The organism is Bradyrhizobium sp. MI1.10 (assembly GCF_055811035.1).
Window position 1 is genome coordinate 1 of the sequence record NZ_JBVVPN010000030.1, and the last position, 92,801, is coordinate 92,801.

Below are 92,801 nucleotides of genomic sequence, written 5' to 3' on the forward strand. Positions count from 1 at the left end.
CATCGGCTATATCAGCCCGGTCGAGATGGAGCTAAAATCGGCTTGATCCATGTCCACTTTTTTGGGGGAAGATCAATACTGAGCCTCCCCTAAATCGGTGGCTGGATTGCTTCGCCGCGCTCGCAACGACGGAGTGTGGCGCTGTCGTCGCGTTTCATTCGGGCTACGCGCTCCCAAGTTGACGCGACGCAAGCAATCAAGCCTCGGAAGCGTAGCCCGGATGGAGCGGAGCGAAATCCGGGACAGCGTCCCCGCATTCCGCTCCGCTCCATGCGGGCTACACGCTCAAAACACCTTCTGCTCTGCCCGTGCCAACGAAAACCCTCGCTGCATCGCATTGAAGCACGTCAGCCCCGTCGGCTCCGACCGGCACGTAAACCCCGCGCGCTGCCAGACCTCGCCATAGGACAGCACCGGCAATGACGGGTCCATGATGGTATCGCCGGCGCAGATGCGGCCTGCGCTGCCTTTCGCACTCATCTCGAAGGCGTTGCCCCATTCGAGCTCGCAATCGGCGGGACGGCGCGGCCGCGTCTCCAGGTTCATGATGTCGCAGCGGAGCACGCCTTGACCATTGTCAGTGAAGAACTGGCAGGCGATGTTTTTCGACGGCGTCTGAAAGCCGATCGGACGGTCCTGCGCGTGGGCGAGGCTCGCGGCCAGCAGGGAGAGCCCGAGTGCGACCGTTGCAAGTCGTTGCGTCATGCATGCTCCTGCGCCCAGCTCTGCCATGCCCGGACTTGATCCGGGCATCCATCGCTTCCTAATCTGAGAAGAGATGGATTGCCGGGTCAAGTGCGGCAATGACAAAGGCTGCCAAACCATGTTCCTGATCGGCCAATACGATTCCCCCTTCGTCCGCCGCGTCGCGATCGCGCTGCGGCTTTACGGCCTCGCCTTCGAGCACAAGCCGTGGTCGACCTTCGGCGATGCCGACAAGATCGCGCCCTACAATCCGCTGCGACGCGTGCCGACGCTGGTGCTCGATGATGGCGAGGCGCTGATCGAGAGCACGGTCATCCTCGATTATCTCGACGAATTGGTAGGGCCGGAGAAGGCGATGCTGCCGCGCTCCGGCGCCGAGCGCCGGCGTCATTTGCGCATCTGCGCGCTCGCGTCCGGCCTCGGCGACAAGGCGGTCAGCCTGCTCTACGAGCGCGTGTTGCGGAAGGAGCAGCTTGCGCTGTGGGTCGAGCGTTGCCAGGCGCAGATCGCGGACGTGCTGAAAGCGCTGGAGGCCGAGCGCGCCAGGGTGACCACGCCATACTGGCTGGGCGATCGTATCGGCCACGCCGACGTTGTGGTCGCCTGCGTCGTCCGCTTCACCCGTGAGGCGCACCCGCTTCTGTTCGAGCCATCGCGCTATCCGTCGCTATCGGCGCATGCCGACGCTTGCGAGGCGCTGGCGCCGTTCCGGGAGATCGTGCAACCGCTGGCACCGCCGAAGGGGTGAGGCTCTTTCAATCTCTCCCGCGGGCGGTAGGGCCATCGCATATGAAGAAGCATATGGCTGGAAGCTCGGCTGCGGCCATCCTTCGAGACGCCCGCCTGCGGCGGGCCCTCAGGATGAGGGATGCGTATGCGGCAGCACTTCACGCGGATGGATGCAGCTGAGCCTCATCCTGAGGAGGCCGCGAAGCGGCCGTCTCGAAGGACGAGGCGCTCGCTCGGGCGCCGCTGAGACGTCATATGCGCTTGCCCTGCCGCTCGCGGGGAGAGGCGAACGGAGAAGCGCCGCTACGCGAACCCGACCTTGATCAGGATCATCAGGAAAAGGCCGCCGACGACCGCGCAGACCGCGGCACCGATCAGCGGCCCCAGCGCGCCCTCCCGGCGTGCCGGCTCCAGCACGGCCTGCCCCGGCTGGTCCGGATCGTAATAGACCTGGACGCTCTTCCCGGGCCGATATTTCGCCGCGCCCTCTTCGGCGACCTCGCGCAGGCCGGAGATCATGGTGCCGTTCCAATCGACTTCGGTGCCGATGAAGTCGCGCTTGCCGACCCTGTAGGCGTAGCGCAGGTCGACCTGATAGCGGTGGACGAGCTTTGATGTCGTCGGTCGATTGTCGTGCTCGGTCTTCTCTTCGATGATTTCCTCGATCACGTCGCAATGGATGACCCTGCCCGACGCGGTCGGCCAGCGCAGGCTGGCGCTCGCCAGCCGGCGCGTCCGGACATAATCGGCGGCGAAGAACACCCCGCCCACGAGCACGATGATCGGCACCGCGAACGCGAATAGCGGGACGCCCTTGTCGGCGTAGAGCACGTGGCCTGCGAACGAATGCGCGGTCAGGGTGGCGGCGATGATTCCGAACACCAACGTGAACGCCACCAGCGCCGCGACGTTCTGCGCGGCGGCGGGCTCCAGCAGCGCCTCGGTCGGTTGCTTCGGATCGACATGGACCTCGACATGGGCGCCGACCGGATAGCGTCCGGTCAGTTTTGCGGCCAAGACCCTCGTCGTGATGACGGGGCCGCCGACAAAGATCTTGTCGCTTTCCAGCTCCTGGCCGCCGGCCTGATAGCGATAGCGGATGATGGGCTTGGCGTCGTTCCGATCGTCCGAGGAATGCGCCGCCGGCTGGTCGACTCGGGAGACCGTGATGATGCCCTCCACCTTGTCCCAGCTCCGCGCGGCCACCATCCGGCCGCGCATGCGGACCAGGTTGAACAGCGTCAATCCAAACAGCAGCACGGCGATGCCGGCGGCAATCTGTGTCCACATCAATTGTTGGGCGTTCAGCATCCGATTCCCCTGCGCTTCGGCGGCGACCGCCATTGGTCGCAGCGAACGCGGGTTGCGTTCATGGCAGGGGTGCGGCGCCGATCCTATCTCCTCGTGCAGGGCTTGATCTCGCCCGAGGCAGAGTGCATCACGATCGGATTGGGCGACAGTCTGATGCCAAAGAACAATTGAGAGCCGGAGACCTTGTCGTTCGTCCCCTCATGGACGTCCAGATCGAGCTTCGTCGCGATCTCGGAAGTCAGTTTGGCCCTCTCCTCCATCGAAATCGCGTTGTGATATTTGATTTCGTAGACGACGTCGGCCTCCAGCACGGACCGCGTCTGGCACACGACGCCGCCGCTCGAAACGTTCTGGGTGACCGCGTCCTCACACTCGGCCTTCAGCAAGGCGTTGCGGGCCGAGATCAGCGACTCGTCGGATATCAGCAGGATGCTGGCGTTCTCGAGCTTGAGGTTGACGGCCTCGACCTGCTGCATTCCGGCGAGGGCCGACAGCTTGTCCTTGACCTGGGCCGACACGTCGAGCCTCTTCTCGAGCGACTGCTTCAGGTCCCGGTCGACGGTCCGCGATTTCTGGATCTTGCCGGTCAGCAGCGTCGGATCGACATCACAAGTCGGATGCAGCTCCAGCCGGCCGTTACTCAGATACTCGATGGTGTTGATCGTGCCGGGGCCGCCGAACGTGCTTGGCGGCACCACCTCGAAATATCCGGTCTCGGAGAGGATGGCCGTGATCGTCTGCTTCTTCCGCGGGAATCCGGCGTAGACCGCGACCATCACGAGGCCGATCGCGATGAAGACTCCGCTACCAAGCCAAAGCCATTTGCGGCTTGCTATTTTCCCGGGCAGCACAACTGATTTTTCTCGCCGCATGGCACATAGCCTTTCGGACAGTCCGCCGCGGCAATCGTGGGCAGCACGACGAGAGCGATCGCGGCGAGGAACGGTGCAATGAACTGCTTCATTTGTTCGATCCCAAGCAAATCGTCGGTTGAAGGTAGTAGGCCGAGAGAGTAGCGAACCAAGGTTGAGCGGACAAGTGAACGAGTTCACAAGCGGCCGATTCTTGCGAGGGCGCATTCGCAGCTGTTCGATGTGCTGCGTCGTTCCGGTACAGGCTGAGCATTTGCTTCACCAATGTCGTCCTGGCGAAAGCCAGGACCCATGACCCAAATGGGTCATTTGGCGAAGATTGGTCGTTCGGTATTACCAGCGATGGTCACCGATGGATCACGCGGTATGGGTCCTGGCCTTCGCCAAGACGACACCGAACGGACGACACCGAACGTGTGGTACGCGCGCATGATCGCGACGGACGAGGCAGCGAGTGTCAAACGGGCGCGGTGGGCGATCATGCATTCATACAGGTGTTTTGCCCGACGCCGCAAGTCATTTCGGCAAGACCGAAATTTATCGAGCTTTTTCAACCCCATGTCTACTGTGCATGGGGTTGATTTCTCGCTTTTTGTTTGGAGGGCGCCTAACCCGCGCCCGCGCGCTTCTTCTGCCAGACCAGGTGCACCGCGCAGGTGCAGCCCGGCGGATGCGAGGCAAGCTCCTTCGACGTTTCGTCGTTCGCCGGCGTTGCCGCGAACGCCGCCTTGTCGCTCGCGCCCTCTCGCGCCGGGATGTAGTTCAGGATCGGCGCGAGCCAGCGCTCGGCCTCGGCGACGCTCATGCCCTTGCGCGCAGCATAATCCTCGACCTGATCGCGCTCGATCTTGCCGACGCCGAAATAATAGCTCTCGGGGCTAGCGAGATAGAGCCCCGACACCGAAGAGCCCGGCCACATCGCAAAGCTCTCGGTCAGCTTCACGCCGGCGGTGTTCTCGGCGTCGAGCAGCTCGAACAGCGTCGCCTTCTCGGTGTGATCGGGCTGCGCGGGATAGCCGGGGGCGGGACGGATGCCCTGGTACTTTTCGAGGATCAACTCGTCGGTCGAGAGCGCCTCGTCGGGCGCATAGGCCCAGAACTCGCGGCGGACGCGGGCATGCATGCGCTCGGCAAAGGCTTCGGCGAGGCGGTCGGCCAGCGCCTTGCACAGGATCGAGGAGTAGTCGTCATTGGCCATCTTGAACCGGTCGGCGACCACATCCTCGCCGATGCCGGCGGTGACGACGAAGCCCCCGACATAATCGGGCACGCCGGTGGTGGCGGGTGCGACGAAGTCGGACAGCGCGGCGTTGAAACGGCCCTCGCGCTTCTCGAGCTGCTGGCGCAGCGTGTGCAGCGTCGCGATCGTCCTGGTCCGGCTCTCGTCGGCATAAAGCACGATGTCGTCGCCCTCTGCATTGGCCGGCCAAAAGCCGACGGTGGCGCGCGCTCGGAACCATTTTTCCTTGACGATCAGGTCGAGCATTTTCCGCGCGTCTTCGTAGAGCGAGCGCGCGACCTCGCCGACCTTGGCATCGCTAAGGATGGCGGGGAAGCGCCCGGCGAGCTCCCAGGTCTGGAAGAACGGCGTCCAGTCGATATAGGGCACCAGCTCGGCGAGATCGTAGTCGTCAAAGCTCCTGGTGCCGAGGAAGGTCGGCTTCACCGGCTTGTTGGCGGCAAAGTCGACCGGCACGCGGTTGGCGCGGGCGGTCGCCAGCTTCAGCCGCTTCTTGTCGGCCTGGGCGCGCGTATGCGCATCCGAGATCTTTGCGTATTCGGCGCGGACTTCGGCAGCGTAGGCCTCGCGCCGCTCGGGCGACAGCAGCGCGGACGCAACACCGACCGCGCGACTGGCGTCGTTGACATGCACCACGGGGCCGGCGCGATAGCTCGGGTCGATCTTCACCGCCGTATGCACACGGCTCGTGGTGGCGCCGCCGATCAGCAGCGGCAGCTTGAGGCCTTCGCGCTGCAATTCGCCGGCGAAGAACGCCATCTCGTCGAGCGAGGGCGTGATCAGGCCGGACAGCCCGACGATGTCGGCCTTCTCCGCCTTCACGGTCTCGACGATCTTGGCCGCGGGCACCATCACGCCGAGGTCGATCACCTCGTAATTGTTGCACTGGAGCACGATGCCGACGATGTTCTTGCCGATGTCGTGGACGTCGCCCTTGACGGTCGCGAGCACGATCTTGCCGGCGGACGAGGAGCCTTCCGTGCCGATGCCGTTGGCGAGATTGCGCGCCTTCTCCTCCTCCATGAACGGCATCAGCCAGGCGACAGCCTGCTTCATCACGCGTGCCGACTTCACCACCTGCGGCAGGAACATCTTGCCGTCGCCGAAGAGATCGCCGACCACGTTCATGCCGGCCATCAGCGGTCCCTCGATCACGTCGAGCGGGCGCGTCGAGGCCTTGCGGGCCTCTTCGGTATCCTGCTCGATGAATTCGGTGATGCCGTGCACCAGCGAATGCGACAGCCGCTTCGCCACCGGCCATTCGCGCCAGCTGAGATCGGCTTCCTTAGTCTGGGTCTTGTTGCCGCGGAATCTTTCCGCGAGCACCAGCAGACGCTCGGACGCACCGGGGTCGCGGTTGAGGATGACGTCCTCGCACACCTGGCGCAATTCGGGATCGATGTCGTCATAGACGATCATCTGCCCGGCATTGACGATGCCCATGTCCATGCCGGCCTTGATGGCATGATACAGGAACACCGAGTGCATAGCCTCGCGCACCGGCTCGTTGCCGCGGAACGAGAATGACAGGTTGGACACACCGCCAGAAATGTGCGCGCCCGGCAGATTCTTGCGGATCCAGCGCGTCGCCTCGATGAAGTCGACGCCGTAATTGTTGTGCTCCTCGATGCCGGTTGCGATCGCGAAAATATTCGGATCGAAGATGATGTCTTCCGGCGGGAAGCCGACGCGGTTCACCAGGATGTCGTAGGCGCGCTTGCAGATCTCGGTCTTGCGGGCGAACGTGTCGGCCTGGCCGAACTCGTCGAACGCCATCACCACGACGGCCGCGCCGTGGCGGCGGGCGATCTTGGCCTCGTGAACGAACTTCTCCTCGCCCTCCTTCATCGAGATCGAGTTGACGACCGGCTTGCCCTGCACGCATTTCAGGCCGGCCTCGATCACCGAGAATTTCGAGGAATCGACCATCACCGGGACTCGGGCGATGTCGGGCTCGGCGGCGACGAGGTTGAGGAAGGTCACCATCGCGGCTTCCGAGTCCAGAAGACCCTCGTCCATGTTGACGTCGATGATCTGCGCGCCGTTCTCGACCTGGTCGCGCGCGACCTGCAGCGCGGCGGTGTAGTCGCCGGCAGTGACCAGCTTACGGAAGCGGGCGGAGCCGGTGACGTTGGTGCGCTCGCCGACGTTCACGAAAGGAATCGCGTCGGTCAGGATGAACGGCTCGAGGCCGGAGAGCCGCAAGCGAGGTTCGATCTCCGGCACGATGCGCGGCTTGTGCGGCGCGACCGCAGCCGCAATCGCCGCGATATGGTCCGGCGTGGTGCCGCAGCAGCCGCCGACGATATTGACCAAACCATCACGCGCGAACTCGCCGACCAGCCGGGCCATGTATTCCGGGGTCTCGTCATACTGGCCGAACTCGTTGGGCAGGCCGGCATTGGGATAGGCACAAACAAGCGTGTCGGCGACGCGGCCGATATCGGCGATATGCGCGCGCAGATCTTCCGCGCCGAGCGCGCAGTTGAAGCCGATGGTGACGGGCTTGGCGTGCTGCACCGAATGCCAGAACGCTTCCGGCAACTGGCCGGACAGCAGGCGGCCGGACTTGTCGGTGATGGTGCCCGACACCATCACGGGCATGTCGATGCCGCGTTCCTCGGTGATCTCGGCGATCGCGTAGAGCGCCGCCTTGGCGTTCAGCGTGTCGAAGATGGTCTCGACCAGCAGCAGATCGACGCCGCCGTCGAGCATGCCGTTGATCTGCTCGCCATAGGATTTGCGCAGATCGTCGAACGTGACGGCGCGGTAGCCGGGATTGGACACGTCGGGCGAGATCGAGGCGGTGCGGTTGGTCGGTCCGATGGCGCCCGCGACGAAGCGCGGCTTGCCGTCCTCGGCCTCGACGCGGCGTGCGGCATTGCCGGCGAGGCGGGCGCCTTCACGCGCCATCTCGTAGACGATGTCGGCGAGATCGTAATCGGCCTGGGCAATCGAAGTCGTGGAGAAGGTGTTGGTGGCGACGATGTCGGCGCCGGCACGCAAATAGGCGGCGTGGATGTCCTCGATCGCCTGCGGCTGGGTCAGGATCAGGAGGTCGTTGTTGCCGCGCAAATCGCGATGGAAGTTCTTGAAGCGCCCGCCGCGGAAGGCGGCTTCGTCGAACTGGAGGTTCTGGATCATCGTGCCCATGGCGCCGTCGAGCACGAGAATGCGCTCGCGCGCGGCGTTGAGCAGGGCGGTTCGCTTGGGAGAGGTGGATACGGTCATGGTGTCTTAAGCCGCCTGCTGCGCGCTCTTGGCGCGGATGCCGAGCAAATGGCTGATCGCGAACACGAGATCGGCGCGGTTCATGGTGTAGAAATGGAAGGTGTCGACGCCGTGCTTGGCCAGCTTCTGCACCTGGCCGGCGGCGACGGTGGCCGCCACCAGCTTGCGGGTCTCGGCGTCGTCGTCGAGGCCCTCGAATTTCGCGGCGAACCAATCCGGCACGGAGGTGCCGGCGCGGGTGACGAAATTGCGAGCCTGCTTGAAATTGTGCATGGGCATGATGCCCGGCACGATCGGGATGTTGATCCCGCGCGCCCGCACGCGGTCGAGATAGCGGAAGTAGAGGTCGTTATCGAAGAACACCTGCGTGATCGCGCGGGTCGCGCCCGCATCGACCTTGGCTTGCAGCGTGTCGATGTCATCGTCGAAGTCGCGCGCCTCGGGATGCTTCTCGGGGTACGCCGACACCGACACCTCGATATCGCCGTGCCGCTTCTTGATGCCGGCGACGAGATCGGCGGAGCTCTGGTAGCCGTCGGGATGGCTGCAATAGGCCGTGCCGATGCCGCCGGCGGGATCGCCGCGCAAGGCCACGATGTGGCGGACGCCGACCTCGTGATAGCGGTCGACGATCTCGTCGATCTCCCCGCGCGAGGCGCCGACGCAGGTCAGATGCGCGGCCGGCAGCAGCGCGGTCTCTTTCAGGATGCGCGAGATGGTCGCGTGGGTCCGCTCACGGGTCGAGCCGCCGGCGCCATAGGTCACCGAGACGAATTTCGGGTCGAGCGGGGCCAGCCGGTTGATGGTGTCCCAGAGATTGCGCTCCATATCTTCCGTCTTGGGCGGAAAGAACTCGAAGGAGATCGCAGGCCGCTTCAGGTACCCGTCTTGCCCGTCGGTGTGGGCAGGCATCGTCGCGTCAGTCATGGGCACCACTCACTCCAAGGGCTCGCCGGGTCGCTGGCGGCCGGCGGTCAGGTCTAGATTGGGAGAGGTCAAGATAGGCCAAAGCGGCCGCACTCGACAGCCCATCAGTGATGGGAAATTGCCCACTTTACGGGTATAAATTAAGAAACATCTGAGGTAAGAGGTCGAGGTGGGAAGTTCGATTTTAGATAATATATCTGATACATCAGATATATAATAGAAGAGGGTGGTTCGTTCGGCGCGAATTTTTCGGTGGGCAATATGAAAATGATACTATTAGCGCGGTCGCTGTCCCAACACTGCGGCGAAGTCCCGCGAGTCCGCGGCCTGCACGTCAGACCTGCGCGCCCGGCCCATTGCCGCTGCGCCGCTCTCCACTACGTTAGCGCGCCATGATCCCGCTCTCAGTCCTCGACCTCTCCGTCGTCACAAGCGGCACAAAGCCCGCCGCGGCGCTGCGCAACAGCATCGACCTGGCGCGCCATGTCGATGGGCTCGGCTATGTCCGCTACTGGCTCGCCGAGCATCACAATCTCGCCTCTGTCGCTAGTCCGGCGCCCGACGTGATGATCGGGCAAATCGCGGCGGTGACGAAGCACATCCGCGTCGGCTCAGGTGGCGTGATGCTGCCAAATCACGCGCCGCTGGTCGTGGCCGAGCGCTTCAAGATGCTGGAGGCGTTGTTTCCCGGCCGCATCGATCTCGGCCTCGGCCGCGCCCCCGGCACTGACGGTGCCACGGCCTATGCGCTGCGCAGCCGGCTCGACCGCCGCGAAGGCGATGATTTCCTCGAGCGGCTGCACGAATTGATCCTGTGGCAGACCCGGGAATTCCCCTCGGGCCATCCCTACCACAACGTCGTCGCGATGCCCGACGATACGCCGTTGCCGCCGATCTGGCTGCTCGGCTCCAGCGATTATTCGTCGGAGCTCGCCGCGCAGGTCGGCATGGGCTTCGCATTCGCCCATCATTTTGCGTCCCACGATGCGATCGATGCGATGGTGCACTATCGCAATCGTTTTCAGCCCTCGGCCTGGAGTGCGAGTCCGCGCGCGATCCTCGCGGTCGCCGTCATCACGGCCGACACCGATGACGAAGCCGAAAAGCTCGCCGCGTCTTTCGACCTCAACCGCCTGCGCCGCGACCGCGGCCAGTATCTTCCGTTGCCGAGCGTCGAAGAGGCACTGGCCTATCCCTATAGCGACTCGGAGCGGATCTCGATCCGGCGCAACCGCTCGCGCCTGTTCGTCGGCAGCACTGCAGCCGTGCAGAAGACACTGCAGCCGTTGATCGACGCGAGCAAGCCGGACGAGTTGATGGTGATCACCGCCGTGTACGATCACGAGGCGCGCAAGAAATCGTATTCGCTGCTGGCGGAGGCGTTCGGACTTAAGGCGGTCGAATAAAGCTCTCGTGCCCCGGCTCGCGCTTCGCGCGTCCGGGACACGGGACTATTCCATCGTCGCGCGGAACGGGTGGCCTGGATACACGCCGACGATGCGGAATTCGCGCGAGAAGAATTTCAGCTCCTCGATCGCGAAAGCGAGGCCCTTGTCCTCGGGGTGGCCGTCGACGTCGGCGTAAAACTGGGTGGCGAAGAAATTGCCGTCGACCATGTAGCTCTCGAGCTTGGTCATGTTGACGCCGTTGGTGGCAAAGCCACCGAGCGCCTTGTAGAGCGCGGCCGGCAAATTGCGCACCCGGAACACAAAAGTCGTGACCAGCGGACCGGAGCCCTGTGCGGCCCATTTCGGTTCGCGCGCCAGCACCACGAAGCGCGTGGTGTTGTGGGCCTCGTCCTCGATGTCCTCGGCCAAAATGTCGAGGCCGTAAATCTTTGCGGCCAGGCGCGAGGCGATCGCGGCCACCGTCTTGTCGTTGCGCTCGGAGATGTCGCGGGCGCTGCCGGCGGTATCGGCGTGCACGATTGGCTTGATGCCGAGCTTGCGGATGATGCGCCGGCACTGGCCGAGCGCGTGCACATGGCTTTCGACGCTCTTGATGTCTTCGAGCCGGGTGCCCTTCACCGCCATCAGCTGATGCCGGACCGGCAGAAACCATTCGCCAATGATGAAGAGGCCGGAGGCCGGCAGCAAATGATGGATGTCGGCGACGCGGCCCGCGACCGAATTCTCGATCGGGATCATACCGAGGTCGGCTTCGCCCGACGAGATCGCCGACAATGCGTCCTCGAAGGTGGCGCAGGGCATCGGCTCGGCGTCGGGATAGGCCTCGACGATGGCGATGTGGGAATTGGCGCCAGGCTCGCCCTGGAATGCGATTTTCAGCTTGCTCATGCTCGGCCTTGTAACAGCGGCTCAGGATTTGGAAAGGATGCTGCGGGCGGTTTCCAGGTCCGCCGGCGTGTCGACCCCGCGGGGTACGGTATCGACAATGGTGAAGTCGATGCGCATTCCGGCCTCGAGCGCCCGGAGCTGCTCGAGCTTCTCCTGCAATTCCAGCGGCGAGGGCGGGAGCCGGACGTAGCGTTCCAGCGCAGCACGGCGATAGGCATAGAGACCGATATGGTGGTAGCGCGGTCCGTCGCCGGTCGGGGCGGTTGCGCGGGTGAAATAAAGTGCGCGCATACGTCTGCCGCCGAGCGAGGTCCCGATCGCCTTCACGACGCTCGGCGCGAGGTCCTCCTCCTCGGTGTGGATCTGCGAAGCCAGCGTTGCGATGTCCACGACGGGGTCTTGCAGCGGCGGCAGCACCTCGCGGATGTTGTCGATCGTGATGGTCGGGAAATCGCCCTGCAGATTGACCACGATCTCGGCTTTGCCGTCCGGATCGAGCTTCAGCATGGCCTCGTGGATGCGGTCGGAGCCGGACGGGTGCTCCGGGCGGGTCATCACGGCCTCGCCGCCATGGGCGGTCACGACGGACGCGATCTCCGCCGTGTCGGTTGCGACCGCGACCCGGCCTATCCCGGCGGCCTCGGCGCGGCGCATCACGTGCACGATCATCGGCTGCCCCGCGATATCGGCAAGCGGCTTGCCGGGCAGGCGGGTGGCGGCCATGCGGGCCGGAATAAGCACCAGGATGCGGGGATCGATCATCGTTCAAGGGCCTGGAAACGGGGCGTTTTCCGCGCCGAGAAATGGGGTGGGGACGGGCGTGAAGCCCGCTCGCTTATACGGGTTGCCAGACCCCGGGCAAACCGATATCTCAATGGCAAAACTCGGGGAAACAGTAAGGAACGTTGATTCTCCGAGGCTCGTCCTGGCGGCCGCATTGGGCCGCTCGATCCTTCTTGCGGTGTGGGGCCTGGCCGGAAATGGACTCTTTCGAACTGAACAAGATTCTCGGTGCCGTGCTCGGCACCTGTCTCCTTCTGCTGGTGACGAGCTTCACCGCCCAGGCGTTGTTCTCGCCCAAGATGCCGGAAAAGCCGGGGTTCGAGATCGCAGTGAAGGAAGACGCCGGCCACGGCAAGGAAGGCGGAGCTGCCCCCACGGCCGCCGAGCCGATCGAAAAGCTGCTCCAGACCGCCTCGGTCGAGAAGGGCGCCGCCGCCGCCAAGAAGTGCGGCGCCTGCCACACCTTCGAGAAGGGCGGCCCCAACCGTGTCGGTCCGAACCTCTACGGCGTTGTCGGCGACCATGTTGGCGAAGGTCGCGGCGGCTTCAACTTCTCGGCTGCGATGAAGGCCAAGGGCGGCACGTGGGACTTCGATGCGCTCAACAAATTCATCGCCAATCCCAAGGCGGCTGTCCCGGGCACCGCGATGGGCTTTGCCGGCATCCCGAAGGATAGCGAGCGCGCCGACGTGATCGCTTACCTGAACAGCCTCTCCGACAGCCCGAAGCCGCTGCCCACCGCGGCGAAGTAAGGCCTGTCGACTTCGCTCTTCGTACGCGGCCGGGCTCAAAGCCCGGCCGTTCGCTTATCCGGGCCTCGCGGCGTTGTTATCGGGGCGTTTGGCCGCAGCGATCAGCCAGCCGGCCTTCCAAGATGAGGAAAAAGCAACATATTCCGTCGAAACCTCGCCTATATTGGGAACTTAAAGGAGTAGCCTCCTTCAAGACAGGAATGTTGATTTGGCCCTTACCCGACGCGATCTCCTGCTCACTGGCACTGCTGCCGTAACGCTCCCCGCCCTTGGTTCCGTAGCGGGCCTTCCCGCCGTCGGCGTGGCACACGCGCAATCCGCCAACGAGCCCACCTGGCGCCATGCTCTGTCGCTGTTCGGACAGGTCAAATACCCCGCGGACTTCAAGCGCTTCGACTACGTCAATCCGGAAGCGCCAAAAGGCGGCGTCGCGCGCCAGATCGCCGTCGGCACATTCGACAATTTCAACATCGTCGTCTCCGGTGTGAAGGGGCAAGTCGCCGGCGCCGTAGCATTCATCTACGAATCCCTCACGACGGCCGCGCTCGACGAAGTCTCGACCGAATACGGCGCGCTGGCCGAGGCCGTCAGCCATCCGGATGATTTCTCCTTCGTGACTTACCGCTTGCGGCCGCAAGCCAAATGGCACGACGGCAAGCCGGTTACCGCGGACGACGTGATCTTCTCGCTCGATTCCTTCAAGAAGCACCACCCGCAGTACTCGGCGTATTACAGCCATGTGGTGAAGGCCGAGAAGGTCGGCGAGCGCGAGGTAAAATTCGTGTTCGACGCGCCGGGCAACCGCGAATTGCCGCAGATCGTCGGGCAGCTCACGGTCCTGCCGAAGCATTGGTGGGAGGGCACGGACGCGCAGGGCCGCAAGCGCGATGTCTCCGCTACCACGCTCGAAGTGCCGCTGGGGTCGGGCCCCTACCGGGTCAAGGAATTCGTTGCCGGACGGTCGATCGCGCTGGAGCGCGTAAAAGATTATTGGGGGCGCGACCTCGCGGCCAATGTGGGCCGTAATAATTTCGACGAGCTGCGCTACGAGTATTTCCGCGACGCCACCGTGGCGATCGAGGCCTTCAAGGCCGATCAGGTCGATTGGCGCACCGAGAACAGCGCGAAGAACTGGGCGACAGCCTACGACTTCCCGGCCGTCACCGAAAAGCGCGTGATCCTCGAGGAGTTCGCCAATCGCAGCTCGGGTGTCATGCAGGCCTTCGTGCCGAACCTGCGCCGCGCCAAGTTTAAGGATCCGCGCGTGCGACGCGCGCTCAATTACGCGTTCGACTTCGAGGAGATGAACAAGCAGATCTTCTACGGCCAGTACAAGCGCATCAGCAGTTATTTCGACGGCATCGATGAGCTGATGGCGACCGGGTTGCCGCAGGGCAAGGAGCTCGAGATTCTCGAGACGGTCCGCGCCGAGGTTCCGCCCGAAGTCTTCACGACGGCCTATACCAATCCAGTCGGCGGCAGTCCGGAAGCCGTGCGCGACAATCTGCGCGAGGCGTTGCGCCTGTTCAAGGAAGCCGGCTACGAGGTGCGCGACCGCAAGCTGATCGACGTCAAGACCGGCGCCCAGTTCTCCCTCGAACTGTTGAACTCGGATCCGAGCTTCGAGCGGATCACGCTGTTCTACAAGCCTTCGCTGGAACGGCTCGGCATTGCCGTCAGCGTGCGGACGGTAGATCCCACCCAGTACGAGAACAGGACGCGCGAGTGGGATTTCGACATCGTCACCAACTCCTGGGGCGAGTCGCAGTCGCCGGGCAACGAGCAGCGCGAATTCTGGTCCTCGAAGACGGCTGACATCGCCGGTTCGCGCAATATTACCGGCATCAAGAATCCGGCGGTCGACAAGTTGATCGAGCGGGTGATCTACGCCAAGGGGCGCGACGATCTCGTCGCGGCAACCAAGGCACTCGACCGCGTGCTGTTGTGGAATCACTACGTCGTACCGCAGTGGACTTATACGAAGGTCCGCACCGCGCGCTGGGACCGCTTCGGCCGGCCGGCGGAATTGCCCAAATACGGTCAGTCCGGCTTTCCGTTCATCTGGTGGTACGACGCGGACAAGGCGGCGCGGATCGCAAAGAAGTCGTGAAGGACATTCTCCGCATGGCGCAGCTTTCACGCCGGCATGTGCTGGCCTTGGGTGCCGGTGGCGCGTTCGGCGTCGCCTGGCTCCGGGGCGCGACAGCGTCCGAGATGCCCGCCGAGGCCCACGGCATGTCAGCCTTCGGCGACCTCAAATATCCCGCCGATTTCCATCACTTCGACTACGTCAATGTCGACGCGCCGAAGGGCGGCACTTTCTCGCTTATCCCGTCGGTGCGCGCCTACAATCAATCCTATCAGACCTTCAACTCGCTCAATGCCTTCATCCTCAAAGGCGATGGCGCGCAGGGCATGGACATGACCTTTGCGCCGCTGATGGTGCGCGCCAATGACGAACCGGACGGGATGTACGGGCTTGCCGCCAAGTCTGTAAAGATATCGGCAGACAGGCTGGTTTATCGCTTCACGATGCGACCCGAGGCGAAATTCCACGACGGCACCAAGCTGACCGCGCACGACGCGGCGTTTTCGCTGACGTCGCTGAAGACGAAGGGCCATCCCCTGATCATCGTGCAGATGCGCGATATGGTCAGCGCGGAAGCTGTTGACGATGCGACGCTTGTTGTGACCTTCGCCAAGGGACGCGCTCGCGACGTGCCACTCTATGTGGCGAGTCTGCCGATCTTATCGAAAGCCTACTATGCCTCCCGTTCGTTCGACGAAACGTCTCTGGAGATCCCGTTGGGTTCGGGGCCGTACAAGGTCGGCAAGTTCGAGGTCAACCGCTACATCGAATACGAGCGCGTCAAGGATTGGTGGGCTGCCGATCTGCCCCCCTGTCGCGGCAGCTACAATTTTGACGTCGTGCGCTACGAATTCTACCGCGACCGCGATGTCGCCTTCGAAGGTTTCACCGGTAAGAACTATCTCTATCGCGAGGAGTTCACCTCTCGGATCTGGGCGACCCGCTATGACTTCCCTGCGGTGAAGGACGGTCGCGTCAAGATGGAGGTCGTGCCCGACGACACGCCCTCCGGCGCGCAAGGATGGTTTATCAACACGCGGCGCGACAAGTTCAGGGATCCCCGCGTGCGCGAGGCACTGATCGACGCCTTCGACTTCGAGTGGACCAACAAGACCATCATGTACGGTGCTTATGCCCGCACGGTGTCGCCATTTCAGAACTCGGACCTCATGGCGAGCGACGGGCCTCCGCCGCCGGAAGAGCTGAAGCTGCTGGAGCCGTTTCGCGGCCAGATTCCCGACGAGGTGTTCGCTGCGCCGTTCACGCCGCCGGTCTCGGACGGCTCCGGGCAGGACCGCAGCCTGCTGCGCAAGGCGCAGCAACTGCTCAGCGACGCCGGCCTGCCGATCAAGGACGGCAAGAGGGTGCTGCCGAACGGCGAGATCTTCAGGATCGAATTCCTGTTGGACGAGGCTTCGTTCCAGCCGCACCATGCGCCCTACATCAAGAATCTCGCGACGCTCGGCATCGAAGCGAGCGTGCGCCTCGTCGATGCCGTGCAATACAAGGCGCGCCAGGAAGATTTCGACTTCGACATCACGATCCAGCGCTTCAGCATGTCGGCGACACCGGGCGATGCTATGCGCGCGTTCTTTTCCTCGCAGGTCGCGGCGACCAAGGGCTCCTATAATCTCGCGGGCGTCGCCAGTCCGGCCATCGACGCCATGATCGAGAAGATCATGGCGGCGGACAATCGCGAGGACTTGACCGTCGCCTGCCGGGCCTTCGATCGGCTGTTCCGCGCTGGCCGTTATTGGGTGCCGCAATGGTACAACAAGACGCACCGGCTTGCTTATTGGGACCAATTCGGTCATCCGCAGAAGCCGCCGCGTTATGCCAACGGCGTCGGTGCCCCCGACATCTGGTGGTACGAGGGCGGCAAAGCCGCCAGGCTCGAGCAGGCGAAACAGCCATGAGCGCCTATATCGCCCGCCGCATCCTGCTGATGATCCCGACCTTGCTCGGGATCCTCTTCGTCTCCTTCATCGTCGTGCAGTTTGCGCCGGGCGGGCCGGTCGAGCGCGTGATCGCGCAGCTCTCGGGCGCCGATACCGGCGGGACCTCGCGCATTTCGGGCGGCAGCGACTTTGCGCAACGCGCCCCGGGGCAGTTAGGCGCTGGCGGCGACGCTATCAATTCGAAATATCGCGGCGCGCAAGGCCTCGATCCCGATTTCATCAAAAAGCTGGAAGTGCAGTTCGGCTTCGACAAGCCGGCCCCGGAGCGCTTCGCACTGATGGTCTGGAACTTCGCCCGCTTCGATTTCGGCAAGAGCTATTTTCGCGATGTCAGCGTGCTGCAACTCGTCAAGGAGAAGTTGCCGGTCTCGATCTCGCTCGGCATATGGCTGACGCTGCTGACCTACCTGATCTCGATTCCGCTCGGCATCCGCAAGGCGGTCAGGGACGGGACGCGCTTCGACACCTGGACGTCGAGCGTGCTCGTGCTCGGCTACGCCATACCCGGGTTCCTGTTCGCGATCCTCTTGATCATCCTGTTTGCCGGTGGCTCGTTCTTCAACTGGTTCCCGCTGCGCGGACTGACGTCAGACGGCTGGTCGCAATTTCCGTGGTACTGGAAGATCATCGATTATTTCTGGCATTTGACGCTGCCGCTGATCGCCATGGGGCTCGGTGCGTTCACCACCATGACGTTCCTGACAAAGAATTCGTTTCTGGACGAGATCCGCAAGCAATACGTGATGACCGCGCGCGCGAAAGGCTGCAGCGAGAATAGGGTGCTCTATGGCCACGTCTTCCGCAACGCGATGCTGATCGTCATCGCCGGCTTTCCCTCGACCTTCATTCACGCTTTCTTCTCGGGCTCGCTTCTGATCGAGACCATCTTCTCGCTGGACGGACTGGGACTGCTCAGTTTCGAGAGCGTTCTCAACCGCGACTACCCCGTGGTGTTCGGCACGCTCTTCATCTTTTCGCTCGTCGGCCTCGTGATCAACCTGATCTCTGACCTGACCTATATGTGGATCGATCCGCGAATCGATTTCGAGGCGCGGGAGGTCTGATGACGCTGGCCGCCCCCACCACGCCGATCGAAACCACTGCGAAGTCGCCGCTCGGCAATGCCGTGCCGATCACGCGCAAACCGTTCGTGCCGTCGCCGCTCAACAGGCGCCGCTGGCAGAATTTCAAGGCGAACCGGCGCGGCTATTGGTCGTTCTGGATCTTCCTGATCCTGTTTGTGGTGTCGCTGTTCGCCGAGCTGATCGCCAATGATCGGCCGTTCCTGATCAAATATGATGGCCACCTTTATTGGCCCTCCGTCGTCACCTATTCGGAAACCACTTTCGGCGGCGATTTCGAAACGGCGGCCGACTATCGCGATCCATATCTGCAGAAGTTGATCAAGGACAAGGGTGGCAGCATCGTCTGGCCGCTGATCCGCTATTCCTACGACACCCACAATCTCGATCTGCCGACGCCGGCGCCGTCGAAGCCGACCTGGATGCTGACGGAAGCGCAATGCAAGCCTGTCGTCGAGAAGAAAGGCCTCAAGAGCTGCCGCGATCTCGAATACAACTGGCTCGGCACCGACGATCAGGGCCGCGACGTGGTGGCGCGGCTGATCTACGGCTTCCGCATCTCGGTGCTGTTCGGCCTCTGCCTGACCATCGTCTCCTCCATCGTCGGTATCGCGGCCGGCGCGGTGCAGGGCTATTTCGGCGGCTGGATCGACCTGTTGTTCCAGCGTTTCATCGAGATATGGACTGCGATTCCTTCGCTCTATCTACTGCTGATCCTGTCGTCGGTGCTCGTGCCCGGCTTCTTCGTGCTTCTCGGCATCCTGCTGTTGTTTTCCTGGGTGTCGCTGGTCGGACTCGTGCGCGCGGAATTCCTGCGCGGGCGCAATTTCGAGTATATCCAGGCGGCGCGGGCGCTCGGCGTGTCGAACAAGGTCATCATGTTCCGGCATCTGTTGCCGAACGCGATGGTCGCGACCATGACGTTCCTGCCGTTCATCGTGTCGAGTTCGGTGATGACGCTAACGGCGCTCGACTTCCTCGGGTTCGGACTGCCGCCCGGCTCGCCGTCGCTCGGCGAGCTGCTGTCGCAGGGCAAGTCCAACGTGCAGGCGCCCTGGCTCGGTTTCTCCGGCTTCTTCTCGGTCGCCATCATGCTGTCGCTCTTGATTTTCATCGGCGAGGCCGTGCGCGACGCGTTCGATCCGCGCAAGACGTTCAGGTAAGCCAATGGACGCGATCAACCAGCCCCTGCTCAGCGTGCGCGAGCTCTCGGTGGCCTTCCACCAGGGCGGCGTCACCACGCTCGCGGTCGACAAGATCTCGTTCCAGATCAGGCGCGGCGAGTGCGTGGCGCTGGTCGGCGAGTCCGGCTCCGGCAAGTCGGTCAGCGCGCTCTCGATCCTCAAGCTCTTGCCCTATCCGAACGCCTCGCATCCTTCGGGCAGCATCCACTTCAAGGGCCAGGAACTGATCGACCGGTCGGAGCAGGAGATGCGGGAGATTCGCGGCAGCGACATCTCCATCATCTTCCAGGAGCCGATGACCTCGCTCAACCCACTGCACACGATCGAGGCGCAGATCGGCGAGATCATCCAGCTGCACAATCCGACCAGCAATGCCGAGGCGCGCAGGCGGACGCTGGAATTGCTGACGCAGGTCGGCATTCCCGAGCCTGAAACGCGGCTGAAGAGCTATCCACACCAGCTCTCCGGCGGCCAGCGTCAGCGCGTGATGATCGCGATGGCGCTCGCCAACGAGCCTGACCTCTTGATCGCGGACGAGCCGACCACGGCGCTCGACGTCACCGTGCAGGCGCAGATCCTGACGCTGCTCGCGGAGATCCGCAGTCGCCTCGGCATGAGCCTGCTCTTCATCACCCACGATCTCGGCATCGTGCGCCGCATCGCCGACCAGGTCTGCGTCATGAAGGGCGGCGAGATCGTCGAGCAGGGGCCGGTCGAGCAAGTGTTCAAGACCCCGAAGCATCCTTACACGCGCGACCTGCTTGCCGCGGAGCCGAAGCCGGATCCGGCGCCGCCGCAGCCGGATGCGCCGGTGGTGATGTCGGCCGACGACCTGAAAGTCTGGTTTCCGATCAAACGCGGGTTGATGCGCAAGACGGTCGGTCACATCAAGGCGGTCGACGGTGTCAGCATCGCCGTGCGCAAGGGCGAGACGCTTGGCGTCGTCGGCGAGTCCGGCTCGGGCAAGACCACGCTGGGGCTCGCATTGCTGCGGCTGATCTCGTCGAACGGACGCATTGTGTTCCTGGGAAAGGATATCCAGGGCCTGCGCTTCAAGGAGATGCGGCCGTTCCGGCGCGACATGCAGATCGTGTTCCAGGATCCGTTCGGCTCGCTCAGCCCGCGCATGTCGGTCGCCGACATCGTCGCCGAGGGCCTCACCGTGCATCAGCCGCAGCTCTCGCGCGGCGAGCGTGAGGAGCGCGTCGTCAAGGCGCTCGAGGACGTCGGACTGAAGCCGGATACCCGCCACCGTTATCCGCATGAATTCTCCGGCGGCCAGCGCCAGCGCATCAGCATCGCCCGGGCGGTGGTGCTGGAGCCGGATTTCGTCGTGCTGGACGAGCCGACCAGTGCGCTCGACATGCTGATTCAGGCGCAAATGGTCGATCTGCTACGTGAATTGCAGCGCCGGCGCGATCTCACCTACATGTTCATCTCGCACGATCTGCGCGTCGTCGCCTCGCTCGCCAGCCATCTGATCGTGATGCGCGGCGGCAAGGTGGTCGAGGAAGGCCAGGCCGCCGAGCTCTTCAAGAACCCGAAGACGGATTACACGCGCGCGCTGTTTGCGGCGGCGTTCCGGCTGGAGACGGCGGGGAATGGGTCTGCGGCGACTTAGCGTCCGTCAGAGCCGCTTGATCGCGGTGACCTCGCTGCCGGCTTGCTTGATCCTTGCGATGGCCGGCTCGATCGGCTCGATCGCCGTTGCCATGTGATGCGCATTGGCGTGGACCATAGTGTCGGCGTCGCGGACGATGGCGACATGACCCTTCCAGAAAATGAGATCGCCGCGCAGCAAGCTGCTCCGCTCATGCGGCTCCAGCGCGCGGCCGAGGCCGGCCTGCTGCATGTCGCTGTCGCGCGGGCAGCCGATGCCCGCTGATGTCAGCGAGATCTGGACGAGGCCGGAGCAATCGACGCCGAGGCTGCTCTTGCCACCCCAGAGATAGGGCGTGCCGACGAAACGCTCGGCGACTGCGACGAAATCCGGCTCGCGATGGCCAAGCGGGGCGAGATGGGCCTTGGGCAGATATTGGCGGTCGCCCGTCACGGCGAAGCTGCCGTCCTCGCGTGCAACCGCGATCTTCGATCCCATCACCAGCGTGTCCGCCGGCGGCAGCTTGATCGAGGGGCCGGGGAAGGCAAAGGTTCGTAAAGCCCTGACTATGTGGGTCGGCGCGGCCGCAGGCTTCATGAGCGCTGCGTCCGGCAGCCAGCCGACATAGCCGTCACCCGAAAGCTGACCCCATGCCCAGCCTTCGCTGTTGCGATCGTAGACCGTGACGCGCTCGCCGCGCAACGCTTGCGTCATCAGCATCGCGTTCGGCGACGGCTGCTCGCGCACGGGCGCGATCGCCTCGATCATCTCGAATTCCTCGCCCGTGACGAAGCGATCCGCCTGCACCGTGCCTTCGAGATACTTCGCGGCGAGGTCGCCTCGCGACGGTGTCAGCCTTGGATCTCGTCCCGGATCACGCATAGCGCTCGCTCAACAATGTGTAGATCGCGCGCGCGGCCTGGCACTCGCCGCCCTCGGGGCGTGCGGGCTTCGCCGACGGCGTCCAGCCGTAGATGTCGACATGCAGCCAGCTCTTGGCCTGTTCGACGAAGCGTTGCAGGAACAGCGCGCAGATGATCGAGCCGGCAAAGCCGCCTGACGGTGCGTTGGTGATGGTGGCCGTCTTGGAGTCCAGCCACGCATCGTAAGGCGGCCACAGTGGCATGCGCCACAACGGATCGTTCTCCCTCGCCGCGCATCGTGCGACGTCGGCGGCCAGCGCCTCATCATTGGTGTAAAAGGGCGGCAAATCCGGCCCCAGCGCGACGCGTGCCGCTCCCGTCAACGTGCCGAGATCGATCAGCAGGTCCGGCTTTTCCTCGTCCGCCAGCGCCAGCGCGTCGGCGAGCACCAGCCGTCCCTCCGCGTCCGTATTGCCGATCTCGACGGTGATGCCCTTGCGCGAGGTGAAGATGTCGAGCGGGCGGAAGGCATTGCCCGCGACCGCGTTCTCCACGGCCGGAATCAGCACGCGCAGTCGCACCTTCAGCTTCGCATCCATCACCATGCGCGCCAGCGCCAGCACGTTGGCGGCGCCGCCCATGTCCTTCTTCATGATCAGCATGCCGCTCGAAGGCTTTAGGTCGAGCCCGCCGGTGTCGAAGCAGACGCCCTTGCCGACCAGCGTCACCTTGGGATGCGCCGGGTCGCCCCAGCCGATGTCGATCAGCCGCGGAGCGCGGCTAGATGCCATGCCGACAGCGTGGATCAGCGGAAAATTCGCCTTCAGGTCATCACCGATGGTGCAGGCAAAGCTTGCGCCGAATTCGGCGGCGAGATCCTGCGCGGCCGCGGCCAGCTCCTCCGGCCCCATGTCATTGGCCGGCGTGTTGATGAGGTCGCGCGCCAGTGTTGCGGCGTCCGCCATGCGGTTGATCTCGGTCGCGTCGACGCCGTCGGGCGGCACGAGGCGGACCTCGGGGCGATCCGCCTTGCGGTACCGGGCGAAGCGGTAGCTGCCGAGCGCGAAGGCGAGTGCGGCGAGCCGTGCATCGTGCGGTGCATTGGCGAAGCGATAGATGCCCGGCGGCAGCAGGCCGGGCAGGGCGCCCGGTCGGAACAGGTCGCGCGATCTTGCACCTTCGTCCTCGAGCCCGAACAGCACTTGCGCGATCGCGCCATCGAGCGCGGGCAGCGCGAGATAACCGCCCGGCTTTGCGGTAAAGGCGCTCGCAATGGCGAACTGGCGTTGCGCCGCCGGTAGCCCCTCGGCGACCTGATCCCAGCTCGACTTGGTGACGAAGGTGATCGGGATGGCGGTAGGCGACGTCTCGAAGACAGAAGGCATTGGCGGGTCCGGATCCAGATCGAGCGGGTCATACGAACGGACGAGATTTCGCAGAGTTTTGCCGCCGCCGCAATCAGCTTTGCTGCCACCGTTCAGCGATCCGCTACTCGCAGCAAGGGGGCCATGCTAGGTTCCGGCAACGGCCGTCGGGTGCGGAGATCTCCGGCGGCCGACGACAAAGCCGGCCGGGAGGAAATGCAATGGAATTTGTGTGGAGCGTGGTCACATTCATCGGCCAGGCGGTCGAGGCGATTTTTGGCTATGTCGAGCATCATCATTGGATATTCGCGTTCCTTGCCGGCGGTTACGCCTTCTATCTCCACGACCGCTCCGTTCACGCGCGGTTCGATGCACTGGACAAGCGCATTGACGAAATCCGCAAGCGGCTCGCCATCGAATATTGATCAAGTGTGCGAAACCATCATCGGGCGGGCCCCGTATCTCATGCCAAGATCCGCGGTTCGCGCGAGCGGCCGCGGGGCTTTACTAGCGCTGCGGTTGTGGCATTATTGGCCAATATTTTAGATTGTGTCGTGCGGGTTCTGCACGTGGCGAAAGTCATTGCTACCTGGCTCATCACGGCCTGGGTTGAAACCGGCCTGAATCTGATCGTCGAAGGCATTTCTCTCATCGTTTGCGCGGCGCGACATTCGCAAATGAGCGACGCAAAATGGATAGATCGTTCGTCATCGTACAGATTTCCGACCTGCATCTGGACGGGTCTGGTCGACTGCTTGCGACGATCGAGACGCTCAATGCCGCAATTCGCGAGAGGATGGCGGACTTCGCGGACATTCCCGATCGCATCCTGCTGATCACCGGCGATATCGTGGACGACCCGACGCCGCCTGCGCTCGACGAAGCGCTCGCAGTCATCGCGTCCTTCCGACAGACCGGGCTGTTCACCGACATCCAGGCAATCGCCGGCAATCACGACGTCAAGCGCTCGAGCCAGCGTGCAGGCCGCTACGACGTCTATGATTACCTGCATTTGCCGCGGACCTCGAAGAGCGTCTACTACCGTCAGGCCGGCCTCGATCTGGTGCTGCTGGATTCCAACCGCGCGAGCCTCACGACGCTCGCGAGCGGCAACGTCGACCAGAGCGCCTATAACGCCATGGTTTCGGATTCCGCGCGGCTGAGCGTCGAGCTCGCGGGCAGCCTCGGCTCGGGCGGCCGCGCCGATTATGCCGAGCCGGTGGAAAACCTCGTGCGCGTGCTGGCGCTGCACCATCATCCACTGCCGCAGGCGACCGGAGAAGGAAAGCGGTTTCTCGGCGTGCCCGACGAACCGCTGATGTATCTCGCCGCGCCCGCGACCTTCCTCGAAGCGGCGACATCGCTCAACGTCGATCTGGTTCTGCACGGACACCGGCATGTCGAAGGGTTGACGCGCTATTCGATTCCCGATCCGCGCGCCATGTCGAGCGAGAGCGATGAAGCATTCTGGCGCACGATCTACGTCTTGTCCTGTCCGTCATCGACCGGGCAGGCCGGTGACGACGCCGGCTTCAACGTCATCCATTTCGGCCCGATGTCCCATCCGATGTCCCATGGCGGCCGCACCGAGTATCGCTTCGCGATCGCCCGCTACTCACGTCCGCGCAAGGATGGTGTCTTCAGGCTCCTCGATTCCAACCTGCCGCACGGCGTCGTCGGGCTGCCGGCCGGGCGGGATTTTTCCCGAGATCCGGCCGTCCAGTCGGGCATCGAGATCGACGCATGCACGACGCTGAAACGGGATCAGGTCGCGGCATTCGCCCGCCGGCTCCTGCTGCGCCGCGCCTTCTATGCCGATGGCGAGGCGGATTGGGCCGATTTGCTCCACGTCTATCTCGTCACCTCCCACGTCTGGGCAGATCTCGAAAGCAAGTTATCGAGATCCGCACGCAAGCATGAGGTCGACGCCGCGGCTACGGTGACATCGCTGCTGCGTCGGTTGATCGAACAATCTGCAAATGTGCTCGGCATCGACGATTTTCAGCTCGACGAGCTCCGCGCGAGGCGTCTGGTCAATCGTGACGACCTTCGGCGCGAATTGCCGAGGGTGGCGCGCCCGGGTATCGATCTCGAGATCGAGACGCGGCAACGATTGCAATTGCTGCGAGACCTGAACGAGCAGGCAAAGGCGCTCGGTCTCGATCCGGGTCTCGGCGGCAAGGTCCCGCCGCCGGCGCCGCAGTGAGGGACGCGGGTCCGGGGAATTAACCGGCCGTTAGGGTTAACAGTCTATTGCTGGCGCGTTCGGCTCGATCAATCGGCTCGAGAGTCAAAGCGTCATGCGTCAACGGTTCGGTCTTGAACGGTTCAGTCTTGGACGGCTCAGTCTTGCCCGGCTTTTCGCGTCCACCTCGCTGGTCGCGGCGGTGGCCATGGGCCTCGGCGGCTGCACGGCGATGTCGAAACTCTCCGACGTCACGGGCTCGGTCGGGCCGCGAGCGGAAGCCGCTCCCACCGATCCCGCGCGTGCTGCCGAAGTCTATGGCGAGCGCTATCGTGCCAATCCCAAAGACGCCGATGCGGCGCTCGCCTACGGTCAGGCCTTGCGCGCCAACGGCCAGCACGCCCAGGCCGCCGCCGTGCTCGAGCAGGCGACCATCGCCAATCCCGGCAACAAGGCGCTGATGGCCCAATACGGCCGCGCGCTCTCCGACAACGGCAATTTCCAGCAAGCCTTCGACGTGTTGTCGAAGGCGCATTCGCCCGATAACCCGGATTGGCGCCTGCTCTCGGTACAGGGGACGGCGCTCGATCAGATGGGCCGTCACGAGGAAGCGCGCTCCTATTATGCGAGCGCGCTCAAGATCGCGCCTGGCGATCCCGGTGTGCTCTCCAATCTCGGCCTGTCCTATATGTTGTCGAGAGACCTGCCGAAGGCCGAAGACGCCCTGCGGCAAGCCTATGCCTCGCCGCGCGCAAACGCGCGGGTGCGGCAGAATCTCGGTCTGGTCGTCGGTCTCCAGGGCCGCTTCGCCGAAGCCGAGACCATCGTGAAAGCGGACCTGCCGCCGGACCAGGCTGTGGCCAACGTCGCCTATCTCAAGGAAATGCTGACCCGCAACGACGTCCGGCGGGGTGCGCCGAAGCGGATTCCGGTCGCCTCGCTCGGCCAGCCCGACTGATCAGACGTGATCTTCGAGTCTTGATCTTCCAATCTTGAAGGCGCCCGCGGACCGTGCGCGGTCCGCGTCTAACGTCATTGCATCTCGGTGACCTTGATCCCCGTCGGCCCGAGGATGACGACGAACAGCACCGGCAGGAAGAACAGGATCATCGGTACCGTCAGCTTCGGCGGCAGTGCTGCGGCCTTTTTCTCCGCTTCGTTCATGCGCATGTCGCGATTTTCCTGCGCCATCACCCGCAAGGATTGACCGAGCGGGGTGCCGTAACGCTCGGCCTGCTGGAGCGCGAGACATACCGACTTGACGCCCTCGAGCCCGGTGCGCCGCGCGAGGTTCTCGTAGGCGACCTTGCGATCCTGCAGATATGACAGCTCGGCCGTGGTCAGGGTGAACTCCTCGGACAGCGCGATCGACTGGCTCACGATTTCGACCGCGACCTTCCGGAACGCCATCTCGACCGACATGCCGGATTCGATGCAGATCAGGAGCAGGTCGAGCGCATCGGGAAAGGCGCGCTTGATCGAGAGCTGGCGCTTGGAGATCGCGTTCCTGAGGAACAGCATTGGCGCCTGAAGTCCGAGATAGGCCGCACCGACGCAGATGCCGATCTTGATCGGCAACGACTGCTGCATGTGCGCGATCAGGAACACGTAGATGACCGAACCGACGAATAGCACGATCGGGGCAACCAGGCGGGCGAACAGGAAGGTGATGTAGGGCGCCTGGCCTCGATAGCCCGCCATGATGAGCTTGTCCCGCGCAGCTTCCTGCGCGAGCCATTTGGTCAGGTTGAAGTCATCGACGACCTTCGAGACGAGCTGCTTCGGCGTCTGTCGCAGCGAGACTTTTTCACTCTTGTGGAGGCGCTCGCGCTCGCGCTGCCGGATGCGCTCACGTTCGTTCGCAACCGCCTTCATGCGCTTGGAAAGGCCCTCGCCGGCGAACAGCGGCATCACCAGCGTATAGACGGTGGCGCTGGCGGCGATGGCCGCCAGCAGCATCGTCATGAAGTGAACGTCGTGAAGTTTCGCAACGAGGAACTCTACCATAAGGCACCATCAGAAGTCGAAATTGATCATCTTCTTCATCACCATGATGCCGATCGACATCCAGACGACGCAGCCGACCAGCATGAGCTGGCCGGTGGGATGAGTCCAAAGCATCGAGATGTATCCCGGCGTCGTGAGGTAGACGAGAAACATCACGATCGGCGGCAGCGAGCCGATGATGCCGGCCGAGGCCTTGGCTTCCATCGACATCGCCTGGATCTTCTCTTTCATCTTCTTGCGGTCGCGTAGCACCTTGGAGAGGTTGCCGAGCGCTTCGGAGAGGTTGCCGCCCGATTTCTGCTGGATCGAGATGACGATGCCGAAGAAATTGGCCTCGGGCAGCGGCATGCGATCGTAGAGTCGCGTGCAGGCCTCGCCGAGCGGCATGCCGATCGCCTGCGTCTCGATGATGGACAGAAACTCGGAGCGTAGCGGCTCTGGCGCGTCGGCGGCGACCACCTTGATCGATTCGAACAGCGGCAGGCCCGCCTTGATGCCGCGGACGATCACGTCGACGGCATCGGGTAAGGCGGCCAGGAACTTGTTTTCACGGCGCTTCTTCAGGAAGCCGAGCGCCCAGCGGGGCAGACCGAGCCCGCCGGCAAAAGCGAAGCCGGCGGCACCGAGCAGGCTGCCGCCGATGAACAAGGCGACTGCGAACAGCACGCCCGCCACGACGGCGGATGCGACCCAGAATTTCTGCGGCGTCCAGTCGAGGCCGGCCTGCGACAGGCGTACACTGAGCGATACGCTCTTCTCCTGCTGGCGCCGCGCCTCGAGATCCTTGAGCGAGGTTTCGACCTGCTCGCGGCGCGAGCGCTGCGTCTTCTCGGCCGCGCGGGCCGTGGGCGCCTCGGCCCGCGAGATCGAGGCGCGGCGGCTCTCGGCCTTCCGTTCCCCGGACAGCATCGGATAAAGGAAGACCCAGGCGAGGCCGCCGACGGTCGCGGTGGCAAGGAAGGCGAGGGCAAGGACTTGCATGTTCATGGCTGTGCTGACCTGCTCACGTCGGCGGCGCCACTTCCGCGGCGTCGAGCGCCGCGGCAAGGCGCTTCTCTTCGCCGTAATAGCGGGCGCGTTCCCAGAATTTCGGGCGGCCGATTCCGGTCGACCGGTGCCGGCCGATGATCTTGCCGTTGGCGTCCTCGCCGACCATGTCGTAGAGGAAGACGTCCTGGGTGATGATGGTGTCGCCTTCCATGCCCATCACTTCGGTGATGTGGGTAATGCGGCGCGAACCGTCGCGCAGCCGCGCTGCCTGGACGATGACGTCGATCGAGGCGCAGATCATCTCGCGGATGGTGCGTGAAGGCAGGGAGAAGCCGCCCATCGTGATCATGGATTCGCAGCGCGATAGCGCCTCGCGCGGATTGTTGGCGTGCAGCGTGCCCATCGAACCGTCATGGCCGGTGTTCATGGCCTGGAGCAGGTCGAACGCCTCGGGTCCGCGGACTTCGCCGACGATGATGCGCTCGGGACGCATACGCAAGCAGTTGCGCACCAGTTCGCGCATGGTGACCTGGCCTTCGCCCTCGATGTTGGGCGGGCGGGTTTCCAGTCGCACTACGTGCGGCTGCTGGAGCTGGAGTTCGGCGGCGTCTTCGCAGGTGATGACGCGCTCGTCGTGCTCGATGTAGTTGGTCAGGCAGTTGAGCAACGTGGTCTTGCCCGAGCCGGTACCGCCGGAGATCAGCACGTTGCAGCGGACGCGGCCGATGATCTGGAGGATTTCCGCGCCTTCCGGCGAGATTGCGCCGAACTTGACGAGCTGATCGAGCGTCAGCTTGTCCTTCTTGAACTTGCGGATGGTCAGCGTGGGGCCGTCGATCGACAGCGGGGGCACGATGGCGTTGACGCGGGAGCCGTCGGCCAGGCGCGCGTCGCAGATCGGCGAGGATTCGTCGACGCGCCGGCCGACCTGGCTGACGATACGCTGGCAGATGTTGAGGAGCTGCTGATTGTCGCGGAAGCGGATACCGGTGCGTTGGATCTTGCCGGCGACCTCGATGTAGACGGTGTCGGCGCCGTTGACCATGATGTCGGCGATGTCGTCGCGCGACAACAGCGGCTCCAGCGGACCGTAGCCGAGGACGTCGTTGCAGATGTCGTCGAGTAGCTCTTCCTGCTCGGCGATCGACATCACGATGTTCTTGATCGCGATGATCTCGTTGACGATGTCCCGGATTTCCTCGCGCGCGGACTCCGAATCGAGCTTGGCGAGCTGGGCGAGGTCGATGGCTTCGATCAGCGCGCCGAAGATGGTCGCCTTGACCTCGTAATAATTGTCCGAGCGGCGGGCTTCCATGGTCGGCGCAGGCTTCGCCGGGGCAAGCGGCGGCGACGAGACTGTCGGCTGCGGCAAGCGCGACACGGCGGGCGCCGGAGCCTGGGCAGGCTCTGGCGACACGGCACCGGGCTTCGGGGCCCGGGCGTCGGCGTCTGTTCCGCTACGCTTACCGAACACTTAAAAACTCCATGCGGCGACCTATTTTCCCCGCAACTTGTCAATCAGGGGTGAAAGCAGGGACGATTTTTGCTTCTTCGTTTCGCTGCGGCCGGTCAGGCGCTGGGCGATCTGAAGGAACATCTCGATCGACTTATGGTTGGCCGAGATTTCCGCGATCATCTGGCCGTTATTGGCCGCCGAGCCGAAGATCTGCGGCTCGAACGGGATCGAGACGACGGGCTGGCTCTCGATCGCCTTGGCGAACTCCGCCGCGGCGATTTCGGGCCGTTTCGGCACGCCGACCTGGTTCAGGCAGTAGAGCGGCGGCCGGTCGTTGGGGCGCGCGGCTTTCAGGAGATCGAACATGTTTTTGGCGTTGCGCAAATTGGCGAGGTCGGGCGCCGCCACGATCAGGATGTCGTCCGCCCCGATCAGGGCGCGTTTGGTCCAGCCCGACCATTGGTGCGGAACGTCGAGCACGATGCAGGGCATGGTGGAGCGCAGCGTGTCGAACACGGCATCGAAAGCGTCGGCGCCGAAATCATAGACCCGATCGAGCGTCGCCGGCGCCGCCAGCAGGCTGAGGTGGTCGGTGCATTTCGACAGCAGGCGGTCGATGAAGGCGGTGTCGACGCGATCGGGCGAGAACACGGCGTCGGCAATGCCCTGCGGCGGATCCTGGTTATAGTCGAGCCCGGCCGTGCCGAAGGCGAGGTCGAGGTCGGCGACGACCGCGTCCATCGCGAGATCGCGGGCGATCGCCCAGGCGACATTGTGGGAGATAGTTGACGCGCCGACGCCGCCCTTGGCGCCAACCACCGCGATGATGCGGCCGACGGCCTTGGCTTCCGGCGCCGAGAACAGGTTGCAGATCGAGCGCACGACGTCGATCGCGCCGACCGGCGCGAGCACGTAGTCGCTGACGCCGCGGCGCACCAGCTCGCGGTAGAGCGTGACGTCGTTGATGCGGCCGATCACGACCACGCGGGTGCCGGCGTCGCAGACGGTCGCGAGATGGTCGAGCCCGCCCAGCAGGTCGTTGCGGCCGTCGCTTTCGAGCACGATCACGTTCGGCGTGGGTGCCGAGCGGTAGGCTTCGACCGCAGCCGCCATACCCCCCATCTGGATCTTCAGATGGGCCTTGCCGAGACGGCGATCTTCGCCGGCCGACTGCACGGCGGCCGCAGTTTCCACGGTCTCGCAGAAAGCCTGGACGGAAACGCGGGGCGCCGGCGCAATATGCTCCTCGACCGGCGGGAGCGATGCCTCGGACTGTTCTTCTTGGGGCTGGCGAGCGTAGCTGATCATCTGCCGGTGTCGCTGAGTTTGGCCTTGTCGGCCTCGGGATAGGCGACCGCCGTCGGCATTCCCTTGCGATACTTCTCGAACGCGGCGGTCCGCCGCGGCGTGTAGGACGGCGTTTCGGGCCGCGGCTGCTCGAGATCCGACGGATTGTCGACCATCGCTGCGAGGTTGCGCTGATAGGCGCAGCCGTAATTGTAATAGTCCTTGTTCTCGAACCAGCTCTTGTTCTTCATAGAAGGGCCGATGTCTTCCGGCCACAGGCCGCAGGGGCCCGCGACCGCGGCGATCTTGGAATAGGTGAGCCGGATCGGCGGCAGGAAGCGCTTGTCTTCCGGTTGGTAAGAGCGGGCGCTGACGCCGCGCGGCGGAACGCCCGCCGCCGACAGGATCGCCTGGATTTCACGCATGGTGTCCGCGACCGGACGCGCGTTGGGCGTGCCGGACGGCACGTCGATCCGGATCGCGCCGGTGCCTTCGTGCATCCAGGCCGAAGCGACGCCCATCACGTCGGCGCGCTGGGCCGCGGTCAAGCCGCCGCGGGCATGGCCGACGAAGACGACGATGGAGCGATTCTGCTCCTCGATGGCGATCGGATGGCGCTGCTTGTAGTCGTCGGGAATGGAGGCCGTGACCGCTTCGTCGTGCTGGCAACCGCCAAGGGCGAGCGCCATGCCGACGAGCGCGCCGCCGAGGTGGATGGCGCGCCTGCGAATCTGGGGTGGTCTAGTGATCTTCATGAAGTCCCCGTTCCGCCTCAGTCGGTGATGAAGCCGTAGGTGCCACGGTAGTTCTTGGCCGGTTCGCTCCGGCCGGGCACGCCGTAGATGCGGTTGATGTTGCCGAGCAGTTCGGCCTGCGGATCCGCAGGCGCGGAGAAGCCATCATCCGGCCGCGACAGATCCTTTTGCGCAACTGCGCGAACGATATAGGGCGTCACGATCACGACCAGCTCGGTCGCGTTGTTGACGAAGTCGCGGCTGCGGAACAGCGTGCCGAGGACCGGGAGCTGCATCAGACCCGGCAGTCCGCTGACCGCCTGCTTGGTCTGCTGCTGGATCAGGCCGGCCATCGCCATCGCGCCGCCGGAGGGAATTTCCAGCGAGGTTTCTGCGCGGCGGGTCTTGATCGAGGGCACCGTAAGCGAGTTGACCGAGGTCGAGGTCACGGCTTGGGACAGCGTGATCGCGTTCTCGTTCGAGAGCTCAGAGACCTCGGTCATCACCCGCAGGCTGATCTTGCCCTCGGTGAGAACGACGGGGGTGAAGTTGAGCGAGATGCCGAACTTCTTGAAGCTGATTTGGGTGGTACAAACGTGCGTGGTGGGGTCGCACGCGTAGCCGGCGGGCACCGGGAATTCACCGCCGGCGATGAATGTTGCCGATTCACCGGAGATCGCGGTCAGGTTCGGTTCGGCCAGCGTCCGGATCACGCCCGCGGTTTCCATCGCTCGCAGGGTGGCCTGCACCGACGGCGCCCCGCCGAATTTGGTGGTCAGGTTGTTACTGTCGACGAGGTTATGGCCGAGAGCCGTGAACGGATTGGAGTTGCTGAAGGTGACGACCGAGGTGCCGTAGCTGAGGTTGGCGGTGAGGTCGATTCCGAGCTGCTTGATGATGCTGCGCTGCACTTCGGCGACTGTCACCTTGAGCATGACCTGGTCGCGGCCGCGGACCACGATCGAGTTCACGACCTTCTCGGGACCGCCGGCGAGGCGCGCAGCGAGGTCGTTGGCCTGCTGGGCTTCGGCTGGATTCGCGGCCGAACCGGTCAGGATGATGCCGTCGCCTAGGCCGTCGATCTGGATGTCTGAATTCGGCAGGACCTGTTTCAGCGCGGCCCGCACGCCGTTGAGGTCGCGCTTGACCGCGATGTCATAGGCCGCAATCTGCTGGCCGGCTGAATCGAAGAACACGATGTTGGTCTGGCCGATCGAGGCGCCGATGATGTAGGCGCGCTGCGCCGAGCGGACGACCGCATTGGCGATCTTGGGATCGGCGACGAGCACGTCCTTGATGTCACGCGGAAGGTCGATCACGATCGACTTGCCGATGCCGAGCGAGAGGAATCGCGCGTTCATCTGACCGTCGGCCGCAGCCTGCGCCACAGGGCGATAGTCGGCGGCGACCACAGGGGTCAGCACCGGGTTGAGCGCGAGCGCGACGGCGGCCGAAAACGACAGGGCGCGGACCACAGAGGTTCGCATCGTCGCCAAATTCGCCCTGCATTTCATGTCGACAGTCCTCATCGTGCCTTCGCCGTCGAGCTTGGGATACCGTACCGAATGATCGAGACGCCATCGCGCTTCTGCGCGGAATCATCGAGCGTGATCTCGCTCAGCTTGACGTCGACGATGCTGCGCAACGCCAGCGACAGCGTGCCGCTCTGGCGTGCCGAGGAGAGCGTCGCAGTCTGCGCAGGATTGAGCTCGAGGGTGACGGTCTTGCCGACCACCGCGTTCTGCCCGTCCTTCTCCTTCGGCGCCTGGTCGATGGCCAGGACGCGGATATTGGCCAGGATGATCTCGGACGTGACCACATCGGGAGCGCCGCTGCTCTGGTCCGGGTTCTTGAGACGGCGCGTCAGAAGCACGTCGACGCGGTCGTTGGGGAGGATGAAGCCGCCTGCGCCGGTTTCCGGCGAGATCTCGGTCGAGATCGCCCGCATGCCGGTGGGCAGGATTGCTGCCATGAAGCCGGAGCCTTCCGCCTTGACCAGCTTCTGGTCGCGGATCGGCTCACCCTGGATGAAGGGGGATCGTGCGATCGAGCCGGTGACCTGGGTTACGCCCTCGGGGCGCTCGTTGCGGCGAATGAAGGTGGCGCTGGCGGTCGCGGACGGCCAGGTCTGCCATTGCACGTCTTCCGGCTTGACGGTCTGGCCGAGGCCGATGTCGTTCTTGGCGACCAGGACGTCGACGGTGGGAAGCTGCGCGACCGGAGCCGGAGGCGGCGCAGAATTGTCCGAGCCGCTCGCCAGATACGCGGCGACACCGCCGGCGCAGATGGCGACCGTCAGGACGACAATGCGTGCCCTATTCATACGCTTCACTTTCCACCAAACGCCGCGACGCTGACGCCGCCGTAATCGGCAGTTGACCAGCTATTCGTCAAAGCATGGTTAATGAGGCGTATCTAAATCGCCTTAACGCCGGGTTTACCCGATGCGTTCAGCGCAATGCGAGGTGAGCGAGATCGATCGCCTTCACCCATTCGGTCTCCGGGTAGACCATCAGCGCGCTCAGTGCGAGCGCGATGCCATAGGGAATGCCGCTCTCCTTGGCGTGCAGCCGCGCGAGCCAGGCTTGGCCGGCGAGCCCGTAAGGCAGCGGCCACTGCCGGAACTGGAGCAGGAGCAGCGTCAGCGCCCCGCCGAACAGCGAGGCGTAGAGCAGGAAGTTCATCAGCTGTGCGAAACCGAACCAAAGTGCGACGGAGGCCGCGACCTTGGCATCGCCGCCGCCGACCCAACCCATCGCAAAACAGGTGAAGGCCACGACCAGGACAAGCGTGCCTGAGCCGACATGGCTCAGCATCTCGTAAGGTGCCATGCCACCGGCGAGAGCGAGCGCGAAAAAGCCGGCGACCAGCGCCAGCGATACGCGGTTGGAGATCGTCATCGTGAAGAGGTCGCTTGCGGCGGCAAACGCCATCAGGGCCGGGAAGAGCAGAAGGCGCGCAAGGTCGAGGATCATGGGCTGCGTCTTGAGGCCTGGGTTCGCCGCGGAGCTGGCGTCGCCGGATTCTAGCCGGCAGTGCTAAACAAACCGAAAACGGCGGCAGCGGCTCGAGGGGTGGAACCAGCCGAAGGCGTGCTCACCAAAGGGAGGCGATGCGTGCGGCGAGCGCGACGGTCGCAAGCAGCAGGGCAAGGCAGACCCAGTAGACCGGCGAGCCGGTCTGCGTGGCCTCCGCCGCATTTGCCGCGACCGCGGCATCGGTTCTGTACTTGCTCAACGCCACTGGAACTCGCCGTCTGAAACACAAAGCCCCGGAGGCCCGGGGCTTTTGCCGTCGTTCGTCGATCGCTTACTTCAGCGAGCTGCTGATCGAGGTGAACTTGGCGTTGAGCGTGGTGCCGAGATTGTTGACGACGGTGATGATGGCCAGCGCGATGCCGGCGGCGATCAGACCGTATTCGATGGCGGTGGCGCCGGATTCATCTTTCGCGAAACGCGCAATGAGGTTCTTCATGAACAAAACTCCATCTGGGGTGGGATCGCCTCGTTCGGCGTTGTGCTTGACGCAATGACCATGAGATCCGAGCTCTTTCGGGAGAGTTAATTAGATCGGGCAAACGCGCTTGCCGCTGGCCAGAGTGAATTTCGCCTTAAGGCCGCCATCTGCAATTCGTTCCGGTTCCGAATGCGCAGCAAGCGCGGCACCGGCTTCACCGTCCCTTAAATTTAGGGGAGTACGCGTAGGTAGGACCAGCAATTCGCAAGAGAGGCGACGATGTCGAGCCTGCCCATGGAAATCGCCCTGATGCTCGGCGAGACCATCGCGAAGGTGATCCCCACGACCTTCGCGCTCGCGGTGGTCTTCACCGTACTCGAGCATGTCTGGGCCTGCAATCCCGGCGCACCCTGGTGGCGCAAGCGGGAGATCGTCACGGACATCTGCTACTGGTTTGTCGTTCCGGTGTTCGCACGCGTCATGCGGATCGGCCTTCTGATCGTCGGTGCGAGCTTCGTCTTCAACATCCATGATGCCGACGAGCTCATCGCCTTCTACGACAATGGCCACGGCCCGCTGGCGCTATTGCCGCTCTGGGTCCAGGCCATGCTGTTCCTGGTGCTGTCCGATTTCATGCTGTACTGGCTGCACCGGCTGTTCCACGGCGGCGGGTTCTGGAAGTACCACGCGATCCATCACTCTTCGGAGGAGATCAGCTGGATTTCTGCGGCCCGCTTCCATCCGGTCAATCTCGTGCTTGGTACGATCGCGGTCGACGTCGTGCTGCTGATGGCCGGCATTTCGCCGAACGCCATGGTCTGGCTCGCCCCGTTCACGACCTTCCATTCGGCCTTCGTGCACGCCAACCTGAACTGGACCTTCGGGCCGTTCAAATATGTGCTGGCGACGCCGGTGTTCCACCGCTGGCACCACACCTCGCTCGCAGAGGGCGGCGACACCAATTTTGCCGGCACGTTCCCGATCTGGGATGTGCTGTTCGGCACTTTCCGCATGCCCGAGGGGCAACTGCCGCAGGATTACGGCAAGGATGAAGCCACCATGCCGAAGGAAATCGGAGGGCAGCTTGCCTATCCGTTCCGCCGCTAGGTTCTCGAGGGCCGCGAAACGCCAGTCCGTTCAAACAATAGTCGGCGAATTTGCGGAACGTTCACGAATTGAGGGCAGGTTAGCCGGGTCGGGCACCGGCTCGGCTGTTATGTGATTGCTTCTGCCGGTTTGTGACGTCCCGGGGGTAAGAGTATGCGTAAACAATTGCTGCGCCGTCGTGCGCGCGTCTGTCTTCTGGTTGCGGCCGCGGTGCTGGCATCGCCGGCTGTCGTCATTGCCGAGCCGACCGCAGATGCCATTGCCGTGAATGTCGACCAGGCCAAGCTGGTGCGGTTGCCCGGCAAGGTGGCGACCATCGTGGTCGGCAATCCCATGATCGCCGACGTCACGCTCCAGCCCGGTGGCATGATCGTCGTGACCGGAAAGGGCTATGGCGCCACCAATTTCATCGCGCTCGATCGGGGCGGCGAGATCCTGGTCGATCGCCAGATCCAGGTCGAAGGTCCGAGCGATCGGCTCGTCACCGTCTATCGCGGGATCGACCGCGAGTCCTACAGCTGCATGCCGATTTGCCAGCGTCGCGTGACGCTCGGCGACAGCGACACCTACTTCAACAACACGATGAGTCAGGCCGGTTCGTTGAGCAGCACGGCCAGCGGCAATGCCGGTGCGGGCGCCAAGACGAACTGACCAAGACGAACTGAGCAAGACTAACCAAGTAAGACCAACCAGCGAGTTTGATTGGCAGGTTTGCCGGGGCAAGGATCGTCCTCGCCCGACGCACGCGCGCGAGTTTCTCTCTCCGCGTCCTCGTCTCCATGCCCCGCCCCATGCCCTCGTCTCCGTGCCCTGGGTCGTTTGCGGTTAACCCGTCCTTAACGGCCCGGGCCGCCGGGTGCGGATCGCCTGAAACACTTAAACAATCAGTTTCCGCTATTGAACATGGCAGATGATTGCTGCTGCTGCTGGGGAATTTGATGCCTTCGCCTGCACCTACGAGATTCACACTCCTCGCCATGTTGCGCCGGTTTCGCGGCAGCCGCCGCGGCTCCGCAGCCGTCGAGTTCGCGCTCGTCGCGCCGATGTTTTTCGCATTGCTGTTCGCCATCATCGAGTCGGCGCTGATGTTCTTGGCGAGCCAGGTGCTCGAGAGTGCCGCGCAGAATTCTGCACGCGTGTTGCTGACCGGGCAGGCGCAAACCGGCACGCTAACAGCCTGCGCGGTGTCCGGCGTGAGCACACCCTGCTCGCAAACGACGTTCAAGGCTTACGTCTGCAATCAGATCCCGGCGCTGTTTGATTGCACCAAGCTCTACGTCGACGTCGTGAGTACAAGCTCGTTCGGAGCACTAAGCCTCACCAACTATGGCGATTCCTGCAGCTTCAATCCAACCGGCGTGCAGTACAGTGCCGGGGCCGCCAACCAGGTCGTCGTGGTGCGGCTGTTCTATCAGTGGCCGCTCTTCGTCACGGGCCTTGGCTTCAACATGGGCTGCAGCAACAAGCGGCTGCTGATTGCGACTGCGGCCTTCAAGAATGAACCCTTCTGAGACAGATGGATCCGAGCCCACCGATGCAGGCGATTGCAAATATCTGGAAAAATGCCAGTAGTTCCGTCCGCGACTTCGTCGCCGACAGGCGCGCGATCGCGGCGACCGAATTCGCGGTCATCGTGCCGCTGATGCTGGTGATGTTCTTCGGTACCGTCGAATTTTCATCGGCCGTGGCGATCGATCGCAAAGTTACGATGATTGCACGGACGCTGTCCGACTTGACGTCGCAGTCGATCGCGACCAACGGTCCGGCCATGCAGGACACGTTCACGGCAAGCATATCGATGATCATGCCGTATGACGCTACGCTCGTGAACGGTACGGTTGCCCAGATCTATATCGACTCAAGCAAAGTCGCCACGATTAAATGGAGCAAGTCCGCCACCATTGCGAACGGCGCGACGCAGGCCACGGTGACGGACGCGCCTCCGTCTCTGGCGCCTGATACCACGGTCACCTCGATGATTCCGCCGACGCTCTTGATCGCGAAGACCTACCTCATTTACAGTGAGGCGAGTTACCTCTACACGCCTTCCGTCAAATTCGTCCTGAAGTCGGGCATCACGCTGAGCGATGTCTCCTACACGCGGCCGCGCCAGGTCACCTGCGTTCCTTACGACGGTGTACCGTCGCCGTGCCCCCTAAACTAGAAAAAAGGCCGGGCATCGCGCCCGGCCTTTTCTTTTGATTTGTTCGCTCGAGCCGATCGGGGCCGTAAGCGGTAGGCTCAACCGGCGGAACGAAGGTTGTCCGCTGCCGACTTACCGGAACGGCGGTCGGCCACGATCTCGTAGGAGATCTTCTGACCTTCGCGCAGCGTGCCGAGGCCCGCACGTTCCACAGCGCTGATGTGGACGAACACGTCCTGGCCGCCATCGTCGGGCTGGATGAAGCCGAAGCCTTTGGTCGCGTTAAACCACTTCACGGTTCCCATGCTCATGGGGGTAGTCCCTTCTCAGATAACACAATGTCAGAGCCCGCTTGCGCGGACAGGTTAGATCGAATTTTTGGAAGGGTCGTCAGCGTGTCTGAACCGGCTGTACCGGTGGATGCTAATGTCGTCCGGCCGAAAATCGATTAGTTCATTTTATTGGAAACAGAGCTCCAAAACAATGCTGACGTGCACGATTTTTTGATCCGCCGTGATGGTCACGGCGGATCAGCATGCAGGTCGGAATCTTAGGTTCGCGCTCGCGCGCCGAGCCCCTAGCGGCGGCGGAACTGGCCGCCGCGCTGTCCGGGACGCGGAGGTCCGCCCATCCCGCTCGGACGTTCGTCCTTGTGGCGGAAAATCAGCCGGCCCTTTTCGAGGTCATAGGGCGACATCTCCACCGTCACGCGGTCGCCCGCCAGAGTCTTGATGCGGTTCTTCTTCATCTTGCCGGCGGTGTAGGCGACGATCTCGTGTCCGGCGTCGAGCTGCACGCGGTAGCGCGCGTCGGGGAGGATTTCGGTGACCAGTCCTTCGAACTGGATCAGCTCTTCCTTAGCCATGAATTTCTCCAGGTCGTGGACGGCTAGTGCGAATGGGGTTTGCGGTTCGGTTGGCCGTTCGGCCGACTCTCGCGGCGCAAAAAGGCAACGCCTTGTATCCCATCAGACGCCCCGGCGCTATGCGCGGAACGCTGTTCCGGACGGCCGTTTGGCGAAGAATGCGCCTTGCCTCCGGTGTGGTCGCGACGAGGAGTCTTCGAAGCCTTCGGGCCACTGCCGGGCCGTGCGTCAGCACGCCTGGCGTCGCCATGACGTCCCTCGCCGGGCCTTCCGTCGCCCTGCTTGGCGGCACTGTGGTGACGACCGTCAGCATGCCTTTCGTCGGCACGCCGCCCGTCGCCATGCCGTGCGCCGTGCGGACGCTGGCCTGGGCGGCTGGGCCGGCCCTGACGTTGCTGGGACGGGGGAGGACCCGCATCGCGGCGGCCCGCGTCGGTGCGGTGGTCTTCGCGCGGCAGCGTCACTTTGATCAACCGCTCGATGTCGCGGAGATAGGCAAGTTCCTCGCCGCCCGCGACCAGCGAGATCGCGGTGCCCTCGGCGCCGGCGCGCGCGGTGCGGCCGATGCGGTGCACGTAAGTCTCGGGCACGTTGGGGAGGTCGAAATTGATGACGTGGGTGATGCCGTCGACGTCGATGCCGCGAGCGGCGATATCGGTGGCGACCAGCGTGCGAATTTCACCGGTGCGGAACTGGGCTAGCGTCCGTTCGCGATGGTTCTGCGACTTGTTACCGTGGATGGCGCTGGCGGGGATTCCCGCCTTCTCGAGTGTCTTTACGACCTTGTCGGCGCCGTGCTTGGTGCGCGTGAAGACCAGGGCTCGGTTGACCGGCTCGTCCTTCAGCAGCTTGGCCAGTAAGGCCGGCTTCGCGGAGAAGTCGACCTGGATGATGCGCTGCTGGATGCGCTCCACGGTCGAGGAGACCGGGGTCACCGCGACGCGGGCGGGGTCGCGCAGCATGGCGTCGGCCAACTCGGCGATGTCCTTCGGCATGGTGGCCGAGAAGAACAGCGTCTGCCGCTTGATCGGCAGCTTGGCGACGATTTTGCGGATGTCGTTGATGAAGCCCATGTCAAGCATGCGGTCGGCCTCGTCGAGCACGAGGAATTCGACGCTTCCAAGCTTCAGTCCGTTGCTCTGCACGAGATCGAGCAAACGGCCGGGGGTGGCGACCAGCACCTCGACGCCCTGCATCAGCGAGCGGACCTGACGGCCCATCGGCACGCCGCCGATGGCGAGTGTCGAGGACAAACGGATGTGGCGGCCATAGGCGTTGAAGCTGTCAAGGATCTGGCCGGACAGCTCGCGCGTCGGCGACAGCACCAGGACGCGGGTCGTCTTCGGCTGCGGCTTGATGCGATTCTCGAGCAGGCGGTGCAGGATCGGCAGCGCGAAGGACGCGGTCTTGCCGGTTCCGGTCTGGGCGATGCCGACGACGTCGCGGCCGGTCAGCGCGGTCGGAATCGTCTGGGCCTGGATCGGGGTGGGGGTGACGTAGTTCTCTTCGGTGAGAGCACGAGCGATGGGTTCGGCGAGGCCGAAATCCTGAAACGAAGTCAAAAGATGGGTTCTTTCCATGTCAAAAGCGGGCGCCCGGCGCATTCGGCGCGGCGCGCGCAAAAGGGTGTCGAGAGGGACACCTGCGTGTTTGGGGTGTCGGATGGCTTGATGGGATGGGGCAAGCCAGACGCCCGTAAGGGCTTAAGAACACGCGGCTCGCAACGGTCTCTGATTCGCAAGAGACCTCGCCCTCCATATGGAACATTGAGGCGGCGCTTTCAAGGCAGGCTCACCCCAAATGGCGATCGCGGTGCAGAAATAGTTATGCCGGAAATTTAGCCAGAGTGGCAAATTTGCTCAAAAAATAGCCCGTCTGCCACATTCGCATCCATTCGATTTGCTCAGTGTTTAGGCGGCGCGGTCATGGCGAGGCTTTGTTTTCCGTCCATTTTAGCAACAAAGCCAATGGCTTAGTTGGTGTCTAATCCATGGCACGGTTCTTGCGAATCCGTTAATCGCAGGCGGCCGTTGGGGCCGTTTCGCAGCGTTTTTCACGTCTGCGTCAGGGAGATGAGACACTCATGCATAGCAAATCCACTCACGATATAGCGGCGCCATTTAGCCGCCGTGGCGTTCTCGCCGCGACCGCCGGACTGATGCTTGGTCTGGCTTCCATTTCTGGTGCGAAAGCCGCGGACGACACCATCAAGGTCGGCGTGCTTCACTCCCTCTCCGGCACCATGGCCATCAGCGAAACCACGCTGAAGGACACCATCCTCTTCCTGATCGACGAGCAGAACAAGAAGGGCGGCGTCAACGGCAAGAAGCTCGAAGCCGTCGTCGTCGATCCCGCTTCGAACTGGCCGCTGTTCGCCGAGAAGGCGCGCGAGCTGATCACCAAGGACAAGGTCTCGGTGGTGTTCGGCTGCTGGACCTCCGTGTCGCGCAAGTCGGTGCTCCCGGTGTTCAAGGAGCTGAACAGCATCCTGTTCTACCCCGTGCAGTACGAGGGCGAGGAGAGCGAGCGCAACGTGTTCTACACCGGCGCCGCGCCGAACCAGCAGGCGATCCCCGCCGTCGACTATCTGATGAAGGACGAGAAGGTGAAGCGCTGGGTGCTCGCGGGCACCGACTACGTCTATCCCCGCACCACCAACAAGATCCTGGAAGCCTATCTGAAGTCCAAGGGTGTCGCCCAGGAAGACATCATGATCAACTACACGCCGTTCGGTCATTCCGACTGGCAGACGATCGTGGCCGACATCAAGAAGTTCGGCTCGGCCGGCAAGAAGACCGCGGTGGTCTCGACCATCAACGGCGACGCCAACGTTCCCTTCTACAAGGAGCTCGGCAACCAGGGCATCAAGGCGAAGGACATCCCGGTCGTCGCGTTCTCGGTGGGTGAGGAAGAACTCGCCGGCATCGACACCAAGCCGCTGCTCGGCCATCTCGCCGCCTGGAACTACTTCCAGTCGATCAAATCGCCGGAGAACGAGAAGTTCATCAAGGCGTGGCAGACCTACACCAAGAACCCGAAGCGCGTGACCAACGATCCGATGGAAGCGCACGTGATCGGCTTCGACATGTGGGTCAAGGCGGTCGAGAAGGTGAAGTCGACCGATCCGGACAAGGTGATCGATGCGCTCCCGGGCATCGAAGCCAAGAACCTGACCGGCGGCACCTCCAAGATGCTCCCGAACCATCACATCACCAAGCCGGTGTTCATTGGCGAAATCAAAGCCAACGGCCAGTTCGACGTGGTGTGGAAGACCCCGGGTCTTGTCGCAGGCGACGCCTGGTCGAAGGAGCTCGATGGCTCCAAGGACCTGGTCGGCGACTGGGTCGGCAAGAAGTGCGGCAACTTCAACACCAAGACCAACAAGTGCCTCGGTTCGGGCTCCTGATCCGGATCTGACGCTCCATTGCACGATCGGAGAAGGCGGCGATCCCGCCGCCTTCTCCACCCTTTTCTGCCGGGGTCTTTCACAGTGCCAGCCAATTTGTCCGCCCGCCTCTGTTCGCTCCTGCTCTCGTTGTTCCTGATCGCGTTCGCACTGCCGGCCTTGGCCGGCCCGTTCGAGGATGCGGTCGCCAAATTCGCCAACGACGATTATTCCGACACGGAAGAGGCGATCGGCGTGGTCGCGGGCAGCGGCAACAAGCTGGCTTTCCCCATCATCAGCGCGCTTCAGGACGGCCGACTCATGGCCGACCCGGATAGCAAGAAGGTTTACGTCACCGGCACCGACGGCAAGTCGATCGATGCCGCGACCGGCCTGGCTGTGGCGAGCGTGCCCGACAGTGCAAGCGCGGTCCGCCTCAACAACCGCTTGCGCCGCAGCGTCGATGCCGCGATCGGCAGCCTGACGCTGCAGTCACCGGACATCGGAGCGCGGCTGCAGGCCGCGCAATCCGTCTTCAAGTCGCATGAGGAGACGTCGCTCGAAGCCGTCGATGGCGCGCTCGCCAAGGAAACCAACCGATCCGTCAAAGCTGCGCTGGGCGACGCCCGCGCGGCGATCCTGTTGTTCAAGCCTGATGCCACCGAGGTCGAGAAGCTCGAAGCCGTTGCCACCATCAAGGCGCGCGGCGACCAGGAGGCGATGGCGCTGCTTACCGGCATGGGCGACCAGCCGGCCTCGGTGACCAAGGCTGCCGCGAGCGCAATCGGCTCGATCCAGAGTTCGCTCGCGGTCTGGTCGATGGTGCAGAATGCCTGGTACGGCCTCTCGCTGGGTTCGGTGCTGCTGCTTGCTGCAATCGGGCTTGCCATCACGTTCGGCGTGATGGGCGTCATCAACATGGCGCATGGCGAGATGGTGATGATCGGGGCCTACACCACCTTCGTGGTGCAGGAGGTGATCCGCACCCGCTATCCCGGCCTGTTCGACTATTCGCTGCTGATCGCGGTGCCGCTCGCCTTCCTGGTGGCGGGCGCGCTCGGCGTCGTGATCGAGCGCAGCATCATCCGCTTTCTCTATGGCCGTCCCCTGGAGACGCTGCTGGCGACATGGGGCTTGTCGCTGGTGCTGCAGCAGGCGGTGCGCACCATGTTCGGCCCGACCAACCGCGAGGTCGGCAACCCCTCCTGGATGAGCGGCGCGTTCGAGCTCGGCCAGATCACGATTACCTATAACCGGCTCTGGATCCTTGTCTTCACGCTCGCGGTGTTCGTCATTCTGCTCGCGATGCTGCGCTACACGGCGCTAGGGCTCGAGATGCGCGCGGTGACGCAGAACCGCCGCATGGCGGCCTCGATGGGCATCGCGACCTCGCGGGTCGATGCGCTGACCTTCGGCCTCGGCTCGGGCATTGCCGGCATCGCCGGCGTGGCGCTGTCGCAGATCGACAATGTCAGCCCCAATCTCGGCCAGAGCTACATCATCGACAGCTTCATGGTCGTCGTGTTCGGAGGCGTCGGCAATCTCTGGGGCACGCTGGTCGGCGCCTTCACGCTCGGCATCGCCAACAAATTCCTGGAGCCGGTCGCCGGCGCCGTGCTCGGCAAGATCGCCATCCTCGTTCTCATCATCCTGTTCATTCAAAAGCGGCCGCGCGGCCTGTTCGCGCTCAAGGGCCGTGCGGTGGAAGCATGACCCCTCACATGCTGACGCGATCGCTGGACCGCGGCGCGACGATCTTCCTTGCGGTCGTCGTGGCCTGCGGCATCCTGATCCCGCTCTCCAACCTTCTGCTGCCCGCGGGCTCGTTCCTACAAGTGCCGACCTATCTGGTCGCGCTCTGGGGCAAATATGTCTGCTACGCCATCCTGGCGCTCTCGATCGACCTGATCTGGGGCTATTGCGGCATCCTCTCGCTCGGCCACGGTGCTTTCTTCGCGCTCGGTGGCTACGCGATGGGCATGTACCTGATGCGGCAGATCGGCAGCCGCGGCGTCTACGGCAACCCGATCCTGCCTGACTTCATGGTGTTCCTGAACTATTCGAAGCTGCCCTGGTACTGGTACGGCTTCGACATGTTCTGGTTTGCCGCGCTGATGGTGCTGATCGTGCCGGGCCTGCTCGCCTTCTGCTTCGGCTGGCTCGCCTTCCGCTCCCGCGTCACGGGCGTGTATCTGTCGATCATCACCCAGGCGATGACCTATGCGCTGCTGCTGGCCTTCTTCCGCAACGATTTCGGCTTCGGCGGCAACAACGGCATGACCGACTTCAAGGACATTTTGGGCTTCAACGTGCAGGCAGAAGGCACCCGTGCTGCGCTGTTCGCGCTGAGCTGCCTGGCGCTGATCGCCGGCTTCCTGATCTGCCGCGCCATCGTCTCGTCCAAGCTCGGCAAGGTGCTGATCGCGGTGCGCGATGCCGAATCGCGCACGCGCTTCCTCGGCTACCGCGTCGAATCCTACAAGCTGTTCGTGTTCACGGTGTCGGCCTGCATGGCAGGCATCGCCGGCGCGCTCTATGTGCCGCAGGTCGGCATCATCAACCCGAGCGAATTCGCGCCCGGCAATTCAATCGAGGCGGTGATCTGGGTTGCGGTCGGCGGCCGCGGTACGCTGGTCGGCGCTGCGCTCGGTGCCGTCGTCGTCAATTACGCAAAGACGTTCTTCACCTCCGGCATGCTCGCGCCGTACTGGCTGTTCATGCTGGGTGCGATGTTCATTCTGGTGACGCTGCTGCTGCCCAAGGGCATCGTCGGCACTTTCAACGCCTGGTGGGACTCGTCGAAGGAAAGGCGCGACGCCGCGACCATTGCGAGCGCCGCGGCCGAAGATGGCGTCGCCGAACCCAAAATGGCGGAGGAGGCGCAATGAACGTCATGGACACCCGCGCGACCTCCGCAATGCTGTATCTCGACGGCGTGCACGTCTCGTTCGACGGCTTCCACGCCATTAACAACCTCTCGCTGACGCTCGAGCCCGGCGAGATGCGCGCCATCATCGGCCCGAACGGCGCCGGTAAGACCACGATGATGGACATCATCACCGGCAAGACCAAGCCCGACGAAGGCACCGTGCTGTTCGACGGCGTCACGGACCTGACGCGGCTTGACGAGACCCGCATCGCCGAGCTCGGCATCGGCCGCAAATTCCAGAAGCCGACCGTGTTCGAGAGCCAGACCGTGCAGGACAATTTGCTGCTCGCGCTCAATGTCGACCACAGCGTCAAGGCTACGCTGTTCTGGCGCGGCAGCCGGGCGGAATCCGAGCAGATCGACAAGGTGCTGGAAACGATCCGCCTTACCGAGGCCCGCAACCGTCTCGCCGGCAGCCTCAGCCACGGCCAGAAGCAGTGGCTTGAGATCGGCATGCTGCTCGCCCAGGATCCAAAACTGCTTCTCGTCGACGAGCCCGTCGCTGGCATGACCGACGTCGAGACGCATCTCACCGCCGAGCTGCTCAAGGAAATCAACAAGACCCACACCGTGATGGTGGTCGAGCACGACATGACGTTCGTGCGCGAACTCGGCGTCAAGGTCACTTGCCTGCACGAGGGTACCGTGCTCGCCGAAGGCACCATCGACCAGGTCTCGTCCAACGAGCGGGTCATCGAAGTCTATCTGGGGCGGTGAGCGATGCTTGAGGTCAAGGACATCAACCTGTTCTACGGCGCGGCGCAGGCGCTGCGCGGCGTGTCGATCGCGGCCGAGCCCGGCAAGGTGACCTGCGTGCTCGGGCGCAACGGCGTCGGCAAGACCTCGCTCTTGCGCGCCATGGTCGGGCAGTACCCGATCTCATCGGGCGCGATCGTGCTCGACGGCAACGATATTACGGGCCTGAAGCCCTATGAGCGCGCGCGCAAGGGCATCGGCTTCGTGCCGCAGGGGCGCGAGATATTCCCACTTCTGACGGTCGAGGAGAATCTCAAGACCGGCTTCGGCCCGCTCAGGCGCGAGGACAAGCACATTCCGGACGACGTGTATTCGCTGTTCCCGGTGCTGCAATCCATGCTCGGCCGGCGCGGCGGCGATCTCTCCGGCGGCCAGCAACAACAGCTCGCGATCGGGCGTTCGCTGGTGATGCGGCCAAAGCTGCTGCTGCTCGACGAGCCGACGGAGGGCATCCAGCCCTCGATCATCAAGGATATCGGCCGCGCCATCTCGTACCTGCGCAATCTCGGCAACATCGCCATCGTGCTGGTCGAACAATATCTCGACTTTGCCTGCGAACTCGGCGACAGTTTTGCGGTGATGGATCGCGGCGCGGTGAAGTTCACCTGCGATCGCTCCAATCTCGACGCGAGCGAAATCAGCCGCCAGATGGCGCTGTAGGCCATTCTGCCGCGACCGGCTGGGGAGGCGGATGCGCAGCGACGTTTTAGCGACATCTTCGGTGTTCGACGCCAACCGTGCCCGCGGAGCGGTGCGCTTCGACGTCCACGCGCGCGACGGTGTGACACGTCGCGGGATCTTGCATGAGTCCGGCTCCCTGCGCGTGCGCTTCCCTTCGCCGGAGGACGAGGGGCTCTCCGGCGTGTTCGTCAACACGGCCGGCGGCGTCGCCGGCGGCGATCGCTTCGACATCGAAATCGCGGCCGCAGATGGTGCGAAGCTGACGCTGACGACGGCGGCCGCGGAAAAGGTCTATCGCGCGCCAGGGCAGGCGGCGGAGCTCAATATAGCGCTGAAGGTTGCCGCAGGCGCACATCTCGGCTGGCTGCCGCAGGAGACGATCCTGTTCGACCGGGCGCGCGTGCGCCGTCGCTTCGACATAGACCTCGATGCGACTGCCTCGCTCCTGCTGTGCGAGATCGTGGTGTTCGGCCGTACCGCGATGGGTGAGCGGATGGAGCAGGGCGAGTTCGTCGACCGCTGGCGACTGCGTCGCGGCGGCAAGCTAGTGTTCGCCGAGACCGTCAGGCTCGACGGCAATATCGGCGCAAAGCTTGCGCGATCGGCGGTGGCGAAGGGCGGCGCTGCGATCGGGACGGCGCTGATCGTGCCCGGCGACGAGGCCCTGATCGAGCGTCTCCGCGAGGCCTCGGAATCCTTCGCCGGTGAGGTCGGGATGTCCGCCTGGAATGGCTTTGCAATGGCGCGGTTCTGTGCCCAAGATGCGGCGCGCCTGCGTGGCGACATGATGGCCGTATTGGCGCGCACCGGTGCGGCGCTGCCGCGGCTCTGGCTGAATTGACGAAGTGAACGGAAGAGATTTCGTATGAACCTGTCTCCGCGCGAAAAGGACAAGCTTCTGATCTCGATGGCGGCGATCGTGGCCCGCCGCCGGCTGGATCGCGGCGTCAAGCTCAACCATCCGGAGGCGATCGCGCTCATCTCCGATTTCATCCTCGAAGGCGCGCGGGATGGCCGCACCGTCGCCGAGCTGATGCAAGCGGGTGCGCAGGTCCTCACGCGCGACCAGGTGATGCCGGGCATTCCCGAGATGATCCACGACATCCAGGTCGAGGCGACCTTTCCGGACGGCACTAAGCTCGTCACCGTGCACGAGCCGATCAGGTAGTTTTGAATTCGTCATTCCGGGGCGCCTGAAGGGCGAACCCGGAATCCAGAGATTGTTGATCGAGATTCCGGGTTCTCGCTGCGCGGGCCCCGGAATGACGAGGAGGATAGAATGATTCCCGGCGAACTCTTCATCCAGGACGGCGAGATCGAGCTCAATGCCGGCCGCAAGACCGTGACGCTGACGGTCGCCAACACCGGTGACCGCCCGATCCAGGTCGGCTCGCACTACCATTTCTTCGAGACCAACCCGGCCCTGAAGTTCGACCGCAAGAAAGCCCGCGGCATGCGCCTCGACATCGCCGCCGGCACCGCCGTTCGCTTCGAGCCCGGCCAGACCCGCGACGTTCAGCTCGTCGCGGTGGCCGGCAAGAAGACCATCTACGGCTTCCGCGGCGACGTGATGGGGAAGCTGTGAAATCCACAGGAACGAGCGTGGCGCGGCATGGTTGAGGCGAACACGGAGGACTTTGCCATGCTGTCACCTGTCCGCCTCGTCTCCGAAGCCGCCGAGCTCGCCGCGCGCCGTCACAACGGCATGGCGCGCAAGGGCCGTGGTCATGAGCCCTACATCAACCACCTCGCCGAGGTCGCGAACCTGCTTGCCACCGCGACCGACGGCGCCGACGCCGAACTCGTTGCCGCAGGCTGGCTGCACGATGCGATCGAGGACACCGACACCACGCGCGAGGAGCTCGCGCAAAAATTCTCCGACCGTGTCGCGTCGCTTGTCGAGGAATGCACCGACGATATGAGCCTGCCTAAGCCGGAGCGGCGGCGGCGTCAGGTGCTCGACGCACCGAAGAAATCGGCTGGCGCCAGGCTGATCAAGATCGCCGACAAGATCAGCAATATCGGCGCGCGCGTGCATTCCGATCCGACGGCCGAGGAACGTGACGATCTCGTCGACTACACCGACTGGGCCGAGCAGGTTGTCGCCGGTTGCCGCGGCGGCAACTCTTGGCTCGATACGACATTCGACGACACGGTGCTCACAGCGAGGACCTCGCTGTGAGCACCGGTCCAAAATTCAAACGCAAACGGGGCTTGTGATGTCCGTCAAAATAAAGCGTTCGGTCTATGCCGACATGTTCGGCCCGACCACCGGTGACAAGGTGCGGCTGGCCGACACCGACCTCATCATCGAGGTCGAGAAGGATTTCACCACCTACGGCGAGGAGGTGAAGTTCGGCGGCGGCAAGGTGATCCGCGACGGCATGGGTCAGTCGCAGGTCACCAACAAGCAGGGCGCGGCGGACACCGTCATCACCAACGCGCTGATCGTCGATCACTGGGGCATCGTGAAGGCCGACGTCGCGATCAAGGACGGCATGATCGCCGGCATCGGCAAGGCCGGCAATCCCGACATCCAGCCGGGTGTCACCATCATCATCGGCCCGGGCACCGACGTGATCGCGGGTGAAGGCAAGATCCTCACCGCCGGCGGCTTCGACAGCCACATCCACTTCATCTGCCCGCAGCAGATCGAGCATGCGCTGATGTCGGGCGTCACCTCGATGCTGGGGGGCGGCACCGGCCCCTCGCATGGCACGTTCGCCACGACCTGCACGCCGGGGCCGTGGCACATGGGGCGGATGATCCAGTCGTTCGACGCCTTCCCGGTCAATCTCGGCATCTCTGGCAAGGGCAACGCCTCGCGGCCCGCCGCGCTGGTCGAGATGATCAAGGCCGGGGCCTGTGCGCTGAAGCTGCACGAGGACTGGGGCACGACGCCGGCCGCGATCGACACCTGCCTCTCGGTCGCCGACGACTACGATATCCAGGTGATGATCCACACCGACACGTTGAACGAATCCGGCTTCGTCGAGGATACCATCAAAGCCTTCAAGGGCCGCACCATCCACGCCTTCCACACCGAGGGCGCCGGCGGCGGTCATGCCCCCGATATCATCAAGGTCGCGGGGCTCAAGAACGTGCTGCCGTCCTCGACCAACCCGACGCGGCCCTTCACGCGCAACACCATCGACGAGCATCTGGACATGCTGATGGTGTGCCACCACCTCGATCCCTCGATCGCGGAAGATCTGGCGTTCGCGGAAAGCCGCATCCGCAAGGAGACCATCGCGGCCGAGGACATCCTGCACGATCTCGGCGCGCTCTCGATGATCTCGTCGGACTCCCAGGCCATGGGCCGCCTCGGCGAGGTCATCATCCGGACCTGGCAGACCGCCGACAAGATGAAGAAGCAGCGCGGCTCGCTGCCGCAGGATAAGGGCAAGGACAACGACAATTTCCGCGTCAAGCGCTACATCGCCAAATACACGATCAATCCCGCGATCGCCCATGGCGTTTCGAAGCTGATCGGCTCGGTGGAGAAGGGGAAGCTCGCCGATCTCGTGCTGTGGTCGCCGGCCTTCTTCGGCGTCAAGCCCGATTGCGTCGTCAAGGGCGGCATGATCGTCGCCGCTCCCATGGGCGATCCCAACGCCTCGATCCCGACCCCGCAGCCGGTGCATTATCAGCCGATGTTCGGCGCCTTCGGCAAGGCGATAACCGCATCCTCAGTGGTGTTCACCTCGAAGGCCGCGATCACCGGCGGCCTCGCGCGTAAGCTCGGCATCGACAAGAAGCTCTATGCGGTCCAGAACACCCGCGGCAGGATCTCGAAGAAGAGCATGATTCACAACGACGCCACGCCCAATATCGAAGTCGATCCGGAGACCTATGAGGTTCGCGCCGACGGCGAGCTTTTGACCTGCGCCCCCGCCGAGGTGCTGCCGATGGCGCAGCGATATTTCATGTACTGAAATAGCGCCTCAACGCATGTCTCAGGAACATGTCCTGGTCGCATATCCGGGGGCAGCTTTTCCGGGTTTTGCGTTCGATCCCGCCTGGTCTAAGGTCCCGCCGGGTATCTGAAGCCCAGAAGAAAAGCCGGGAGGATTTCTCGTGATCTACGTCGTCGCCACCTTGACCATCAAGCCTGAAACGCGCGCCGAATTCATTGCAGCTGCCACCGCCTGCATCAAGGAGACGCGGAAAGAGCCCGGCAATGTCGCCTATGATCTGCATGAGAGCGTCACCGATCCCGCCAAGATGGTGTTCGTCGAGCAGTGGGAGAATGCCGAAGCACTGGTGCCGCATCGCGCCATGGAGCACATGAAGACGTTCGGCCGCGTCGCGGTGAAGTGTTTTACGGCGCCGCCGAAGATCGAAGTGATCACGCCCGAGAAGGTCGAGACACGGTAACGGGGTAAAAGCGCATGATCCGGGCGACGCAGGTCAGGGGACAACACCGCTTCGCGGAAGCGCCGGCGGATACGGTCGTGCTCGATTTCGACGATCGACACCGCCGCCGGATGGCGATGACGGGAACGCGGGGGCTCGAGTTCCTGCTCGACCTGGAGAATGCCGTCGCCCTGCGCGGCGGCGATGCACTGGTGTTGGAGGACGGCCGACTGGTCGAGGTGGTCGCCGCGCCCGAGCCGTTGCTCGAGATTCGCGGCCACGATCCGCACCACCTTATTCGCGTCGGCTGGCATCTCGGCAATCGCCATCTGCCGACGCAGATCATGGCCAAGGGCCTGCGCATCCGCCGCGACCACGTCATCGAAGCCATGGTGAAGGGCCTCGGTGCGCGCGTGATCGAGATCGAGGCGCCGTTCGATCCCGAGGGCGGCGCCTATGCCGATGCCGGTCATGCGCATGGACACGACGACCACGCGCATCACGATCATGGCCACGATGATCATCATGATCACCATCATGATCACCATCATGATCATGCCGCACATGGCGACGGTCACGATCACCAACACCACGACGAGCACTGCGATCACCCCGATCATCACCACGGCCACAAGCATGCTCATGACCACAAATGAGCCGGTCGCGGCCCGCGACCTCGCGGAGCGCGAGGCGGCGGCGCTGTACCGGCTGATGACCTGGCTGTCGCCCGCGTTTCCCGTCGGCGGCTTTTCCTACTCCAGCGGCATCGAATGGGCGGTCGAGGCCGGCGACATCACCGACGTCGCGTCGCTGGCGGACTGGCTCGACGCGATGCTTCGCGATGGCTCGGGCTTCTGCGATGCGATTTTTCTGGTCCACGCCTATCGCGCCACTGAAGCGGGCGAGGGCGACACCTTGAGCGATATCGCCGAGCTCGCCGCGGCCTTCGTGCCGTCGCGCGAGCGGCAACTGGAGACGACATCGCAGGGCCGTGCCTTCATCGACATGGCCCGCGCAGCGTGGGATGCCGACGGGCTGGATGCCATGGTTGCGGCATGCCGCACGCCACTGGTCTATCCCGTTGCCGTTGGCGTGGTCGCCGCGATGCACGGCGTGCCGCTGGCACCGACGCTGCACGCCTTCCTGCATGCGTTGGTCTCGAACTGGATTTCCGCGGCCAGCCGGCTCATCCCGCTCGGCCAGACCGACAGCCAGCGCGTGCTGGTGAAGCTGGAAGCCGCGGTTACCGCGACGGCACATCGTGCGCTGAATGCGACGTTGGACGATCTCGGCGGCGCGACGTTTCGCGCCGACCTCGCCAGCCTGCGGCACGAGACGCAATATACGCGGCTGTTTCGGTCATGAGCAGGGTGAGTTGCTCTCCGCCGTCGTCCTGGCGAAAGCCAGGACCCATAACCACGAGTGCGCGTGGCTATGCACAGATGCGGCTCCAGCGTGCCGTGACAATCGGGTTCAGTGGTAATGGGTCCTGGCTTTCGCCAGGACGACGATAGGAAAGACTCAATGCCTACATCTCACGGTCCCTTGCGCGTCGGCATCGGCGGTCCGGTCGGATCGGGCAAGACCGCGCTGATGGACCTGCTCTGCAAGACCATGCGCGAGCGCTACGACATCGCGGCGATCACCAACGACATCTACACCAAATGGGATGCGGAATTTCTCGTGCGCTCGGGTTCGCTGACGCCGGATCGCATTGCCGGGGTCGAGACCGGCGGCTGTCCGCACACCGCGATCCGCGAGGACGCCTCGATGAATCTCGCCGCGGTGGCGGATATGCGCGCCAAGTTTCCCGGGCTCGATCTCGTGCTGATCGAATCCGGCGGCGATAACCTCGCTGCCACCTTTTCCCCCGAGCTCGCCGATCTCACCATTTACGTCATCGACGTGGCGGCCGGCGACAAGATCCCGTCCAAGGGCGGCCCCGGCATCACCCGGTCCGACCTCCTTGTCATCAACAAGATCGACCTGGCGCCCCATGTCGGCGCCTCCCTGGAAAAGATGGAGACGGACGCCAGGCGCATGCGCGGCGAGCGGCCGTTCGTCATGACCAACCTGAAGAAGAGCCAGGGGCTGGACCGCATCATCGGCTTCATTGAGGCCAAAGGCGGCTTGAAACGGGCCGGCTGACCGGCGCGACCACCTAACGCAGGCGTTTCCCCCCGTTAACGCCATGGGCAGAGCCGTGTCCACGGAACAAATTTCGGTCACGGCAATTGATTACCTCCGGTGCCCGGAGCAAATCCGTCCCGGCCGGACCAGCGGCGGGCCGATTTAAGCTTCTCAGGCGACCAAGTTGCGTACCGATGTCTCCTCCTTCATTATCCCGGCCATTGGGGTCCACCCTGTTTCGGCACGTGCCCGTTCGAGCGGCGTCCATATGCTCCGTGTTTATTGCCGACCTCCTGCTTTCGCCTGAGTAGTCGCGTGGTCCGGCTGGGTTTCATCATCGGCTTCATTGCTCTTCTCGGAGCCCTGCTCTCCGGGCTTGCGGCCTATCGCGTCCACGACCAGGAGCTGGCGCTGGACCGGATCGCGCTGGCGCGCGCGATCGACGTCCATGCGAGCCTCGTCCAGGACCGGCTCACCGAGCGCGAACTGCTCGCGCGGGTTGCCTCCGGCCTGTTCCGGGCGCCGTCGGTGCTCAAGCCAAACATGCTCGAGCCGCTGCGCTCGGCCATCTACGCCTTCAAGACCGATTTCGTGGTGGCGGGCTGGGTCGCCCGCCTGAAGCCGAACGAACTTGCCGCAGCACAGGCCGCCATCGCGAGCGCCGGCTTCCCCAATCCGCGAATCCGCACCTATGACGACAAGCCGATCGATCCCGCAGGTGTCACCCAGCCGATCGACGTGCTGATGGATCTCGAGCCGCGCAGCAACGAGACCAAGGGGCTGCCCGGCCGCAGCTACGACCAGGATCAGGTGCGCAGCGCCATGCTGGCGCGCGCCAGAGTGGAGAAGAGATCGGTTGCCTCAGAACCGGTTGCCCTCCTGCGCAGCGGCGGGCCGATCGGCATCATTGTGGCCGCTCCCGTCATCCCCGAGGGCGCGACGGAGCCGGCGGGCTTCATCACATTTTCCTACGAGCTCTCTTCCCTGATGCTGACCAACGACGACATGTCGTTGTTCGCAGTCGCACTGAAGGATCCGCGCCGGGAGGGTGGCGAACTCGTCGCCAACGATCAAGGCGTCGTCTCGGCCCGAACGACGGCGGCCGATGGGCCGGCGCCGTCGGCGACGCGCACGGTGAGCTTTGGGGGGCGCGACTGGCAGCTCGGCTATTACGCCAAGACCAATTCGGCGCGCCGCGCCGAGCAGACTGCGATCATCGTGGCGGCGATCGGCTTTGCGATCACCGCGATGGTGTGCGGCCTGTTCGGCTATGTCGCCTACAACAATTTGCGGCTCAGCCGGGAAATCCAGGTCAGAATCGGCTTCGAGCGCCGGTTGACTGCTGTCATCGACGAGCTCAACCACCGGGTCAAAAACATCCTGGCAGTGATCCAGTCGATCGTGACCCGCACGCTGCGCCATGGCTCGGACATCGATGTCGCGCGCGAGCTCCTGATCGGCCGCATCCACGCCATGTCCAACGTCGTCTCACTGCTCAGCGAGAGCCAGTGGCAGGGGGTCAAGCTGAAGGGCCTGTTCGAGGCGCGCGCCATCCCGCATGCCGACCGCATCGCCGTCACCGGTCCTGATATCGCAGTCAGCGCGCGTGCAGCGCAGAGCCTGTCGCTGCTGTTCTTCGAGCTCGCCTCGCACTCCGACGAGGGCCTGTCGCTGGTCGGCAAGCATCCGCACATCACAGCCAATTGGACGGTGACGAACGAGGCGGCCGGTGAGGTCTTCTATTTCCGCTGGGAGGAGTTCAACACCAGCGAAGCGACGCGCCGCCCCGATTCCGATTTCGGCCTGATCCTGCTGGACCGCGTCGCGCCCGAGGCGCTCGGCGGCACCGCCAAGCGCTATTTCACCGACGTCTCCTATGTCTACGAGCTGACCGCGCCGATGGAGACGGTCGAGGACATGACCGAGCGCGACCGCACCGACAAGCTGTCAGCACCGATCCGGCCGGCGCGGAAAACGCCCTAACTCTTCGGGCGCAGCACGAGGTCAACCAGAGTCCGCGCGTAGGCCGGCGTGATCGGCGCGATGCCGAAGACGTAGCGGTAGAACAGGCTGCCATAAATCGCGTCGTAGAGATCCTGGGGCGGCGCTTCCGCCAGAATGCTGCCGTCGTTCTGGCCTGCGGCGATCATCTCGATCAGTGCGTCGCGGCGGAATTGCAGGTAGCGGGCGTAGAACAGCTCCGCCGAGCCGGTCTTGGAGATGCATTCGGAGATGACGGCGAGCTGGACCTTGCCGAACTCGCCCTGGAGCGCTTCGGCGTAGGCCGCGGCGTGGCGGCGTGCGCGCGCGGCGGGGCTGCCCGAGCTTGCAGGCGGCAGCGGCAGCATCTGCGCGGCATGGTGAAGGAAGGCATCGATCAGCAAGGCTTCGCGGGACGGCCACCATTTGTAGATCGTCATCTTGGAGACGCTGGAGTGGCGCGCGATTGCGTCGATGGTGGTGGCGGCAAGGCCGGTGGTGGCCATCAGCGCATAGGCGCTTTGGAGAATGGCGTTGGTGGTCTCGATCGACCTCGGCCGGCCGCGCCGGGGCGCGCTGTCGGCTCCCTCACTCCCGCCATTCGCCATCACCACGCCGGCCTCCTCGCGCAATCCGCTGCCGCTCCGCATAGCCCAGCCGTGACGGCCGGCCTAGCGGAATCGGAAGGTGTCGAGTTAGGTCTGCTGCCGCAAGGCCGCGGGCAGGTCCTGCCGCTTCGACCAGCCGATGTAATATGCGACCGCGGCCATCGCCGCGAAGCCGGCCAGACTCACGGCGATCTGCATCACCACCAGATTGGCGCCGGTGATCAGGACGAGATGGCCGGCGAGGGACAGGAACACGCCGACGCAGAACACCGCGAGCCATTCCTCGCCGCATCTGATGACCGCCCGGAACGGTCTCCATTGCAGGGCGGGATGATCGGCCGGGACGAGATATGTCGCGAGGAAAGCGAGTGCGAGGAAGTGGACCACGCGATAGGGTGCGAGGTTTTCCTTGTCGGTCGGCGTGATATTGTCGAGCACGATGTTCGGCAAGTAGGCGGCAAGCGCGGGCGAGTGGCGCATCAGCGTGATCGCCATTGCGAATACGAGATAGGCGCCCGCAAGCACGCGCAGCCAGGACAGGCCATGCAGCGCGCGGCCCGACGCACCGGTCACGGCGAACCAGCCGCCCAGCACCATCAGCATCTGCCAGCAGAACGGGTTGAAGGTCCAATCCTGGTCCGGATAGACCCGGAAATTCCAGTCGAACCAGCGCGCCGCAACGTACAGCGCGACCGATGCCGCAAGCATCAGGTTCGGACGCCGCAACAGGCCCCACAGCGCGAACGGAAAGAAGGCCATCAGCGGGATCATCAGCTGTAACAGGTCGAGATTCAGCGGCTCCTCCTGGAGCACGAGGCCACGCACCAGGATGCGCAGCGGGTGCTCGAGAATTCCCGATATGTTATATTCGTGGATGATCTCGGGCGCCTTCGATTGCGAGGCGACGTAGGCGATGGTGTCGATATAGATCACGAACAGCACGACATAAGCGGCATACAGCCGCCAGACGCGGCGAAAGATGCGCGTCGCCGCGACGACGTAGCCGCGCTCCAGTGCTATCCTGCCGTGAATGATCGCGACGCCATAGCCCACCACGAACACGAACAAGTCTGCGGCGCCGCTGAAGCCGAAGTTGCGCAGCGTCAGCAAATTGACGACGTTGTTCGGGATGTGGTCGACGAAAACCGACCAATTGGCGATGCCGAGCGTCAAATAGAGACGAGGGTCGTGATGGAATGCGGCGAGGTTCGCCTGGACGGACGGTTTCATCGAAAAAAATGGCTTTTTGGAATCAGGGGCGCTGCTTTTAGCGGCAACCGCCTGCCTATCCGAGTAGCGTTTGCGTGATGGCGCAGGCAACGGCGCAAAATCGGCGCGGGGCCACTGGTGCCGATTCGATAGATGGGTATACGGGACCTGGGACGAAACTTTCTAAGGCGTGCTAGCTGCTACTCGGCAGGTTCGGCCGAGGCCTCGTCGGGTACGCCGGCGCGGCTCGCCATGATTCCGAGGGCGACACCGCCGATCGCCAGGATCGGCAACAGCCGCTTGATCCCGATGGCGCGAACGATCTGGAGTCCGGTGGCGAGCAGCATGGGGTCCGCGAGCATGCTCGAGGCCGCCGACTTCGTGGCGCGCTCGGCCGCGATATAAGCTTGCTTGCGCAACTGCCGCTTGTAGACCCAATAGCTCACCGCCGCGGTCAGGGTCAGGAGAAAGAAAACGCCGGCACCGGCAAGGCAGGCCTGCACCGGACCATATTTATCGAGCACCGAGATGAACGCCGCCGCGCACAGGAAGCACGTGGTGATGAAGAGCGCGAACGCCGCGCCTGCCGCCAACGAGGTCAGCCGCACAGCGCTGCCGGTGGATGCGCTGATCCCGTCGATGATGCGCTGAAACATGGTCTTGCTCCTCAGATCCCCACAAGCCGGCGCCGGCGGCGCCGCTGCGCCACCGTCTCGATCCCCATTCGCGACCTCAGCGGCGCCAGGCCGCGCCGATCAGAAAGCCGATGCCGAGCGCGAGCCCGACGGTCGCGAGCGGCCGCTGGCTGATCGCGTCCTCCAGCGTCTCCTCGATCGAGCCGTAGGCCTCCTGTGCCGCGCCCATCATCGCGCTGCCGCGCTCCGACATGTCGTCGATCGCGGAATCCACGTTTTCGCGCGCTTGGCGATAGCCGCGGCGGGCCTGCTTGCCGGAGGAGTTGGCAAAAGTATTGAGCGCGTCGGTGATCTGATCGGTGAGGGCGGCGATATCGCTTTTCACGGCTGCTACATCCTTCTCGAGGCGTTCTCGGGTGGCTTTGTCGGTCCAGTCTCTCATCCCGGCTTCGGCATTGGTGGTGGACATCGGGGGCTCCGAGCTGTTGACGGTTGAGACAGCCGGGAAACGTTTCGTCGTCGGGTAAGTTCCGTTCACGGAAACCGGTCAGTCCTGCGGGAGCTGCGGCGAATCCTGCGGCAACAGATGCTCCTTCAGGATCAGGGCGACGATCAGCAGCGGCGACGACAGGAACGCGCCCATCGGGCCCCACAGCCAGGTCCAGAACGCCAGCGCCAGCAGCACCGCGAGCGCATTGAGCGCCAGCCGCCGGCCGATGATGGTCGGCGTGACGAAATGTCCCTCCAGGAAGGTGATGCCGCCAAAGGCAAGCGCCGCCATCAGGCCGCCGCTGACGGTCGGGAAGGTGACCAGTCCCACCACGACCAGAATGGCGAACATGGCCACCGGTCCGATGATCGGAATGAAATTGAGGGTGGCCGCGAGCGCGCCGAGGCCAGCCGGATTGGGCATTCCGGTGAGCGCGCAGACGATGCCGGCGGCGACGCCGACGCCGACATTGATGAGAGTCACGGTCAAGAGATAGTTGCCGAGATGGACCTCGATCTCGTTGAGGATGCGAAGCGTGCGCAGCCGTGCCTCATGATCGCTGAAGGTCATGATCATCGCCCGTCGCAGGTCCCGCCAGCTGGCGATGAACAGGATCAGCGTGACGAAGAACAGCAGGAATTCGGTAAAGGTCGGTGACAGGAATTCGATCGTCGGCTGCACCCAATCGAATTTCGGCATCTGGAAGCTCGGCAATCCCTCCGAGCCGCCGAGCATCGTCTGCAGCTCTCGCCACAGCGCCAGCGGTCGGTCGAACACGTGGACCTTGTCTTTCAGCTGGGCGCCGAGTTCGGGCAGGCGCGAGCTCCATTCCATCGCCGGCGAGGCGATCAGCGCGACGATGAAGCCGACCACGGCGGTCACCGCGAACACGATCAAGACGGCAGCAAGCCCGCGCGGCACTTTCCGGTTCTCCAGAAAGGTCGCTGCCGGCGAGAGCATCGTGCCGGTGACGAACGCCATCACGACAGGCAGGAAGAACGCCTTACCGACATAGAGTACCGCGACGATTGCGATGAGGAGCAGCCCGGCGAGCGAGAAGGCGACGAGCTCTGTGCGGCGGATCACCGGGGGGAGTTCGCCGTGGCTCTCGGGAAGCGGAGTGCCTTCGCCGTTGCCGGGAATCATACGTTCACTGGGAAGGACGCGCACAATACCTCTCCGGCACGGAGTCTTCGGTCCTCGCGCCTGTGATCACGGGAGAACGTCCAAGCGCCCTGCGGGTTCCATCGCGGCTTCGTGAAGAGGTGCTCGCTTGACTGTGACGTTGCTGCTGCATCCCGCAGCGGAACTTGTATCGGCTCGGCCGCGTTGATCGAACCAGCGCATCACCCTGATGCAGGCATCCAACGGGGCAGCACATGACGAAGTTCTCTGCAGTCCGACGCCGCATATCGCCGCGCCGCATCACCGCATTCGCGTTCGCAACCGCTTTGCTGGCAGTGCCGTTCGGCGCCGCGAGCGCACAGACGCTGGGCTACACCTATCCGCATCAGCCCTACCCGCAGGACCAGGGCTATTCGCAGGGTTATGCGAGCCAAGGGTATGCAAACCAAGGCTATGCGAACCAAGGCTATGCGAATCAGGGCTATGCAAGCCCGAACGCGCAGGCCGCCGACGAGGATGCCGCGCTGCCCGATCGCCTGCGCAGGCAGATTGTCAGCTTCGACCGCAGCGAGCCGGCCGGTACCATCGTCATCGATACCAACAATACTTATCTCTATTACGTGCTCGGCCAGGGCCGCGCCATCCGTTATGGCGTCGGCGTCGGGCGCGAGGGTTTTACCTGGTCGGGCGTGCAGAGCGTCAGCCGCAAGGCGGAATGGCCGGACTGGCATCCGCCGGCTGAGATGATTGCGCGACAACCTTATCTGCCTCGCTTCGTCGCTGGCGGCCCCGGCAATCCGCTCGGCGCGCGTGCGATGTATCTCGGGTCGAGCGAATACCGCATCCATGGCACCAACGATCCCACCACGATCGGCAAGTTCGTCTCGTCCGGCTGCATCCGCATGACCAATGAGGACGTCACCGACCTGTTCGGCCGCGTCAATGTCGGCGCCAAGGTCGTTGTGCTGCCGAAGAACGCGCCGCTGATGGCGAAAGGTAGCGATTCCGTGCGCAAGCGCCCGGCCGTGACGGCGCTGCCCTCGGGCCGGCAGGCGCTGAACGTTTCGAATTCGGCCGTGAACTAAGGATCGTGTGAGGTCACATGAAGAGACGTTCGATCGGCAAACTCGCCGGTGGCGCGGTGGCGTTCGTCGCCGTTGCCTCCGTCGGCCTCGCGCTCACGCCATCGGCCCATGCGGAGGACTTTTTCTCGGCGCTGTTCGGCGGCTTCCGCGGGCGACCGGCGCCCGAGATTCGCATGCCGTTCCAGACCGATGACACGCCACGCTACGACGCGCCGCGCCAACGGGCGCCCTATGGCGGCGGCACGGCCTATTGCGTGCGCGGCTGCGACGGACGTTACTTCCCGGCGCAGGGAAACGATTCCGAGAGCAAGGCGCAATCCTGCAAGAGCTTCTGCCCGGCCTCGGAGACGTCGCTGGTCTATGGCGGCAACATCGACGACGCGACGACGGAGAAGGGGAAATCCTATTCCGACCTGCCTAACGCGTTCCGCTATCGCAATGAGATTGTCTCAGGCTGCACCTGCAACGGCAAGGATCCGGTCGGGCTCGCTCAGGTCAAGGTCGACGACGATCCCACCTTGCGCAAGGGTGACATCGTCGCGGGCGCCGACGGCCTGGTGGTCGCCAGCCGCAATGCCAACGACCGCCGCGGTGTCGCGATGAATTTCTCCCCGCTGCCGGATTCGGTGCGCGCAAGATTCCGCCAAGTGCCGGTGGTGGCGAAGGAGTAGCCCTCAAGGTCGTCCTGGCGAAAGCCAGGACCCATTACCCCAAATGCCGGTGTTGCCCCCACACCGCTGACCACCAGCCTGCCCCTTGCAGAGTGGGGTGGCTATGGGTCCTGGCTTTCGCCAGGACGACACCGGCATGTGTGGCTCGTCGTTCCCATATACCCACGCTACGCTGCGCGTATCTTGCCGAGGAAGTCGCTGACCTCATGGCCGAGCTGGCGGCTCTGGCTCTCCAGCATCTCGGAGGCATGCTTCACGTTGTCGGCGGCGGCGGCAGCAGCGTCAGCATCGGATTTGACGCCGGTGATGTTGTCCGAGACGTTCTTGGTGCCCTGCGCCGCAAACTGAGTGCTGCGGGTGATCTCTTGCGTGGCCGCACCCTGCTCCTGCACGGCGGCAGCGATTGCGGTCGCGACCTCGTTCACTTCGCCGATGATGCCACCGATGGTCTGGATCGCGCTGATGGCGTCGCCCGCGACCTTCTGGATGTCGGCGATCTGCTCGGAGATCTCCTCGGTCGCCTTGGCTGTCTGGCTCGCCAGCGACTTCACCTCGGAGGCGACCACGGCAAAGCCACGCCCGGCTTCTCCGGCGCGGGCGGCCTCGATCGTGGCGTTGAGCGCGAGCAAATTGGTCTGCTGCGCAATGGTGTTGATCAGGCCCACGACCTCGCCGATGCGACCGGCCGACTTCTGAAGTCCCTGCACCGTGCCGTCGGTCTCGCGTGCCTGGGTCACGGCGCGGCTGGCGATACCCGCGGCATGCGCGGCCTGCTGGCTGATGTCGTTGATCGAGGCGCTGAGCTCTTCCGCTGCGGCGGCGACGCTGTCGACGCTCATGGAGGCGTCGTTGGAGGCCTTGCCCGCGACCTGAACGCGGTCGTTGGTCTGCCGCGACACCGCGGAGAGATCGCCCGAGGTCTTGCGCATCTCGCCGGAGGCTTCGCTCAACTCGCCGAGCGTCTTGCGCACCGCGCCCTCGAACTCGCCGACATAGGTCTCGACGGCGCGCTGGCGCGCGGAGGCGCCCGCATTGCGTTCGCGCTCCTGCGCCTCGATCGTGAGCTTCTCGTTGGCCTGCTGCTTGAAGGTCTCCAGCGCGCCGGCAAGCGCGCCGATCTCGTCGTTGCGATCGAGATAGCCGCTGTCGACAGCAAGGTCGCCGCCGGCGACCTTCAGCATGGCGTCGCGGATGGTGTTGAGCGGAGTGATGACGCGGCGGCTGACCAGCATGATCGCGCCGACGGCAAGCCCCACGGCGAGCGCCAGCAGCGTAAGCTGTACGATCAGTGCGCGCTCTGCGGCGCCGCGCTGCTCCTGGGTGTGGATCTTGGCAGCATCGAGCGCACCTTCTGCCACTGCGACCGCGCTCGCCATCCGGCCGACCGTGAGCGGGCTCCATTGGTTCGCCGTCATCTCGGGCTTCTCACCCTTGACCAGCGCGTCCGCGAGACGGTCGCGCAAGGCCAGATACTGCGGCTCGAAATAGGAGGTCTTGGCGGAGGCCATCGCGGAGGCGAGCCCCGCCGGCAACTGCATGCCGGCCGTCGACAACTCCAGCGCCTTCCACATCGCGCTCGTGCCGCCGACATGTTGGGTATAGGCGTAGCGGCCCTCCGGCGTGATCTTGCCGGCGGCCAGCCCGGTCGAGACGATCAGCGAAGCTTCGCCTGCTGTGTTGCGGAGCAGCCAGGCGTTCTGTTTGATCGACAGCAACTGGTCGATCGCGGCGTCCAGGTGATTGACGGTGGCGGCCAACGTGTTCGAGAGCTTGTCGAGCGTGTCGAGCAGGCCCTGCGTCGTTTCCATGTATTCCTTGGGCAGGCTGGCGCGGCGCTGGTCCTTCGGCTTGGCGACATCCTCCCAGAACTGCTTCTGCTCCTCGATCAGCAGCTTATAGAGGCGCGCGAGCTCCGGTACCAGAGTGCCCGATTGCGGAAAGTCCATGGCCGGCAGCAGCGCGAGCGCGCGCGCCATGGCGGGCATTTGGGCATCGCGCAGGGCGCGCAGATATTTCTCGATTTCGCCGTCCATCGGCTCGGTCGCGTTCAGCAGGCGGACCGTGGTCGAGCGGTCGGTGCGCAGATTGTGCATCGCCTTGAACAGATCGGCGGACGTGTCGGCGATCTGCGAGATGCGATTGGCGGTCTTCAGGCGATCCCAGGACTCGTAGGCGGTAAGGGAGAGCACGATCACCACGCAGACCGACGTGATCGCGATCACCGCCTTCAGCAGCGCGGATACGGTCAGACGATTCAGCATCGAAGTCCCCCCAATTCCCAATACAAAGTTCGTGAAGTCGCCCCGGCAACAACAGAAAAAGGGGCCCGTAAGACGAGGCAATCGCATGCCGTTTGCGGCTCACGGCCCAAACGGTTTCCGCATCTCAAAGGAAAAGGGTAAAGTTTTAGGCCGGCCGGCTGATCGTAGAAGTACGTATTTACTAGAAGTTGCAGAGGGTTGCGTCGATGGAACCAAGCCGGGAGTTGCGCGTTAGGAGAGGGTCAGCAATTTTGCCTAAAGGGGGGTCCTAGCGATGCTGGTCGGCGTACTCGTCACCTTTCTCGTCGTCATTCTCGTACTTTATCTCATCAACATGCTGCCGATGGACGGCCGCGCCAAGCAGATCGCGCGCGTGGTCGTCATCATCATCGGCATCGTGTCGCTACTGAAATATCTGGCCGTGTTCTAGCCGCGCTTTCGTAGCCCGGATGGAGCGCAGCGCAATCCGGGTCTTGCCCCAATCGATAGCGGCTTCGGATTACGCTCCACTCCATCCGGGCTGCTGCGCCAACAAAAAAGCCCCGGCGTGAGCCGGGGCTTTTGGTGCTCGCCTATTCGGGCCTATCCCGCCCCTTTGGCCTCGCGGCGGCGGGCGGTGAGGATGTATTCGGTGTAGCCATTCGGCTGCTCGCGCCCCTTGAAGATGAGGTCGCTAGCCGCCTTGAAGGCTGTGCCGTCGAAGCCGGGCGCCATCGGCTTGTAGATGGGATCGCCCGCGTTCTGCTTGTCGACCACGACCGCCATGCGCTTGAGCGATTCCATTACCTGGGCTTCGGTGATGACGCCCTGGTGCAGCCAGTTGGCGAGGTGCTGGCTGGAAATGCGCAAGGTGGCACGATCCTCCATCAAGCCGACGTCGTGGATGTCAGGCACCTTGGAGCAGCCGACGCCCTGGTCGATCCAGCGCACGACGTAACCGAGGATGCCCTGGCAGTTGTTGTCGATCTCCTGCTTGACGTCGTCGGGCGCCCAGTTCGACTTCGACACCGGGATGGTGAGGATGTCGGAAAGGTTTGCGCGTGGGCCGCCCTTGGCGAGCTCCTGCTGGCGCGCGGTGACGTTGACCTGGTGGTAGTGCAGCGCGTGCAGCGTCGCGGCGGTCGGCGAGGGCACCCAGGCGGTGGTGGCACCGGCCTGCGGATGGGCGAGCTTCTGCGCCAGCATGTCCGCCATCTTGTCCGGCGCGGCCCACATGCCTTTGCCGATCTGGGCATGGCCGGGCAGGCCACAGGTCAGGCCCATATCGACGTTCCAGTCCTCATAGGACTTGATCCAGGGCTGCGCCTTCATCTCGTTCTTGCGGATCATCGGACCCGCCTCCATCGAGGTGTGGATCTCGTCGCCGGTTCGGTCCAGGAAGCCGGTGTTGATGAACATGATGCGCTTGGAGGCGCGCTGAATGCAGGCCTTGAGGTTGACGGTGGTGCGCCGCTCCTCATCCATGATGCCGACCTTGAGCGTGTTCTCGGGCAGCGACAGCATCTTCTCGACGCGGTCGAAGATCTCGCAGGTCAGCGACACCTCGTCGGGACCGTGCATCTTCGGCTTGACGATATAGGCAGATCCCGTGCGGCTGTTCTTGACCTTGGAGTTGCCTTTCAAGTCATGGACAGCAAGAAGCCCGGAGACGGCAGCGTCGAGCAGGCCTTCCGGAATCTCCTCGCCCTTTTCGTCCAGCACCGCGTCGGTGAACATGTGGTGACCGCAATTGCGCATCAAGAGCAGGCTGCGGCCGTGCAGCTTGACCTCGCCCTTGCCGTCAGGCGTCTTGTAGCTGCGGTCGGCATTGAGCGAGCGCGTCAGCGTCTTGCCGCCCTTCTCGAAATCGGCCGACAGCGTGCCGTTCATCAGGCCGAGCGTGTTGCGGTAGACCAGCACCTTGTCCTCGGCATCGACCGCAGCGACCGAGTCTTCCATGTCGAGAATCGTGGAGACCGCGGACTCCATGACCATGTCCGCGACGCCGGCCGGATCGTCCTTGCCGATCGCGCTGGTGCGGTCGATTTTCACCTCGACATGCAGGCCGTTGTTGGCGAGCAGCACCGCGCTCGGTGCGGCTGCGTCGCCCTGGAAGCCCGCGAATTGCGCGGCGTTCTTCAGCGCGGTGGCGTTGCCGCTCTTCAGCTTCACCGCGAGCTGGCCCGCGACCACGCTATAGGCGGTGACGTCGGTGTGACTGCCGGTCGCCAGCGGCACGGCGGCATCGAGGAAGGCCTTGGCCTTGGCGATCACCTTGTCGCCGCGCGCCTTGTTGTAACCCTTGCCGCTCTCGGATGAATCGTGCGGGATCGCGTCGGTGCCGTAGAAGGCGTCATAGAGCGAGCCCCAGCGCGCATTCGCCGCGTTCAGCGCGTAGCGTGCGTTGGTCAGGGGCACGACGAGCTGCGGGCCGCAGATCTTGCCGATCTCTTCGTCCACATTTTCGGTCTCGACCTTCTGCGTCGCCGGCTCCGGGACGAGATAGCCGATCTCCTTCAGGAAGGCCGTATAGGCGTTGAGGTCGAACGCCTTGCCCTTGTTGGCGCGGTGCCAGTCGTCGATCTTGGCCTGCAACGTGTCGCGCACCGCGAGCAGCGTGCGGTTCTTCGGCCCCAACTCCTTGATGATGGCGGCGAGCCCGGCCCAGAACGCATCCGGCGCGATCCCCGTCTTCGGGGCCGCTTCCTTGGCGATGAAATCGAACAGGACGGGAGCGATCTTCAATCCGTGGGCGTCGACGCGTTTCATGATGGGCTTTCTTGTTGGAAATGGCTGTTTTTGGCTGCTTTTGACCCGACAGCAGCAAAATGCGCTCCAAGGAGCGGCTTTCGGGGTCTTATTAGCCCCAAAATCGGGGCCGTGAGAAGGCCCCCAAAAGTTGTCAAAATGTCAAGACGAGGTGGGGAGCGCGGACGCGCCGTGCCCTTGATGCCCGCTGCTGAAGCATTCGGCGCGATCTCTCCCCGGCGTCGTCCTGGCGAAAGCCAGGACCCATTGCCCCAGGGAGGAGTTAGGCGAAGACTCGTCCCGGTACTGCTGCCGTCCCAACCGATAAATCACGCGGTATGGGTCCTGGCCTTCGTCAGGACGACAGCACGGGTCGGGGCAGCAGCCCGGCTCAAATATTCGCGGCGAGGTCCACGAGTTCGTCGAACAGCACGCCGGTCGTCTTGAGCATCCGTTCGATCTCGTCCGCCGCCTCGGCGACCGTCCGCGTCGAGGTGTCGATCACGAGCTCAGCGGCTTGCGGCGTCTCGTAGTCGTTGCCGATGCCGGTGAACGACGCGAGCGTGCCGGCGCGGGCCTTCTTGTAGTGGCCCTTGGGGTCGCGCTCCTCGCAAATTTCCGCCGGCGTCGCGACGTGAATCTCGCGGAACGCAGTGTCGGCGATGCGGCGCGCGGTGGCGCGGTCCTCGCGGGCGGGCGAGACGGCGGCGACAATGGCGATGTGGCCGTTGCGGGCGAGATGCGTCGCGACTTCGGCGAGACGGCGGATGTTCTCGCTGCGATCGGCGGCCGAGAAGCCGAGATCGCTGTTGAGCCCGGCGCGTAGCGTATCGCCGTCGAGCAGGATCGGCGAGCCGCCATTGCTGAACAGCCGCCGCTCCAGCGCTTTTGCGAGAGTCGACTTGCCGGAGGCGGGGAGGCCGGTGAGCCAGACCACGGCGCCGTTGTGACGATAGCGCGCGGAGCGCTCGTCGGGCCGCAGCGCGGATTCCACCGGCACGATGTCGACGGGCAGAGCGCGCTGACCGGCGTCGACCGACAGCACGAGACCGCCGCCGGCGATGCGCCCGGACACCTCGATCACGAGACGGCCGGTGCGGGGATTCTCGGTGTAGGGATCGGTGGCAATCGGATTCGAAAGGGAAATGTCGATCTCGCCGACATGGTTGCGGCCGATTGCCTTGTTCTCGACGCTCGACAGCTCGCCGGGATCGACCGCCTTCTCGATTGCGACGACAGTGGCGCGGCTTTCCTTCGGTCCGCAGCGAACCAGGAGCTGGTCGCCCTTGGCCAGCGGCTTGTCGTGCAGCCAGAAGATCCGCGCGCGCAGCCGTCGCGTCTCGCGCGGCGCGCTGTTCGTATGCGCGATGATATCGCCGCGTTCGAGGAACAGCTCGCGGTCGAGCGTGATGCCGACCGAGCGGCCTGCGCCCTGACGTCCTGCGACCGGCGTCACCGGCCAGCTCTCGACCGTCTTGATCCTGGCGATCTTGCCGGCCGGCATGATCACGATTTCGTCGCCGGCAACCAGGCTGCCGGATTCGATCCGGCCCGCAACAATGCGGCGATCGTCGAATTTGTAGATCGCCTGCACCGGCAGGCGCAGCGCCAGCGCTTCCAGCGGCCGCGCCGGCTCGAGCCGGTCGAGCGCCTCGACCACGGTCGGACCCTTGTACCAGTCGATGCGGTCGGTGCGCTCGGCGACGCCGTCGCCGTCACGGGCGGAAATCGGGATCACGGCCGTGGGCTTCACGCCGAGGCCTTGCAGATGCGCCGAGATCTCGTCGCTGATCTCCTTGAAGCGTTCGGCGGAGAAGTCGACGCGGTCCATCTTGTTGACGACGACCGCGACCTGCTTCACGCCGAGCAGATGCAGGAGATAGCCGTGCCGCCTTGTCTGGTCGCGCACGCCTTCGAGCGCGTCGATGATCAGCACCGCGCCGTCGGCCTGCGAGGCGCCGGTGATCATGTTGCGCAGGAATTCGGCGTGGCCGGGTGCGTCGATCAGCACGATGTCGCGCGAATTGGTGCGGAAGCGGATCTGCGTGGTGTCGATGGTGATGCCCTGGTCGCGCTCGGTCTGGAGCGCGTCGAGCAGGAACGACCATTCGAACGGCATGCCGCGCCGCGCGCTGACGGCCTTGAGCATGTCGAGCTTACCGTCGGGCAGGCTGCCGGTCTCGTGCAGCAGGCGGCCGACCAGCGTCGACTTGCCGTGGTCGACATGGCCGACGATGACGATGCGGACCTGCGGACGCGTGGTGCCGTTCGGGGTGGCGGGCGAAGCGGGGGTGACGATCATGTTCATACGACGCTCGCGTCCTTGATCAGAGATAGCCGGCGACACGCAGGCGCTCGAAAGCGTCCTCGGTCTCGTGGTCGAGCGCGCGGCCGGACCGTTCCGGCACCTTGGTCTGCTCGAGCTCGATCAGGATCTCGTCGATGGTCGACGCGTTTGAGGCGACCGGATTGGTGATGTCCTGATCACCCAGCGAGCGATAGCGCTTGCCGTTTTGCGACAGATACAGCGGGATGATCGGGATGTTCTCGCGCTTGGTGTAGGCCCAGATATCGGACTCGGTCCAATGCAGGATCGGATGGATGCGCAAATGCGCGCCTTGCGGCGGCGACGCATTGAAATGGTCCCAGAACTCCGGCGGCTGGTCGCGCACGTCCCAATTGCCTTCGAGCCCGCGTGGCGAGAACACACGCTCCTTGGCGCGCGTCGCTTCCTCGTCGCGGCGAATGCCGGCGATCAGACCGTCGAAACCGTATTTGGCGAGCGCCATCTTGAGGCCCTCGGTCTTGCGCGCGGCGGAACGGGCAGCCGGCGGCAGCGTTGGGTCGACGGCATCAATCGGCGGGCAGGGCTCGACGCGCAGATCGAGATCCCATTCCTTGCCGTAGTGATCGCGGAAGCGATACATCTCCGGAAACTTCTTGCCGGTGTCGACATGGAGGGCCGGGAACGGCAGACGGCCGAAGAACGCCTTGCGCGCCAGCCAGATCATGACGTTGGAGTCCTTGCCGAGCGACCATAGCAGGGCGATCTTCTTGAGGCGGCCGAAGGCTTCGCGGAAGATATAGATGCTCTGGGCCTCGAGTTGGTCGAGATGGTCCATGCTCGGTGCAAGGTCGGCAGAAAATTCTTGCGCGGGCACGCGCTCGGCGAGAGCGGGGCTGCTCAGCCCGCCAGCAGTGGAATTGTCCTTGAGAAGATGCATCTCTGCCACTTTGCGTTTGGAGGCGAAAATTCTATAGTTGCGGTGCAAGAGAGAAGAAAAAATTTTCTCTTTGCGCGCTAGAAACGACACATATATAGAAAATAATTCCAGTCAACCCCGGATCTAGGGGGAGCGAGTATCGTATGCGGTTCTTGCCGGTGTTCCTCGATCTCAAGGCCGGTCCGGTGGTCCTCATCGGTGCGGGTGAGCTTCTGCGCGCCAAGCTGCGCGTTCTGGCCGCTGCCGGTGCGCGCATCCGCGTGCATGCGATCGACGGCAATCAGGACCTGGGTCTGAGCTCCGAGGACGCGGCGCGTATCAACATCGCGGCCGCCGACCCGCTGACCGCCGATCTCTCGGGCATCATCGCCGTCGTTTGCGCCGGCGCCGGCGATGTCGGCGTGGCGATGTCGGCCCGCGCCAAGGCACTCGGCCTGCCGGTCAATGTCATGGACGATCTCGCGCATTCGAGCTTCATCTTCCCGGCGATCGTCGATCGCGGCGATGTCGTCGTCGCCGTCGGCACCGGCGGCACGTCGCCGGTGGTGGCGCGGCGCGTGCGCGAAAAGATCGAGGCGCTGCTGCCGGCGCGCATCGGCGAGCTGGCCGAATTCATCGGCGGCTTCCGCAAATCCATCAACGAACGTATTGCCGAGTTTCCGCTGCGCCGCCGCTTCTGGGAGCGCATCATCGACGGCCCGATCGGCGCCGCCGTTCTGGCCGGCCGCAAAAGCGAGGCGGACGCTGCGCTCAAGGCGATCTCCGATCCATCCGCGTTCGCGCGGGCCGACAAGCCGGAAGGCTCGGTCGCGCTGGTCGGCGCCGGTCCGGGTGATCCGGATCTGCTCACCATCAAGGCGCTGCGCGCGCTCCAGGACGCCGATATCGTCTTCCATGACGAGCTGGTCTCGCCCGAGATTCTCGATCGCATCCGCCGCGACACCACGCGCGTGCCGGTCGGACGCCGCGTCGGCAAGCCCGGCATCGGGCAGGACGCCATCAACAAGCGCATGATTGAGGCCGCGCAATCCGGCCAGCGCGTGGTGCGGCTGAAGGGCGGGGATCCCTTCGTGTTCGGTCGCGGCGGCGAAGAAGTCGAAGCCCTGCGTGCCGCCGGCGTTGCCTATTCGATCATTCCCGGCATCACCGCAGGGCTCGGCGGCGCCGCCGATTTCGAGGTGCCGCTCACCTACCGTCATGAAGCCACCCGCATCACCTTCCTCACCGCGCACAAGGCGCGCGACGCGGAAGTCGTGGACTGGTCGACGCTGACCGACACCAGGATGACCGTCGTGGTCTACATGGGCATGACGGCTGCGCCGGCCATACGCGCCGGTCTCCTGGCCGCCGGCCGTTCGCCGGAGACGCCCGTCGGCGTGTTCGCCCGCGTCACGCGTCCCGATGCGCAAGGCGCGATCGGCACGCTGCGCGACCTGCCCGAACTGGTGCGCCGGACCCATGGCGGTCCCGCCATTCTCATCATCGGCGACGTGGTCCGGCATGCCGGCTCGCTTCGCCGCGAAACCGCCGAGAAAACCCCAAAGCAAATCATCTCTGACCTATTGGATGCAGCCGAATGACCTCCCCGCTTGAACAGAAGAAGATCAAGATCGCCGGCCCCTCGGTCGTGACCGCCAATCGCACCTGGGACGGCATCGTGGTGTACCGTACCGCCGCCAAGAGCTGGTCCGCGGACCTGTCGGAAGCTGCGATCGTGCGCAACTCCGACGAGGCGAAAGCGTTGCTTGCCGAGTCCGTGGCCGATGACGTCGGCGCGATCGGTCCCTATATCGCCCCGGTACAGGTCGGCGCCGACGGCAAGGTCGAACCCGGCAATCTGCGCGAACAGATCCGCCGCACCGGCGTGACCATCGGACAGCCGGTCCAGGTTTAAGGCATTCTCTCATGTACGCTTACGATGAAATCGATCGCACGCTCGTCAACGAGCGCGTCTCGGAATTCCGCGACCAGGTGAAGCGCCGCCTCTCCGGCGAGCTCACCGAAGACGAGTTCAAGATCCTGCGGCTTCAGAACGGCGTCTATCTGCAACTGCACGCCTACATGTTCCGTGTCGCGATCCCCTACGGGACGCTGGCGTCGAACCAGTTGCGGGCGCTGGCCCACGTCGCGCGCAAATACGACCGCGGCTACGGCCATTTCACCACGCGGCAGAACATCCAGTTCAACTGGATCAAGCTCGCCGAACTGCCGGACGCGCTGGCTGATCTCGCCGAGGTCGGCATCCATGCGATGCAGACCTCCGGCAACAACATGCGCAACGTCACCTCGGACCAGTGGGCCGGCGTCGCGCCCGGCGAGATCGAGGATCCCCGTATCTGGTCGGAGCTGATCCGCCAGCACACCACGCTGCATCCGGAATTCTCGTTCCTGCCGCGCAAGTTCAAGATCGCGATCACCGCGTCGGATCACGATCGCGCCGCGATCAAGATCCACGATATCGGCCTGCGTCTGATCAAGAACGAGAAGGGCGAAACCGGCTTCGAGGTGCTGGTCGGCGGCGGTCTCGGCCGCACGCCGTTCATCGCCAAGACCATCAAGCACTTCGTCCACGGCCGCGACATCCTCAGCTACATCGAGGCGATCCTGCGGGTCTATAACCAGTACGGCCGCCGCGACAACATCTACAAGGCGCGCATCAAGATCCTGGTGCACGAGCTCGGCATCGAAAAATTCTCGCGCGAGGTCGAGGAGGAGTGGCAGCATATCCGCAACTCCTCGCTCCAGATCGACGACGAGGTGATCGAGGACATCCGCTCGCGTTTCACCTACCCCGCTTACGAGAAGCTGCCGCACAATCCGGACGAACTGCGCCAGGCCGCGGCCGATCCGGATTTCGAGGCATGGCGCAAGAACTCGGTCGCCCCGCACAAGAACCCGGGATATTCCATCGTCACGATCTCGCTGAAGCCGATCGGCGCGCCTCCGGGCGATGCCACCGCCGAGCAGATGGATGCGCTCGCCGATCTCGCCGACAAATATTCCTTCGGTGAGATTCGCGTGGGCCACGAGCAGAACCTGGCGCTGCCGCATGTCGCCAAGCGCGACCTGCCGGGCTTGTGGAAGGCGCTCGACAAGCTCGGGCTGGCAACCCCGAACGTCAATCTGATCACCGACATCATCGCCTGTCCGGGCCTCGACTATTGCTCGCTGGCGAATGCGCGCTCGATTCCGATCGCGCAGGAGCTGACGCGGCGCTTCGCCAACCACGAACTCGCCAATCTGATCGGCCGGCTCCACATCAACATCTCCGGCTGTATCAATGCCTGCGGCCATCACCATGTCGGCCATATCGGCATTCTCGGCGTCGAGAAGAACGGCGAGGAAGTCTACCAGATCACCATCGGCGGCCGCGCCGACGAGAGCGCCGCGCTGGGCAATCTGATCGGTCCAGGCGTCAAGTTCGACGAGGTCGCCGACGTGGTCGAGGACATCGTGGAAGCTTATCTGGCGCTGCGCGAGCGGCCCGAAGAGCTGTTCATGGACACGGTGAAGCGCCTCGGCGTCGAACCCTTCAAGGAGCGCGTCTATGCCACTCGTTAACGGCGGAAAGATCGCCGACGACAGCTTCGTCAAGCTCGCCGTCGACACGCCGCTACCCGAGAGCGGCGATGTCCTGGTCCCGGCCGAGCGTTTCATCGGCGAGGTGGATACGCTGCTCAAGCGGGCCGGCAAGGTCGGCGTGATCTGGCCGAACAATCGCGACATCGCCGAACTGGTGCCCTACCTCGGCAAGATCGCCGTGGTCGCGCTGGTCTTCCCGACCTTCCGCGACGGGCGCGCCTACAGCCAGGCGCGGCTGCTGCGCGAGCGTTACAACTACCGCGGCGAATTGCGGGCCACGGGCCAGGTGCTGCGCGACCAGTTCGTGTTCATGCTGCGCGCCGGCTTCGATTCCTTCGAGGTCAAGAAGCAGGCCGACGCGGAAGCCTTCATGCAGACCGCGAAGCGCTATTCGGTGTTCTACCAGCCGACCGGCGATGGCCGCATCACCGCGCTGCACCGGCGCATGCAGCTGCGCCACTCCGAAGGTGTCGGCACATGAGCGTCATCGCGCCTCAGGTTTCGCCCATATCCGGCTCTGCGCCGCCTTCGGCGCAGGAACTTGATCGTGCCTTGCGCGATGCCTCGCCCGCGGAGGTCATCGCAGCGGCCTTGAAGGCGGTCGGTCGCGACAAGCTCGCGCTGGTGTCGTCCTTCGGTACGGAATCGGCGACGCTGTTGAAAGTCATGGCCGACGTCGATCCGGCGATCCCGGTGATTTTTCTCGACACCGGCTGGCTGTTTGAGGAGACGCTTGCCTATCGCGATACGCTGATTGCGATGCTCGGCCTGAAGGATGTCCGCTCGATCAAGCCGGCGGAGGAGACGCTGGCGCGCGAGGATGGCGATCGCGACCTCTGGTTCTCCGATCCGGATGCCTGCTGCCGTATTCGCAAGGTCGAGCCGCTGGCGCGTGCGCTGAAACCGTTCGATGCATGGCTCAACGGTCGCAAGCGCTTCCAGGGCAGTACCCGCGCCGACATTCCTGTGGTCGAAGACGATGGCACAAGGTTGAAGTTCAACCCCTTCGCCAATGTCTCGCGTGAGGAACTCGAAGCGATTTTCGTCCGCGCCAAATTGCCGCGTCATCCACTGGCCGCCTCCGGTTTTCTGTCGGTTGGGTGTATGCCTTGCACCAGCAGAACGGCCGAAGGCGAGGACGCACGCGCCGGTCGCTGGCGCGGCCGAGCGAAGACAGAATGCGGCATCCATACGATGAAGATTTCGTAGCACAGTCGCGCTGCCCGGCTACGAACAAGGAAATCCGGTTCCGTTGACTTGAGCGCGTTTCGACCCGAGTTATGCCCGCATGCCATCGATGACACAGATGTCGTCGAGGTAAATGGAGATGGACATGATGCGCCGTATCGTCCCGCTCGCGGCAGGCCTCCTCGTGACGGCTTCTTTGGCAAGCTCGGCTCTCGCTGCTGACATCAATCTGCTGAACGTGTCGTACGATCCGACGCGCGAGCTCTATGCCGAGTTCAACAAGTCGTTCGCGGCTGCCTATCAGAAGGAAACCGGCAAGAGCGTCGAGATCAAGCAGTCGCATGGCGGCAGCGGATCGCAGGCGCGCGCGGTGATCGACGGATTGCAGGCCGACGTGGTGACGCTGGCGCTTGCCTACGATATCGACGCCATCGCTGGGAAAGGGCTCACCGCAGCCGACTGGCAGAAGCGACTGCCGCAGAATTCATCGCCCTATACCTCCACCATCGTGTTCCTGGTGCGGAAGGGCAATCCCAAGGCTATCAAGGACTGGGACGATCTGCTCAAGCCGGGCGTTGCCGTGATCACGCCGAACCCGAAGACGTCGGGTGGTGCGCGCTGGAATTATCTTGCCGCCTGGGGCTTTGCGCAGAAGAAATACGGCTCGGCCGACAAGGCCAAGGACTTCATCGGAAAACTCTACCAGCAGGTTCCGGTGCTGGATACCGGCGCGCGCGGCGCCACCGTGACCTTCGTCGAGCGCGGCGTCGGCGACGTGCTGCTCGCCTGGGAGAACGAGGCGTATCTCGCGCTTAAGGAATTCGGCCCCGAAAAGTTCGAGATCGTCGCGCCGCCGCTGTCGATCCTCGCCGAGCCGCCGGTTACGATTGTCGACAAGGTCGCCGATAAAAAAGGCACCCGCAACGCTGCCGACGCCTACCTTCAGTACTGGTACACAAAGGAAGGTCAGGAGATCGCCGCGCGCAATTTCTATCGTCCTCGCGATGCCGAGATCGCGAAAAAATACGAAAACGCCTTCGCCAAGGTCGAACTATTCACGATCGACAACGTTTTTGGTGGTTGGACCAAGGCGCAGAAGGAACATTTTGCCGACGGTGGCGTCTTCGATCAGATTTACAAGAACTGATCGGGCGCCGTCGGAGGGGCTTTAGCAGGGGGCCTGGTGAGCGTAATCGCAGCACGACGCCGGACATTGCCGGGCTTCGGTCTCACCATGGGACTGACGCTTTCCTGGCTGACCCTGATCATCCTGATTCCGCTCGCTGGGCTGTTCCTGAAATCGCTCGAGCTCAGCCCCGAGCAGTTCTGGAACATCCTCTCCAGCCGCCGCACCCTGAATGCGCTACGCGTGTCCTTCGGGCTCGCCTTCGCGGCGGCCTGTGTCAATCTGGTGATGGGCAGCATCATCGTCTGGGCGCTGGTGCGTTACCGCTTTCCCGGCCGGCGGATCTTCGATGCCATCGTTGATGTGCCGTTCGCACTGCCGACGGCCGTTGCCGGCGTCGCGCTGACCGCCCTGTTCGCCGAGAAGGGCTGGCTGGGTGCGCCGCTTGCCGCGCTCGGCATCAAGGTGGCGTTTACGCCGGTCGGCATCTTCGTCGCCATGATCTTCATCGGCATCCCCTTCGTGGTGCGTACGGTGCAGCCGGTGCTCCAGGATATCGACCCCGAGATTGAGGAAGCCGCGGGCAGTCTCGGCGCCAGTCGCTGGCAGACCATCATTCGCGTGATCCTGCCCTCGCTCGGGCCGGCGCTGCTCACCGGGCTCGCGCTCGCCTTTGCGCGCGCGGTCGGCGAATACGGCTCGGTGATCTTCATCGCCGGCAATCTGCCGAATGTCTCCGAGATCGCGCCATTGCTGATCGTGATCCGGCTGTCCGAATTCCGCTATGCCGATGCAACTGCGATTGCCGTCGTCATGCTCGTCGTCTCCTTCGTCATCATCTTCGCCGTCAACCGGCTCCAGCGCTGGGCGCAGAGCCGGATACCTGTGCGCTGAGGAGGATGCGATGACGATGCAGATCGCAGATTCCGTCTCACTTTCGGCTCCGGACGCCAGGGCACGCGTGCATGCCGCGGCCGCACGCAACAATCTCCGCACCGAGCCAAAGGCGGTCCGCATCGTCATCATCGCGCTGGCGGTGATCTTTCTCACCATGTTCGTCGTGCTGCCGCTGGCCCTGGTCTTCGCACAAGCTTTCTCAAGGGGCGTCCTCGCCTATCTCTCCGCGCTCGCCGACCCGGAAGCGTTGTCCGCGATCAAGCTGACGCTCGTGGTGGCGGCCATCTCGGTTGGTCTCAATCTCGTGTTCGGTCTCGTCGCGGCCTGGGCGATTGCAAAATTCGAATTCTCGGGCAAGACCTTCCTGATCACGCTGATCGATTTGCCGTTCTCGGTCAGCCCGGTGATCTCGGGTCTCGTCTTCGTGCTGCTGTTCGGCGCGCAGGGCTATTTCGGCGGCTGGCTGCGCGATCACGACATCCAGATCCTGTTCGCGGTGCCCGGCATCGCGCTTGCGACCACCTTCGTGACCTTCCCCTTCGTGGCGCGGGCGTTGATCCCGCTGATGCAGGAGCAGGGCACGCAGGAGGAGGAGGCCGCGATCTCGCTCGGCGCCTCGGGCCTGCAGACCTTCTTCCGCGTCACGCTGCCCAATATCAAATGGGGCGTGCTCTACGGCGTCCTGCTCTGCAACGCGCGCGCGATGGGCGAGTTCGGCGCGGTCTCCGTCGTCTCCGGCCATATCCGCGGCGAGACCAACACCATGCCGCTGCTGGTCGAGATTCTCTACAACGAATACCAGTTCGTCGCGGCGTTCGCGATCGCCTCGCTGCTGGCGATGCTGGCGCTGATCACGCTGATCGCCAAGACCGTTCTGGAAAATCACCTCGACGAAGGACATGACGCAAGTGAGCATTGAAGTCAGGAATCTCGTCAAGAAGTTCGGCAGTTTCAAAGCCCTCGACGGCGTCGACCTCAAGGTCAATGACGGCGAGCTGCTCGCGCTGCTCGGGCCGTCCGGCTCGGGCAAAACAACGCTGCTGCGGATCATCGCCGGGCTCGACTGGCCCGATTCCGGCGAGGTGTCCTTCAACGGCGAGGATGCGTTGGCGCAGGGCGCGCGCGAGCGGCACGTCGGATTCGTATTTCAGCACTACGCGCTGTTCCGCCACATGACGGTGTTCGAGAACGTGGCCTTCGGGCTGCGCGTGCAGCCGCGCGCGATCCGCAAGGACGAAGCGACCATCCGCGCGCGCGTCAAGGAGCTGCTCGATCTCGTGCAGCTCGACTGGCTCGCCGACCGTTATCCGAGCCAGCTCTCCGGCGGCCAGCGCCAGCGCATCGCGCTGGCCCGCGCGCTCGCGATCGAGCCGCGCATCCTGCTGCTCGACGAACCCTTCGGCGCGCTTGATGCCAAGGTGCGCAAGGAGCTGCGCAAATGGTTGCGTTCGCTGCACCACGAGATCAACGTCACCTCGATCTTCGTCACCCATGATCAGGAGGAGGCGCTCGAAGTCGCCAACCGCGTGGTGGTGATGGACAAGGGCAAGATCGAGCAGATCGGCTCGCCCGATGACGTCTATGAGAGCCCGGCGACCGCCTTCGTCCACAGCTTCATCGGCGAATCCATCGAGCTTCCGGTCCTGATCGCGGACGGTCTCATCACGCTCGGCGACCGGCCGCTTCGGCTCGCGGCAGACGGGCATGCGCCTGGCGCGTCAAGACTGTTCGTGCGGCGACACGACATGTTGGTTGGCCCGCCCGGCAGCGGTGCCTTTGAGGGCGCCGTGCGGCATGTCCGGAATTTCGGTCCCGTGCAGCGGGCCGAGGTGGCACTATCAGGCGGAGAAACCATCGAGATTGACGCTCCCCGCGACAGGGAACTGCGCGCCGGCGACACGATCGGCCTGGAGCCCCGCCGCTACCGGATCTTTGCGGGCACCTGAGCGCACTCAACGGGTCAATTTTTCCTCAATATTCACCTTTCAGCCACGGTTGGTATGCAACAACGGCGCCTGATTTGGGGGCTCCTGTTCATGCGCGTCGCGGCCGCGATACTCATCCTTTTGCTGCTCGCCGGCTGTGCCGGCAACGAGGCACCGGTCCAGCAGCCCTCGATGTATGCCGATATGGCTGTCCCGGGCGCAAAGCTCGATGCGCAGGCGGCAGCGATCATGATCTCGCAATACCGCCAGAACAACGGGCTCGGCACCGTCGTGATCGATCCTGCCCTGATGAGTCTCGCCGAATCCCAGTCCCAGGCCATGGCTGCCGCCAACAAGATGGACCACGACGTCCGCGCGCCGCTGGCTAAGCGCCTCAGCGCCGGCGGCTATCCGGCGACCGTTGCGGTCGAGAACGTCTCGGCCGGCTATCATACGCTGGCGGAAGCGTTTTCCGGCTGGCGCGACTCGCCCCCGCACCGCGCCAACATGCTCAAGAGCGGTGTCACAAAATTGGGCATCGCGGCGGGCTATGCTCCCGGCACCAAATACAAGGTGTTCTGGACCATGATCCTGGCCTCGACGGACGCCCGATAAGCCAGACTTGATCCCGGGATGCATTGACGCCGCGGCAGACTGTCGCCACGGTCGCTCGCCATCTGCTACTGTTCCCGCATGATTGATCATAGTCCAGAAGTCGCAACAATCCCCGCGAACGCGCAACGTGTCCTGGTCCTCCAGGGCGGCGGCGCGCTCGGCTCCTATCAGGCCGGCGCCTTTCAGTCGCTCTGCCATGCCGGCTTCGAGCCGGACTGGGTCGCCGGCATCTCGATCGGCGCGGTCAATGCCGCGATCATCGCCGGCAACGAAGGGCAGACGCGCGTCAAGCGGCTCAAGGAATTCTGGGAGATGGTCTCCGCGCCGGTGCCGTGGAAGCCGATCGGCAAGAGCGACCACAGCCGCGAGCTGTTCAACTCGACCAGCGCCGCATTGATCGCGACCTTCGGCGTGCCCGGCTTCTTCACGCCGCGCATCCCGCCCGCGCCGCTCTGGCCGCCCGGCAGCCCGCAGGCCGAGAGCTATTACGACACTGCACCGCTGAAGAAGACGCTGGAGCGTCTGGTCGATTTCGACCGCATCAATGATCTGAAGACGCGGCTGTCGGTCGGTGCCGTCGGCGTCACTTCCGGCAACTTCAAATATTTCGACAATTTCGAGTTCAGGAAGCTCGGCAAGAAAATCGGCCCCGAGCACATCATGGCCTCCGGCGCGCTGCCGCCCGGCTTTCCGTCCGTTGTGATCGAGGGCGAGCATTATTGGGATGGCGGCATCGCCTCCAACACGCCGCTCGACTACGTGCTGGACGCCGAGACCGACCGCGATCTTCTCATCTTCCAGATCGACCTTTTCAGCGCTCGCGGCGATCTGCCGACCTCGCTGCTCGAGGCGACCGAGCGCGAGAAGGACATCCGCTTCTCGAGCCGCACGCGGATGAACACCGACAAGAACAAGCAGGTGCACAACGCCCGCAGGGCCGTGCGCGACCTGATTTCCAAATTGCCCGATTATCTCAAGAACGACCCTTCCGTGGAATTCCTTGCCAAGGTATCGCGCGAAAGCACTGTGACTGTGGTGCACCTGATCTACCGCAGCAAGAACTACGAATCCTCGTCCAAGGATTACGATTTCTCGCATGTCGCCATGGTCGAGCATTGGGAAGCCGGCGTGCGTGACGTGCATCTGTCGATGCGCCACAAGGACTGGCTCGAGCGGCCGCAATCCGGCGAGACCATGGTGACCTACGATCTCACGGGGGACGTCACTGCGCCCCCGCCAAAAAGGAGCGAGTAATATGGGAAGTCTGTCAGGCAAGAACGCCGTCGTGACCGGGTCGACCAGCGGCATCGGGCTCGCCTATGCGCGCGCCTTCGCCGCCGCCGGCGCCAACGTCGTCATCAACGGCTTCGGCTCGCCGGAGGACATCGAGAAGGAGCGCACCAAGATCGAGTCCGATTTCGGCGTGAAGGCGGTCTATTCGCCCGCCGACATGACCAAGCCCGCCGAAATCGCCGGGATGATCGCGCTCGGCGAGAAGAGTTTTGGTTCGGTCGACATCCTCGTCAACAATGCGGGCATCCAGTTCGTCTCGCCGATCGAGGAATTCCCGCCGGAGAAATGGGACCAGATCATCGCGATCAACCTGTCCTCGGCCTTCCATGCCATTCGCGCCGCCGTCCCGGGCATGAAGAAGAAGGGTTGGGGCCGCATCATCAATACTGCTTCCGCGCACTCGCTGGTCGCCTCGCCCTTCAAGTCGGCCTATGTGTCGGCCAAGCACGGCATCGCCGGCCTGACCAAGACCGTGGCGCTGGAGGTCGCGACCAGCAAGATCACCTGCAACTGCATCAGCCCGGGCTATGTCTGGACGCCGCTGGTGGAGAAGCAGATCCCCGACACCATGAAGGCCCGCAATCTCACGCGCGAGCAGGTCATCAACGACGTGCTGCTCGACGCGCAGCCGACCAAGGAGTTCGTCACCTCCGAGCAGGTCGCGGCCCTCGCGCTGTTCCTGTGCGGCGACGATGCCGCGCAGATCACCGGCACCAACCTGTCGATCGACGGCGGCTGGACCGCGGAGTAGTTCGGCGGTGCCGTAGGGTGGGCAAAGGCGCGTCAGCGCCGTGCCCACCATTGTTTGTTCGAATGAGGAAAAAAGTGGTGGGCACGCTTCGCTTTGCCCACCCTACAAGATGATATCGGACGACGCCGTTCTCCGTTCAGTGCGTCCAGGCCAGCGCCGTCTCGAATGCCGAGGACAGGTGCAGCTCCGCGAACATGATCTTGCCGGCGACCACGAACAGCACGCAGGCAAGTGTCAGGCGCAGCACCGTCTCGGGCACGCGTGTCGCGCTAAAGCTGCCGACGACGATGCCGGGCAGCGAGCCCAACAGCAGCACGCCCATCAGCGCCCAATCCACGTCGCCAAGCGCCCAATGCCCCATTCCGGCGATCAGCGTCAGCGGGACCGCATGGGCGATGTCGGAGCCGACGATGGTCGCCACCGGCAGTCGCGGATAGAGCAGCAGCAGAACGGTGACGCCGACCGCGCCGGCGCCGACCGATGAAATCGAAACCAGCACGCCGAGCACGATTCCGGTGACGACGGTCGCGATCGCCGTGGTGCGGTCATCGACCTGCTCCAGGCGCCGGCGATAGCGCTCCATGATCGATCTGCGGAAGATCAGCGAGGTCGCAGTCAGCAGCAGTGCGAAGCAGAGCACGAGGTTGACGAGATTGCGCTCGGAATCGCTCTTGAGGTCGAGCTTCCATAGCACCAGCAGCGTCAGCGCGCTCGCCGGAAGGCTGCCGCAGGCGAGCCGCAGCACCGCCGGCCAGTGCACGCTGCGCGACCAGCCATGCACCACGCTGCCGCCGGTCTTGGTGGCGGCGGCATAGAGCAGGTCGGTGCCGACTGCGGTCGATGGGTGAATCCCGAACAGCAGGATCAGCAGCGGCGTCATCAGCGAACCGCCGCCGACGCCGGTCATCCCGACCAGCAGGCCGACGCCGAAACCCGAGGCGACGTAGAGTGGATCGATCATGTCCAGGGAATCTTAGGTTCATCTCGTCAGTTGGGCAATATGACGTAGAATAGACTTTCCCTGCGGTGCAACTGCTTGCACCGAATAAGAAAAATCCTCCTGCAGGGGGGGCGGAGCGGAGGCGTTTTCTCCAATTCGTCGCCCTCTCGCGAAACGGACATTTCGGTTAGACGTCAAAACCGGAATCCAGAGCTTCGGTTCTCATTCAATCAGAAACCGATAACGCTCTAGATTAGGCATATTGCCTTCCGGGCTCATTCAGCCCCGCGACCGGCCGCCGTGACGTGTGGCGGATGTGGACGATATGGATGACGTCGCCACGGACACGGTAAAACATCCGGAATGGGTAGCGGACGACCGCTGCGACACGAACCTCGGAACGGTGCGCAACGCGTAGCGCCGAGAAAGGCGACACGGACACGTTCCACGACGTCAACGAATCTCTGGCCGACAGCTTCCGCGATCACAGGGCTGGCGTTGCTGGCATAATAGGTCGCGATGTCCGCGAGATCAGCAAGCGCCCCTCGCGTCCAGACGATCTTCATCCCCGCGCAAATTTCGCGAAGGCCTCCGCAACCTCGGCATCCGTAGCGACCTCACCGCGATCTATCGACGCCAAGGCCGCGTCGATGCTCCGCAATTCCTCTTGCGTTGCAAGATACTCGCCGCCGAGCAGCTCACTCTCGATTTCGCTTGCAATGGCAACCAACTCCTTCTGGGCCTCTTCAGGCCAAGTCTGGGCACGTTCCAGAAGGTTTCGCAGATCGCTTGCAGCCATGATCCGACTATATCAGGCGGCGGATGGCTTTCCAATCGCCTTGAGCCGATGGCTAGCGTCCGAACGCCAGCACGTGCAGGCCGAGCCGCTGTCGCACGATCCAGAACAGCAGCACCGTCTCGAAACTGAGCGAGATCGAGGTCGCGGCCGCAGCACCGTGGCCGCCGAAGCGCGGCACCAGCGCGATGCAGAGCACCAGGTTCATCGCAAACGCCAGCGCGTAGGCCAGCGCGCAGATCTTCTGCTGGCCGAGCATGTTGAGCAGCCGTTCGACCGGGCCGATCGCGGAGCGCACCACGAGCCCAATCGCGGCGACGAACATGATGTCGTAGCCGACCACGAATTGTGGCCCGAACAGCCAGAGCAGCGGCTTGCCGAGCGCGAGCAGCACGATGGTCGCCGCCAGCGAAGGCCAGAACGTCCACTTGATGGCATGCGCCACGTAGGCCGACAGCCGCGCCTTGTCGCCCGCAGCGTTGTATTCGGCGAAGCGATGCGCGGTTGTCGCCGACATCGCGTAGTGGATGAAGGAGACCAGCGCCAGCGTCTTCACCACGGCGAAATAGACGCCGACCTCCTCGGAGGGGCGGAACTGCTGCAGCACCAGCACGTCGGTGTAGGACAGCAGCAGGTAGAAGCTTTCGACCAGCAGGATCGGCAGCGACACGGCGAGCCAGCCGCCGATGTCGTAGGCCTTGGGGCCCGGCTCGATATGACCGCCGAGCTTGCGGTTCAGCACCACCATCTGCCCGGTCATCGCGATCCACACCGCGCCGGCGCTCGCGACCATCGCGGCGACCGCGCCGAGATGATAGCCGAGCAGGAAGGCGCAGGCCGTGATGACGATGATCAGCGCCTGGCGAATGATGAATTGCGGCATCAGGCCGAGCTGCATCCAGTCATGCGAACGCGCGATGCCGTCCTGGGTGTTGGCGACGACGAAAGCGGGCAGCGTCATGCAGCCGATATAGAGCGGCAGCTCTTCGGCCGGATCGATCCAGGGCGACAGCAATTTGACGACACCGGCAAGGCCGAGCGACACCAGTGCGGAAACGGCAAAGGTCAGCCAGCGGCTGCCCGAGAGAAAGCCGCGGAGCAGCGCATGCTCGCCACGGCCGCGGTATTCCGGAATGATTTTTTGCGCGGAGGCCGAGATGCCAAAGTCCATCATGCTGCCGAGCAGCAGCACCCAGGTCCAGACATAGACATAGACGCCGTAGTCCGATGTTCCCATCCAGCGCGCGAGCAGGACCTGCGAGAAATAGGCAAGACCGGCGCTGATCACGCGGATGACGAAGATGGTGCCGGCCAGCCGCCGCGTCAGCGACGCCTCGCTCGACCCGCCCGTCAATTTTTGGCGCAGCCGCGCGATAAGGCCGGCAGGTCCGGTCGTTGCGGGTTCTGCATCCATCACGGCCAATTCGAAGGATCCCCGAGGCGCACAGGAATGCTGCGGCAGACTTGCCGCGCTAGCCTAGGGGATTAGCAACCATTCGTTAAGATTCGGTTGGGTGGAGTGTGTTGCAACTCCAACGTCGTCCTGGCGAAAGCCAGGACCCATTACCCCAGGGAGAGGTTTGGCGAAGATTCGAGGTTAGCAGTTTCGCGCCACCACTACGCCTTGGGGTAATGGGTCCTGGATCTACGCTCCGCTTGTCCAGGACGACAATCACTCCAAATTGGTATTGAACTCGTACGACTTCTCCGGTCCGACCAGCGTGAACTTCAGCGCTGCGCCGTCGGGCTTGGCGCCCGGCGGCAGTCCGTCGAGCTCGAAAGAAAATCGCTTCACGCCCGGTGGGCTGGGCTCGACCGGTGCCGGGATGGGCAACGCCCAATCAGGCGTCGGGCCTTCCACGTAGAGATTGACGGTGCGCGCATCGGGTGCGACCACGTCGACCACGACATTCTTGGGCCCGTCACGCTTGACGTCGCGGATGGTGAGCGGGTTGGGATCGCCGATGGTGGCAGGCTTGGGCACGGTGTCGAGCGCTGCACGCAGATTGGCATCCTCGGTCGAGGCGACGCTGTTGAAGCCGAGCTCGGCGCGGGCCTCGACGGGAATGCACAGCTTTTCGCACACCGCATAATTGATTTCGGCGCGCAGCGTCACCGGCTTGTCGGCCGCCTTGGCGATGATGCGCAGGGGCAGCACGATCTGGTTGTGATAGCCGATCGAATGGCCGCCCGCGCCGTCGTCGAATTTCTGCGGGGCCGGCCACATCACCGTCACCGCTTCGACATTGTCGGATTTCGAGAAATCGAAGCGCGGCGGAACGCCGGAATCGCCCGGCATGCGCCAATAGGTCTTCCAGCCGGGCTGGATCTGGAAGGCGATACCGCCGAGCAGGACGGCGCCGCTGCGCGATCCCGCCAGCAACCGCACCGCGGAATGTCCGTCGCGTTGCCATGGCGATGAATCGTCGGCATGGGCATCAAGCGCCAGCGACGACGCGAGCAGGGTTGTCGCGACGCCAACCGCCGCACGCAGGGGAACTCTTGTCAGCATGGTACGTCTTTACAGGGTGACCCCGCGGCAAACCATTGAATTGCTTGTGATGGATGCACTTGAATCGAGTCCCTGCAAGCCTTGATTTGACAGCCGGTCGGCCCGACATCAGGATAGGAACTGAAACCGGAGTGCTTCACCGATGGCTCCCACAGGCAAGAGGACGGGCGAAAGCACCCGCAAGTCAGCCCCCGCGCTCCCGAGTTCGGCGGGCTACCTCGACGGCCAGCTGTTGATCGCCATGCCCGTGATGGGCGACGAGCGCTTCGAGCGCTCGGTGATCTATCTCTGCGCCCACTCCGCCGAAGGCGCGATGGGCATCATCGTCAACCACCCGGCCGGCAGCATCGACTTCCCCGAGCTGTTGGAGCAACTCGGCATCATCAAGAAGGGCGAGCACATCAAGCTGCCGGAGAATGCCGAAAGCATGAAGGTGCTACGCGGCGGTCCGGTCGATACCGGCCGCGGCTTCGTGCTGCACTCCAGCGATTTCTACATCGAGAACGCGACGCTCCGGATCGACGACGGCGTCTGCCTCACCGCGACCGTCGACATCCTGCGTGCGATCGCCAACGGCTCCGGTCCCAAGCACGCCATCCTCGCGCTCGGCTATGCCGGCTGGGCGCCGGGCCAGCTCGAGACCGAAATCCAGAGCAATGGCTGGCTGCATTGCGACGCGGATTCGGATTTGATCTTTGGCGACGACGTCGACGAAAAATACGGACGCGCGCTGCGCAAGATCGGCATCGATCCCGGCATGCTCTCGAACGAGGCGGGCCACGCGTAGCGCCATTCTCGCTGCCGTGTATCGCCCTCCGCTGTCATGCCCCGGCTTGACCGGGGCATCCAGTACGCCGGGGCGTATCGGCTCTATCGCAGCTGTCTCGGAGTACTGGATCGCCCGGTCAAGCCGGGCGATGACACCGATTGCTGAGTAGCGCCTACTCCGCCGCCTGCTGCTGCACCGTCGGCTCCGTGCCCGCGACCGTCGCGCGGCGCATGTCGCGGGGCTGCGACTGGTCGTAGCGGCGGACGCGGTGCATGGTCTGGCGGTTGTCCCACATCACGAGATCATGCAGCTTCCATTTGTGGACGTAGACGAACTCGCTTTGCGTCGCGTGCTCGTTGAGATCGCGCAGCAGCAGCCTGCCCTCGGGGACGCTCATGCCGACGATCTTGCCCGCATGCGATGAGAGATAGAGCGACTTGCGGCGATGCACGGGATGGGTGCGCACGAGACGTTGCAGCACCGGCTTGAACATCTGCTTCTCGTCATCGGTGTATTCGGTGAAGCCGAGCGATCCCCGCGAATACATCAGCGAGTGCTCGCAGACGAGGTCCTCGATTTCGGCCTTGGTCTCGTCGTCGAGCGCATCATAGGCCGCGCGCATGTCGGCGAATTCGGTGTTGCCGCCCTTCGGGTTCACCACGCGCGCCGACAGCAGCGAGAATTTTGCCGGGATGGGGCGGAACGAGCTGTCGGAATGCCACAGGCAGTTGCCGAGATTGAACAGATGCGCGCGGCTGTCCTTCGCCAGCGGCTTGCCGTCCTTGCCGAGATTGGAGACGTCGTTCAGGCCCGTCTGGAGCCGGTAGTCCTTTTCCTTCGTCACGGTGCCGCCGCGCGCGTCCTCGCGCTGGCCGAAATTCAGCGCAAAGGCCATCTGCTGTTCGTCGGTGATGTCCTGATCGTGGAACACCAGCACCGCATATTTGTCCATGGCGGCTTCGACCTCGCGCGCCTCATCTGGTGTGAGAGGCTGTCGCAGATCGAGGCCGGAAACCTCGCCGACAAAATGTGTCTGAAGTTGCCGGATGGCGATCGTCATGGCGTTTTCTCCCGGGCGTGCAAGCGGTTGGTCCCGCTCTGTCGAGGAAAAAGTTACTCCCGTAACGGGCGATGTCAACGCTCGGTGCGCATAGCTGCCTATAGCCCGGATGGTGCGAAGCGCAATCCGGGGCATCGTGCCGCGGAAAGACCTTCCCGGATTGCGCTGCGCTCCATCCGGGCTACAGCTCTCACGCGTTGCGCGCCATCAGGCCGCCGTCGACGGGGATGACCGCGCCGGTGAGGAAGGACGCCGCCGGCAGGCACAGGCTCAGCGTCATGTGCGCGACCTCCTCCGGATCGCCGTAGCGGCCGAGTGCCGTGCGGCGCTTGGCGTAGATGGTCTTGTGCTCTTCCGAGATCCGGTCGGTGATGGCGGTGCGGACCGGCCCCGGGCAGATGCAATTGACGGTAATACCTTCGCGGCCGAGCTCCACCGCGAGCGAGCGGGTGAGGCTGGCGACGCCGCCCTTCGCCGCCGAATAGGGGCTGTGCAATGCGGTGGCGCCGAGCGCCTCGGTCGAGGCGATGTTGACGATGCGCGGGCTGTTCGACTTGCGCAAGTGAGGCAGCGCGGCGCGGATGATGCGCGGATGCGCCGTCAGCATCACCGCGATACCCCTGGTCCAGGCGTCCTCATAGGCTTCGTCGTCGATCGCGACGCGCACGGAGATGCCGGCATTGTTGACGATGATGTCGAGCCCGCCGAAATGCGCGGCGACGTCGCCGACCACGCGTTTGATCTCATCGCCGTCGGCAACATCGAGCTTCCAGGCTTTCGCGGCGCCGCCGCTTGCCGCGATCTCCTTCGCGACGGCCAGGGCGCCTTGCTCGTCATAATCCGTGATGGCAACGTTGGCGCCGTCAGCGGCGAACACGCGTGCCGTTGCACGCCCCATGCCGCTGGCCGCGCCGGTGACGAGAACGGTCAGGCCCTTCACGGACCGGCTGAGCTGTTTGAACTCGGACATGCTGTTTCCTCGCGGCGTCTTGTTTCTTGTTATGAGATGGACAAGGCTGGCATCGATCCGCAGACAGGTCAAACAAGCAGAACAAAAGGGAGGCCCCCGATGACGAACGAACTCGATTTCCCAGGCAAGCAGGTGCTGGTCGTCGGCGGATCCAGCGGCATCGGCAACGGCATCGCGCAAGCCTTTCGCGTCAGGGGCGCGCAAGTAGCGGTCTGCGGCACGCGGGCTCACGCGAAGGAATATTCGCAAGCGGAGGGCTCGGATCTCACCGGTCTTTCCTACGCGCAGCTCGACGTCGGCAATGCCGGAGCGGTCGAAGCGTTCAAGCCGTCGTTCGAACGGCTCGATATCCTGGTGCTCGCGCAGGGCGCGGTGCTCTATCGCCGTGGCGAGTTCGAGATGGCGGGCTTCCGCAAGGTCGTCGAGGTCAATCTGATGAGCCTGATGGCCTGCGCCACGCGCTTTCATTCGATGCTGCGGGACTCGCGGGGATCGCTGATCATGGTGTCCTCGACCGCGGCCTATCATTCCACCATGGGCAATCCTGCTTACAACGCGTCGAAGACGGGCGCGGTCGGATTGACGCGGACGCTGGGCGAGGCCTGGGCCGAAGACGGCATCCGCGTCAACGGCATCGCGCCCGGTCTGGTCGACACCAAGATGACGAAGGTGACGACCGACAATCCCAAGCGGCTCGAAGGTGCACTTTCGCGCATTCCGCTGCGGCGATTGGGCACGCCGGCTGACATGGCGGGCGCGGCGCTGTTCCTGGCATCGCCGCTGTCGTCCTACATCATCGGCCAGACATTGGTCGTCGACGGCGGGCTCATTCTTTGAGTCCAATTTCAAGTCACATGGAACTGCGCCGCTCCTGATCGGTTACTTGGGCTGACCCCCGAGGAGGAGCATCATGGATAAAGATCGGATTGTCGGATCGGCCAAGGAATTCGCCGGACGCGCGGAAGGCGCTGTCGGTGATCTCGCAGGCGATGCGCAGACACAGGCGTCGGGCAAGGCGCGGGAAGCCGCAGGCTCCGTGCAGAATCTCTACGGCCAAGCCAAGGATGCCGTCCGTGACGCGACGGACACCGCGGCCAGCTATGCCAAGGACGCCTATGACAAGCCGGCCGAAACCTTGCGCGACGGTTCGCAGGCGATTGCCCAGAAGGTGCAGGACAACCCGCTCGGCGCGCTGCTGGTCGCCGGCGGTATCGGCTTCGCCCTCGCGTTGCTGATGGCACGGCCTTCGCGCCGCCCGCCGCCGCGCTGGCGCTATTACGGCTAAAGCCAACGCACGATAAGCATCAGGCCCCGGACGCAACACGGCGTGTAACGCCGCGTTGTTGAGCCGGGGCCCATTCTTTTTGGACGTGCTGGTCCCGGCTCTGCGCAGCAGCGTTTCACGCTGCAGAGCGTCCGGGACACGAAGACCTCAGCTTAGAAAAATTATCGGAACACTTCCGCCGATCGCCCGACATTGCCAGGCGGCCGCGGGATCGCGGGGTTGGGAGTCGGATTGCGCGGCGCTGGCGCCAATTGACGCGGCGGGGGCGGCGGCGAGCCAAAGCCGAAGAAATCGCGCATCGATGGCGCTGCCTGTGCCGGTTGCTGCGGCGCCGGTGGCTTCTTCGGCGCAAGCTTTGGCGGGGCGATCGCTGCGGCCGCACCCGGCGTACCGCCATCGGGTGTCGTCGTGGCGACCGGCGTATCGCCCTTGGCCTGCTCGCGGCCGACTTCGCGGCGCGGCCAGGCATAGTCGTCGGCGCGGCCGGCAGGCGCAGCCAGTGGCTCGCCCTTCACCATCGTCTTCGCAGCGAGCGCATCGACGGCGGCAGGACGCGAGCCCGGCCCACCCAGCAATTGATCGGTCGAGATCGAGGCCGCAACCAGCGGCACGATCGGGCCGGCCAGCGGCCGCGGTGCGGGCTTGCCGGGCTCGGCGCTGGTATCGGGTGTCGCCGGCTCGCTCGGCAGCGCGATCGGGCCGGAGCGGCCTGCGAGCAGGCGCGTGATCTCGCGCTCGACATAATGCGCGAGCTTGCGCGCGCCGGGTTTTGTGAAATAGACGCCGTCGCCGCTGCGGAGCTGACGGATCTGGCCTTCGAAGTCCGGGCCCTTCTGAAGGAAGCGGCCGGCTTCGTCTACAAAGCCGTCCCAGACGTCGACATAGGTGATGCCGGCCTTGGCCGCGCCTTCGCGATAGAGCGAATCCAGGAACAGCATGTCCGCCGTGCCCTTGGGGCCGCGGATCGCGGGCAGGCCGACCCAGAGCACCGGCACGCCTTTGGCCTTGAGGACGTTGGCGAGCTCCTCGATCTTCTTGCCGTAGAGCTCGACCCAGCGCTCGTCGCGGAATTCGTAGACACCGTTCGGATTGCGCGCCGTCTTTTCGGGCGCGGCCGCAGGCGTGTCGGCGTTATCGGCATCATCCTGCGGCAGGTCGGTGTCGGCGGGCTTGTCGTCCGGCTTGGCGGCCGTGTCGGGTTTGGCATCGCCCGGCTTGTCACCCGGCTTTCCTTGCGGCTTGGCGCGGGCGCCCTTGTCGTTCTTCTTGTCTTTGTCCTTGTCCGATTTCTCGGCCACCGGCTCGCGGATCGAGATGCGGTCGTTGAGGCCGAGCATGACGACGATGATTTCAGGCTTCTCGGTCTCGAGAATGCCCTTGGCCGCAGCCACCCAATCAGAGGGCTCGCCCTTCGGCTGGTACTTGATCAGGCCGGATGTGGTCTTGTGCTTGCGGATCACGCCCATGTCGGGCTGCTCGGTGTAGGCGTCTTCCAGGCCGTAGGCGAGCCAGTCGGCCATGGCGTCACCGATCACCAGCACGTTCTTGTCGGGCGTGGTGTCACGCTTGGCTGGCGCCGGCGCGCGCGAAAAATCCTGGCGCGGCGCCTGCTGCTGTTGCTGCTGGAACGGCGCGAAGAAATCTCCGCCGAACCAGCCGCCGCCTCCGCCATTGCGCGGCGGCGGGGCCGCGCGCTGCGGTGGACCGCCGAAGCCGGGGAAGTTGAAGAACTGCGCCGAGGCCGGGCCGGCAACCGATACCAGAATCGCAAGCGCCGTCCCCAGCGCGATCAACGGGCCGGTCTCGGTCAGCGCCTTGAGCAGGGACTTCTTCGACATGCGATCTCGGGCACGCGCAATGGGGGATCGGGACACGCTCGATATAATAACGGAATCGGGCGCCAAACGGGCAGATTCTGTTGCAGATTTTGACCCATACGCCGAGGAACAGGCGCCGCCGTCAAGGCTGCCTGCCAAAATCCCTGTTCAGGGTTACTTTCGACGCGATTTTACCGCCCGCGCAGCCGGTCCAGCACGTCGGAGGAGGCAAAACCGTCGGCGGGGACCCCGATCGAGGCCTGGAAGTTGCGCAGGGCCTCCCGGGTCTGGCCGCCGAACTGGCCGTCCGGGGTGCCCTTGTAGAAGCCGCGTTGGGCCAGCAGCTGCTGCAGTTCCAGCCGCTCGGTGCGGGACAGCTCCCGCTCCTGCCGCGGCCAGGGCTGCACGAAGGGCTGGCCGCCGCGGAGGCGATCGGCGAAATGGCCGATCGCCAGCGCATAGGCCTCGGCCGGGTTGTACTTCATGATGACGCGGAAGTTCTGCAGCATCAGGAAGCCCGGCCCTTGGGCACCGGCCGGCGCAAGCAGATAGGCCTTCTCCGCCGGATGCGGGAAGGGCTGGTTGGTCGGGCGCTTGAGGCCGAGCTTTTCCCATTGCGCCATCGTCATCGCCTTGGCGCGGTCGGCCAGCATGTAGTTGAAGCCTTGGGGCACCACGACCTCGTAGCCCCAGGTCTGGCCGGCCTGCCAGCCGTCCTTCTTCAGATTGTTGGCGGTCGACGCGATCAGGTCGGAGGGATTGTCGACGACGTCACGCCGGCCGTCGCCGTCGCCGTCCACGGCAAAGCGCTTGAACGCGGTCGGCATGAACTGCGTCGGGCCGAAGGCGCCGGCCCAGGAGCCGCGCAACTGTTCGGGCCTGAGATCGCCGCGGTTGAGGATCTCCAGCGCCGAGAGGAATTCGTCCTTGAAGTAAGCTTGGCGGCGCCCGATGCAGGCGAGCGTCGCGGTCGATTGCAGCACGCTGCGATCGCCCATCTGCGTCGAGTAGTTGGACTCGATGCCCCAGATCGAGGCGATGATATAGCGGTCGACGCCGGTGGCTTTTTCAGTGGCGTCGAACTGCGCTTTGTACTTGGCGAGAACCTCGCGGCCCTTGGCGAGGCGGTTGTCGTTCACGAGGATGTCGAGATAATCCCAGATCGACTTAGTGAACTCGGGCTGCGAGTCCATCAGGTCCATGATGCGCAGATCGGGCGCGAGGCCTGCCGTGAAGCGCTGGAAATTTTCCTGAGTGATGTTGCGCCGTGCGGCATCGGGCCACATCCCTGCGACGCAATTGTTGAAGCTACCCGCGGCCTCGCGGATCGCGCCGGCTGTCATCAGCGGATGGCCGGAGGCGCCGTCCTCGCCGGTCCAGGGTTGAACTCCCGTTTGAGCGCCGCTGGATCCGGGCGCTGCTTGCGAAGTCGCCGGGTTCGGGCCTGAGAAAATACCGCCGAACAGATTGGACAGACCGTTCTGAGCCTGCGCGCCGGCGGGAAGCGGGAACAGCAGGGCGGCCGCAATCATCGTCGCACCGGTCACGGACCCGCCCCGTTTCGCCAGCCCTGCCATTGATTGCATCATGTCCACACCTGTCCGGCCAAAATCCGCCCTCAGGAGGCCTGGTTACGGTTGCCAACAGCTTAACAAAGGTGAAATTTTGATGGTGGCCTTTTTCTTAACTCTGTGAGGATGAGGCCCCACATCCGCCTTTGTTGGCGGCTGCAAACAAGCTAGCAAGATGCCATTGCTCCCTTCACGTGTTCCTCAGGTATTCGATCAATCCCATGAAAATCCGCAA

General features: G+C 64.1%; 88 protein-coding genes. 48 read left to right on the top strand and 40 right to left on the bottom strand.

The genetic code is table 11. The features are described from left to right. Positions 1 to 285 precede the first annotated feature (285 nt). Positions 286 to 705: a DUF6636 domain-containing protein gene (locus AC0L3K_RS27385; protein WP_354200439.1), complete on the bottom strand. Its 420-nt coding sequence runs from the start codon at positions 703 to 705 to the stop codon at positions 286 to 288. A 118-nt stretch (positions 706 to 823) separates the two neighbouring features. On the opposite strand from AC0L3K_RS27385, the gene AC0L3K_RS27390 reads away from it, so the two are divergent. Beyond that, complete coding sequence (locus AC0L3K_RS27390; protein ID WP_035995420.1) at positions 824 to 1,453, top strand: glutathione S-transferase family protein; 630 nt, start codon at positions 824 to 826, stop codon at positions 1,451 to 1,453. Between the two features lie 284 nt (positions 1,454 to 1,737). Here AC0L3K_RS27390 and AC0L3K_RS27395 read toward each other — a convergent pair whose 3' ends face one another. From AC0L3K_RS27395 to metF, 5 genes are all read right to left on the bottom strand, one after another. Further along, positions 1,738 to 2,745, bottom strand: coding sequence for a DUF3592 domain-containing protein (locus AC0L3K_RS27395; RefSeq protein WP_088941392.1), 1,008 nt, complete (start codon positions 2,743 to 2,745; stop codon positions 1,738 to 1,740). A gap of 83 nt (positions 2,746 to 2,828) precedes the next feature. Further along, a complete protein-coding gene (locus AC0L3K_RS27400) occupies positions 2,829 to 3,596 on the bottom strand; it encodes a hypothetical protein (protein WP_311985863.1) in 768 nt (255 codons plus the stop codon). Further along, entirely contained in the window at positions 3,578 to 3,709 is a 132-nt protein-coding gene (locus tag AC0L3K_RS27405) for a hypothetical protein (RefSeq protein ID WP_007599743.1), read from the bottom strand. Before AC0L3K_RS27405 ends, AC0L3K_RS27400 begins: the two co-directional genes overlap by 19 nt. A 515-nt stretch (positions 3,710 to 4,224) precedes the next feature. After that, entirely contained in the window at positions 4,225 to 8,088 is a 3,864-nt protein-coding gene (gene metH, locus AC0L3K_RS27410) for a methionine synthase (protein WP_473367257.1), read from the bottom strand. Between the two features lie 6 nt (positions 8,089 to 8,094). Beyond that, positions 8,095 to 9,015, bottom strand: a complete 921-nt coding sequence (gene metF, locus AC0L3K_RS27415; protein WP_473367258.1) for a methylenetetrahydrofolate reductase [NAD(P)H] — start codon at positions 9,013 to 9,015, stop codon at positions 8,095 to 8,097. 392 nt (positions 9,016 to 9,407) lie between these two features. On the opposite strand from metF, the gene AC0L3K_RS27420 reads away from it, so the two are divergent. Then, on the top strand, positions 9,408 to 10,421 hold the full coding sequence (locus tag AC0L3K_RS27420) for an LLM class flavin-dependent oxidoreductase (RefSeq protein ID WP_473367259.1): 1,014 nt from the start codon (positions 9,408 to 9,410) through the stop codon (positions 10,419 to 10,421). Positions 10,422 to 10,466: 45 nt separating this feature from the next. On the opposite strand, the gene AC0L3K_RS27425 is transcribed toward AC0L3K_RS27420, so the two are convergent. After that, positions 10,467 to 11,312: a prephenate dehydratase gene (locus tag AC0L3K_RS27425; protein WP_007599747.1), complete on the bottom strand. Its 846-nt coding sequence runs from the start codon at positions 11,310 to 11,312 to the stop codon at positions 10,467 to 10,469. A 21-nt stretch (positions 11,313 to 11,333) separates the two neighbouring features. Continuing rightward, the gene (locus tag AC0L3K_RS27430) at positions 11,334 to 12,074 is read right to left on the bottom strand and encodes a 3-deoxy-manno-octulosonate cytidylyltransferase (protein ID WP_007599748.1); all 741 of its coding nucleotides are present in this window, start codon (positions 12,072 to 12,074) and stop codon (positions 11,334 to 11,336) included. Between the two features lie 218 nt (positions 12,075 to 12,292). Here AC0L3K_RS27430 and AC0L3K_RS27435 point away from each other — a divergent pair, with 218 nt between their 5' ends. From AC0L3K_RS27435 to AC0L3K_RS27460, 6 genes are all read left to right on the top strand, one after another. Beyond that, positions 12,293 to 12,847, top strand: coding sequence for a c-type cytochrome (locus tag AC0L3K_RS27435; protein WP_473367260.1), 555 nt, complete (start codon positions 12,293 to 12,295; stop codon positions 12,845 to 12,847). A 208-nt stretch (positions 12,848 to 13,055) separates the two neighbouring features. Then, complete coding sequence (locus AC0L3K_RS27440; protein ID WP_473367261.1) at positions 13,056 to 14,957, top strand: extracellular solute-binding protein; 1,902 nt, start codon at positions 13,056 to 13,058, stop codon at positions 14,955 to 14,957. Positions 14,958 to 14,971: 14 nt separating this feature from the next. Beyond that, on the top strand, positions 14,972 to 16,852 hold the full coding sequence (locus tag AC0L3K_RS27445; RefSeq protein WP_473367262.1) for an extracellular solute-binding protein: 1,881 nt from the start codon (positions 14,972 to 14,974) through the stop codon (positions 16,850 to 16,852). Then, positions 16,849 to 17,958 carry a microcin C ABC transporter permease YejB gene (locus AC0L3K_RS27450; protein ID WP_007605353.1) on the top strand — a complete coding sequence of 370 codons (1,110 nt, stop codon included), beginning with the start codon at positions 16,849 to 16,851 and terminating at the stop codon, positions 17,956 to 17,958. The genes AC0L3K_RS27445 and AC0L3K_RS27450 overlap by 4 nt, the downstream gene beginning before the upstream one ends. Beyond that, positions 17,958 to 19,139 (top strand): ABC transporter permease, encoded by a 1,182-nt coding sequence (locus tag AC0L3K_RS27455; RefSeq protein ID WP_007599755.1) that lies wholly within the window; start codon positions 17,958 to 17,960, stop codon positions 19,137 to 19,139. The genes AC0L3K_RS27450 and AC0L3K_RS27455 overlap by 1 nt, the downstream gene beginning before the upstream one ends. A gap of 4 nt (positions 19,140 to 19,143) precedes the next feature. Next, a complete protein-coding gene (locus AC0L3K_RS27460; RefSeq protein WP_007599757.1) occupies positions 19,144 to 20,781 on the top strand; it encodes an ABC transporter ATP-binding protein in 1,638 nt (545 codons plus the stop codon). A gap of 6 nt (positions 20,782 to 20,787) precedes the next feature. Here the strand turns inward: AC0L3K_RS27460 and AC0L3K_RS27465 are convergent, their stop codons facing one another. Both AC0L3K_RS27465 and AC0L3K_RS27470 read right to left on the bottom strand, forming a co-directional pair. After that, the gene (locus AC0L3K_RS27465; RefSeq protein WP_354127156.1) at positions 20,788 to 21,642 is read right to left on the bottom strand and encodes a C40 family peptidase; all 855 of its coding nucleotides are present in this window, start codon (positions 21,640 to 21,642) and stop codon (positions 20,788 to 20,790) included. Then, positions 21,635 to 23,008, bottom strand: a complete 1,374-nt coding sequence (locus AC0L3K_RS27470; RefSeq protein WP_473255471.1) for a leucyl aminopeptidase family protein — start codon at positions 23,006 to 23,008, stop codon at positions 21,635 to 21,637. The genes AC0L3K_RS27465 and AC0L3K_RS27470 overlap by 8 nt, the downstream gene beginning before the upstream one ends. Before the next feature lie 200 nt (positions 23,009 to 23,208). Between AC0L3K_RS27470 and AC0L3K_RS27475 the strand changes: the two genes are divergently transcribed. The 3 genes from AC0L3K_RS27475 (at position 23,209) to AC0L3K_RS27485 (ending at position 26,130) form a co-directional block, all read left to right on the top strand. Next, positions 23,209 to 23,412, top strand: a complete 204-nt coding sequence (locus AC0L3K_RS27475; RefSeq protein WP_007599763.1) for a hypothetical protein — start codon at positions 23,209 to 23,211, stop codon at positions 23,410 to 23,412. Between the two features lie 266 nt (positions 23,413 to 23,678). Continuing rightward, positions 23,679 to 25,193 (top strand): metallophosphoesterase family protein, encoded by a 1,515-nt coding sequence (locus AC0L3K_RS27480; RefSeq protein WP_473367263.1) that lies wholly within the window; start codon positions 23,679 to 23,681, stop codon positions 25,191 to 25,193. A 94-nt stretch (positions 25,194 to 25,287) separates the two neighbouring features. Further along, positions 25,288 to 26,130, top strand: a complete 843-nt coding sequence (locus AC0L3K_RS27485; RefSeq protein ID WP_007599765.1) for a tetratricopeptide repeat protein — start codon at positions 25,288 to 25,290, stop codon at positions 26,128 to 26,130. Between the two features lie 74 nt (positions 26,131 to 26,204). Here AC0L3K_RS27485 and AC0L3K_RS27490 read toward each other — a convergent pair whose 3' ends face one another. The 10 genes from AC0L3K_RS27490 to AC0L3K_RS27535 form a co-directional block, all read right to left on the bottom strand. Further along, a complete protein-coding gene (locus tag AC0L3K_RS27490; protein ID WP_007599767.1) occupies positions 26,205 to 27,179 on the bottom strand; it encodes a type II secretion system F family protein in 975 nt (324 codons plus the stop codon). A 9-nt stretch (positions 27,180 to 27,188) separates the two neighbouring features. Then, positions 27,189 to 28,166: a type II secretion system F family protein gene (locus AC0L3K_RS27495; protein ID WP_473367264.1), complete on the bottom strand. Its 978-nt coding sequence runs from the start codon at positions 28,164 to 28,166 to the stop codon at positions 27,189 to 27,191. 16 nt (positions 28,167 to 28,182) lie between these two features. After that, positions 28,183 to 29,643, bottom strand: a complete 1,461-nt coding sequence (locus AC0L3K_RS27500; RefSeq protein WP_354159461.1) for a CpaF family protein — start codon at positions 29,641 to 29,643, stop codon at positions 28,183 to 28,185. Positions 29,644 to 29,664: 21 nt separating this feature from the next. After that, positions 29,665 to 30,933, bottom strand: a complete 1,269-nt coding sequence (locus AC0L3K_RS27505; RefSeq protein ID WP_007599774.1) for a CpaE/TadZ family protein — start codon at positions 30,931 to 30,933, stop codon at positions 29,665 to 29,667. Further along, positions 30,930 to 31,667 carry a CpaD family pilus assembly protein gene (locus tag AC0L3K_RS27510; RefSeq protein ID WP_007599776.1) on the bottom strand — a complete coding sequence of 246 codons (738 nt, stop codon included), beginning with the start codon at positions 31,665 to 31,667 and terminating at the stop codon, positions 30,930 to 30,932. The genes AC0L3K_RS27505 and AC0L3K_RS27510 overlap by 4 nt, the downstream gene beginning before the upstream one ends. Before the next feature lie 17 nt (positions 31,668 to 31,684). Continuing rightward, the gene (locus AC0L3K_RS27515) at positions 31,685 to 33,160 is read right to left on the bottom strand and encodes a type II and III secretion system protein family protein (RefSeq protein ID WP_007599778.1); all 1,476 of its coding nucleotides are present in this window, start codon (positions 33,158 to 33,160) and stop codon (positions 31,685 to 31,687) included. A gap of 11 nt (positions 33,161 to 33,171) precedes the next feature. After that, the gene (gene cpaB / locus AC0L3K_RS27520; RefSeq protein WP_219682905.1) at positions 33,172 to 33,969 is read right to left on the bottom strand and encodes a Flp pilus assembly protein CpaB; all 798 of its coding nucleotides are present in this window, start codon (positions 33,967 to 33,969) and stop codon (positions 33,172 to 33,174) included. 127 nt (positions 33,970 to 34,096) lie between these two features. Further along, positions 34,097 to 34,621, bottom strand: coding sequence for an A24 family peptidase (locus AC0L3K_RS27525; RefSeq protein WP_007599781.1), 525 nt, complete (start codon positions 34,619 to 34,621; stop codon positions 34,097 to 34,099). Positions 34,622 to 34,742: 121 nt separating this feature from the next. After that, positions 34,743 to 34,883, bottom strand: a complete 141-nt coding sequence (locus AC0L3K_RS27530; RefSeq protein ID WP_198288341.1) for a hypothetical protein — start codon at positions 34,881 to 34,883, stop codon at positions 34,743 to 34,745. A 72-nt stretch (positions 34,884 to 34,955) separates the two neighbouring features. After that, entirely contained in the window at positions 34,956 to 35,120 is a 165-nt protein-coding gene (locus AC0L3K_RS27535) for a Flp family type IVb pilin (RefSeq protein ID WP_007599783.1), read from the bottom strand. 261 nt (positions 35,121 to 35,381) lie between these two features. Here AC0L3K_RS27535 and AC0L3K_RS27540 point away from each other — a divergent pair, with 261 nt between their 5' ends. The 4 genes from AC0L3K_RS27540 (at position 35,382) to AC0L3K_RS27555 (ending at position 38,373) form a co-directional block, all read left to right on the top strand. Then, positions 35,382 to 36,209 carry a sterol desaturase family protein gene (locus AC0L3K_RS27540; protein WP_219682903.1) on the top strand — a complete coding sequence of 276 codons (828 nt, stop codon included), beginning with the start codon at positions 35,382 to 35,384 and terminating at the stop codon, positions 36,207 to 36,209. A 153-nt stretch (positions 36,210 to 36,362) separates the two neighbouring features. Beyond that, complete coding sequence (locus AC0L3K_RS27545; RefSeq protein ID WP_007599785.1) at positions 36,363 to 36,860, top strand: pilus assembly protein N-terminal domain-containing protein; 498 nt, start codon at positions 36,363 to 36,365, stop codon at positions 36,858 to 36,860. Positions 36,861 to 37,147: 287 nt separating this feature from the next. Beyond that, positions 37,148 to 37,720, top strand: a complete 573-nt coding sequence (locus AC0L3K_RS27550; RefSeq protein WP_473367265.1) for a TadE/TadG family type IV pilus assembly protein — start codon at positions 37,148 to 37,150, stop codon at positions 37,718 to 37,720. A gap of 23 nt (positions 37,721 to 37,743) precedes the next feature. After that, positions 37,744 to 38,373, top strand: coding sequence for a TadE/TadG family type IV pilus assembly protein (locus tag AC0L3K_RS27555; protein ID WP_007599787.1), 630 nt, complete (start codon positions 37,744 to 37,746; stop codon positions 38,371 to 38,373). A 77-nt stretch (positions 38,374 to 38,450) separates the two neighbouring features. Here AC0L3K_RS27555 and AC0L3K_RS27560 read toward each other — a convergent pair whose 3' ends face one another. From AC0L3K_RS27560 to AC0L3K_RS27570, 3 genes are all read right to left on the bottom strand, one after another. Beyond that, on the bottom strand, positions 38,451 to 38,663 hold the full coding sequence (locus AC0L3K_RS27560) for a cold-shock protein (RefSeq protein ID WP_007599788.1): 213 nt from the start codon (positions 38,661 to 38,663) through the stop codon (positions 38,451 to 38,453). Positions 38,664 to 38,929: 266 nt separating this feature from the next. After that, positions 38,930 to 39,217, bottom strand: a complete 288-nt coding sequence (gene infA / locus AC0L3K_RS27565) for a translation initiation factor IF-1 (protein ID WP_007599789.1) — start codon at positions 39,215 to 39,217, stop codon at positions 38,930 to 38,932. A gap of 23 nt (positions 39,218 to 39,240) precedes the next feature. Further along, positions 39,241 to 40,821, bottom strand: a complete 1,581-nt coding sequence (locus AC0L3K_RS27570; RefSeq protein ID WP_051058446.1) for a DEAD/DEAH box helicase — start codon at positions 40,819 to 40,821, stop codon at positions 39,241 to 39,243. 479 nt (positions 40,822 to 41,300) lie between these two features. Between AC0L3K_RS27570 and urtA the strand changes: the two genes are divergently transcribed. The 15 genes from urtA to AC0L3K_RS27645 all read left to right on the top strand — a co-directional run bounded on the left by urtA (position 41,301) and on the right by AC0L3K_RS27645 (position 55,437). Next, the gene (urtA, locus tag AC0L3K_RS27575; protein ID WP_007599797.1) at positions 41,301 to 42,623 is read left to right on the top strand and encodes an urea ABC transporter substrate-binding protein; all 1,323 of its coding nucleotides are present in this window, start codon (positions 41,301 to 41,303) and stop codon (positions 42,621 to 42,623) included. 84 nt (positions 42,624 to 42,707) lie between these two features. Beyond that, entirely contained in the window at positions 42,708 to 44,315 is a 1,608-nt protein-coding gene (urtB, locus tag AC0L3K_RS27580; RefSeq protein ID WP_007599798.1) for an urea ABC transporter permease subunit UrtB, read from the top strand. Beyond that, positions 44,312 to 45,490 carry an urea ABC transporter permease subunit UrtC gene (urtC, locus tag AC0L3K_RS27585; RefSeq protein ID WP_473367266.1) on the top strand — a complete coding sequence of 393 codons (1,179 nt, stop codon included), beginning with the start codon at positions 44,312 to 44,314 and terminating at the stop codon, positions 45,488 to 45,490. Before urtB ends, urtC begins: the two co-directional genes overlap by 4 nt. Continuing rightward, positions 45,487 to 46,248, top strand: a complete 762-nt coding sequence (gene urtD, locus AC0L3K_RS27590) for an urea ABC transporter ATP-binding protein UrtD (RefSeq protein ID WP_007599801.1) — start codon at positions 45,487 to 45,489, stop codon at positions 46,246 to 46,248. The genes urtC and urtD overlap by 4 nt, the downstream gene beginning before the upstream one ends. Positions 46,249 to 46,251: 3 nt before the next feature. Then, positions 46,252 to 46,947, top strand: a complete 696-nt coding sequence (gene urtE / locus AC0L3K_RS27595; RefSeq protein ID WP_473367267.1) for an urea ABC transporter ATP-binding subunit UrtE — start codon at positions 46,252 to 46,254, stop codon at positions 46,945 to 46,947. A gap of 31 nt (positions 46,948 to 46,978) precedes the next feature. Further along, the gene (locus tag AC0L3K_RS27600) at positions 46,979 to 47,809 is read left to right on the top strand and encodes an urease accessory protein UreD (protein ID WP_007599808.1); all 831 of its coding nucleotides are present in this window, start codon (positions 46,979 to 46,981) and stop codon (positions 47,807 to 47,809) included. 24 nt (positions 47,810 to 47,833) lie between these two features. Next, complete coding sequence (locus AC0L3K_RS27605; RefSeq protein WP_007599811.1) at positions 47,834 to 48,136, top strand: urease subunit gamma; 303 nt, start codon at positions 47,834 to 47,836, stop codon at positions 48,134 to 48,136. Positions 48,137 to 48,247: 111 nt separating this feature from the next. Then, the gene (locus AC0L3K_RS27610) at positions 48,248 to 48,553 is read left to right on the top strand and encodes an urease subunit beta (protein WP_007599812.1); all 306 of its coding nucleotides are present in this window, start codon (positions 48,248 to 48,250) and stop codon (positions 48,551 to 48,553) included. Positions 48,554 to 48,610: 57 nt separating this feature from the next. Next, positions 48,611 to 49,150, top strand: a complete 540-nt coding sequence (locus tag AC0L3K_RS27615) for an HD domain-containing protein (protein ID WP_007599813.1) — start codon at positions 48,611 to 48,613, stop codon at positions 49,148 to 49,150. Between the two features lie 37 nt (positions 49,151 to 49,187). Next, a complete protein-coding gene (gene ureC / locus AC0L3K_RS27620; RefSeq protein WP_007599814.1) occupies positions 49,188 to 50,903 on the top strand; it encodes an urease subunit alpha in 1,716 nt (571 codons plus the stop codon). A 142-nt stretch (positions 50,904 to 51,045) separates the two neighbouring features. Continuing rightward, positions 51,046 to 51,345 (top strand): putative quinol monooxygenase, encoded by a 300-nt coding sequence (locus AC0L3K_RS27625; RefSeq protein ID WP_473367268.1) that lies wholly within the window; start codon positions 51,046 to 51,048, stop codon positions 51,343 to 51,345. A gap of 14 nt (positions 51,346 to 51,359) precedes the next feature. Next, positions 51,360 to 51,980 (top strand): urease accessory protein UreE, encoded by a 621-nt coding sequence (locus tag AC0L3K_RS27630; RefSeq protein ID WP_473367269.1) that lies wholly within the window; start codon positions 51,360 to 51,362, stop codon positions 51,978 to 51,980. Continuing rightward, positions 51,961 to 52,689, top strand: coding sequence for an urease accessory protein UreF (locus tag AC0L3K_RS27635; protein ID WP_473367279.1), 729 nt, complete (start codon positions 51,961 to 51,963; stop codon positions 52,687 to 52,689). Before AC0L3K_RS27630 ends, AC0L3K_RS27635 begins: the two co-directional genes overlap by 20 nt. A gap of 159 nt (positions 52,690 to 52,848) precedes the next feature. Continuing rightward, positions 52,849 to 53,472, top strand: a complete 624-nt coding sequence (gene ureG, locus AC0L3K_RS27640; RefSeq protein ID WP_007599817.1) for an urease accessory protein UreG — start codon at positions 52,849 to 52,851, stop codon at positions 53,470 to 53,472. A 297-nt stretch (positions 53,473 to 53,769) separates the two neighbouring features. Continuing rightward, positions 53,770 to 55,437, top strand: a complete 1,668-nt coding sequence (locus tag AC0L3K_RS27645) for a CHASE domain-containing protein (RefSeq protein ID WP_473367270.1) — start codon at positions 53,770 to 53,772, stop codon at positions 55,435 to 55,437. Here the strand turns inward: AC0L3K_RS27645 and AC0L3K_RS27650 are convergent. From AC0L3K_RS27650 to AC0L3K_RS27670, 5 genes are all read right to left on the bottom strand, one after another. Further along, positions 55,434 to 56,042, bottom strand: a complete 609-nt coding sequence (locus tag AC0L3K_RS27650; RefSeq protein ID WP_198288318.1) for a TetR/AcrR family transcriptional regulator — start codon at positions 56,040 to 56,042, stop codon at positions 55,434 to 55,436. The two genes, AC0L3K_RS27645 and AC0L3K_RS27650, sit on opposite strands and share 4 nt — an antisense overlap. An 87-nt stretch (positions 56,043 to 56,129) precedes the next feature. Next, positions 56,130 to 57,272 carry an OpgC domain-containing protein gene (locus AC0L3K_RS27655; RefSeq protein ID WP_473367271.1) on the bottom strand — a complete coding sequence of 381 codons (1,143 nt, stop codon included), beginning with the start codon at positions 57,270 to 57,272 and terminating at the stop codon, positions 56,130 to 56,132. 179 nt (positions 57,273 to 57,451) lie between these two features. Then, the gene (locus AC0L3K_RS27660; RefSeq protein ID WP_473367272.1) at positions 57,452 to 57,907 is read right to left on the bottom strand and encodes a hypothetical protein; all 456 of its coding nucleotides are present in this window, start codon (positions 57,905 to 57,907) and stop codon (positions 57,452 to 57,454) included. 76 nt (positions 57,908 to 57,983) lie between these two features. Beyond that, the gene (locus AC0L3K_RS27665; protein ID WP_007599824.1) at positions 57,984 to 58,355 is read right to left on the bottom strand and encodes an ElaB/YgaM/YqjD family protein; all 372 of its coding nucleotides are present in this window, start codon (positions 58,353 to 58,355) and stop codon (positions 57,984 to 57,986) included. Between the two features lie 78 nt (positions 58,356 to 58,433). Continuing rightward, complete coding sequence (locus AC0L3K_RS27670; RefSeq protein WP_473367273.1) at positions 58,434 to 59,546, bottom strand: AI-2E family transporter; 1,113 nt, start codon at positions 59,544 to 59,546, stop codon at positions 58,434 to 58,436. Between the two features lie 209 nt (positions 59,547 to 59,755). On the opposite strand from AC0L3K_RS27670, the gene AC0L3K_RS27675 reads away from it, so the two are divergent. Both AC0L3K_RS27675 and AC0L3K_RS27680 read left to right on the top strand, forming a co-directional pair. Next, a complete protein-coding gene (locus AC0L3K_RS27675; protein WP_007599830.1) occupies positions 59,756 to 60,586 on the top strand; it encodes a L,D-transpeptidase in 831 nt (276 codons plus the stop codon). A 17-nt stretch (positions 60,587 to 60,603) separates the two neighbouring features. Continuing rightward, complete coding sequence (locus tag AC0L3K_RS27680) at positions 60,604 to 61,257, top strand: DUF2865 domain-containing protein (RefSeq protein ID WP_473367274.1); 654 nt, start codon at positions 60,604 to 60,606, stop codon at positions 61,255 to 61,257. 167 nt (positions 61,258 to 61,424) lie between these two features. On the opposite strand, the gene AC0L3K_RS27685 is transcribed toward AC0L3K_RS27680, so the two are convergent. Next, positions 61,425 to 63,518, bottom strand: coding sequence for a methyl-accepting chemotaxis protein (locus AC0L3K_RS27685; protein WP_219682894.1), 2,094 nt, complete (start codon positions 63,516 to 63,518; stop codon positions 61,425 to 61,427). Between the two features lie 274 nt (positions 63,519 to 63,792). On the opposite strand from AC0L3K_RS27685, the gene AC0L3K_RS27690 reads away from it, so the two are divergent. Continuing rightward, on the top strand, positions 63,793 to 63,948 hold the full coding sequence (locus AC0L3K_RS27690; protein ID WP_007599832.1) for a Thivi_2564 family membrane protein: 156 nt from the start codon (positions 63,793 to 63,795) through the stop codon (positions 63,946 to 63,948). A gap of 152 nt (positions 63,949 to 64,100) precedes the next feature. Here AC0L3K_RS27690 and AC0L3K_RS27695 read toward each other — a convergent pair whose 3' ends face one another. From AC0L3K_RS27695 to cysD, 3 genes are all read right to left on the bottom strand, one after another. Beyond that, positions 64,101 to 66,266: a malate synthase G gene (locus AC0L3K_RS27695; protein ID WP_354200427.1), complete on the bottom strand. Its 2,166-nt coding sequence runs from the start codon at positions 66,264 to 66,266 to the stop codon at positions 64,101 to 64,103. Between the two features lie 370 nt (positions 66,267 to 66,636). Further along, positions 66,637 to 68,553, bottom strand: a complete 1,917-nt coding sequence (gene cysC, locus AC0L3K_RS27700; protein ID WP_007599836.1) for an adenylyl-sulfate kinase — start codon at positions 68,551 to 68,553, stop codon at positions 66,637 to 66,639. A gap of 19 nt (positions 68,554 to 68,572) precedes the next feature. After that, complete coding sequence (cysD, locus tag AC0L3K_RS27705; RefSeq protein ID WP_026232781.1) at positions 68,573 to 69,367, bottom strand: sulfate adenylyltransferase subunit CysD; 795 nt, start codon at positions 69,365 to 69,367, stop codon at positions 68,573 to 68,575. A gap of 245 nt (positions 69,368 to 69,612) precedes the next feature. Between cysD and cysG the strand changes: the two genes are divergently transcribed. The 12 genes from cysG to AC0L3K_RS27765 all read left to right on the top strand — a co-directional run bounded on the left by cysG (position 69,613) and on the right by AC0L3K_RS27765 (position 80,846). After that, complete coding sequence (gene cysG / locus AC0L3K_RS27710; RefSeq protein ID WP_007599840.1) at positions 69,613 to 71,049, top strand: siroheme synthase CysG; 1,437 nt, start codon at positions 69,613 to 69,615, stop codon at positions 71,047 to 71,049. Further along, positions 71,046 to 71,363, top strand: coding sequence for a DUF2849 domain-containing protein (locus AC0L3K_RS27715; protein WP_007599842.1), 318 nt, complete (start codon positions 71,046 to 71,048; stop codon positions 71,361 to 71,363). The genes cysG and AC0L3K_RS27715 overlap by 4 nt, the downstream gene beginning before the upstream one ends. Positions 71,364 to 71,374: 11 nt before the next feature. Next, positions 71,375 to 73,030, top strand: coding sequence for a nitrite/sulfite reductase (locus tag AC0L3K_RS27720; RefSeq protein WP_007599843.1), 1,656 nt, complete (start codon positions 71,375 to 71,377; stop codon positions 73,028 to 73,030). Next, complete coding sequence (locus AC0L3K_RS27725; RefSeq protein WP_007599845.1) at positions 73,017 to 73,532, top strand: DUF934 domain-containing protein; 516 nt, start codon at positions 73,017 to 73,019, stop codon at positions 73,530 to 73,532. The genes AC0L3K_RS27720 and AC0L3K_RS27725 overlap by 14 nt, the downstream gene beginning before the upstream one ends. Further along, positions 73,529 to 74,260 carry a phosphoadenylyl-sulfate reductase gene (locus AC0L3K_RS27730; protein WP_007599847.1) on the top strand — a complete coding sequence of 244 codons (732 nt, stop codon included), beginning with the start codon at positions 73,529 to 73,531 and terminating at the stop codon, positions 74,258 to 74,260. Before AC0L3K_RS27725 ends, AC0L3K_RS27730 begins: the two co-directional genes overlap by 4 nt. Before the next feature lie 112 nt (positions 74,261 to 74,372). Beyond that, a complete protein-coding gene (locus AC0L3K_RS27735; protein ID WP_088941139.1) occupies positions 74,373 to 75,386 on the top strand; it encodes a sulfate ABC transporter substrate-binding protein in 1,014 nt (337 codons plus the stop codon). An 87-nt stretch (positions 75,387 to 75,473) separates the two neighbouring features. Further along, the gene (gene cysT / locus AC0L3K_RS27740; RefSeq protein WP_007599849.1) at positions 75,474 to 76,259 is read left to right on the top strand and encodes a sulfate ABC transporter permease subunit CysT; all 786 of its coding nucleotides are present in this window, start codon (positions 75,474 to 75,476) and stop codon (positions 76,257 to 76,259) included. A 10-nt stretch (positions 76,260 to 76,269) separates the two neighbouring features. After that, positions 76,270 to 77,181 (top strand): sulfate ABC transporter permease subunit CysW, encoded by a 912-nt coding sequence (gene cysW, locus AC0L3K_RS27745; protein ID WP_473367275.1) that lies wholly within the window; start codon positions 76,270 to 76,272, stop codon positions 77,179 to 77,181. Beyond that, complete coding sequence (locus AC0L3K_RS27750) at positions 77,171 to 78,208, top strand: sulfate/molybdate ABC transporter ATP-binding protein (RefSeq protein ID WP_354200424.1); 1,038 nt, start codon at positions 77,171 to 77,173, stop codon at positions 78,206 to 78,208. The genes cysW and AC0L3K_RS27750 overlap by 11 nt, the downstream gene beginning before the upstream one ends. 90 nt (positions 78,209 to 78,298) lie before the next feature. Next, the gene (locus AC0L3K_RS27755) at positions 78,299 to 78,802 is read left to right on the top strand and encodes a CAP domain-containing protein (protein WP_219682889.1); all 504 of its coding nucleotides are present in this window, start codon (positions 78,299 to 78,301) and stop codon (positions 78,800 to 78,802) included. Between the two features lie 78 nt (positions 78,803 to 78,880). After that, positions 78,881 to 80,056: a DUF3734 domain-containing protein gene (locus AC0L3K_RS27760; protein ID WP_007599855.1), complete on the top strand. Its 1,176-nt coding sequence runs from the start codon at positions 78,881 to 78,883 to the stop codon at positions 80,054 to 80,056. A 1-nt stretch (position 80,057) separates the two neighbouring features. Beyond that, positions 80,058 to 80,846, top strand: coding sequence for a 3-hydroxybutyrate dehydrogenase (locus tag AC0L3K_RS27765; protein WP_007599857.1), 789 nt, complete (start codon positions 80,058 to 80,060; stop codon positions 80,844 to 80,846). A gap of 136 nt (positions 80,847 to 80,982) precedes the next feature. On the opposite strand, the gene AC0L3K_RS27770 is transcribed toward AC0L3K_RS27765, so the two are convergent. The 4 genes from AC0L3K_RS27770 to AC0L3K_RS27785 all read right to left on the bottom strand — a co-directional run bounded on the left by AC0L3K_RS27770 (position 80,983) and on the right by AC0L3K_RS27785 (position 85,094). Next, on the bottom strand, positions 80,983 to 81,807 hold the full coding sequence (locus AC0L3K_RS27770) for a sulfite exporter TauE/SafE family protein (protein ID WP_007599859.1): 825 nt from the start codon (positions 81,805 to 81,807) through the stop codon (positions 80,983 to 80,985). Between the two features lie 541 nt (positions 81,808 to 82,348). Further along, positions 82,349 to 82,585 carry a hypothetical protein gene (locus AC0L3K_RS27775; RefSeq protein WP_219682885.1) on the bottom strand — a complete coding sequence of 79 codons (237 nt, stop codon included), beginning with the start codon at positions 82,583 to 82,585 and terminating at the stop codon, positions 82,349 to 82,351. A gap of 52 nt (positions 82,586 to 82,637) precedes the next feature. Next, a complete protein-coding gene (locus AC0L3K_RS27780; RefSeq protein ID WP_473367276.1) occupies positions 82,638 to 84,005 on the bottom strand; it encodes a flippase in 1,368 nt (455 codons plus the stop codon). A 249-nt stretch (positions 84,006 to 84,254) separates the two neighbouring features. Then, on the bottom strand, positions 84,255 to 85,094 hold the full coding sequence (locus AC0L3K_RS27785) for a protein-disulfide reductase DsbD domain-containing protein (protein ID WP_007599865.1): 840 nt from the start codon (positions 85,092 to 85,094) through the stop codon (positions 84,255 to 84,257). A gap of 142 nt (positions 85,095 to 85,236) precedes the next feature. Here AC0L3K_RS27785 and AC0L3K_RS27790 point away from each other — a divergent pair, with 142 nt between their 5' ends. Then, positions 85,237 to 85,881 (top strand): YqgE/AlgH family protein, encoded by a 645-nt coding sequence (locus tag AC0L3K_RS27790; RefSeq protein WP_007599866.1) that lies wholly within the window; start codon positions 85,237 to 85,239, stop codon positions 85,879 to 85,881. A 154-nt stretch (positions 85,882 to 86,035) separates the two neighbouring features. Here the strand turns inward: AC0L3K_RS27790 and AC0L3K_RS27795 are convergent, their stop codons facing one another. Both AC0L3K_RS27795 and AC0L3K_RS27800 read right to left on the bottom strand, forming a co-directional pair. Then, a complete protein-coding gene (locus AC0L3K_RS27795; RefSeq protein WP_007599867.1) occupies positions 86,036 to 86,923 on the bottom strand; it encodes a TauD/TfdA dioxygenase family protein in 888 nt (295 codons plus the stop codon). Between the two features lie 190 nt (positions 86,924 to 87,113). Then, a complete protein-coding gene (locus AC0L3K_RS27800; protein WP_219682883.1) occupies positions 87,114 to 87,893 on the bottom strand; it encodes an SDR family NAD(P)-dependent oxidoreductase in 780 nt (259 codons plus the stop codon). Positions 87,894 to 87,992: 99 nt separating this feature from the next. Here AC0L3K_RS27800 and AC0L3K_RS27805 point away from each other — a divergent pair, with 99 nt between their 5' ends. Both AC0L3K_RS27805 and AC0L3K_RS27810 read left to right on the top strand, forming a co-directional pair. After that, positions 87,993 to 88,730 (top strand): SDR family NAD(P)-dependent oxidoreductase, encoded by a 738-nt coding sequence (locus tag AC0L3K_RS27805; protein ID WP_007599876.1) that lies wholly within the window; start codon positions 87,993 to 87,995, stop codon positions 88,728 to 88,730. 73 nt (positions 88,731 to 88,803) lie between these two features. Then, on the top strand, positions 88,804 to 89,178 hold the full coding sequence (locus AC0L3K_RS27810; protein WP_007599877.1) for a CsbD family protein: 375 nt from the start codon (positions 88,804 to 88,806) through the stop codon (positions 89,176 to 89,178). A 161-nt stretch (positions 89,179 to 89,339) separates the two neighbouring features. On the opposite strand, the gene AC0L3K_RS27815 is transcribed toward AC0L3K_RS27810, so the two are convergent. After that, a complete protein-coding gene (locus tag AC0L3K_RS27815; protein WP_473367277.1) occupies positions 89,340 to 91,016 on the bottom strand; it encodes an SGNH/GDSL hydrolase family protein in 1,677 nt (558 codons plus the stop codon). 170 nt (positions 91,017 to 91,186) lie between these two features. Next, positions 91,187 to 92,584, bottom strand: a complete 1,398-nt coding sequence (locus AC0L3K_RS27820; RefSeq protein ID WP_473367278.1) for a lytic murein transglycosylase — start codon at positions 92,582 to 92,584, stop codon at positions 91,187 to 91,189. Positions 92,585 to 92,801 lie beyond the last annotated feature (217 nt).

Excerpts from the sequence above, each read along its gene's own strand:
- AC0L3K_RS27820 (WP_473367278.1), bottom strand. The coding sequence starts at position 92,584 with ATGATGCAATCAATGGCAGGGCTGGCGAAACGGGGCGGGTCCGTGACC.
- AC0L3K_RS27540 (WP_219682903.1), top strand. The coding sequence starts at position 35,382 with ATGTCGAGCCTGCCCATGGAAATCGCCCTGATGCTCGGCGAGACCATC.
- AC0L3K_RS27720 (WP_007599843.1), top strand. The coding sequence starts at position 71,375 with ATGTACGCTTACGATGAAATCGATCGCACGCTCGTCAACGAGCGCGTC.
- AC0L3K_RS27610 (WP_007599812.1), top strand. The coding sequence starts at position 48,248 with ATGATTCCCGGCGAACTCTTCATCCAGGACGGCGAGATCGAGCTCAAT.
- AC0L3K_RS27775 (WP_219682885.1), bottom strand. The coding sequence starts at position 82,585 with ATGGCTGCAAGCGATCTGCGAAACCTTCTGGAACGTGCCCAGACTTGG.
- AC0L3K_RS27465 (WP_354127156.1), bottom strand. The coding sequence starts at position 21,642 with ATGCGTGATCCGGGACGAGATCCAAGGCTGACACCGTCGCGAGGCGAC.
- AC0L3K_RS27605 (WP_007599811.1), top strand. The coding sequence starts at position 47,834 with ATGAACCTGTCTCCGCGCGAAAAGGACAAGCTTCTGATCTCGATGGCG.
- AC0L3K_RS27815 (WP_473367277.1), bottom strand. The coding sequence starts at position 91,016 with ATGTCGAAGAAGTCCCTGCTCAAGGCGCTGACCGAGACCGGCCCGTTG.
- cysG (WP_007599840.1), top strand. The coding sequence starts at position 69,613 with ATGCGGTTCTTGCCGGTGTTCCTCGATCTCAAGGCCGGTCCGGTGGTC.
- AC0L3K_RS27425 (WP_007599747.1), bottom strand. The coding sequence starts at position 11,312 with ATGAGCAAGCTGAAAATCGCATTCCAGGGCGAGCCTGGCGCCAATTCC.
- AC0L3K_RS27555 (WP_007599787.1), top strand. The coding sequence starts at position 37,744 with ATGCAGGCGATTGCAAATATCTGGAAAAATGCCAGTAGTTCCGTCCGC.
- AC0L3K_RS27545 (WP_007599785.1), top strand. The coding sequence starts at position 36,363 with ATGCGTAAACAATTGCTGCGCCGTCGTGCGCGCGTCTGTCTTCTGGTT.
- cysT (WP_007599849.1), top strand. The coding sequence starts at position 75,474 with ATGGGACTGACGCTTTCCTGGCTGACCCTGATCATCCTGATTCCGCTC.
- AC0L3K_RS27600 (WP_007599808.1), top strand. The coding sequence starts at position 46,979 with ATGCGCAGCGACGTTTTAGCGACATCTTCGGTGTTCGACGCCAACCGT.
- AC0L3K_RS27390 (WP_035995420.1), top strand. The coding sequence starts at position 824 with ATGTTCCTGATCGGCCAATACGATTCCCCCTTCGTCCGCCGCGTCGCG.
- metF (WP_473367258.1), bottom strand. The coding sequence starts at position 9,015 with ATGACTGACGCGACGATGCCTGCCCACACCGACGGGCAAGACGGGTAC.
- cysD (WP_026232781.1), bottom strand. The coding sequence starts at position 69,367 with ATGGACCATCTCGACCAACTCGAGGCCCAGAGCATCTATATCTTCCGC.
- AC0L3K_RS27455 (WP_007599755.1), top strand. The coding sequence starts at position 17,958 with ATGACGCTGGCCGCCCCCACCACGCCGATCGAAACCACTGCGAAGTCG.
- AC0L3K_RS27460 (WP_007599757.1), top strand. The coding sequence starts at position 19,144 with ATGGACGCGATCAACCAGCCCCTGCTCAGCGTGCGCGAGCTCTCGGTG.
- AC0L3K_RS27795 (WP_007599867.1), bottom strand. The coding sequence starts at position 86,923 with ATGACGATCGCCATCCGGCAACTTCAGACACATTTTGTCGGCGAGGTT.
- AC0L3K_RS27715 (WP_007599842.1), top strand. The coding sequence starts at position 71,046 with ATGACCTCCCCGCTTGAACAGAAGAAGATCAAGATCGCCGGCCCCTCG.
- cysC (WP_007599836.1), bottom strand. The coding sequence starts at position 68,553 with ATGAACATGATCGTCACCCCCGCTTCGCCCGCCACCCCGAACGGCACC.
- AC0L3K_RS27450 (WP_007605353.1), top strand. The coding sequence starts at position 16,849 with ATGAGCGCCTATATCGCCCGCCGCATCCTGCTGATGATCCCGACCTTG.
- urtA (WP_007599797.1), top strand. The coding sequence starts at position 41,301 with ATGCATAGCAAATCCACTCACGATATAGCGGCGCCATTTAGCCGCCGT.
- AC0L3K_RS27495 (WP_473367264.1), bottom strand. The coding sequence starts at position 28,166 with ATGAACATGCAAGTCCTTGCCCTCGCCTTCCTTGCCACCGCGACCGTC.
- AC0L3K_RS27650 (WP_198288318.1), bottom strand. The coding sequence starts at position 56,042 with ATGGCGAATGGCGGGAGTGAGGGAGCCGACAGCGCGCCCCGGCGCGGC.
- AC0L3K_RS27570 (WP_051058446.1), bottom strand. The coding sequence starts at position 40,821 with ATGCGCCGGGCGCCCGCTTTTGACATGGAAAGAACCCATCTTTTGACT.
- AC0L3K_RS27680 (WP_473367274.1), top strand. The coding sequence starts at position 60,604 with ATGAAGAGACGTTCGATCGGCAAACTCGCCGGTGGCGCGGTGGCGTTC.
- AC0L3K_RS27685 (WP_219682894.1), bottom strand. The coding sequence starts at position 63,518 with ATGCTGAATCGTCTGACCGTATCCGCGCTGCTGAAGGCGGTGATCGCG.
- AC0L3K_RS27695 (WP_354200427.1), bottom strand. The coding sequence starts at position 66,266 with ATGAAACGCGTCGACGCCCACGGATTGAAGATCGCTCCCGTCCTGTTC.
- AC0L3K_RS27510 (WP_007599776.1), bottom strand. The coding sequence starts at position 31,667 with ATGAAGATCACTAGACCACCCCAGATTCGCAGGCGCGCCATCCACCTC.
- AC0L3K_RS27405 (WP_007599743.1), bottom strand. The coding sequence starts at position 3,709 with ATGAAGCAGTTCATTGCACCGTTCCTCGCCGCGATCGCTCTCGTCGTG.
- AC0L3K_RS27690 (WP_007599832.1), top strand. The coding sequence starts at position 63,793 with ATGCTGGTCGGCGTACTCGTCACCTTTCTCGTCGTCATTCTCGTACTT.
- ureG (WP_007599817.1), top strand. The coding sequence starts at position 52,849 with ATGCCTACATCTCACGGTCCCTTGCGCGTCGGCATCGGCGGTCCGGTC.
- urtC (WP_473367266.1), top strand. The coding sequence starts at position 44,312 with ATGACCCCTCACATGCTGACGCGATCGCTGGACCGCGGCGCGACGATC.
- AC0L3K_RS27470 (WP_473255471.1), bottom strand. The coding sequence starts at position 23,008 with ATGCCTTCTGTCTTCGAGACGTCGCCTACCGCCATCCCGATCACCTTC.
- urtD (WP_007599801.1), top strand. The coding sequence starts at position 45,487 with ATGAACGTCATGGACACCCGCGCGACCTCCGCAATGCTGTATCTCGAC.
- AC0L3K_RS27515 (WP_007599778.1), bottom strand. The coding sequence starts at position 33,160 with ATGAAATGCAGGGCGAATTTGGCGACGATGCGAACCTCTGTGGTCCGC.
- AC0L3K_RS27490 (WP_007599767.1), bottom strand. The coding sequence starts at position 27,179 with ATGGTAGAGTTCCTCGTTGCGAAACTTCACGACGTTCACTTCATGACG.
- cpaB (WP_219682905.1), bottom strand. The coding sequence starts at position 33,969 with ATGAATAGGGCACGCATTGTCGTCCTGACGGTCGCCATCTGCGCCGGC.
- AC0L3K_RS27430 (WP_007599748.1), bottom strand. The coding sequence starts at position 12,074 with ATGATCGATCCCCGCATCCTGGTGCTTATTCCGGCCCGCATGGCCGCC.
- AC0L3K_RS27735 (WP_088941139.1), top strand. The coding sequence starts at position 74,373 with ATGGAGATGGACATGATGCGCCGTATCGTCCCGCTCGCGGCAGGCCTC.
- infA (WP_007599789.1), bottom strand. The coding sequence starts at position 39,217 with ATGGCTAAGGAAGAGCTGATCCAGTTCGAAGGACTGGTCACCGAAATC.
- cysW (WP_473367275.1), top strand. The coding sequence starts at position 76,270 with ATGACGATGCAGATCGCAGATTCCGTCTCACTTTCGGCTCCGGACGCC.
- AC0L3K_RS27475 (WP_007599763.1), top strand. The coding sequence starts at position 23,209 with ATGGAATTTGTGTGGAGCGTGGTCACATTCATCGGCCAGGCGGTCGAG.
- AC0L3K_RS27615 (WP_007599813.1), top strand. The coding sequence starts at position 48,611 with ATGCTGTCACCTGTCCGCCTCGTCTCCGAAGCCGCCGAGCTCGCCGCG.
- AC0L3K_RS27485 (WP_007599765.1), top strand. The coding sequence starts at position 25,288 with ATGCGTCAACGGTTCGGTCTTGAACGGTTCAGTCTTGGACGGCTCAGT.
- AC0L3K_RS27635 (WP_473367279.1), top strand. The coding sequence starts at position 51,961 with ATGCTCATGACCACAAATGAGCCGGTCGCGGCCCGCGACCTCGCGGAG.
- AC0L3K_RS27810 (WP_007599877.1), top strand. The coding sequence starts at position 88,804 with ATGGATAAAGATCGGATTGTCGGATCGGCCAAGGAATTCGCCGGACGC.
- AC0L3K_RS27480 (WP_473367263.1), top strand. The coding sequence starts at position 23,679 with ATGGATAGATCGTTCGTCATCGTACAGATTTCCGACCTGCATCTGGAC.
- AC0L3K_RS27785 (WP_007599865.1), bottom strand. The coding sequence starts at position 85,094 with ATGCTGACAAGAGTTCCCCTGCGTGCGGCGGTTGGCGTCGCGACAACC.
- urtE (WP_473367267.1), top strand. The coding sequence starts at position 46,252 with ATGCTTGAGGTCAAGGACATCAACCTGTTCTACGGCGCGGCGCAGGCG.
- AC0L3K_RS27550 (WP_473367265.1), top strand. The coding sequence starts at position 37,148 with ATGCCTTCGCCTGCACCTACGAGATTCACACTCCTCGCCATGTTGCGC.
- AC0L3K_RS27755 (WP_219682889.1), top strand. The coding sequence starts at position 78,299 with ATGCGCGTCGCGGCCGCGATACTCATCCTTTTGCTGCTCGCCGGCTGT.
- AC0L3K_RS27630 (WP_473367269.1), top strand. The coding sequence starts at position 51,360 with ATGATCCGGGCGACGCAGGTCAGGGGACAACACCGCTTCGCGGAAGCG.
- AC0L3K_RS27505 (WP_007599774.1), bottom strand. The coding sequence starts at position 30,933 with ATGATCAGCTACGCTCGCCAGCCCCAAGAAGAACAGTCCGAGGCATCG.
- AC0L3K_RS27790 (WP_007599866.1), top strand. The coding sequence starts at position 85,237 with ATGGCTCCCACAGGCAAGAGGACGGGCGAAAGCACCCGCAAGTCAGCC.
- AC0L3K_RS27560 (WP_007599788.1), bottom strand. The coding sequence starts at position 38,663 with ATGAGCATGGGAACCGTGAAGTGGTTTAACGCGACCAAAGGCTTCGGC.
- AC0L3K_RS27660 (WP_473367272.1), bottom strand. The coding sequence starts at position 57,907 with ATGTTTCAGCGCATCATCGACGGGATCAGCGCATCCACCGGCAGCGCT.
- AC0L3K_RS27395 (WP_088941392.1), bottom strand. The coding sequence starts at position 2,745 with ATGCTGAACGCCCAACAATTGATGTGGACACAGATTGCCGCCGGCATC.
- AC0L3K_RS27420 (WP_473367259.1), top strand. The coding sequence starts at position 9,408 with ATGATCCCGCTCTCAGTCCTCGACCTCTCCGTCGTCACAAGCGGCACA.
- AC0L3K_RS27385 (WP_354200439.1), bottom strand. The coding sequence starts at position 705 with ATGACGCAACGACTTGCAACGGTCGCACTCGGGCTCTCCCTGCTGGCC.
- AC0L3K_RS27770 (WP_007599859.1), bottom strand. The coding sequence starts at position 81,807 with ATGATCGATCCACTCTACGTCGCCTCGGGTTTCGGCGTCGGCCTGCTG.
- AC0L3K_RS27725 (WP_007599845.1), top strand. The coding sequence starts at position 73,017 with ATGCCACTCGTTAACGGCGGAAAGATCGCCGACGACAGCTTCGTCAAG.
- ureC (WP_007599814.1), top strand. The coding sequence starts at position 49,188 with ATGTCCGTCAAAATAAAGCGTTCGGTCTATGCCGACATGTTCGGCCCG.
- AC0L3K_RS27535 (WP_007599783.1), bottom strand. The coding sequence starts at position 35,120 with ATGAAGAACCTCATTGCGCGTTTCGCGAAAGATGAATCCGGCGCCACC.
- AC0L3K_RS27730 (WP_007599847.1), top strand. The coding sequence starts at position 73,529 with ATGAGCGTCATCGCGCCTCAGGTTTCGCCCATATCCGGCTCTGCGCCG.
- AC0L3K_RS27435 (WP_473367260.1), top strand. The coding sequence starts at position 12,293 with ATGGACTCTTTCGAACTGAACAAGATTCTCGGTGCCGTGCTCGGCACC.
- AC0L3K_RS27445 (WP_473367262.1), top strand. The coding sequence starts at position 14,972 with ATGGCGCAGCTTTCACGCCGGCATGTGCTGGCCTTGGGTGCCGGTGGC.
- AC0L3K_RS27800 (WP_219682883.1), bottom strand. The coding sequence starts at position 87,893 with ATGTCCGAGTTCAAACAGCTCAGCCGGTCCGTGAAGGGCCTGACCGTT.
- AC0L3K_RS27805 (WP_007599876.1), top strand. The coding sequence starts at position 87,993 with ATGACGAACGAACTCGATTTCCCAGGCAAGCAGGTGCTGGTCGTCGGC.
- AC0L3K_RS27525 (WP_007599781.1), bottom strand. The coding sequence starts at position 34,621 with ATGATCCTCGACCTTGCGCGCCTTCTGCTCTTCCCGGCCCTGATGGCG.
- AC0L3K_RS27765 (WP_007599857.1), top strand. The coding sequence starts at position 80,058 with ATGGGAAGTCTGTCAGGCAAGAACGCCGTCGTGACCGGGTCGACCAGC.
- AC0L3K_RS27655 (WP_473367271.1), bottom strand. The coding sequence starts at position 57,272 with ATGAAACCGTCCGTCCAGGCGAACCTCGCCGCATTCCATCACGACCCT.
- AC0L3K_RS27665 (WP_007599824.1), bottom strand. The coding sequence starts at position 58,355 with ATGTCCACCACCAATGCCGAAGCCGGGATGAGAGACTGGACCGACAAA.
- metH (WP_473367257.1), bottom strand. The coding sequence starts at position 8,088 with ATGACCGTATCCACCTCTCCCAAGCGAACCGCCCTGCTCAACGCCGCG.
- AC0L3K_RS27675 (WP_007599830.1), top strand. The coding sequence starts at position 59,756 with ATGACGAAGTTCTCTGCAGTCCGACGCCGCATATCGCCGCGCCGCATC.
- AC0L3K_RS27760 (WP_007599855.1), top strand. The coding sequence starts at position 78,881 with ATGATTGATCATAGTCCAGAAGTCGCAACAATCCCCGCGAACGCGCAA.